At 68.8% G+C, this 91594-nt stretch carries 95 protein-coding genes, 1 rRNA gene and 1 pseudogene (1 of these 97 only partly in view); 60 read left to right on the top strand and 37 right to left on the bottom strand.

Going from position 1 to position 91594, the window contains the following annotated elements; genetic code table 11:
- Together GM656_RS11410 and GM656_RS11405 are read right to left on the bottom strand one after the other, a co-directional pair.
- A 16S ribosomal RNA gene (locus tag GM656_RS11410) occupies positions 1-75 on the bottom strand; the annotation flags it as partial.
- Positions 76-776: 701 nt separating this feature from the next.
- The gene (locus tag GM656_RS11405) at positions 777-1085 is read right to left on the bottom strand and encodes a non-histone chromosomal MC1 family protein (protein WP_162413781.1); all 309 of its coding nucleotides are present in this window, start codon (positions 1083-1085) and stop codon (positions 777-779) included.
- 250 nt (positions 1086-1335) lie between these two features.
- Between GM656_RS11405 and GM656_RS11400 the strand changes: the two genes are divergently transcribed.
- From GM656_RS11400 to GM656_RS11390, 3 genes are all read left to right on the top strand, one after another.
- Positions 1336-1533, top strand: coding sequence for a hypothetical protein (locus GM656_RS11400; RefSeq protein WP_162413780.1), 198 nt, complete (start codon positions 1336-1338; stop codon positions 1531-1533).
- 101 nt (positions 1534-1634) lie between these two features.
- Complete coding sequence (locus GM656_RS11395; RefSeq protein WP_162413779.1) at positions 1635-2687, top strand: quinone-dependent dihydroorotate dehydrogenase; 1053 nt, start codon at positions 1635-1637, stop codon at positions 2685-2687.
- 39 nt (positions 2688-2726) lie between these two features.
- Positions 2727-3203 carry an RDD family protein gene (locus GM656_RS11390; RefSeq protein WP_162413778.1) on the top strand — a complete coding sequence of 159 codons (477 nt, stop codon included), beginning with the start codon at positions 2727-2729 and terminating at the stop codon, positions 3201-3203.
- A 180-nt stretch (positions 3204-3383) separates the two neighbouring features.
- On the opposite strand, the gene pheT is transcribed toward GM656_RS11390, so the two are convergent.
- The 5 genes from pheT to GM656_RS11365 all read right to left on the bottom strand — a co-directional run bounded on the left by pheT (position 3384) and on the right by GM656_RS11365 (position 10490).
- A complete protein-coding gene (pheT, locus tag GM656_RS11385; RefSeq protein ID WP_162413777.1) occupies positions 3384-5135 on the bottom strand; it encodes a phenylalanine--tRNA ligase subunit beta in 1752 nt (583 codons plus the stop codon).
- Positions 5135-6646, bottom strand: a complete 1512-nt coding sequence (pheS, locus tag GM656_RS11380) for a phenylalanine--tRNA ligase subunit alpha (protein ID WP_162413776.1) — start codon at positions 6644-6646, stop codon at positions 5135-5137. The genes pheT and pheS overlap by 1 nt, the downstream gene beginning before the upstream one ends.
- 279 nt (positions 6647-6925) lie before the next feature.
- The gene (locus tag GM656_RS11375; protein ID WP_162413775.1) at positions 6926-8581 is read right to left on the bottom strand and encodes a tryptophan--tRNA ligase; all 1656 of its coding nucleotides are present in this window, start codon (positions 8579-8581) and stop codon (positions 6926-6928) included.
- A 124-nt stretch (positions 8582-8705) separates the two neighbouring features.
- Positions 8706-9710, bottom strand: coding sequence for a tRNA-intron lyase (gene endA / locus GM656_RS11370; RefSeq protein ID WP_162413774.1), 1005 nt, complete (start codon positions 9708-9710; stop codon positions 8706-8708).
- A gap of 57 nt (positions 9711-9767) precedes the next feature.
- Positions 9768-10490: a PDDEXK family nuclease gene (locus GM656_RS11365; RefSeq protein ID WP_162413773.1), complete on the bottom strand. Its 723-nt coding sequence runs from the start codon at positions 10488-10490 to the stop codon at positions 9768-9770.
- A gap of 292 nt (positions 10491-10782) precedes the next feature.
- Here GM656_RS11365 and GM656_RS11360 point away from each other — a divergent pair, with 292 nt between their 5' ends.
- Positions 10783-13914: a methyl-accepting chemotaxis protein gene (locus GM656_RS11360; protein ID WP_241692754.1), complete on the top strand. Its 3132-nt coding sequence runs from the start codon at positions 10783-10785 to the stop codon at positions 13912-13914.
- A gap of 167 nt (positions 13915-14081) precedes the next feature.
- Here GM656_RS11360 and yciH read toward each other — a convergent pair whose 3' ends face one another.
- Positions 14082-14381, bottom strand: coding sequence for a stress response translation initiation inhibitor YciH (gene yciH / locus GM656_RS19340; protein WP_241692753.1), 300 nt, complete (start codon positions 14379-14381; stop codon positions 14082-14084).
- Positions 14382-14526: 145 nt separating this feature from the next.
- On the opposite strand from yciH, the gene GM656_RS11350 reads away from it, so the two are divergent.
- On the top strand, positions 14527-15198 hold the full coding sequence (locus tag GM656_RS11350; protein ID WP_162413771.1) for an HAD family hydrolase: 672 nt from the start codon (positions 14527-14529) through the stop codon (positions 15196-15198).
- A gap of 16 nt (positions 15199-15214) precedes the next feature.
- Here the strand turns inward: GM656_RS11350 and GM656_RS11345 are convergent, their stop codons facing one another.
- Both GM656_RS11345 and GM656_RS11340 read right to left on the bottom strand, forming a co-directional pair.
- A complete protein-coding gene (locus tag GM656_RS11345; RefSeq protein ID WP_162413770.1) occupies positions 15215-15457 on the bottom strand; it encodes a hypothetical protein in 243 nt (80 codons plus the stop codon).
- A 206-nt stretch (positions 15458-15663) separates the two neighbouring features.
- A complete protein-coding gene (locus tag GM656_RS11340; protein WP_162413807.1) occupies positions 15664-18033 on the bottom strand; it encodes a DEAD/DEAH box helicase in 2370 nt (789 codons plus the stop codon).
- A 145-nt stretch (positions 18034-18178) separates the two neighbouring features.
- On the opposite strand from GM656_RS11340, the gene GM656_RS11335 reads away from it, so the two are divergent.
- From GM656_RS11335 to GM656_RS11300, 8 genes are all read left to right on the top strand, one after another.
- Positions 18179-18598 carry a winged helix-turn-helix domain-containing protein gene (locus tag GM656_RS11335; RefSeq protein ID WP_162413769.1) on the top strand — a complete coding sequence of 140 codons (420 nt, stop codon included), beginning with the start codon at positions 18179-18181 and terminating at the stop codon, positions 18596-18598.
- 221 nt (positions 18599-18819) lie between these two features.
- Positions 18820-18984: an FmdB family zinc ribbon protein gene (locus GM656_RS11330; protein ID WP_162413768.1), complete on the top strand. Its 165-nt coding sequence runs from the start codon at positions 18820-18822 to the stop codon at positions 18982-18984.
- Positions 18985-19101: 117 nt separating this feature from the next.
- Positions 19102-20088 carry a lipoyl synthase gene (lipA, locus tag GM656_RS11325; protein WP_277815053.1) on the top strand — a complete coding sequence of 329 codons (987 nt, stop codon included), beginning with the start codon at positions 19102-19104 and terminating at the stop codon, positions 20086-20088.
- A 175-nt stretch (positions 20089-20263) separates the two neighbouring features.
- A complete protein-coding gene (locus GM656_RS11320) occupies positions 20264-21124 on the top strand; it encodes a hypothetical protein (RefSeq protein WP_162413766.1) in 861 nt (286 codons plus the stop codon).
- 1 nt (position 21125) lies between these two features.
- Complete coding sequence (locus GM656_RS11315; RefSeq protein WP_162413765.1) at positions 21126-22865, top strand: ABC transporter ATP-binding protein; 1740 nt, start codon at positions 21126-21128, stop codon at positions 22863-22865.
- On the top strand, positions 22862-23671 hold the full coding sequence (locus GM656_RS11310; protein WP_162413764.1) for an energy-coupling factor transporter transmembrane component T family protein: 810 nt from the start codon (positions 22862-22864) through the stop codon (positions 23669-23671). The genes GM656_RS11315 and GM656_RS11310 overlap by 4 nt, the downstream gene beginning before the upstream one ends.
- A gap of 134 nt (positions 23672-23805) precedes the next feature.
- The gene (locus GM656_RS11305) at positions 23806-24555 is read left to right on the top strand and encodes a 2-phosphosulfolactate phosphatase (protein ID WP_162413763.1); all 750 of its coding nucleotides are present in this window, start codon (positions 23806-23808) and stop codon (positions 24553-24555) included.
- A gap of 3 nt (positions 24556-24558) precedes the next feature.
- Positions 24559-25329, top strand: coding sequence for a PHP domain-containing protein (locus tag GM656_RS11300; RefSeq protein WP_162413762.1), 771 nt, complete (start codon positions 24559-24561; stop codon positions 25327-25329).
- 26 nt (positions 25330-25355) lie between these two features.
- On the opposite strand, the pseudogene GM656_RS19620 reads toward GM656_RS11300, so the two are convergent.
- A pseudogene (locus tag GM656_RS19620) lies at positions 25356-25439 on the bottom strand (twin-arginine translocation signal domain-containing protein); the annotation flags it as partial.
- 189 nt (positions 25440-25628) lie between these two features.
- Here GM656_RS19620 and pdhA point away from each other — a divergent pair.
- The 3 genes from pdhA to GM656_RS11280 are packed head-to-tail and all read left to right on the top strand — an operon-like array spanning position 25629 to position 29305.
- Positions 25629-26735 carry a pyruvate dehydrogenase (acetyl-transferring) E1 component subunit alpha gene (pdhA, locus tag GM656_RS11290; protein WP_162413761.1) on the top strand — a complete coding sequence of 369 codons (1107 nt, stop codon included), beginning with the start codon at positions 25629-25631 and terminating at the stop codon, positions 26733-26735.
- On the top strand, positions 26732-27727 hold the full coding sequence (locus GM656_RS11285) for an alpha-ketoacid dehydrogenase subunit beta (protein WP_162413760.1): 996 nt from the start codon (positions 26732-26734) through the stop codon (positions 27725-27727). The genes pdhA and GM656_RS11285 overlap by 4 nt, the downstream gene beginning before the upstream one ends.
- Before the next feature lie 3 nt (positions 27728-27730).
- Positions 27731-29305: a dihydrolipoamide acetyltransferase family protein gene (locus tag GM656_RS11280; protein WP_162413759.1), complete on the top strand. Its 1575-nt coding sequence runs from the start codon at positions 27731-27733 to the stop codon at positions 29303-29305.
- Between the two features lie 6 nt (positions 29306-29311).
- On the opposite strand, the gene GM656_RS11275 is transcribed toward GM656_RS11280, so the two are convergent.
- The gene (locus GM656_RS11275) at positions 29312-29647 is read right to left on the bottom strand and encodes a carboxymuconolactone decarboxylase family protein (RefSeq protein ID WP_162413758.1); all 336 of its coding nucleotides are present in this window, start codon (positions 29645-29647) and stop codon (positions 29312-29314) included.
- Between the two features lie 107 nt (positions 29648-29754).
- Here GM656_RS11275 and GM656_RS11270 point away from each other — a divergent pair, with 107 nt between their 5' ends.
- From GM656_RS11270 to GM656_RS11260, 3 genes are all read left to right on the top strand, one after another.
- Positions 29755-32109, top strand: coding sequence for a PAS domain S-box protein (locus GM656_RS11270; RefSeq protein WP_162413757.1), 2355 nt, complete (start codon positions 29755-29757; stop codon positions 32107-32109).
- A 62-nt stretch (positions 32110-32171) separates the two neighbouring features.
- Entirely contained in the window at positions 32172-33590 is a 1419-nt protein-coding gene (gene lpdA / locus GM656_RS11265; protein WP_162413756.1) for a dihydrolipoyl dehydrogenase, read from the top strand.
- Positions 33591-33722: 132 nt separating this feature from the next.
- A complete protein-coding gene (locus GM656_RS11260; RefSeq protein WP_162413755.1) occupies positions 33723-34352 on the top strand; it encodes a hypothetical protein in 630 nt (209 codons plus the stop codon).
- 83 nt (positions 34353-34435) lie between these two features.
- Here GM656_RS11260 and GM656_RS11255 read toward each other — a convergent pair whose 3' ends face one another.
- Positions 34436-34768, bottom strand: coding sequence for a DUF4234 domain-containing protein (locus GM656_RS11255; protein WP_241692752.1), 333 nt, complete (start codon positions 34766-34768; stop codon positions 34436-34438).
- 206 nt (positions 34769-34974) lie between these two features.
- Here GM656_RS11255 and GM656_RS11250 point away from each other — a divergent pair, with 206 nt between their 5' ends.
- The 4 genes from GM656_RS11250 (at position 34975) to GM656_RS11235 (ending at position 37662) form a co-directional block, all read left to right on the top strand.
- Positions 34975-35814, top strand: a complete 840-nt coding sequence (locus tag GM656_RS11250) for an aldo/keto reductase (protein WP_162413754.1) — start codon at positions 34975-34977, stop codon at positions 35812-35814.
- A gap of 120 nt (positions 35815-35934) precedes the next feature.
- A complete protein-coding gene (gene pheA, locus GM656_RS11245) occupies positions 35935-36750 on the top strand; it encodes a prephenate dehydratase (protein ID WP_162413753.1) in 816 nt (271 codons plus the stop codon).
- A gap of 49 nt (positions 36751-36799) precedes the next feature.
- Positions 36800-37207, top strand: coding sequence for an Hsp20/alpha crystallin family protein (locus tag GM656_RS11240; RefSeq protein ID WP_162413752.1), 408 nt, complete (start codon positions 36800-36802; stop codon positions 37205-37207).
- 2 nt (positions 37208-37209) lie between these two features.
- Entirely contained in the window at positions 37210-37662 is a 453-nt protein-coding gene (locus tag GM656_RS11235; RefSeq protein WP_162413751.1) for a peroxiredoxin, read from the top strand.
- A 31-nt stretch (positions 37663-37693) separates the two neighbouring features.
- On the opposite strand, the gene leuS is transcribed toward GM656_RS11235, so the two are convergent.
- Positions 37694-40390 carry a leucine--tRNA ligase gene (gene leuS, locus GM656_RS11230; RefSeq protein ID WP_162413750.1) on the bottom strand — a complete coding sequence of 899 codons (2697 nt, stop codon included), beginning with the start codon at positions 40388-40390 and terminating at the stop codon, positions 37694-37696.
- Positions 40391-40529: 139 nt separating this feature from the next.
- Between leuS and GM656_RS11225 the strand changes: the two genes are divergently transcribed.
- The 5 genes from GM656_RS11225 to GM656_RS11210 all read left to right on the top strand — a co-directional run bounded on the left by GM656_RS11225 (position 40530) and on the right by GM656_RS11210 (position 42601).
- Positions 40530-41318 (top strand): response regulator, encoded by a 789-nt coding sequence (locus GM656_RS11225; protein ID WP_194242952.1) that lies wholly within the window; start codon positions 40530-40532, stop codon positions 41316-41318.
- A 52-nt stretch (positions 41319-41370) separates the two neighbouring features.
- Positions 41371-41907, top strand: a complete 537-nt coding sequence (locus tag GM656_RS11220) for a hypothetical protein (RefSeq protein ID WP_162413748.1) — start codon at positions 41371-41373, stop codon at positions 41905-41907.
- Positions 41908-41986: 79 nt separating this feature from the next.
- Positions 41987-42172: a hypothetical protein gene (locus tag GM656_RS11215; RefSeq protein ID WP_162413747.1), complete on the top strand. Its 186-nt coding sequence runs from the start codon at positions 41987-41989 to the stop codon at positions 42170-42172.
- Positions 42172-42339, top strand: a complete 168-nt coding sequence (locus GM656_RS19125) for a hypothetical protein (RefSeq protein ID WP_174242973.1) — start codon at positions 42172-42174, stop codon at positions 42337-42339. The genes GM656_RS11215 and GM656_RS19125 overlap by 1 nt, the downstream gene beginning before the upstream one ends.
- Before the next feature lie 43 nt (positions 42340-42382).
- Positions 42383-42601: a DUF7535 family protein gene (locus tag GM656_RS11210; protein WP_162413746.1), complete on the top strand. Its 219-nt coding sequence runs from the start codon at positions 42383-42385 to the stop codon at positions 42599-42601.
- Here GM656_RS11210 and GM656_RS11205 read toward each other — a convergent pair whose 3' ends face one another.
- From GM656_RS11205 to GM656_RS11190, 4 genes are all read right to left on the bottom strand, one after another.
- Positions 42602-43597: an ornithine cyclodeaminase family protein gene (locus tag GM656_RS11205; protein WP_162413745.1), complete on the bottom strand. Its 996-nt coding sequence runs from the start codon at positions 43595-43597 to the stop codon at positions 42602-42604. It lies immediately after the preceding gene.
- A 436-nt stretch (positions 43598-44033) separates the two neighbouring features.
- On the bottom strand, positions 44034-45713 hold the full coding sequence (gene thsB, locus GM656_RS11200) for a thermosome subunit beta (protein WP_174242972.1): 1680 nt from the start codon (positions 45711-45713) through the stop codon (positions 44034-44036).
- 174 nt (positions 45714-45887) lie between these two features.
- Complete coding sequence (locus tag GM656_RS11195; RefSeq protein ID WP_162413744.1) at positions 45888-46277, bottom strand: DUF7383 domain-containing protein; 390 nt, start codon at positions 46275-46277, stop codon at positions 45888-45890.
- 30 nt (positions 46278-46307) lie between these two features.
- Positions 46308-46877, bottom strand: a complete 570-nt coding sequence (locus tag GM656_RS11190; protein ID WP_162413743.1) for a sugar O-acetyltransferase — start codon at positions 46875-46877, stop codon at positions 46308-46310.
- A gap of 244 nt (positions 46878-47121) precedes the next feature.
- Between GM656_RS11190 and GM656_RS11185 the strand changes: the two genes are divergently transcribed.
- Both GM656_RS11185 and GM656_RS11180 read left to right on the top strand, forming a co-directional pair.
- Positions 47122-49098: a DUF460 domain-containing protein gene (locus GM656_RS11185; protein WP_162413742.1), complete on the top strand. Its 1977-nt coding sequence runs from the start codon at positions 47122-47124 to the stop codon at positions 49096-49098.
- A gap of 90 nt (positions 49099-49188) precedes the next feature.
- Positions 49189-50202 carry a PAS domain-containing sensor histidine kinase gene (locus GM656_RS11180; RefSeq protein WP_162413741.1) on the top strand — a complete coding sequence of 338 codons (1014 nt, stop codon included), beginning with the start codon at positions 49189-49191 and terminating at the stop codon, positions 50200-50202.
- Positions 50203-50243: 41 nt separating this feature from the next.
- Here the strand turns inward: GM656_RS11180 and GM656_RS11175 are convergent, their stop codons facing one another.
- From GM656_RS11175 to GM656_RS11140, 8 genes are all read right to left on the bottom strand, one after another.
- Positions 50244-50471: a DUF7470 family protein gene (locus GM656_RS11175; protein WP_162413740.1), complete on the bottom strand. Its 228-nt coding sequence runs from the start codon at positions 50469-50471 to the stop codon at positions 50244-50246.
- 38 nt (positions 50472-50509) lie between these two features.
- Positions 50510-50920, bottom strand: coding sequence for an SCP2 sterol-binding domain-containing protein (locus tag GM656_RS11170; RefSeq protein WP_162413739.1), 411 nt, complete (start codon positions 50918-50920; stop codon positions 50510-50512).
- A 58-nt stretch (positions 50921-50978) separates the two neighbouring features.
- Positions 50979-51869: a DMT family transporter gene (locus GM656_RS11165; RefSeq protein ID WP_162413738.1), complete on the bottom strand. Its 891-nt coding sequence runs from the start codon at positions 51867-51869 to the stop codon at positions 50979-50981.
- A gap of 118 nt (positions 51870-51987) precedes the next feature.
- On the bottom strand, positions 51988-52710 hold the full coding sequence (locus tag GM656_RS11160) for an ABC transporter ATP-binding protein (RefSeq protein WP_162413737.1): 723 nt from the start codon (positions 52708-52710) through the stop codon (positions 51988-51990).
- A complete protein-coding gene (locus GM656_RS11155; protein ID WP_162413736.1) occupies positions 52707-53519 on the bottom strand; it encodes an ABC transporter ATP-binding protein in 813 nt (270 codons plus the stop codon). The genes GM656_RS11160 and GM656_RS11155 overlap by 4 nt, the downstream gene beginning before the upstream one ends.
- Positions 53512-54621: a branched-chain amino acid ABC transporter permease gene (locus GM656_RS11150; RefSeq protein ID WP_162413735.1), complete on the bottom strand. Its 1110-nt coding sequence runs from the start codon at positions 54619-54621 to the stop codon at positions 53512-53514. The genes GM656_RS11155 and GM656_RS11150 overlap by 8 nt, the downstream gene beginning before the upstream one ends.
- A complete protein-coding gene (locus GM656_RS11145) occupies positions 54618-55535 on the bottom strand; it encodes a branched-chain amino acid ABC transporter permease (protein ID WP_162413734.1) in 918 nt (305 codons plus the stop codon). The genes GM656_RS11150 and GM656_RS11145 overlap by 4 nt, the downstream gene beginning before the upstream one ends.
- Before the next feature lie 29 nt (positions 55536-55564).
- Complete coding sequence (locus tag GM656_RS11140) at positions 55565-56893, bottom strand: ABC transporter substrate-binding protein (protein WP_162413733.1); 1329 nt, start codon at positions 56891-56893, stop codon at positions 55565-55567.
- A gap of 399 nt (positions 56894-57292) precedes the next feature.
- Between GM656_RS11140 and GM656_RS11135 the strand changes: the two genes are divergently transcribed.
- Positions 57293-58129, top strand: coding sequence for a proline dehydrogenase family protein (locus GM656_RS11135; protein WP_162413732.1), 837 nt, complete (start codon positions 57293-57295; stop codon positions 58127-58129).
- A gap of 3 nt (positions 58130-58132) precedes the next feature.
- On the opposite strand, the gene GM656_RS11130 is transcribed toward GM656_RS11135, so the two are convergent.
- On the bottom strand, positions 58133-58852 hold the full coding sequence (locus GM656_RS11130) for a helix-turn-helix domain-containing protein (protein WP_162413731.1): 720 nt from the start codon (positions 58850-58852) through the stop codon (positions 58133-58135).
- Positions 58853-59045: 193 nt separating this feature from the next.
- On the opposite strand from GM656_RS11130, the gene GM656_RS11125 reads away from it, so the two are divergent.
- The 5 genes from GM656_RS11125 to GM656_RS11110 all read left to right on the top strand — a co-directional run bounded on the left by GM656_RS11125 (position 59046) and on the right by GM656_RS11110 (position 62735).
- On the top strand, positions 59046-60569 hold the full coding sequence (locus GM656_RS11125) for an aldehyde dehydrogenase family protein (RefSeq protein WP_162413730.1): 1524 nt from the start codon (positions 59046-59048) through the stop codon (positions 60567-60569).
- Positions 60562-60690: a hypothetical protein gene (locus GM656_RS19515; RefSeq protein WP_277815052.1), complete on the top strand. Its 129-nt coding sequence runs from the start codon at positions 60562-60564 to the stop codon at positions 60688-60690. Before GM656_RS11125 ends, GM656_RS19515 begins: the two co-directional genes overlap by 8 nt.
- Before the next feature lie 134 nt (positions 60691-60824).
- Positions 60825-61112 (top strand): translation initiation factor eIF-1A, encoded by a 288-nt coding sequence (gene eif1A / locus GM656_RS11120; RefSeq protein ID WP_162413729.1) that lies wholly within the window; start codon positions 60825-60827, stop codon positions 61110-61112.
- 42 nt (positions 61113-61154) lie between these two features.
- On the top strand, positions 61155-62087 hold the full coding sequence (gene rio1, locus GM656_RS11115) for a serine/threonine-protein kinase Rio1 (protein WP_162413728.1): 933 nt from the start codon (positions 61155-61157) through the stop codon (positions 62085-62087).
- Positions 62088-62186: 99 nt separating this feature from the next.
- Positions 62187-62735, top strand: coding sequence for a KH domain-containing protein (locus GM656_RS11110; protein ID WP_162413727.1), 549 nt, complete (start codon positions 62187-62189; stop codon positions 62733-62735).
- A 95-nt stretch (positions 62736-62830) separates the two neighbouring features.
- Here the strand turns inward: GM656_RS11110 and GM656_RS11105 are convergent, their stop codons facing one another.
- Positions 62831-63007, bottom strand: coding sequence for a hypothetical protein (locus tag GM656_RS11105; protein WP_241692751.1), 177 nt, complete (start codon positions 63005-63007; stop codon positions 62831-62833).
- Positions 63008-63065: 58 nt separating this feature from the next.
- Between GM656_RS11105 and rpiA the strand changes: the two genes are divergently transcribed.
- Positions 63066-63749, top strand: a complete 684-nt coding sequence (rpiA, locus tag GM656_RS11100) for a ribose-5-phosphate isomerase RpiA (RefSeq protein WP_162413725.1) — start codon at positions 63066-63068, stop codon at positions 63747-63749.
- Between the two features lie 50 nt (positions 63750-63799).
- On the opposite strand, the gene GM656_RS11095 is transcribed toward rpiA, so the two are convergent.
- Complete coding sequence (locus tag GM656_RS11095) at positions 63800-63967, bottom strand: DUF1931 domain-containing protein (RefSeq protein ID WP_162413724.1); 168 nt, start codon at positions 63965-63967, stop codon at positions 63800-63802.
- Positions 63968-64259: 292 nt separating this feature from the next.
- Here GM656_RS11095 and larB point away from each other — a divergent pair, with 292 nt between their 5' ends.
- The 5 genes from larB to GM656_RS11075 all read left to right on the top strand — a co-directional run bounded on the left by larB (position 64260) and on the right by GM656_RS11075 (position 67546).
- Positions 64260-65021 carry a nickel pincer cofactor biosynthesis protein LarB gene (gene larB / locus GM656_RS11090; protein WP_162413723.1) on the top strand — a complete coding sequence of 254 codons (762 nt, stop codon included), beginning with the start codon at positions 64260-64262 and terminating at the stop codon, positions 65019-65021.
- 105 nt (positions 65022-65126) lie between these two features.
- On the top strand, positions 65127-65276 hold the full coding sequence (locus tag GM656_RS19670; RefSeq protein ID WP_449405226.1) for a DUF7563 family protein: 150 nt from the start codon (positions 65127-65129) through the stop codon (positions 65274-65276).
- 27 nt (positions 65277-65303) lie between these two features.
- Positions 65304-65588 carry a GIY-YIG nuclease family protein gene (locus GM656_RS11085; RefSeq protein WP_162413722.1) on the top strand — a complete coding sequence of 95 codons (285 nt, stop codon included), beginning with the start codon at positions 65304-65306 and terminating at the stop codon, positions 65586-65588.
- An 83-nt stretch (positions 65589-65671) separates the two neighbouring features.
- Positions 65672-67069: a phosphoglucomutase/phosphomannomutase family protein gene (locus GM656_RS11080; protein WP_162413721.1), complete on the top strand. Its 1398-nt coding sequence runs from the start codon at positions 65672-65674 to the stop codon at positions 67067-67069.
- Between the two features lie 24 nt (positions 67070-67093).
- Positions 67094-67546, top strand: coding sequence for a pyridoxamine 5'-phosphate oxidase family protein (locus tag GM656_RS11075; protein WP_162413720.1), 453 nt, complete (start codon positions 67094-67096; stop codon positions 67544-67546).
- On the opposite strand, the gene GM656_RS11070 is transcribed toward GM656_RS11075, so the two are convergent.
- Positions 67543-67953, bottom strand: a complete 411-nt coding sequence (locus GM656_RS11070) for a GNAT family N-acetyltransferase (RefSeq protein WP_162413719.1) — start codon at positions 67951-67953, stop codon at positions 67543-67545. The genes GM656_RS11075 and GM656_RS11070 overlap by 4 nt on opposite strands.
- Before the next feature lie 2 nt (positions 67954-67955).
- Positions 67956-68156 carry a ubiquitin-like small modifier protein SAMP2 gene (samp2, locus tag GM656_RS11065; RefSeq protein WP_162413718.1) on the bottom strand — a complete coding sequence of 67 codons (201 nt, stop codon included), beginning with the start codon at positions 68154-68156 and terminating at the stop codon, positions 67956-67958.
- 78 nt (positions 68157-68234) lie between these two features.
- Here samp2 and GM656_RS11060 point away from each other — a divergent pair, with 78 nt between their 5' ends.
- From GM656_RS11060 to GM656_RS11045, 5 genes are all read left to right on the top strand, one after another.
- A complete protein-coding gene (locus tag GM656_RS11060; protein WP_162413717.1) occupies positions 68235-69212 on the top strand; it encodes a replication factor C small subunit in 978 nt (325 codons plus the stop codon).
- Positions 69213-69304: 92 nt separating this feature from the next.
- Positions 69305-69931: an archaellin/type IV pilin N-terminal domain-containing protein gene (locus GM656_RS11055; RefSeq protein ID WP_162413716.1), complete on the top strand. Its 627-nt coding sequence runs from the start codon at positions 69305-69307 to the stop codon at positions 69929-69931.
- A 61-nt stretch (positions 69932-69992) separates the two neighbouring features.
- On the top strand, positions 69993-72776 hold the full coding sequence (alaS, locus tag GM656_RS11050; RefSeq protein WP_162413715.1) for an alanine--tRNA ligase: 2784 nt from the start codon (positions 69993-69995) through the stop codon (positions 72774-72776).
- 242 nt (positions 72777-73018) lie between these two features.
- Complete coding sequence (locus GM656_RS19120; RefSeq protein WP_174242971.1) at positions 73019-73174, top strand: hypothetical protein; 156 nt, start codon at positions 73019-73021, stop codon at positions 73172-73174.
- Between the two features lie 3 nt (positions 73175-73177).
- Positions 73178-73369: a hypothetical protein gene (locus tag GM656_RS11045; RefSeq protein ID WP_162413714.1), complete on the top strand. Its 192-nt coding sequence runs from the start codon at positions 73178-73180 to the stop codon at positions 73367-73369.
- 42 nt (positions 73370-73411) lie between these two features.
- Here GM656_RS11045 and GM656_RS11040 read toward each other — a convergent pair whose 3' ends face one another.
- Entirely contained in the window at positions 73412-75274 is a 1863-nt protein-coding gene (locus GM656_RS11040; protein WP_162413713.1) for a cation:proton antiporter domain-containing protein, read from the bottom strand.
- Positions 75275-75356: 82 nt separating this feature from the next.
- Here GM656_RS11040 and GM656_RS11035 point away from each other — a divergent pair, with 82 nt between their 5' ends.
- From GM656_RS11035 to GM656_RS11000, 8 genes are all read left to right on the top strand, one after another.
- Complete coding sequence (locus GM656_RS11035) at positions 75357-76118, top strand: alpha/beta fold hydrolase (RefSeq protein ID WP_162413712.1); 762 nt, start codon at positions 75357-75359, stop codon at positions 76116-76118.
- 77 nt (positions 76119-76195) lie between these two features.
- Positions 76196-76783: an imidazoleglycerol-phosphate dehydratase HisB gene (hisB, locus tag GM656_RS11030; RefSeq protein ID WP_162413711.1), complete on the top strand. Its 588-nt coding sequence runs from the start codon at positions 76196-76198 to the stop codon at positions 76781-76783.
- A 69-nt stretch (positions 76784-76852) separates the two neighbouring features.
- Complete coding sequence (locus tag GM656_RS11025; protein ID WP_162413710.1) at positions 76853-77356, top strand: ACT domain-containing protein; 504 nt, start codon at positions 76853-76855, stop codon at positions 77354-77356.
- Between the two features lie 77 nt (positions 77357-77433).
- Positions 77434-77868 (top strand): hypothetical protein, encoded by a 435-nt coding sequence (locus tag GM656_RS11020; protein ID WP_162413709.1) that lies wholly within the window; start codon positions 77434-77436, stop codon positions 77866-77868.
- 44 nt (positions 77869-77912) lie between these two features.
- On the top strand, positions 77913-78266 hold the full coding sequence (locus GM656_RS11015) for a DUF4260 family protein (protein WP_162413708.1): 354 nt from the start codon (positions 77913-77915) through the stop codon (positions 78264-78266).
- On the top strand, positions 78266-78583 hold the full coding sequence (locus GM656_RS11010; protein WP_162413707.1) for a 2Fe-2S iron-sulfur cluster binding domain-containing protein: 318 nt from the start codon (positions 78266-78268) through the stop codon (positions 78581-78583). The genes GM656_RS11015 and GM656_RS11010 overlap by 1 nt, the downstream gene beginning before the upstream one ends.
- A gap of 73 nt (positions 78584-78656) precedes the next feature.
- Positions 78657-79259 (top strand): IMPACT family protein, encoded by a 603-nt coding sequence (locus tag GM656_RS11005; protein ID WP_162413706.1) that lies wholly within the window; start codon positions 78657-78659, stop codon positions 79257-79259.
- Between the two features lie 98 nt (positions 79260-79357).
- Positions 79358-80710 (top strand): hypothetical protein, encoded by a 1353-nt coding sequence (locus tag GM656_RS11000; protein ID WP_162413705.1) that lies wholly within the window; start codon positions 79358-79360, stop codon positions 80708-80710.
- A 25-nt stretch (positions 80711-80735) separates the two neighbouring features.
- On the opposite strand, the gene ygfZ is transcribed toward GM656_RS11000, so the two are convergent.
- The 4 genes from ygfZ to mutL form a co-directional block, all read right to left on the bottom strand.
- Entirely contained in the window at positions 80736-81821 is a 1086-nt protein-coding gene (ygfZ, locus tag GM656_RS10995; RefSeq protein ID WP_162413704.1) for a CAF17-like 4Fe-4S cluster assembly/insertion protein YgfZ, read from the bottom strand.
- Between the two features lie 38 nt (positions 81822-81859).
- Positions 81860-83089, bottom strand: coding sequence for a carboxypeptidase regulatory-like domain-containing protein (locus GM656_RS10990; RefSeq protein WP_162413703.1), 1230 nt, complete (start codon positions 83087-83089; stop codon positions 81860-81862).
- Positions 83090-83141: 52 nt separating this feature from the next.
- Positions 83142-84086 carry a sugar kinase gene (locus GM656_RS10985; protein ID WP_162413702.1) on the bottom strand — a complete coding sequence of 315 codons (945 nt, stop codon included), beginning with the start codon at positions 84084-84086 and terminating at the stop codon, positions 83142-83144.
- A 72-nt stretch (positions 84087-84158) separates the two neighbouring features.
- Positions 84159-86306: a DNA mismatch repair endonuclease MutL gene (gene mutL / locus GM656_RS10980; RefSeq protein WP_162413701.1), complete on the bottom strand. Its 2148-nt coding sequence runs from the start codon at positions 86304-86306 to the stop codon at positions 84159-84161.
- Between the two features lie 162 nt (positions 86307-86468).
- Between mutL and GM656_RS10975 the strand changes: the two genes are divergently transcribed.
- Positions 86469-86624, top strand: coding sequence for a hypothetical protein (locus GM656_RS10975; RefSeq protein ID WP_241692750.1), 156 nt, complete (start codon positions 86469-86471; stop codon positions 86622-86624).
- A 145-nt stretch (positions 86625-86769) separates the two neighbouring features.
- Positions 86770-88026, top strand: coding sequence for an HAD family hydrolase (locus GM656_RS10970; protein ID WP_162413699.1), 1257 nt, complete (start codon positions 86770-86772; stop codon positions 88024-88026).
- 6 nt (positions 88027-88032) lie between these two features.
- On the opposite strand, the gene GM656_RS10965 is transcribed toward GM656_RS10970, so the two are convergent.
- On the bottom strand, positions 88033-88893 hold the full coding sequence (locus GM656_RS10965) for a hypothetical protein (protein ID WP_162413698.1): 861 nt from the start codon (positions 88891-88893) through the stop codon (positions 88033-88035).
- 186 nt (positions 88894-89079) lie between these two features.
- Between GM656_RS10965 and GM656_RS10960 the strand changes: the two genes are divergently transcribed.
- The 3 genes from GM656_RS10960 to GM656_RS10950 all read left to right on the top strand — a co-directional run.
- Positions 89080-89706: a hypothetical protein gene (locus tag GM656_RS10960; RefSeq protein WP_162413697.1), complete on the top strand. Its 627-nt coding sequence runs from the start codon at positions 89080-89082 to the stop codon at positions 89704-89706.
- 45 nt (positions 89707-89751) lie between these two features.
- On the top strand, positions 89752-90915 hold the full coding sequence (locus tag GM656_RS10955; protein WP_162413696.1) for an inorganic phosphate transporter: 1164 nt from the start codon (positions 89752-89754) through the stop codon (positions 90913-90915).
- A 65-nt stretch (positions 90916-90980) separates the two neighbouring features.
- Positions 90981-91594 carry the 5' portion of an inorganic phosphate transporter gene (locus GM656_RS10950; RefSeq protein ID WP_162413695.1) on the top strand. It continues 595 nt past the right edge of the window, so the window shows 614 of its 1209 coding nt (coding positions 1-614); it begins with the start codon at positions 90981-90983; the stop codon falls past the right edge of the window.

Below are 91594 nucleotides of genomic sequence, written 5' to 3'. Positions count from 1 at the left end.
GAGTATGAACTCGTGCGACTAGCATGGCTAAATCGGACTCCGATAGCAATGGCCTCCGGCAGGATCAACCGGAATGTCTCCCGGCTCGAAGCCAGGAGGGTTAGGCGGGATCACACCCGATGTGGGTGTGGTCGCTATCGAAGGGTGTTCGAGGACACCCATCGACCGGGTGTCACCGAACTATCAGGGCTAACATCAGATCCCATCTTGACGGCGGACCGCAGGGGTGGAATCCTCATTTCTTCGGACCTGTATGTTGTCTCGAAGCCCTCATAAAGGCTTCGAGTTCCATCGGCGAACTCCCGTTCGCCTCGGTCCGTGGCGGCCGGGTTTCGATGTCCCGACCGAACGTCGTTCGCATTCAACCCGAGTGCCCTGTTACACTTAAGGGCGTCGGATCGGGGCCACGTCGAAACCGCCCGACGTGAACCACCTTTGCGTCCCATCCGAATGCCCTGTTACACTTAAGGGCGTCGAATGGAGTTTCGTTCGACCGGGGGCGTCGCCCCGGGCCGCGTTCGCATTACATTCCGATGGGAGTGGCATACTTAACCCCGTCGAAGGGAAGGCGCTACGATAGGCGCTTACACGGGAGTGAGTGCCCCACACAGGTTGGAGATCAGGGATGGGGCCGAGGCCTCCAATACGACCGGCGCATCTTGGAGATCAGGGATGGGGCCGAGGCCTCCAATACGACCGGCGCATCTGTGACTCCTCACGCGCACGCGTGCATGACTTGGCAGACTGCGAACTCTGACCGAAAATCGGAGCCGCGATTAGATCTCGTCGAGGTGCTCGACGCCCTGTTTCGAGACGTTCCCCTTCGTGATGTCACCGGGCATCCAGTCGGGTTTGTCGTCGGGTGCCTCCTCGACCCAGGCCCACGCCTCGTAGATGTGGACCTTGTGTGTGCCCTTCTCCCGGAGTCGTATCTCTTTGGGGTCGGCCTCGTCCTCTCCGTCCGCCGGGTCGAGGCGACGCGCTGCCTTCAGCGCGGCCTGACGCGGGGTCCCGCCCGAGAAGACGCTCGATTCGTCACCGTCTTCGCGCAGTGCGAAGTTGCGCTTGTCACTGTCGGGTGCCATGATTGAACCGCTCCATGCCAATCCAGCACATGGCAGACCATAAATATACCCCCCAATTCGGCCGCCTTCGGCGGGTGCATTTATATACACCCGCCGAAACCAGTCCGCGAGGGGCCGCGTTCAGGACGGTCTGCGGCGAATCGACGCCGACGAAAGCGTCACGCGCGCGCCTGTCCCGTCGCAGTCCCGCGACGGTCGGCACGGTAGACTTAAGTGTATCCTGCAGTGAAGTGCGGAGTAGGATACCGCGATGGTGCGAAAGAAGAAGCTCAGCCCGAGTGGCGCCAAAGATGAGGACGGCGAGTACCACAACGTGCACATCAATCTTCACGAAGACGAGCTGGCCGTCGCCGGCATGGAGATCGGTGACGAGGTGTTCGTTCGCGTACGCGACAACAAGATCATCATTCAGAAGGCAGACCCCGAAGAGGTCGAACACGACTTCTAACGCACCATCGTTGGTGAGACATCCGTATCGCGGGCCGTCGAACCGGAAAAGACGACGGCGACATTCCGTTCGCGGCGTTCTGTTCGAAACGACATCCAGCAATGAGACTCTACGATATCGCGAAACCGGTCCTGTTCTCACTCCCGGCGGAGACGGCGAACCGAAGCGTCCATGGGCTCCTGGAACTGGTCGACGGAACGCCCGTCGCCGACGCGATGGCGGCACGGTACACGGTCGACGACGACCGCTTGAACGTGGCGGCGTTCGGCCAGTCGTTCGACAACCCCGTCGGCGTCGCGGCCGGCTTCGACAAGAACGCGACCGTCCCCACCGCGCTCGCGTCGCTCGGGTTCGGCTTCGCCGAGGTCGGGGGCGTCACCGCCGAGCCACAGACCGGAAACGCCCGTCCGCGCATGTTCCGCCTCCGCGAGGACGAGGCCATCATCAACCGAATGGGGCTGAACAACGACGGGGCGGATGTCGTCGGCGAGCGACTGAGAGGGACGAACGCGCCGTTCCCGCTGGGCGTCAACATCGCGAAGTCGGAACACGTCGGGACGGCGGACGCCCCCGCGGACTATCGCTACACCTACGAGCGAGTCGCGGACGGCGGTGACTTCTTCGTCGTCAACGTCTCCTGTCCGAACTCACAGGGGTTCGAGGAGCTACAGAATCGCGAGGCGATGGAGGCCATCCTCACCGAACTCCAGGACGCGGGCGCTGCGCCGCTGCTCGTGAAGCTCTCGCCGGATCTCCCGGAGCCGGCCGTCGAGGACACGCTCGACCTCGTCACCGAACTCGGGCTGGACGGCGTCGTCGCGACGAACACCTCGACGGAGCGACCGGCCAGCCTGCGCTCGCCAAACGCGGTCGAGCAGGGCGGCCTGTCGGGCAAACCCATCGAGAACACGGCCACGGAGATGGTCCGCTTCGTCGCGGAACGCGTCGACGTGCCCGTCGTCGGCGTCGGCGGCGTCTCGACGCCCGAAGGGGCCTACCGGAAGATCCGCGCCGGCGCGTCGCTCGTCCAGCTGTACACCGGACTGGTGTACCGCGGCCCGTCCATCGCCCGCGAGATCAACGAGGGACTGCTCGAACTGCTCGCCGAGGACGGCTTCGACAGCGTCGAGGACGCCGTCGGCGCGGACCTGTAGTCGGCGAATCCTGAAGTTCGGGGCCACCGAACCCCGAGCATGGCACGCCCCCGCACCATCCACATCGCCTCCTGGGACGACCGCTTTCTCGCGTGGCTCGTCGACGTGCTCCTCGTCGGCGCGGTCCTCTCCGGCCTGGGAGAGGTCGCCGGCGTCTTCTCGCTCGTGACCGGCAGTCTCTCCGTGACGACGCCCTTCGCCGGCCTCAACGGCCTCGCCCTGTTCGCGTACTGGACGGTCCTCGAAGGCCGGCAGGGACAGTCCGCGGGCAAGATGGTCATGGACATCGCGGTCAGGGACGAACGCGGCGACCTGATCGACTACGGGACCGCGGCCATCGAGAGCTTCGGGAAGGCGTTCCTGCTCCCCCTCGACTGTCTCATCGGCTGGCTCGCCTACGAGGAGGAGGGGCTGCGCCTGTTCAACAGGCTCTCGTCGACCATCGTCGTCGAAGTCGACGAAGAGGAGACGGCGAGACCCGACGACGTGGAATACGTGTATCCGAGCGAGAAGTGAGGAGCGGGAGCTATGCGAGTCCGTCCAGTCGCAGTTCGAACGCCGCCACCGGCAACTCCAGGTCGTGCTGCAACCACCTTTTTCCGCGTCGGGTAGCCTCGCTCACTCCGTTCGCTCCGGTACCGCTCGCGCAAAAACGTGGGCGAAAAAACCGACTGCTCGCTGTGCTCGCAGTCGATGCTACGCGAGTCCGTCCAGTCGCAGTTCGAACGCCGCCACCGGCAACTCCAGGTCGTGTTCCACGAGCACCGTCGGGTGAATCTCGCCGACGACGCCGACCGACTCGCCGTCGAGGACGACTTCGGCCGCGCGGCCGTCGATGAACGTCGGGTGCGTGGTCGACGGCGTCGAGAGGTCCGTGTCGAAGGCGTCGGCGAGCGCCTGGAGGCGGGCCTTCGCGTCCTCGTAGGAGGCGTCCGTGCGGGCGAGCGCGCCCGCGACGGTCCGGTGTTCCGCGACGCCGGTGTTCTCCGAGTCGTCGAGGCCGGCGGCGAGTCCGATCTCCGCGAGGTCCTGCGGATAGCTCCGGTGGGTGTTGTTCTCCAGGACCATCATGATCGAGGGGAGCGCCCACGTCCGGAGGATCGTGTAGTCCTCGCTGTAGGGTTCCTGAATGGTGACCGGTTCGTCGAGACCGACGGTACCGGCGTCGCTCCCGTCACCGTCGTCCGGCACGGAGAGGTTCATCCGCTCGAAGTTCTCGGCCTCGTTTATCATGTGGAAGTTCAGCAGGTCCTCGAAGCCGAGTCCGACCAGCGCGTCGCGGGCGGCGTCTTCGAGCCGTGAGCGATCGTGGCGACCCCCGACCGTCGACACGTCGGGGTAGACCGGTTCGAGGCTGTTGAATCCGAGCGCCCGGCCGATGTCGTCGATGAGGTCCAGCGGGTGGATGACGTCGACGCGGTATGGCGGGATCTCCACCTCGTAGGCCGCGTCGTCGCCGGTCGTCGGCGTGGCGTCGAGACCCGCGCGCTCGGCGTAGTCGACGACCTCGCGCTCGTCCAGCGAGACGCCGAGGATGGACTCGATGCGGTCGTGCGTGACCGTCTTGGTGCGCACGGCGAAGTCGGGGCGCTCCAGCGTCCGGCCGGCGTACTCTCCGGGCGCGTCGTCGGCGTACTCGACCGCGACGCGCTCGACGCGGCCGCCGCGGGCCTCCAGCGCGTAGCAGACGATGGCGCACATCCGGTCGATGGTCCACTGGTCGGTCCCGGTCATCTCGATGAACAGGTCCCGGGAGTCCTCGCTGACCTCGGTCCGGTGGCCGTTGATGACCGGCGGGAACGAGAACAGGCCGATGGCGTCGTAGATGGCCGGGACGCGGTCGAAGTCAGCCACGAGGTCGCCGTAGGTCTGGCCGGTCTCGTGGGACGCGACGACCTCGTTCGGCGTCATCTCGGCGTCGGCGTCGAGCGGCACGAACGTCGCCTCGTCGGGGTCGGCGCTGGTGTAGGTGATGGACTTGCCCTCGCCCTCGGTCGCGGCCGCCCCTTTCAGCATCGTCAGGTCGTGGACGCCGATGGCTCCCTTCGCGCGCTTGCGGCCCATCGTGGCGTGGAGCTTCTCCTGCAGTTGAATCAGGGACTCCAGGGCCTCCTCGCTCATGTCGAGGCCGCGGACGACGGCACCGGTGACGTACGGGCGCTCCTCGGGCTGGTCCTCGACCTCGATGGTCCAGTCGGCGCTGTTCGTGCTCGGGACGTACACGCCGCGGTCGTCGCCGTAGTGATAGCGCAGCGAGCGGGCGACGCCCTCCACGGAGAGGCGGTCGAGGCGGTCGGGCGCGAACTCGAGTTGGAACTCGTCGTCCTCGGTCAGGCCCTCGAACTCCAGTCCGAGGTCGAACAGATCCGACTTCAGTTCCTCGTCGTCCTTCTCGTCGTGGCCGGTCAGGTAGCGAAGCTCCTCGGGGTCGACGTCGACGACCGGCATCAGTGCATCACCTCCGTCTCCCGCAGCAGTTCCAGGTCACACAGCGTCCCGTGCACGTCGCGGATGTCCTCGAAGCCGTACATGAGCATCAGCAGGCGCTCCAGAGAGAGTCCCCACGCCATCACGTCGCACTCGACGCCAAGCGGCGTGAGCACCTCGTCGCGGAAGATGCCCGAGTTCCCGACCTCGACGATCTCGCCCGTCTCGGGGTGGGTCCCGAACAGCTCGAAGCTCGGCTCGGTGTAGGGGTTGTAGTGGGGCTTGAACTCGATGTCCGTGATACCGAACTGCTCGTAGAACTCCGTGAACGTCCCCATCAGGTCCCGCACGGAGAGGTCCTCGGCCATGACCCAGCCCTCGATCTGGAAGAACTCGAGCAGGTGCGTCGGGTCGAGCGTGTCGTTGCGGTACACCTTCTCGACGCTGAAGTAGCGCTGTGGCGGTTCGAGGTCGCCGACCTGGTGACCCGAGAGGTAGCGCATCGACAGCGACGTGGTGTGCCCGCGGAGGTCCATCCCGCGGGCCACGTCCTCGGTCCACGGCGAGTGATACCCCTCGCCGTCGGGGCCGACGCCCTCCCGGTGGGCCGATCGGACCCGCTCGACGAGGTCCTCGGGCAGGTCGCGGATCTCGTCGGGCCGCTCCAGCGCGAACTGGTCCCAGTGGGTACGGGCCGGGTGGTCCTGGGGCATGAACAGGCAGTCGTTGATCCAGAACTGGGCGTCGGCGTGAGGACCTTCCATCTCCTGGAATCCCATCCCGACGAGCGTGTCCTTCACGCGGTTTGCCGTCTGACGGAGGATGTGCTCCTTGCCGTGGCGCACGTCCTCGGCGTCGGCCTCGACGTTGTACTCGGTGAACTCGACATCTTCCCACTCGCCGCTGGTGAGGAGTTCGGGCGTCAACTGGTCGACGGTCTCGGCGACCTCGACGCCCTCCATCAGCGCGGTGACGCCGTCGTCGGTCAGCCGCACGGAGCGGACGGTCTCCTCGCGCACGTCGACGAGGCCGCGCCGTTCCAGTTGGTCGAGCGCGTCCGCGTCGGCGTCGTCGACGCGCCCGTCGGCGACGGCTTCCAGCGCGAGCATCTCGGGGTCCGCGCCGGGGTCGGCGTCGGGGTTGGCGGTGATCTCGCCGCTGTCGATCTCGCCGTAGGCCTTGCGGGCGTAGTTCGACAGCGCGATGTCGACGGCCGCGCCTTCGAGGCCCGACGCGCCGATGACCTGCCCCATCTGAACGGGACCCTCCTTCGCGCCGGCGTCCGTCGCCGCCGCGTAGAGGTCCTGTTCGGGCAGGCTCTCGCGGACGTAGCGCTCGCCCTCCTCGGTCAGTTCGTAGTGCGAAACGGTCTCCTCGGTGACGGTGAGGAGGCCGTCAGCTTCGAGTTCGAACGCGGCGCGCGTCGCCGCCTCCGGTTTGCAGTCGGCCTCGTCGGCCACCTCGTCGATCCGTCTGTCCTCCTGTGCGTCGGCGGCCTGCAGGACGGCCACCTGTGTCTGTGGTCGTTTCATACGGGTGTCTCGGTCGTTGTCGGGGAATAGCGCGGGTCGCTCAGTTAACGGTTCTCACTTCCCGCTCGCGGTTTCGTCCGACGGCGCCGGTGGACGCCATCGGAGTCCACGCGCGATCAGGCGGCGAAGAAGAAGCCGAACCCCGGGCGGACTGGTGGCTGGCGCGCGACGCCGGCACGGTGGGATTCGGATGCCATGTCTCAGCGATTGTGACTGCCGACCAAAAGCGTTGCGCGTGGAGGCGTCTCGACGCGAAACGAAGAAGCCCTTCTCTGCCGCTCAGTCCGCGCCCGAGCGCTTCCGGTCGGAATCGAGGTCGATGTCCAGGTCGTCCAGTCTGTCGGCCCACTCCTCGCGTTTCTCCTGGTGGTCTTCGAGGAACTCGGTCATCAGTTCGGCGGCCTGCTCCTTGCAGCCGCCACAGAGACGCTCGCCGCCGACGCACTCCTCGTAGACCTCCGTTGCGAACTCGTCGTCGTCGCCGGAGAGCAGGTAGGCGTACAGCTCGTAGACCGGACACTCGTCGGCCTTCCCGCCCTTCTCGCGCTGTTCCTCGGCGGTCGTCCGGCCGCCCGTCGTCGCCGACTTCACCTTGTCGTAGCCGTCCTCGGGGTCGTCAAGCAGCGAGATGTGCGAGGCCGGAATCGAGGAGGACATCTTCCCGCCGGTGAGGCCGGTCATGAACCGGTGATAGATAGAGGAGGGCGGCAGGAAGCCGTAGCCGCCGGTGTCGAGTTCGACCCGCCGAGCCAGTTCCTCGGCCTCGGCGCGCTCTAAGTCGAAGGCGTCGACGTGCTCGTCGTAGACGCGCTTCTCGCCGGAGACGGCCTCGATGAGCGCCTCGAACGCGTCGTCGGTCGCGTTGCGGTCGAGGAAGCGGATGCGCGGACGGAGCGGCTCCTTGCCCGCCTCGTCCAGTTTCGCCGCGACGGACTCCAGCGCGTCGGCGGGCGCCTGCCTGTTCTCGCGGAGCCAGTCGGCCGCCTCGCCACACCGAGGCCGGTCGGGCTCCTCGGCGTAGTCGTCGCGGGCGTCGTAGGCCTGTCGGAGGAGCGTCCGCTCGGCCGCGTCGGCCTCGAAGCTGGCGAACGCCTCCGTCACGCCGAAGTAGCGCATTCGGGCCGCGAGGTCCCGCGCCAGTCGCATGTGCGGGTCCTGGTCCGGGCCGACGGGGATGACCGTCGGCTTCGGCTCGTCCAGTTGCGGGTAGAGGATGTCGGCCATCTGCGTGACGACCGACTGCATGTGCGAGACGTCGGTCTCGCCGTCGAAGTCGTAGATGGCCTGCAGTTCCGAGAAGTTCGCCTCGGCCCCGAGTTCGAACGCGAGGTCCTGCACCTCGCGGTTGTCGGACTGCCGATAGAGCGTGCCGTCCTCGGGGTCGAAGCCGAGCGCGAGCAGCGAGAGGACGTAGTTCGTCGCGTGCTCGTCGATCTCCTCCCACGTGAGCCCGCGGGCGCTGTGGGCCTCCAGGTCGGCGATGAGCGCGTAGGCGTCGCCGCCCTGGCGCTGATGCCAGATGATCTCGTCGAAGACGAGCTTGTGGCCGATGTGGGGGTCGCCGGTCGGCATGAACCCAGACAGCGCGGCGAAGTCCTCGCCGGTGCGCATCGCCTCGGCGACCGGCCGGTAGTCGCGGTGGCCGAAGATGACGCCGCGGCGCATCAGGTAGTGGGGATTCGGGACTTCCGGGAGCAGGTCGTCGAACTCCTCGATGCCGAACTGCTCGAACAGCTTGCGGTAGTCGGCGATGGTCGAGGAACCCCACGGGTCGAGCGTGGCCTCGTCGGCCCCCTCGGCCTCGGTGCCGCCGTCGGCGCGTACGGGCGAGGCGGTGTCCCCGGCCGCCGCGTCGAACTCCCGCCACTGTTCGCCCGACTGGCGGCGGTCCTCGTCGGGCGATGCGTCGTCGTGGTGGGAGTCGTCCGTCGTCATGGGTACACCGGGCTCGCGGTGAGCCGCGTTACAGGGGTCTTGGTCCCGGTCGGCGCAAAAAGGGTTCGTTTCCGAGCGCCTCGGCGGCGGAGATGAGCCGAACCGTCCGCAATCTGCGCGCTCGTCAGGGCGTCAGCCGCTCGACGGCGACCCACTCGATGTCGCCCGCGTCGTCCACGAGCGCGAACGCCATCCGCTTGCGGACGCCGTGGGCCAGCCGAACGTCCAGCGCGAGGTCGCGGGGCTCGAAGGCGTGGTCGGCCGGCAGGACGCGCACGAGCAGTTCCGAGTGCCCGAGGTCGTCGGCGCTCGTCACGTCCGCGTAGGTCCGGAAGTCGGCTCCGAACTTGAAGCCGGTCTTGGGCGCGACGCCGCTCGACCGCAGCGCGTCGTACACCGCCAGCCGACGGTCGAAGCGCTCGCCCTCGACCGCGCGACCGCGCTCGACCACGGCGTCGGCCCCGCCGTCGACCGACAGCAGTCCCTCCCGGGCGAGGTAGGCGGCCTCCACGAGTGAGAGCTGGACCGCGCCGTCGTCGTCGAGGCGCTGGCCGTAGAACGCCGACTCGTACAGCGCCGCGGGCGGGTCCCAGCACAGCACCCGCTCGGCGAGCAGGTCGCCCTCGGTTTCCGGAACCGCGGCGACGCTGGTCCCGCCGACTGCGGGCCGGTCGGTCTCGAGGTACGTCACCTCGCTCTCCTCGTCGACGACCGCGAGGACGCACTCGCCGAGGGCCGCGGCGTCGACGGTGTCGCGCTCGCCGACGACCCGGACGCGGTAGGCGACAGCGCCGTCCCACGGCCCCTTCCCGCGCGGGTAGACGACGAAGTCCGCGCCCGCCGGATCGTCGACCCAGCCCTCACGGGCGGGCGAGAGGTAGAAGCCGCGGTCCCGCAGGTCCTTGTAGACGAGGAAGGCGACCTCGGAGACGGCCGACGAGGTGAGGAGGGCACGGAAGTCCATCCCGTCGATCCCCTCGATGTCGCCGCGGTAGAGCAGGTGCGCGGCCTCCACGGGGGCGAGGTCGAGATCGCCGTTGCGAGCGCGCCCGTAGCCGCGCGAGTCGTAGAATCGCTCGCGGGCCTCCCCGCCGGCTCGGACGACGTCGCCGTCGAGCGTCAGTTCCATGCCCGGACGTGGCTCCCGCGGCGACAAAGCCCCTGCGGGTCGGCCCGCCGGCGGCGGTCACCCGGACGCCGCGCAGGTGCTGTCGAGACAGCGCCGTCCGCCAGCCGTCTCGAACAGCGGCAGGCCGCAGGCGCACTCGCCGACGACGACGCCGGCGGGCATCGCGAACCCGGTGTCGCAGTCGGGATAGCGCTCACAGCCGGCGAGGAGGCCGCCGCGCCGGAGGATCAGTAGGTCACCGTCGCAGTGCGGACAGCCCCACTGCCGGTCGAAGGCGTTTGCGACGGCGTCGTCCATCGACTCGCACGCTCGATCGAGACAGCACTCGAAGGACTGGCCGCGTTCGACCCGAAACGTCGGGAGCCCGCAGTCCGAACAGCGGCCCGCGGTGACCTCGGCGTCCGTCGGAATCCCGTAAGACGCCTCGCAGGCGGTGCAGTCGACGGCGCTTCGGGCGCGGACCAGCGTGCCGGGACAGTCCGGGCAGTCGGCCACCGGAACGCCGGCGCTCGACGCCGGATAGCGGGCGCTCCCGTGTTCGTGGTGGGCGACGACGCGAAGCAGTTCGCCGCCGTCGCGGGCCGTCACGGTGCCGTCGTCGACGGCGACGCTCTCGGCGCGCGTGAGCCACGCGACCGGCTGGTACCCCTCGGCGTCGTGGACGAGCACGGTGTTGTCGGGCTTGACGACCACGAGTACGTTCCCGCGCTGTTCGCGCTCGCGAGAGCCCTCGAAGACGGTCGTACACTCGCCGGCCATCACGCGGAGTCCGTCGTGCATGGATCGGTCTGGTCCCGCGCTGGTATTTGAAGGTACCCACGGACGCTGCCATTCGGCACGCGAGAGAGTCGCGTGCTGAGCCGGACCATGACACGTCGCTATCGAAGAGTCCTCGGCAGGTGCTAACACACCAATAGAAGGCCAGACGGCCGTAAGTATTACACATCACTACTCACGCGATTATCGCAGCAAATAATTCGGCGGTAACCCTTAAGTCGTGGATTAGACGAGCGTTGATATGAATATTCAGGGCAAGCTAATAGTCTTACTTTTAACAATTTCGCTCGTTCCGTTGGCCGGTGTCGGGTTGCTCTCTGTCAACAGCATGGGAGAACTGAATCAGAACGCGCAGATGCAAAGCGGCGAGTATCTGCGGGGCTCGATGACCGATCAGCTGAACAACAGCGTGGAGGCGCGCCAGGAGGGCATCCAGAATCAGGTCAATCAGCGCGAGGTCGACGTGCGCTCGCTGGCGGACTCCTCGACGATGGAGAACTACCTGTCCGCCAAGGACGGCGAGATGGAACTGGTCCAGCAATCGAGCCAGCGCCAGCTCGGCTACACGTCGCTCCAGATGCGCTCGGGCATCGACAACGCGATGCAGATGGTGCTGGAGAAGGAGTACGACGGGCGGGAGTGGGAGGACCTCTCGCCCTCGGAACAGCGACAGGTCGAGTCCGAAGTCGAGGCGATGATCAGCGGCACGACGGGCGACCGGACGCGCACTGACGGGACCATGTACGACTCGTTCCAGCCCGGCTACATGGGTGACACGGGATACGCGTACATCACCGACAGCGACTCCAACGTCGTCGTCCACCACAGTCTGGACGACGGCCACAACCTCGTCGAGGACAGCGGCGGGACGCTGGTCGTCTTCGAGGACATCGAGTCCGAGGTCGAGTCAAATCAGACGATCCGGGACGGCGAGAAGTGGGGCATCGCCGAGTACGAGTGGGAGGACACGACCCAGGAGGGCAACCCCGAGATGACGAAGTTCATCGCCTACACCTACTACGAGCCCTTCGACTGGGTCGTCGCGCCGAGCGTCTACTACTACGAACTCCAGCAGACCGCCGTCGAGGACGCCGAGAGCGAGATGGAGGCCTCCTTCCAGCGGTATCTCTTGACGCGGACGGTCACCGTCGGAGACGAAGAGCACCTGGCGTACGAGCACATCACGTTCGCGGGCCCGGACGGGGACGAGATCCTGCACGCCGACCGGACGGGCCGGGACGTGACCACGGGCACGGACAGTTCGGCGTCCTACGCCGACGAGAGCTGGTTCACCATGGCGGAATCCGGGACCCGGGGCGAGGCGTACTTCGACGAGATCGAGACGAGCGACGGGCACGAACGGCTGTACGTCTCGACGCCAGTGTACGACAACAGGGGAGCCTTCCGAGGCGTCGTCGCCGCGCAGTTCAACTACTCGATCGTCACCCAGACCACGAACCGCGTCACGGTCGGCGAGACCGGCTACCTCTACATCCTGAACGACGAGGGCGAGATCGTCAGCCACCCCGACCAGCAGATGATCGACCAGCGCACGAGCGTCGCCGACGGCGAGTACGGTGCGGAACTCGGAACGATCGCCCAGAGCCAGATGCTCGCCGGCGAGTCGGGAATGACGACGCACACGAAGGCCGTCGAGGGCGAAGACAACGAGACGCGGTACGTCGGCTTCGCCCCGCTCCAGTTCGGCGACAGGCAGTTCACGCTCGTCGCGACGGTCCCGGAAGAGGACATCAACGAGCCGATCGCGGCGCTCGGCGCGGCGCTGCAGTCGACGACCGCGTCGGCGCGGAACCTCGTCATCGCGCTGTCCGGTCTCGCGGCCGTCGCGGTCGCGGTGACCGGCTACGCCGCCGCCAGGTACTTCTCGAAGCCGATCGTGCAGGTCCGCGACCGCGCGACGGCGCTGTCGCAGGGCCGGTTCGACCAGACGGACGACATCTCGACCGGCGACGACGAGATCGGCGAGATGGTGGACGCCTTCGAGGACATGCAGACGAACCTGAACCGGCAGGTCGACCAGATCGAGTCCGTGAGCGACGCGCTCGGCGAGGGCCATCTCGACGAGGAGGTCGAGACCGATCTGCCCGGGAAGTTCGGTGAGATCATGGAAGGGCTCGAAGACGGGATGACACAGCTCGGAGCGAGCTTCGACGAGATCAGCCGAGCGAGCCGGAACGTCCGCGCCGGGGAGCTCGAGCAGGACCTCGACACCGACCTGCCCGGCGACTACGGGGCCGTCATGCGCGAACTCGACTCCGGGCTCACGCAGCTCTCGGAGAGCTTCGACCAGCTCGAGGCCGTGAGCGCGGACCTCCGCGAAGGGCAGCTGGACCAGGACCTCGACACCGACCTGCCCGGGGCCTACGGCGACGTCCTCGCGAACATCGACGAGGGCCTCGACGCGGTCGACGAGAGCATCGCCAGGGTCCAGTCGATCGCCCAGGACGTGAGCGAGGCGAGCACAGAAGTCGCCACGAGCACCGCGGAGATCGAGAAGGCGAGCCAGGAGGTCGCCGAGTCGGTCCAGGAGATCTCCAGCGGGGCCGACACTCAGTCCGGGAACCTCCAGGAGGTCGTCGGCGAGATGAACGACATGTCGGCGACCATCGAGGAGATCGCCTCGTCGTCGGTCGACGTGGCCGGGACGGCACAGGAAGCGGCCGAGCGAGCGCAGGAGGGCAGCGAGCGGGCCGCCGAGGCGTCCGCGGAGATCCGGGAGATCGAAGACGGCGCCGACGATGCGGTCGACCAGGTCGCCGCGCTGGAGTCGGAGATGGACGAGATCAGCGAGATCGTCTCGATGATCACCGACATCGCCGAGCAGACGAACATGCTCGCGCTCAACGCCTCCATCGAGGCCGCGCGAGCGGGCGAAGCGGGCGAAGGGTTCGCCGTCGTCGCCGACGAGATCAAGTCGCTCGCGACGGAAGCCGGCGAAGCGACCGAGGAAGTCGAGTCGCTCATCAGCGAGATCCAGTCGTCGACGGGCGAGACCGTCGAGGACATCGAAGGGATGCGCGATCAGGTCGAGGAGGGCGTCAGGACCACCGAGGACGCCATCGAGATGTTCGACCAGATCGAGGAGGTCGTCGACGAGGCCGAGAGCGGCGTCACGGAGATCAGCGACGCCACGGACGAGCAGGCCGCCACCACCGAGGAGGTCGTGGCGATGGTCGACGAGGTCAGCAGCGTCAGCGAGGAGACGGCGGCGGAGGCGAGCAACGTCTCGGCCGCCTCCGAGGAGCAGTCCAGTTCGCTCACCAGCGTCTCCGAGAACGTCCAGTCGGTCGCCGGCCTCGCGGACGACCTGGAGGAACTGGTCGACGAGTTCGAGGTCAGTGACGACACGAGCGAGCAGGAGTCGCTCGATGCGGACGACGCCGGTCCGGCCGCCGGGGACGACTGAGCGGCCGCGACCCATCGCGGCGGACCCGCCGCTCTCCGGCGGGGACGAGAGAAGCCAAGCAACACGCGACGCCGCGTTTCAGCAGTACTCGGCGCGGTTTTTCAGTCGGATGCGAAACGAGGTGGGGAGCCGACGCGCCGCACGGAGCCGCGGCCCGCTGTCAGGGGTCAGCCGTCGACGGCGAACCCTTCGTCTTCGAGCGCCGCGCGGAGCCGCGGCCCGTGGTCGCCTTGCAGTTCGATGCGGCCGTCGGCGACGGTGCCGCCGACCGCGAGACGGCGCTTGAGTGTCGAGGCGAGCGCCTCGAGGTCCGTCGACGCGTCCTCGAACCCCGAGACGACGGTCACCGGCTTGTCGTACCGCCGAGACTCGACGCGGATCGAGACGCGCTGCTGTGCCCGAGCGAGGTCGTCACCGACGCCGATGTCGTCGGGAAGCCCCGTGATGTCGCTGAAGTCGTTGCTCACTACGGATGATTGTAGGCCGGCCGCTGGCTTAGCGATGTTCTCGGCGCACGCCGAACTCACTGGGCGATCAATCGCTCCGAGCGCGACGGGACTGGAGTGCCCGGAGTCGCAACAGCCAAAGCCGTCGGCGCTCGAAGGAGGGGCAATGAGCGACAGCCCCGCCGGCGTCTGTTTCGACATGGACGGCGTCCTCGTCCAGTCCGAAGACCACTGGGTCAGCGCCCAGCGCGACGAGATCCTCCCGACGGCCGCGCCGAACGACGACATCCCCGTCGCGGCGATCACCGGCCGCGACTACACCGAGGTGTACCCCGACCTCGCCGCCGAGTACGACATGGCCGTCGGGCGAGACGAGTTCGAGGCGCTGTTCGAGAAACACGGCGAGCGCATCTACGGCGAGCACGCGACGCTGCTCGACGGCGCACACGACCTGCTCTCGGACCTCCGGGCGGCCGGCGTCGCGCTGGCGCTCACCACGTCGGCCCCCTGGGCCTGGATCGACGTGGTCGACGAGCGCTTCGACATCCTCTCGCAGTTCGACGCGGCGGTCAGCGCCGAGGACGTCGACGGCCCCGGCAAGCCCGAGCCGGACATCTACGAACGGGGCGCGGCGGAACTGGGCCTCGCTCCAGAAGCGTGCTGGGCCGTCGAGGACTCCACGATGGGCGCGCGTGCGGCCGTCGCCGCCGGCATGACGACGATCGGCTTCCGCGGCGACGGCGACGAGACGGACCTCTCGATGGTCGACCACGTCGCGTCGGGAAGCGCGGACCTCGGGGAACTACTGCTCGGTGGCACGCGAGGACTGCCAGAATAGAGAGCGACCGGCCGGGTCAGGCCCGGTCGCCGTAGCCTCGGCCCGCCAGCAGGCCGAAGACGTTGAGGGCGACGACACCCACGAAGACGAGGAAGGTCTGACTGTCCAGTCCGCCCAGCAGTAGCGGGGGATACGCCAGCGGCGCGAGTATCGCGAGCCAGAACGCGACGAATCGCAGGGGACGGACCGCGAGGGACTGGAGGTCGACGTTGCGTGGGGCGGCTTCCGTCGGGGAGCGGAAGGGCGATGCACTGGACATTGTGAGCTTCCTCACTTCTTCGTATGGACCTGTCCCACAATATAAACGGCAGACGCTTGCCGTGAGTTCGCTCGCTTTCCGCACCCTTCAGCGGATTTCACCGCACTTCAGGGAGTCAGTAACGCGACCTCGAGACGCTTCGAGAAGCTTTGATAAATTTTATCGGCCGTTCTGAGCGCGTTTCGAGTTCGCTTCAGTCGGGAGCCTCACCGGACCGTCACGGTCCGCGTCTCGGTGATCGGCGGGAGCGGTAGCGCCGGGAACGCGATTTCGACGGCGAACGTGAGTTCGTCCGCGTCCGCGCCGAAGACGGCGACCGGAAGCGCGGCCTCGCCGAGGTACGACGGCTTGGCGGTCATCTCGCGGCCGTTGACCGTCACACGCAGGCCCGCGCGAGCGCCGCCGCCGTCGTTGGTGACCGCGACCTCCCGCATCTCGTTCTCGCCGGGGGCGATGCTGTCGGGGAACGCGCCCCAGTCGACGCGCACGACCGGCAGGCCCCGGGCGTTGGAGACCACCTGCTCGGCGACGCCCTCCGAGAGCCCGGCGCGGACGAGCGCGTCGGGGCCGGCCTCGACCACGTCGGCGGGCGAGGACAGGCCCGCGGCGGCGAGCTTGCCCGCGCGGCCGCTCCCCACGCCGTCGATGGCGGTCAGCCCGACCGCGTCGGCGCTGATGCCGTGTTCGACGCGGGCCTCCACCCGGCAGGCGAGGTTCGCGTAGCGGGCCGGCCCGAGCGTGTCGAGGAATTCCCGGAGCGCGGCGAGCAGGCGGAGCGCGTTCTGGCGGATGACCCACGCGTCGCTCTTGAGTTCGGTGGGCGTCGTCCCGGTCATCCCCGACCGCAGGATGGCGAGCACCTTCCGCTGGCCGGCGTCGAGGCTGTCGGCGGCCGAACCGCCGAGCACCGCGTGGACCGCGTCCTCCTCGTCGGAGCGGGCGCTGACGCTGTCGAACTCGGTCGCGCCGGCCACCGCGGTCAGCAGGTCCTCCTCGTCGACGGTGACCCCGGTGTCGGGGTCGGCCGCCCGCTCGCAGCGCTCGGCGAGGTCGGCGAAGCGGCGCGCGGTCGACAGCCGGAGGTAGAACTTCGAGGCCAGCTGGCCCAGCCGCGTCGGCTCGACGGCGAGGCCGTCCTGCTCGACGAACCCCTCGGAGACGAGCGCCGAGAGGGTGTCGCTGACCCGCTGTCGCAGGTCGCTACCGGCGTCGTAGGCGTCGGGCGCGGACTGCGAGCGGGCGTAGTAGAACGTCGTCGCGAGCCAGTCCATCACGTCGTCCACGTCGCCGATGGTCCCCAGCGCGATCTCGGCGTTGAGGTGGGCGTCGAGTTCGGCCGCCAGCCGGGACTCGATCTCCTTGCCGTCCCGGAGCAGCCGGCGGTACTTGTCGGCGTCCGAGCGGTCGCAGACGACCCAGGCGTAGCCCATGTCGTCGTAGCCGGGCCGGCCCGCGCGGCCGAGCATCTGGAGCACGTCGAGCGGGCTCATGTCGACCTCGCCCTCCAGCGGGTCGTGGAGCTTGGTGTCGCGGATGACGACGCAGCGGGCGGGGAGGTTCACGCCCCACGCCAGCGTCGACGTGGAGAAGAGCAGCTGAATCTTCCCCTGCTTGAACCACTCCTCGACCCGGTTCTTGTCCTCGCGGGCGAGGCCGGCGTGGTGGAAGCCGACGCCGTCGAGCACGGACTGCCGGAGCGTGTCGTTCGAGAGGTCGGCCGCATCGTTGTGGAAGTCGTAGTCGCCGCGGGCCCCCATCGGCACGTCGCGCTCGGTGATCTCGTCGCGGGCCTTCTTCGCGGCCTGGACGGTGTCCTGGCGGGAGGAGACGAACACGAGCGCCTGGCCCTCGTCGCGGATGTGGGGCTCGGCGAGGTCGAGCGCCCGGTAGAGGCGGCGGTACTTGTCGGCGAAGGCGTTCTCGCCGTGCGAGTAGGTCTTCACGTCGGCGTTCAGCGGCACGGGCCGGTAGTCCTCGCCGAAGGCGAACGTCGTCTCGTCGGGGGCGTCCAGCCAGTCGGCCACGTCGCCGATGTTCGGCATCGTCGCCGAGAGCGCGACCACGCGCGGGTCACACAGCCGGCGCAGGCGCGAGACGGTGACTTCCAGCACCGCGCCGCGGCGGTCCGAGTCCAGCAGGTGGACCTCGTCGATGACGCAGCAGTCCACGTCCGTGATGAACGAGTAGCGCCGCGTCTCGTGCTTTCGCGTGGCCGAGTCGGCCTTCTCGGGCGTCATCACGAGGATGTCGGCCCGCTCTGCGCGCCGGGGGTTCAGGTCGCGCTCGCCGGTGACGACGTACACCGAGTAGCCGAGGTCCTCGAAGCGCTCCCACTCGCTCTCCTTCTCGTTGGTGAGCGCGCGGAGCGGGGCGAGAAAGAGGGCGGTCCCGTCCGCGGCGAGCGTCTTGCAGATCGCCAGTTCCGCCAGCGCGGTCTTGCCGCTGGCCGTCGGCGCGCTGACGACGACGTTGTCCTCGCGGTTCAGCAGGGCCGGCAGGGCCTCGGACTGCATCGCGTTGAACCGCTCGAAGGGAAAGGCGTCGGCGAACTCCGGAAGGACCTCCGCGACCGCCACGGTCGGCTCGCTGTCGGCTCGGGATGGCACGTCACAGAGGCGGGTCCGCGACGGCAAAGGCGTTTCTATGGCGGAGTGAAAGTGCGACGGGGCATCCGGTTCCCCGCTCGGGTACCCTTAACTGTCTGGCCCCGGGATGAGAGGTGTGAGCAAGGAGTGGGACCCGGAGACGGTGTTCGAGGTCCTCGGCAGCGAGGAGGTCCGGCGCATCCTCGCGGCCGCCAACGTCGACCCCGTCTCGGTACAGGCGCTCGCCGACCGCCTCGACGCCTCCGAGCCGACGGTGTATCGCCGCGTCAACGTCTGTCAGGAGTACGACCTGCTGCGCGAGGAGACCCGCGTCGACGCCGACGGCAACCACTACAAGGTGTACGAGACGGCCCTGGAGCGGGTGTGCTTCGAACTCGACGGCGGCGTCTTCGAGGTGGACATCCAGCTGCGCCGGGAACTGGTCGACGAGAGTACCGCGGTCCGCGAGGGCGGCGAGAGCGACGCCGAAGCGGAGAGCGAGGGCGACGACGAGCCAGGCGCCGGCGGGGCTACGCAGGACGCCGACGAGGCGTGATTCGCCCGGCGAAGACGCTCGCAGTCCGGCGTTCCGTCACGGGGCTTCACGGATTGAAACTGCCGCGCGTGACGCCAGTTGGTCCTGCTGGGCCGATCGAACGGGTAGATTTCGACGCGACGGGGCCGGACAAGCTTGATCGTCCCATATCGGGGATTTCAGCGCCTGAAGCGCTGGCCGGCGTTATAACACTCTCCCTCGACAAGAGACGGGTGGAACCGATGTCTGTGCTCGAAACCGTCAAGGAGAAGGTGGGAATCGCGGAGGAAAAGCCCCTGTACGAGTGCGAGGACTGCGGCCACGAGTTCCGCTCGGCCGCGGACCCCGACTCGTACTGGTCGAAGTGTCCGGAGTGCGAGTCACAGGAAATCACGCAGATCGAGTGACGACGGGCGACGGTCGCGACGGCGAGCGACGGTCGGTTCTCCGCAGGGACCGCGCCATCGACAGCGCCCGGTACGCGGTGCAGCCATGCGACTCGGGCCGCCCGAACACAATCCCTTTTGCGAGACGCCACCAACGAGCGGGTAATGAGTCGTTCGCGCAAGCCCGACTGGCTGAAGTCACGGCCGCCGTCGGGCGAGCGGTTCACCGAGATCAAGCGGATCCTCCGCGAGCGCGACCTCAACACCGTCTGCGAGGAGGCCAACTGCCCGAACCTCGGGGAGTGCTGGTCGGGGAGCGCGAGCGCGCCGGGCGCAGGCGACGGCGGTCACGGCACGGCCACGTTCATGCTCATGGGCGACCGCTGCTCGCGCGGGTGTAACTTCTGTGACGTGGAGACTGGCGGGATGGAGCCGCTGGACCCGGATGAGCCGCGGCAGGTGGCCGAGGCCGTCGCCGAGATCGGCCTCGACTACGTCGTCCTCACGAGCGTCGACCGCGACGACCTGCCCGACCAGGGCGCGGGCCACTTCGCCGAGACCATCCGGGCGATCAAGGAACGCGATTCCTCGATTCTCGTGGAGTGTCTCGTCCCCGATTTCCGGGGCGAGCCGGACCTCGTCCGCGAGATTCTAGACGCGGGCCCGGACGTGTTCGCGCACAACGTCGAGACCGTCGACCGCCTCCAGTGGCCGGTCCGGGACCGCCGGGCGGGCTACGAGCAGACGCTGTCCGTCCTGAGCCAGGCCGACCGCGAGAGCGACGTGTACACGAAGACCAGCCTGATGCTGGGGGTCGGCGAGTACGCCCACGAGGTGTACCAGACCCTGTCGGACCTCCGGCAGGCCGGCGTCGACGTGGTGACGTTCGGCCAGTACCTCCAGCCCTCCCGCTCGCACCTCGAAGTGTCCGAGTTCGTCCACCCAGACGCCTTCGACACCTGGCGGCGGGTCGCCGAGGAGGAGTTCGACTTCCTGTACTGCGCGTCCGGGCCGATGGTCCGCTCGTCGTACCGGGCGGGCGAACTGTTCGTCGAGGCGGTCCTCCGCGACGGCGACGACCCCGTCGAGGCCCGCGAGCGACTTCGAACCGGCGGGAATCGGTGAGAGAGCGGGACGTCACGACGTGCTGGCGGTCGGTGGTAGGCCAGACGGCGAGTGCAGCGCGCCCGCCCGAACAGATCGCTATATAGCCGTACACAGCGCTGTTGTCGGACAATATCTGTTAGAGAACTATTATAAGCGCTCAAATAGGGAACCAGATGTTCGTTGTGCTGAAAGCATGAGCGCAACGTCGACCGCGTCGGAGAGCTGGTTCACGTTCGACAAACAGGACATGATGGTGTTCATTCTCGTCATGTCCCTCACGGGGTTGCAAAACGCCGTGACGGAGATACTCCCTGAGTTCACGCTGGGGCCGCTCGAACTCGGCGTCGGCGAGTTCGTCTTCATCCCCATCGTGCTGGTCCTCCTCTTTCGGACATACTGGGCGGCGCTGGCCGTCCCGGTCGGTGAGATCGTGTTCGGCGAGATCCTGCTGGGCGAGTTCGACGGGCTCGGGGCCATGGAAGGGCTCCTCCTGATCCCGATCTGTTACTACTTCGCCGCGAAGCTCCTGCAGGACCCGGAGAACACGACACAGCTCGCGATCGTCGTGTTCCTCGCGGAGGGGCTAGAGGAGTTCTTCGCGATGTTCATCGACATCGGCAAGGTGTACGTCGGGGTCGAGGAACTGGAGGCCGTCCCCGGGCTCCCCGAGAGCATCCTCGTCCTGGAGGCCGTCGACCTCGTCACGCAGATGGTCATCACGGGCATCGTCTTCGGCGTCGTCCCGGCGCTGTACCTCTACCCGAAGCTCCACGGCAAGGTCGAACCGCTGCTCGGGATGGAGCCCTACGAGGGCGAGCGCGGGGCCTCGATGTGGCGCGGGTTCTCCGCGAAGGCATTCCTCGCGATGCTGGTGGCCGTCCCGCTGGCGTTCGTCGCCGAAGCGGCCAGCGAGGTCGGCGGCGCGGTGAACGTCGTCTGGGAGCCCGCCTTCCTCGAGACCTACGGCCAGACGTTCATCGCGGTTCCCATCGCGGTCGCGGCCGTCGTCGCCGCCGTCGTCTGGTATCGAGCGACCCGACGGGCGTCTGAATAGCATGGACGAGACACACGACGCGGCCATCGTCGTCGACGACCTGTCGTTTCGGTACCCCGGAACCGATGAGAACGTCCTCGACGGGGCCGACGTGACGATCGAACCGGGCGAGTTCGTCGCCGTCGTCGGCGGCAACGGCTCGGGCAAGACGACGCTCTGTAAGTCGTTCAACGGTATCATTCCCCACTTCTACGAGGGGACGTTCGACGGGCGCGTCACGGTCGCCGGTCTGGACATCGCGAGTAGTTCGGTCGCCGAACTCTCACAGCACGTCGGCTACGTGTTCCAGGAGTTCGACAATCAGCTGGTCAACCCCACCGTGTTCGAGGAGGTCGCGTTCGCGCCGCTGAACTACGGCCTGGAGGACTACCGCGAGCGCGTCCATCGCACGCTCGACCTGCTGGACCTCGACGGGCTCGAAGACCGGTTCATCTGGGAGCTGTCGGGCGGGCAAAAGCACCTCGTCGCTCTCGCGGCGGCGCTGTCGCTCGATCCCGAGATACTCGTCGTCGACGAGCCGGCGGCCCAGCTGGACCCCGTCAACGCCCGGTCGACCTACGAGCACCTCACCGACCTCAACGCCGACCACGGGAAGACGGTGGTCACCATCGAACACCACACCGAGTTCATCGCGGAGTACTGCGAGAGCGTCGTGCTGGTCGCCGACGGGGCGGTCGAGTGGAAGCTCCCGGTCGAAGACGCGCTGAACAGGCTCGACGACCTCCGGGCGCAGGACGTCCACCCGCCGCAGGTGACCCGCGTCGCCGAGCAGGTGTGTGACGGCGACGACCTCCCCGTGACCGTCGCCGACGGCGCGGCGCGGTTCGCGGACCGAGCGCCCGCGGAGAGCGTGCGAACCGACGGCGCGGTCGAACCGTCCCCGGCCGCCGACGCCGGGCGGGAGCCGGTCATCTCTCTCACGGACGTGTCCCACAGCTACGAGACGCTCCGCGAGGGGACGCGACAGGCGCTCGACGGCCTCTCGCTCGACCTCTACCCGGACGAGCGGGTCGTCCTCGTCGGGAGCAACGGCGCGGGCAAATCGACGCTGCTGCGCCTCGTCACCGGCATCGAGAGCGCCGACGCGGGCGAGGTGACCGTCGACGGCGTCGACGCCGGATCGGCGCTCCCGGAGACGCTCGCCGACGACGTGGTGTACGTCCACCAGAACCCCGAGGAGATGTTCATCGAGGACGAGGTGCGCGCCGACGTGGCCCATTACCTCCGCGACCGGGGGTATCCGGACGTGGAACAGCGAGTCGACGACGTGATCGAGTTCCTGGACCTCGACGCGCTCCAGCACCGCGACGGCCGCCTGCTGAGCGTCGGCCAGCAGCGCCGCGCCTCGCTGGCCATCGGGCTGGCGACGGACCCCTCCATCGTCCTGCTCGACGAGCCGACGGGGAGCCTCGACCTGGCGAGCCGTGAGGAGGTCGGGCGGACCATCGACCGGGCGGGCCAGCGCGTCGAGACGGTCGTCGTGGCGACCCACGACCTCGAGCTGGCGGCGTCGTGGGCGACCCGCGTCGTCGTCCTCGACGAGGGCCGGGTCATCGCCGACGGGCCGCCGGAGACGGTCTTCTCGGACGCCGAGACGCTGGAGCGGGCGAGCCTGCGCCCGCCGCAGGTCGTCCGACTGAGCGAGCGCCTCGGGCTCTCGCCCGCCCCGCTGACCGTCACAGACCTCGTGAGCCGGCTCGGGACCGCCGAGAGCGCACCGCCCGCGGAGGCCGAGCGATGACCTCCCTCGACGGGCTCCGGGACGCGACCTCGGTCGACGCCATCAAGAACGACCTGCTGAAGACGGCCTACGAGAACGAGGGGTCGTTCCTGCACCGCCTCGACCCACGCGTGCTGTTGCTGTGGTACGTCGTCTTCCTGTTCGTCCCGTGGCTGTTCTACGACGTGGACGTCCTGCTGGCCCTGCTGGCGTTCGTCTCGCTGCTCGCGTACGCCTCCCGGGTGAGCCTCTTTCTGGTCGCGCTGATGGCGTTCACCGTCGCCTCGACGCTGGCGTCGTACGCCGTCGTGACCGCCTTCACCGGCGACCCGCTGGCCGCGATCCGGGCGCTGATCCCGTTCACGCTGAAGCTGACGATCATCTCGGTGTCGAGCCTGGCCGTCTTCTCCAGCATGGGCCCGAAGACGCTCGCACGCGGCCTCCGGAGCCTCGGCATCCCCCGGCAGTTCACGTTCCTCATCACGTACGGCTACCGGATGCTGCCGGTGCTGTTCGAGGAGTACCACGACCTCGTCAACGCCTATCGCCTCCGGAGCGCCGCGCCGTCGTCGCCGGGCCGCTTCCGGTGGCGACACTACGCCTACCTGCTGAAGACGTCGATGCGGGCGTTCTACCCGATGATCTTCAACGTCGCGAAGCGCAGCCGCGTCACCGTCGAGGCGATGGAGACGCGGGGGTTCTCTCACTCCCTGCACGACGAGGCGAGCAAGGAGCTACAGCTAGCCGACATGCGGGTCCGGCCCCGCGACGTCGGGTTCTTCGCCGGGTCGCTGGCCGTCGTGGCGGTCATCGCCGTCGCGCTGTGAGGGTGGCGGCCGCCAGCGTCCGGCGCTCCCGAGACCGCCCGGCAGTCTGCCGACTCCAGACCGCTATATAGCCGTATGCAGCCCGGTATAGAGATCTTAGTTCGAACTAACTGTGGTGGAGGGAACTCCCGGATATGCGCCTGATTTCCGACGGCGAAGACGACCTCGAAGCGGAACTGCTGGAGACGATGATCCCGGCGCGGGCACAGCTCCCCGACGACCCCGACCCGGGGAACTACGTCGTCGTCGACGTGGCCCAGTTCTCGACGACGGTTCCCGAACTGTTCGCCAACGGGGCCGAGTACATCTTCATCACCGAGGAGCGTGGGAACGAACCCGAGTTCAAGGCCGAGCATCCGCGCGCGAAGATCGGCGGCAGTTCCGGGCCGAACTACGAGGGCGAGGAGGGCTACGACTTCTTCAACTCACCGAGCTTCGTACAGGACGTGGACGTGGCCGGCCGACCGACGGCGATGACCTCGACCAACGGCGGCAACGCGGTCACCGACCTCAGGCTCGCGGGCGGCGACGACGTCGACGTGTACGTCGGCGGGCTGACCAACGGCAAGGCCCTGGCCGATCACCTCAGAGACAGCGACCGCCGGACGTACTTCGTCGGCGCGGGGTCGAACGGCAAGCCCTCCCCCGAGGACCTCGCTGGGGCGCTGTACATCGCGCGCCACCTCCACGAACGCCCGCCGACGGAGGCGCAGCGCGCGGTCTTCCGCGAGATGGTCACGTTCGGGAAGGGGCCGAAGTACGAGCGCAAGCCGCAGGTCAAGCGGACCGACCTCTACGAGTACACCCTCGCGTTCGACAGCCGCGAGGTCGTCCCGAAGCTCGTCGACCAGCGGCTGGTCGACGTGAGCGACGGCGGCGAGTGAGCGATGGACGCCGACGGCCACGCCCACACGACCTTCTCGGACGGGTCGGCGCTCAGCCAGATGGTCGCGGCCGCCGAGGCCGCCGGGCTCGACGGCCTCGGGCTCACGGACCACTGCATCGTGACCGAGGACCCGTTCGGGCGGCGCGAGCGCTACGACCTCGTCGAGACGTACGCCGACCGACGGGCGGTCATCGACGAGGCGCGGACAGAGACCGCCCTGCGGCTGTACGACGCCGCGGAGGTGAGCTACGTCGAGGGCGACGAGGCGCGCCTCGCGGCGTTCCTCGACCGCGCGGAGTTCGCCTACACCATCGGCAGCGTCCACTTCGCGGGACCGTACGACTACACCAGCGCCAGCCAGTACGCCGCCCTCGACGGCGCGGACCGGCGCGCGGCCGTCGAGCGGTACTACGACGCCGTCGTCTCGCTCGTCGAGTCGGAGCTGTTCGACGTGCTCGGCCACCTCGACCTCCCCGAGCGGATGGACGCGCTCCGTCGGTACACCAACCGCGAGGACTACGAGCGCGTCGCCGCCGCACTCGCGGACTCGCGGACGGTCCCCGAACTCAACGCGGGCCGCGTCCACCGGTCGCTGGGCCGCGTCCACCCCGACCCGGCGGTCCTCGACGTGTTCCGCGAGGCGGGCGTCGAGTTCGTCCTCGGCACCGACAGCCACGCGCCGGCGGAACTCCGCGAGCGCGTTCCGGTACTCCGCGACGCGGCCGGTGACGCGGGACTGGACCCGGTCGCGCTGGAGACGCTCGCGGACTGAGACGGCCGGTGAGGCGGAGGTGTCGCGCCGGCGTCGTCGCCGCCGACCCCGGCAGCCAGCGCAGCCAGCCCCGTGGCACGGAGGAGATCTCGCCGCGACGCGGAAAGCATGCCGTCGCCAGTCGTCCGTGTCGTACGCCCATCAGAGTGTGAATCGCTGTTTTCCATCGATGAACATCCACCGTCGCGTCCCGTGGTCCGTCACGGAATACCTTCGTGGGCCCGCGGGCTCGCCGCCGCGAAAGCACTAAGCGTCGCGCGAGTGAACAGTTGACGTATGTCACTAGGGAGGCGGTTCCGGTGAGCGTCCTCCAGCGCGACCCCGCGGACAGGGTACAGGTGCTCGACGAGGACGGGACGGTGGTCGACGGGGCGTCGGTGCCCGATCTCTCGGACGACGAACTGGTCGAGATCTACCGCTACCTCAAGCTGGGCCGCCACTTCGATCAGCGGGCGGTGAGCCTCCAGCGGCAGGGCCGGATGGGGACCTACCCGCCGATGTCGGGCCAGGAGGCCTCCCAGGTCGGCAGCGCCCTCGCGCTCGACGCGGACGACTGGCTGTTCCCGAGCTACCGCGAGCACGTCGCCCTCCACGTGAAGGGGTGGGACCTCTCGGACGACCTGCTGTACTGGATGGGCAACGAGACCGGCAACGCGCCGTCCGAGGACGTGCGGGTGTTCTCGCTCGCGGTCCCCATCGCGACGCAGATCCCGCACGCGACCGGGGCGGCGTGGGCCGCGAAGCTCCGGGGCGACGACACGGCGTGTCTCGTGTACTTCGGCGACGGCGCGACCTCGGAGGGAGACTTCCATGAGGGGCTGAACTTCGCGGGCGTGTTCGACGTGCCGGCGGTGTTCTTCTGTAACAACAACCAGTGGGCCATCTCCGTGCCCCGTGAGCGCCAGACCGCCAGCGAGACCCTCGCACAGAAGGCCAACGCCTACGGCTTCGACGGCATCCAGGTCGACGGCATGGACCCGCTGGCGGTGTATCAGGTGACCCGCGAGGCGATCGAGAAGGCCCGGGACCCGCCGGAGGGCCAGCGCCGCCCGACGATGATCGAGGCGGTGCAGTACCGCTTCGGCGCACACACCACCGCCGACGACCCCTCTGTGTACCGCGAGGACTCGGAGGTCGAGCGCTGGAAGCGCAAGGACCCCATCCCGCGGATGGAGGCGTTCCTGCGGGACCGCGGCCTCCTCGACGACGAGCGGGTCGCGGCCATCGACGAGTCGGTCAAGACGGAAGTGGCAGACGCCATCGACGCCGCCGAGTCGACCGAGCGGCCGACGCCCGAGGAGATGTTCGCGGACGTGTACGCGGAGATGCCGCGACGGCTCGAACAGCAGTTGCAGTACTTAGAGGAACTGCGCGAGCGACACGGCGACGAGGTGCTACTGGAATGAGTACGGAGGCGAGCACGCAGAGTCTCACGCTGGTACAGGCCGTCCGCGACGGGCTCTACGGCGAGATGGAGCGCGACGAGGACGTGATCGTGATGGGCGAGGACGTGGGGAAGAACGGCGGCGTCTTCCGGGCGACTCAGGGCCTCCACGAGGAGTTCGGCGGCGACCGCGTCGTCGACACGCCGCTGGCGGAGTCGGGCATCGTCGGGACCGCCATCGGCATGGCGGCCTACGGGCTGCGGCCGGTCCCCGAGATCCAGTTCTCGGGGTTCATGTACCCCGCCTTCGACCAGATCGTCAGTCACGCCGCCCGCCTGCGGACCCGGAGCCGGGGCCGGTACCACTGCCCGCTGACGCTCCGCGCGCCCTACGGCGGCGGCATCCGCGCCCCGGAGCACCACTCCGAGTCCAAAGAGGCGTTCTACGTCCACGAGCCCGGCCTGAAGGTGGTCGTCCCCTCGACCCCGCGGGACACGAAGGGGCTGCTCACCGCGGCCATCCGCGACCCCGACCCCGTCGTCTTCCTCGAACCGAAGCTCATCTACCGGTCGTTCCGCGAGGACGTGCCCGACGAGTCCTACACGGTCGACCTCGGCGAGGCAAAGACCCGCCGCGAGGGGTCGGACGTGTCGGTGTTCACCTGGGGCGCGATGACCCGGCCGACGCTCGAAGCGGCCGAGGAACTGGCCGAGGAGGGGATCGACGCCGAGGTGGTCGACCTGCGGACGCTCTCGCCGATGGACACCGACGCCATCGTGGAGTCGTTCAAGAAGACCGGACGGGCGGCCGTCGTCCACGAGGCCCCCAAGACCGGCGGGCTGGCCGGCGAGATCATCGCCACCATCCAGGAGGAGGTGCTGCTGTACCAGGAAGCGCCGATCACGCGCGTCACGGGCTTCGACGTGCCCTACCCGCTGTACGCCCTGGAGGACTACTACCTCCCCGAACCCGCCCGCATCAAAGACGGTATCAGAGAGGCAGTCGAGTTCTGAGCCATGTTCGAGTTCAAGCTCCCGGACCTCGGCGAAGGGGTCGCCGAGGGGGAGGTGCTCGCCTGGCACGTCGCGCCCGGCGATACCGTGACCGAGGACCAGGTGCTGGCCGAAGTGGAGACCGACAAGGCCGCCGTCGACGTGCCGTCGCCGGTCGACGGCGTCGTCCGGGACCTGCACGCGGAGGTCGGCGACGTGGTTCAGACCGGCGAGGTGCTGATCACGATCGACGAGGACGGCGACGCCGAGGCGACGGGCGACGCGACAGCGGATGCCGGAGCGAGCGGCGGCGCAGACCAAGCGACGGACGCCAGCGCCGGCGGTGCGGCCGACAGCGAGGTCGAGAGCGCGTCGGCCCGCGGCGGCCGCGTGTTCGCGTCGCCGAGCGTCCGCCGCCTCGCCCGCGAGCGGGGCGTCGACATCACGGCCGTCCGGGGGAGCGGCCCCGGCGGCCGCGTCACCGAGGGCGACATCGACGCGGCGGCGCAGTCGGACGACAAGAGTGAGTCGGGCGACGAGAGTGACTCGAGCGACGACGGTCCCACGTCGGTCGTCTCGCGCGTTGACGACGGCGAGACGGGCGACGACGAGGACGACGGGACGCCCGTGAAATCGGCCGTCCGCAAGGTCGGCGAGGTGCAGGCCGAGCGCCGCGAGCAGACGCTGGCGACGCCGGCCACCAGGAAGGCGGCCCGCGACCTCGGCGTTGACATCGACGCCATTCCGACCGACGAGCAGCGCGACGGCGAGCCGTACGTCGACGAGGCGGCGGTCCGGGCCTACGCGGAGGCCCAGCGGGCCGCGCAGGCGGCGGACGCCGAGGCGGTCAGCGCCGGCGAAGGCGGCGCGGCGGCGGCCGACACCGGCGTCGAGGCGAGCGACGGCGACCGCCGCGAGCCCTACCGCGGCATCCGCCGGCGCATCGGCGAGCAGATGGCGCGCTCGCGCCGCGAGGTTCCCCACGCCACCCACCACGACGTGGCCGAGGTCTCGGGACTGGTCGCGGCACGCGAGCGCCTCGAACCGCTGGCCGAGGAGCGCGGCGTCCGCCTGACCTACACGCCGCTCGTGCTGAAGTGCGTCGCCGCGGCGCTCGACCGGCACCCGATCCTCAACACGGCGCTCGACACCGAGGCCGAGGAGATCGTCTACCGCGAGAGCTACAACGTCGGCGTCGCGACGGCGACCGACCACGGGCTGGTCGTCCCGGTCGTCGACGACGTGGACGAGAAGGGGATTCTGGAGATCGCACGCGAAGTGAACGACCTCGTCGAGCGGGCGCGCAGCCGCGACATCGAACTCGCGGAGATGCAAGGGGGGACGTTCACGGTGACGAACTTCGGGGCCATCGGCGGCGAGTACGCGGACCCGATCATCAACGTCCCCGAGACGGCGATCCTCGGCATCGGCTCCCTGGAGGAGCGACCGGTCGCCGAAGACGGAGGCGTGCGTGCGAAACCCACGCTCCCGCTGTCGCTCGCCATCGACCACCGGGTCATCGACGGGGCCGACGCCGCGCGCTTCGTCAACACGCTGACCGAGTACCTCGCGGACCCGACCCGCCTGTTGCTGGAGTAGGCGGCCTCACTCGGCGTCGGTCACGTCGCCGATCCAGCTTCTCGCCGCCATCGCCTTCGGGAAGCCGAGCGTCGGCACGGCCAGCGTGGCGACGTGCTGGAGTGCCGCGGCGTCGAGCCCCTCGTCCAGGCCGCGCCGGACGTGCGAGTGGACCGCCCCTTCGGACTGCGCGCCGACGGCCAGCGCGAGCTTCACGAGCCGCTTCGTCTCCTCGTCCAGCGGGCCCGCTTCGGCACAGGCCTTCCCGAGGTCGCTGTACGCCTCCCAGACCGCCGGCTGTTCCTCCGCGAACCGCGTGGGCGTCGCCGGGAGCTCCTCCCGATCGGTGACTTCGTCTGCCATATCGGTGGTACGGCCACCACCGTGACATGATTTGCCCCCGGACGACTGTTGTCGGGAAGTGAAATGCCGCCCACAGCGTTATACGCTCCAGCGGTCGATGGCTAGCCATGGAATTACCGGCGGTCGTCCTGTACGTCGGGGCGGGTGACGGCGCGGCCGCCGTCCGACGGCGACTGGGCGACCGGAGCGACCTCACTGTCGAGGTCGCCGCCGGACAGCGGGACGGGCTGGCCGCCGTCGAGTCGGGGACCGTCGACTGCGTCGTCACCGAGCAGTCCCTCCGCGAGGGCGACGGACTCTCGCTCCTGCGGGCGGTCCGAGCGGCCGACCCCTCGCTCCCCGTTCTCCTCTTCGCCCCGGCCGACGACGAGGCGCTGGTTCGGGATGCGCTGGCGGACGACGCGACCGGGTTCGTCCCGCGGGTCGGCGACGCCGGCTACGACCTGCTCGTCGACCGGATCGAGGCGGTCCTCGACCACCGATCGACCGAGCGGCAAGCGACGCGGTACGAGCATATCGCCGCGGTCAGCCGGAAGATCAATCGGGCGCTGCTGTGGGCCCGCGACCGGCAAACGCTGGAGACGCGCGTCTGTGACATCCTCACCGAGTCTGAGCCGTACCGCTTCGCCTGGATCGGCTGTCACGACCCGGAGACAGACGCCATCGAGCCGCGCGCCGGGGGCGGCGACGAGCAGGGCTACCTCGACGTGGTCGACGTGACGGCCGCGGCGGCGACCGACCACGGCCGCGGCCCCGCGGGGCGGGCGATACGCACCGGCGAGATCCAGGTCTGTCAGGACATCGAGCACGCACCCTCGTTCGAGCCGTGGCGGGAGGCCGCGCTGGAACGCGGCTTCCGGTCGGTCGCCGCCGTGCCGCTGACCTACGGCGGCGAGTCCTACGGAGCCCTGTTCGTCTACGCCGACCGGATCGACGCATTCGACGCGTCGGAGCTGGAACTGCTGAGCGACATCGGCCGCGACATCGCCTACGCCACTAACACGCTGGAACTCAGAGACGAGGTGGAGAAGATGGCCGAGTTCTTCGAGCACGCCCCTGTCGGGGTGTTCGTGACAGAACCGGTCGAGGGCGGCGTCGTGCTCGAAGCGAACCCGGCGCTGGCGAGACTGTTCGGGACAGAGAGCGCCGAGGACCTCGTGGGTACCGAGGTGGTCGACGTGTACGCGAACCCGGAGGAACGCGAGACGGTCCTCGAAGCGATCCGGGAGCACGGGAAAGTGAGCCGCGAACTGGAGCTCGAGACCGTCGGCGGACAGACGATCTGGGGGCTCCTGACGCTGATACTGAGCGAACGGCGGGACGGCCAGCCCGTCATCGTCGGGATGGTCAAGGACATCACCGGCAAGAAACACATCCAGGAGCGCCTCGGCGAACAGCTCGCGTTCATCGAGTCCGTCCTGGAGTCGAGTCCGGTCGCGATCGCCGTCTTCGACCGCGACGGGACCGTCCTCCGCGCCAACGGCTACGCCAAGGAGGTGCTCGGCCTGGAGACCGTCGAAATCCTCGGCCGCTCGGCCGACGGGGCGGAGTGGCAGGTCTTCGACGACCGGACGGAGCTGCTCGACGTCGACGACCTGCCGTTCGGCCGCGTCGTGGCGACCGGCGAACCGGTGTACGGCCACGAGCACGTCATCGAGCAGTCCGACGGGGAGACGGTGTGGCTCTCGACCAACATGGTCCCGATGACGAACGGCGACGGCGAGGTCGTCCGCGCGGTGGCGGCCATCGCGGACGTGACCGAACTGCGACGGAAAGAGGCGGAGCTCCAGACGCGACAGTCCCAGATCGCCTTCTTCAACAATCTGCTCCGACACGAGGTGCTCAACGGGATGACGGTCGTCCTCGGCGCGACGGAGCGCCTCCTCGACGCGCTTGACGAGGACGACGAGCGGCGGGCGCTGGTCGAGCAGATCGACGGCCGCGGGGTCGAGATCGTCGACACGGTCCAGCGCGTCCGGCGCGTCCTCCGACAGATCGCGGACGAGTCGCCGGAGGTCGAGCCACACGACCTCGCCGCGGTCGTCGGCGACTGCGTGGCGCGGCTCGAACTCGACTATCCGGCCGCCGCCGTCACCCTCGACGCCCCCGCGACGGCCCCCGTCCTCGCCGACGAACTGCTCGAAGAGGTCGTGTACAACGTCCTCGTCAACGCCGTCGAGCACAACGACGCCGGCGATCCCAGCGCGTGGGTCTCGGTGGCAGTCGAGGGCGAGACGACGGTCGTCCGCATCGAGGACGACGGTCCCGGCATCGACCCGGCGATCCGAGACAGGGTGTTCGGCCGCGACGGCTGGCAGACGGCGCCGGTCAGCGCGAGCGGGTTCGGCCTGCACTTCGTCGAGACGATGGTGGCGCAGTACGGCGGGTCGGTCCGCGTCGAAGACCGCGAGCCCCGCGGGACGCGGATCGTCCTCGAACTGCCGACCGCCGACGGCGACTGAGCCGGGCGGGCGGGATCCCGCGAAGGGCGATACCTTTTCACCGGGCCGGCCGAGGAGCCGCTATGGTCGTCGGAGACGTTACCACTGGAACCGAACTGCTCGTCATCGGCGGCGGACCGGGCGGCTACGTCGCCGCCATCCGCGGCGCACAGCTTGGCCTCGACGTGACGCTCGTCGAGCGGGACGCCTACGGGGGGACGTGTCTGAACCACGGCTGCATCCCGTCGAAGGCGGTCATCTCGGCCGCCGACGTGGCCCACGACGCCAGACGGGGCGAAGAGATGGGCGTGTTCGCCGATCCGGCCGTCGACATGGCCGGCCTCACCGAGTGGAAGGACGGCGTCGTCACGCGTCTGACGCGGGGCGTCGAGTCGCTGTGTGAGAGCGCCGGCGTCGAACTGGTCGAGGGGACCGCCGAGTTCGTCGACGGCGAGACCGTCAGGGTCGCCCACGGCGGCGAGGGCCAGGGCTCGGAGTCCATCGCCTTCGAGCACGCCGTCGTCGCGACGGGGAGCCGGCCGATGGAGGTCCCGGGCTTCGCGTTCGACGGTGAGCGGATCCTCTCCTCGAAAGACGCGCTGGCGCTCGACTCCGTCCCCGAGAAACTGGTCGTCGTCGGCGCGGGCTACATCGGGATGGAGCTGTCGACGGCGTTCGCGAAGCTCGGGGCCGAGGTCACCGTCGTCGAGATGCTTGACGACGTGCTACCGGGCTACGAGGACGACGTGGCGGCCGTCGTCCGCGAGCGGGCGACGGACCTGGGCATCGACTTCAGCTTCGGCGAGGCGGCCCACGACTGGGAGGAGACGGCGGAGGGCATTCGCGTCCAGACGACCGACGCCGACGACGAGATCACCGAGTACAACGCCGAGCAGTGCCTCGTCGCCGTCGGTCGCGAACCGGTCACGGAGACGCTGAACCTCGACGCGCTCGACCTCCAGCCCGACGACGACGGCGTCCTGCCCACCGACGAGCAGTGCCGAACGGCCGTCGAGAGCGTCTTCGCCGTCGGCGACGTGGCGGGCGAACCGATGCTCGCGCACAAGGCGATGGCCGAGGGGACCGTCGCCGCCGAGGTGGCCGCCGGCGAGCCGGCCGCCTTCGACCACCAGGCGATCCCCGCCGCGGTGTTCACCGACCCCGAGATCGGCACGGTCGGGATGACCGAGGCCGAGGCCGAGGACGCCGGCTTCGAGACGGTCGTCGGGCAGATGCCGCTGCGGGCCAACGGTCGGGCGCTCACGGTCGACGAGCGGGAGGGATTCGTCCGCGTCGTCGCCGACGCCGACGAGGAGTTCCTGCTGGGCGCGCAGGTCGTCGGCCCGGAGGCCTCGGAGCTGATCGCCGAACTCGGGCTGGGCATCGAGATGGGCGCGCGCCTCGAAGACGTGGTCGGGACGATCCACACCCACCCGACGCTCTCGGAGGCCGTCCACGAGGCCGCCGCGGCCGCCCGGGGCGAGGCGATCCACACCCGGTGACGCGGACCGCGACCGAGATCTACCCCCGGCGCACGGAGCCACTGCCAGCGTCCCATTATCGCAAATAGTGGACCGGACGAAAGGGTTATACTGCCGATTAGGCAAACTGCCTGTGAACAGGTCGGTATCGACATGTCCACCGATTCACAGCCAGACGACGCGATCGCGCAGGCGTTTCTCTCGGGGTCGACCTACGATCGCGTCCGCTACGAACGCCACTCGTACCTCCGCCAGTCCGTCCCGCGAACGCTCGCGCTCCAGAGCGCACTCCTCGGCGCGCTGGCGCTGTTGCTCCCGATGTACGGGCTCTATCCGGACAGCGCCGCCGCGTTCCTCCCCGCGTCCGACCCCGCCGCCGCCTCGCCGAAGGCGCTGTTGCTCGGCCTATTCGGGGGCGTGTTGCAACTGCTCGGCGCGGCGCTGCTCGTCGCAGCCGTTCTCTACCGAGTCCGGCTCGCGCCGCTGACCGAACGGCAAGCACACGCGGCGCTCAACGCCGAGGACTTCGCGCGGTACGTCGGGCTCGGGACCGGCGGCCTGGCGATCGTGCTCTCGCTCTGTCTGTTCGCCGTGGGCCTGGGCGGCGGTGAGGCGGTGGCGTCGTACATCGCGGCGATGGGCCGGAACCCGTTCGTCGACTCCGGCTTCGGCGTGTCGGTCGCCGACGTTTCGCTGTTTGCCTTCGCCGCCAGCGTCACGGTCTTTTTCGCGTCGCGCTATCTCCTCGTTCACCTCGCGCTGTTCCACCACGGCGACGAGTGAGCGGCGGCGAACACCGCGATCGGAACGGGAGAGCGACGTCAGTAGCGGCGTTTCGTGCGTGAAAAAAACGGCGTCGGGCCGCCTCAGTTCGCCGCGGTATCGTTGATGCCCGACTGGATCAGGAACCACGAGATCGGACCGAAGACGACGAACAGCACGAACAGGACCACACCGCTCTGGTCTGTGACGGCCTCGGCCGCGTTCGATATCTGCCAGATTCCGATGATGTTGACGATCGGGATAACCGCCAGGATAGGAGAGAGGTTCTGGTCCGTCCCTTCGTCGAGTTGTTTGGCGGTCTTGTACAGCCAGTACAGGCCGTAGAGCGTTCCGGTCACGACGAACAGGACGACCTGCAGGCCGAGCGACCCGTTCTCGAACGCTGACGAGTCAGTCACTTGCGGAGTTGCGGACATACACTCTACTCTTCGTCCTTCATCTGTCAAAAAAGTATACGCCTACTATGTTAGTTTTTCTAACATCTACGCGAGATTATCGGGAGCACATTCGCTGCGATCTAGTAGCCCCCAGATCCGGAGTCTCTCACAGCACAGAGGCACCGGTACCGGAAGCTACCGAGGCATGCACCGCCGTTTTCAGGCGTGCCCACGACAGTGGGACCATGGTCACAAACGAGAGCGACACGTTCGACATCGGCGGCGACCTCACGGTCCACCGACTCGGCTTCGGCGCGATGCGCCTCACCGGCGAGGACATCATCGGCGAGCCAGACGACGTGGCGAACGCCCGCGAGGTGCTCGAACGGGCGGTCGACCTCGGCGTCGACTTCATCGACACCGCGGACTCCTACGGCCCCGGCGTCTCGGAGCGCCTCATCGGCGAGACGCTCGACACCGAACGCGAGGACCTCGTCGTCGCGACGAAGGGCGGCCTGCTACGCAACACGGACGCCGACTGGCTGGCCCACGGCGACCCGGACTACCTGCGGAACGCCCACCTCTGCTCGCGGGACCGCCTGCGGATGGACCCCATCGACCTCTACCAGTTCCACCGGCCGGACCCCGACACGCCCTTCGAGGACTCGCTCCACGCGCTCGCGGAGCTGAAAGACGAGGGGCTGGTCCGCCACGTCGGCGTCTCGAACGTCACGGTCGAGGAACTGGACCGGGCGCGGGACGTGGTGGACGTGGCGACGGTGCAGAACCAGTACAACGTCGCCCACCGCGACGACGAGGACGTGCTCGAGGCCTGCGAGGAGTACGGCATCGGCTTCATCCCGTGGTTCCCGCTCGGGGCCGGCGACCTCGGCGGCGTGGACGGTATCGACGAGATCGCCGAGCGCCACGACGCGACGCCGTACCAGATCGCGCTGGCGTGGCTCCTGGGTCACTCCGACGTGACGCTGCCGATTCCGGGGACCAGCGACCTCGCGCACCTCGAACAGAACGTCGCCGCGAGCGAAATCAACCTCACCGACGAGGAGCTGGCGCGACTGTCCTGAGGCGGCCGACGCAGCGGCGACCCGACGAGACGGGACGTCCGGGCGAGGGACTGGCGTCCGGGACCGCCCCAGTCCGGCCGGACCGCGGTTCTTTTACTCCCCAGCGGAGTATCCGAGGGTATGACCACCGTGACGCTCGGACCCGCGGGGACCTACTCGCACCGCGCCGCACAGGCAGTCACCGACGACGAGGTGTCGTTCGCCGAGTCGGTGACCGCCATCGTCGAGGCCGTCGCCGAGGGCGAGGCCGACCGCGGCGTCGTCCCCGTCGAGAACAGCATCGAGGGGTCGGTGACGGAGTCGCTCGACGCCTTCGCCGAGTACGACGTCGCCGTCGTCAAGGAGATCATCACGCCGATCCGCCACGCCCTGCTGGCACAGGGTGACTCGTTCGGCCTCGTCGCCAGCCACGCGCAGGCGCTGGCCCAGTGTCGCGGCTGGCTCGACGAGCACTACCCCGGCGTCGACGTTGAGGCCGTCGCCTCGACGGCCCGGGGCGTCGAGCGCGCCCGCGAGGACCCGAGCGTCGCGGCCATCGGCCACCCCGAGAACGCGACCAACGGGACCGAACTGCGGGTGCTCGCCGAGGACATCCAGGACCAGTCCTCGAACGCCACCCGCTTCGTCGTCGTCGCGCCCGCCAGCGAGCGCGCCGAGGCCGGCGGGAAGACCTCCTTCATCGTCTACCCCGACGTGGACTACCCCGGCCTGCTGCTGGAGATGCTGGAGCCCTTCGCCGACCGCGACATCAACCTCACGCGCGTCGAGTCCCGCCCCAGCGGCGAGCGACTCGGCGACTACGTCTTCCACATCGACATCGCCGCCGGCCTCTACGAGGAGCGCACGCAGGACGCCCTCGCCGACATCGAGGGCATCGCCGAGGGCGGCTGGGTCCGCCGGCTGGGCTCGTACGACTCCGAGACGGTCATCAACTGACCGTCGTACCCGTTCTAGGCTTAAGTCCCGGGCACGCGTACCCCCGGACATGTCAGACAGAGACCCGTTCTCTGAGATCGAGCGCGCGTTCGACATGCTGGGCGAGCAGTTCGGCGTCGACCTCGGCTCCATCCCGGTCGACGTGATCGACGAGGGCGACGCGTTCGTCGTCCACGCGGACCTGCCGGGCTACGACAGCGCAGACATCGACGTACAGCTGGTCGAGGACCGCAAGCTCACGATCAGCGCGTCGGCCAGCGAGGAGCGCGAGACGAGCGACGGCCACTACGTCCAGCGCGAGCGCCGCGAGCAGTCGCTCAGTCGGTCCGTCCCGCTCCCGGAGGCGGTCGAGGAGAGCGAGACCACGGCGAGCTACGAGGACGGCGTCCTCACGGTCCGGCTGGGGAAGGTCACGAGCGACACCGACGACGAGGGGACGGACATCCCCGTCAACTGACGATGGTGCTATCGCCCGGAACCGACGTGCCGACGATACGAGCCGAGAACCAGCGCGGCGAGCCCGTCCAGCCGGGGTTCCAGCGGCCGACGGTGTTGTTCTTCTATCCGGCGGACGACACGCCGGGCTGTACGATCGAAGCGAACCAGTTCGAGACGCAGGCCGAGCAGTTCGCGGACGCGGGCGTCGAACTGTACGGCGTGTCGACGGACGGCGTGGCGAGCCACCGCGAGTTCGCCGAGAAACAGGATCTCTCGTTCGACCTGCTCGCCGACCCCGAGGGACGCATCACGGCGGCGTTCGACGTGGAACTGACCGACGGCCGGGCCGGGCGGACGACGTTCGTCATCGCGCAGGAGCAGGTCGTCGGCGTCTACGAGCGCGTCGCGCCCGACGGTCACGCGGCGAACGTCTACGAGGACCTGGTCGACACCGGACTGGTCAGTGCCGACTAGGCGGCTCGGCGGCCAGCGGGCCGCGAGCGCCTCACTCGGCGATGTCGATGGCCGGGCGGCCGGGGCCGGCCTTGCTCACGAGGCCGTCGTCCGCTTCGTCTGGCCCCTGCACGACGACCTCGGCACCGAACTCTCGCTCGATCAGCCACGCGGCGCGTTCGAGCGCCTCGCGCTCACGTTCGGGCGGTAGCTGCTCGTCGAGGGACTGCGCGCGGCCCGCGAGTTCCTTCGCGAAGTCCGCCGCGGCCTCGCCGTGCTCGCGGAGGTCCTCGTCCTGCATGACGGTCCCGACGACGTTGCCGTCGGCGTTGCGAGCGAGGTCGAGCACGCGGTGCTTCCACGCCGGCGCGACGGCGAGCGTGATGGTCTGGGGATCCTCGATACCGACGGTGTCGACGATGTCGCGGACGTCCTCGCGCGTGTTCTCGACGAGGCGGCGCTCGATGTCGTAGCCCTCGGGGGCGTCGGCCGCCGGCCACTCGGCCTCGGCGAGGAGGCCGTCCCCGCCCAGGGCGTCCCACATCTCCTCGGCGACGTGGGGGGCGACGGGCGCGAGCAGCTTCGCCGCAGTCGTGAGGCCGCGCTCGAACGTCTCGGCGTCGGGCGTCGTCGCCTCGCGGTAGCGGCGCAGCAGCGACACCATCTCGCGGACGGCCTGGAGCGCGTGGTTGAAGCGGAAGTCCTCGAACTCCGCGGTCGCCGTCGCGGCGGTGGCGTCGATTTCGCGGGCGACGTAGTCTGCGATCTCGTCGGCGTCGCTGTTCGAGGCGCTCCGCGCCTCGCTACCTCCCTCGCCGTCGGCGTACTCCTCGGCAAGCGTGTAGACGTTCTGGAGGAAGCTGTGGGCCGACTGGACGCCCTCGGGGCTCCAGGCGAACTCCTTCTCGGGCTGGGCGGCCTCCATGATGAACAGGCGGGCCGTGTCCGCGCCGTACTCCTCGATGATACGCTGGGGCGAGACGCCGTTGCCGAGGCTCTTGGACATCTTGTTGCCGTCCTCGCCGAGCACCATCCCCTGGTTCGTGAGGTTCGTGAAGGGCTCGCGGACGCCGTCGACCATGTCGAGGTCGTCGAGCACCTTCGTGAAGAAGCGGGCGTACAGCAGGTGCATGACGGCGTGTTCGATGCCGCCGACGTACTGGTCGACGGGCATCCAGTCGCCGGCCCGCTCGGCGTCGAAGGGGGCGTCGTCGAGAGCCGGCGAGGTGTAGCGCAGGAAGTACCACGAGGAGTCGACGAACGTGTCCATCGTGTCCGTCTCGCGGACGGCGTCGGCCCCGCAGTCCGGACAGTCGACGTGCTTCCACTCCTCGGCGGCGTCGAGCGGGTTCCCCGTGGTGTGGACGAACTCTGGCAGTTCGACGGGGAGGTCCTCGTCCGGGACCTCGACGTAGCCGCAGTCGTCGCAGCGGATCATCGGGATGGGCGTGCCCCAGTAGCGCTGGCGCGAGATCCCCCAGTCCCTGAGGTTGTACTCCGTGCGGTGCTCGCCGTCGAACTCCTCGACGAAGCGGTCGCGCGCGTCCTCGCTGGTGAGGCCGTCGAACTCGCCGCTGTTGACCAACAGGCCGTCCTCGGGATAGGCCGCCTCCTGTACGTCGATGTCTTCGGGGTCAGCGTCCGCGCCGTCGGTCGGTTCGACGACCTGCACGATGTCGATGTCGTGGGCCTCGGCGAACTCGTGGTCGCGCTCGTCGTGGGCCGGGACGGCGTACAGCGCACCGGTGCCAACGTCGGTCAGGACGTAGTCGGCAACGTAGACGGGGATGTCCTCGCCGGTGGCGGGATTGGTCGCGTACTCGCCGGTGAAGACGCCGGAGGTCACGTCGAGGTCGTCCTCGTCGGCCGCCTCGGCCATCTCGACGTACTCCGCGATCTCTTCGTTCTCTTCCGCGATTTCCCGGGCGACCGGGTGCCCGGGGGCCAGCGAGAAGTAGGTCGCCCCGTGGATGGTGTCCAGTCGCGTGGTGAAGATGTCGACCGCGCCGTAGTCGCCGACCTCGAAGGCGACGCTCGCGCCCTCCTGCTTGCCGATCCAGTTGCGCTGCATCTCCCGGACGTTGTTCGGCCAGCCGTCGAGGTCGTCGAGGGCCGCACGCAGTTCCTCGGCGTAGTCGGTGATGGTGAAGAACCACTGGTCCATCTCGCGGTGCTCGATGGGCGTGTCACACCGCCAGCAGAGTTCGGCCTCCCCCTCGACCTGCTCGTCGGCCAGCACCGTCTCGCAGGAGGGACACCAGTTCAGTTCGGCGGCCTGTCGCTCGACCAGCCCCTCATCGCGGAACTGTTTGAACAGCCACTGGTTCCAGCGGTAGTACTCCGGCTCGCAGGTCGCGAGTTCGCGCTCCCAGTCGTACCCGAAGCCCATCTCCTTCAGCTGCTCGCGCATCGACTCGATGCACTGCATCGTCCAGTCCCGGGGGTTGGTGTCGCGCTCCTCGGCGGCGTTCTCGGCGGGCAGGCCGAAGGAGTCCCAGCCCATCGGGTGCAGGACGCTCTCGCCGCGCATGCGCTCGAAGCGGGCGAAGGCGTCCGTGATGGTGTAGTTCCGGACGTGACCCATGTGCAGCTCGCCGGAGGTGTAGGGGAACATCGCCAGGACGTACTCGGGGTCCGTCTCGTCGTCCGCGATCCGGAACACGTCGGCGTCCTCCCACGTGCGCTGCCACCGGGGCTCGATCTCCGCGTGGTCGAACCCCCGCTCGCGTTCCTCACCGGTCGTAGTCATGATATGGCAACTTCCGGTAGCGACGGTGCTATACCTTTCCCTTCGGGAGACGGCCGCCGTGCAGACCCCGGTCGATACTGTAATCAGCCAGTGGTTTGACGGAACCCTTTTCCGGGAACATCGCAACAGTACAGTCAGTTTGCGTGACGAAATTCGCGTCCTCCACGTCGACGACGACCCCGACTTCGCGGAGCTTGCAGCGACGTTTCTCGAACGCACTGGCGAGCACTTCGACGTGACGACCGCTCACCGGGCCAGCGAAGGGCTCTCGCTGCTGGCGAGCGAGGCCTTCGACTGCGTGGTTTCGGACTACGATATGCCCCGCAGGAACGGCATCGAGTTCCTCGAACGCGTCCGCGAGGAGTACCCCGACCTCCCGTTCGTGCTGTTCACCGGGAAGGGGAGCGAGGCGGTCGCCAGCGAGGCCATCTCCGCCGGCGTCACGGACTACCTGCAGAAGGAACGCGGGACGAAACAGTACGAGCTCCTGGCGAACCGACTCGCGAACGCGGTGGCACAGCGGCGGGCCGAACTGCGGGCGGCCGAGACGACGCGCCGGTACGAGGTGCTGTTCACGCACACGCCGAACGCGATCGCGTCGGTCACGTTCGAAGACGACGAGCCGCTCATCCAGAGCGTCAACCCCGCGTTCGAAGACCTGTTCGTCCCGTCGGAGACGGACCCCATCGGCCGGAACCTCGACGACCTCGTGACGAGGACCGAGGCGCAGGCCGAGCGTGCGCGGGCCGTCACCGAGCGGACGAGGGCCGGAGAAGCCACCGTCTGGGAGGTCACCCGGGAGACGGTCGACGGGGCGCGCGAGTTCCGGCTGCACGCGATTCCGATCGACTCGCCGACCGGCGGCGAATCCGCGTACGCCGTCTACACTGACGTTACGGACCTCGCCGAGGAGGGAGACGAAGCGTGACTGGGACGGGCGACCGCGCCCGAGAACTGCTCCCCCGGAGCCGTGCGTTTCGATGAAACTGACGCGACGGGCGTTCGTGGCGGGAGCGAGCGCACTCGGTAGCGGCTGTGTCGGGTTCGGCGACTCCTCTACGCCGACGCCCCGGCCGGACCGCGACGGCGACGGCGCGCCCGACCACGCCGACGACTACCCCGGCGACGAGCGGCGGGCCGTTCGCTCCTTCCAGTGGGAGGGGACGGCGTCGCTGCAGCCGGGCGAGTTTCAGGCCGTCGCGCTCACCAACTCCGAGCGGGCGAGCGGCGACGTTCTCGACTACGAGGTGTCGGTCGACGGCGACACGCCCGTGGACTGCCTCGTGTTCGAGCGCGACGCCTACGACCGCTTTCAGGACGGAGCCCGCGACGTGTCGGTCGTCTCCGAGTACAGCCGCGTCGGGGTGACGGACGCCTCCGTGACGAGACAGTTGGCCCGTGGCGAGTTCCTGTTCGCGCTCGACTACACCGACCAGTCGACCGCGCCGGGACCGGCTCCCGTCGAGGTGTCGATCACGCTCGAACTCGGGGAGGCGCTGGCGACCGAGACGGCGTGAGTCAGCCCGCGTGAGACGACCGGAGGCGACCGCACAGTCGACACAAGACTTTCGTGGATTCGATCTGAGGGACGAGTGTATGGTACACTGCCCTGACTGTGAGACCTCGCTCGAAACGGCCGACGACATCGAGTTCGTCGAAGTTGACTCGGCGGTCGGCGTCATCAAAGCCTCCAAGCGGTTCTACGCGGCCAACTGCGCGGCCTGTGGCGTCACCATCGGCAGCGGCGTCGCCGGCGCGAAGTCCAACGGAGGTGCGGCCTGATGGTCCACTGTCCCGAGTGCGACGCGGAGATGACCGACCAGGACGACGTGGAGTTCCTCGACATGGACTCGACGACCGGCTTCTTCACGGCCTCCAAGCGGTTCTACCTCGTGGCCTGTGGGAACTGCGGGGCCGCCATCGGCAGCGGCGTCGCCGGCGCGATGTGACCGTCGGGCCTAGGCTTATACACGTTTCAGCGCAAGAGCACGTATGGCCGACTCAGCGGACGACGACGCGCAGGACCGCTCGCTACTGCCGAAGCCGCTTCGAACCGTCACGCCGGGGTCGCGGCCCCACCGCGACGAGGGGATGGACGTGTTCGGCTGGGGGATGTTCCTCGGCCTGCTCGTCCTGCTGTTCCCCCTGCTCCCGTTCCTCGCCATCGTCTGGCTCATCTCGAAGATCACCGACGCGCTCACGCCGTCGTAATCAGGTCGCGTCGGTGCCGACGAGCGAGAAGCCAGTCCCGTCGCCGGCCTCGCTGGCGTGCTCGTAGACGACGTGCGCCGCGGCCACGTCCTGGATGGCCAGCCCCGTCGAGTCGAAGACGGTGAGGCCGTCGCCGTCGGTCCGCCCCTCCAGCGTGCCGGCCACGATGTCCCCGAGTTCGCCGTAGAGGTCGTCGTCGGTCAGGACGCCCTCGCTCCAGGGAACGTTGATCTCGCCGGAGTGGGTGCACTGCTCGTAGTCGTCGATGACCAGTTTCGCGTCGAGCAGCGTCCGGTCGTCGTGCTCGTGTTTCCCGGCGGCGTCGGCCCCGATGGCGTTGACGTGGGTCCGCTCGCCCAGCCACTCGCGCTCGACGATGGGCGACTCGACCGGCGTGATCGTCGACAGCACGTCACAGCCGGCGGCGTCTTCGATGCTCCCCGCGCGGACGTCGAACCGGTCGTCGGAGGCGTCGACGAACGCGCGCTGTCTCTCCTCGCTCCGGTCCGCGACGACCACCGTCTTGATGTCGCGCACCTCGGCGATGGCCTCCAGTTGCGTGTAGGCCTGCGTCCCCGCGCCGACGAGGCCGAGCGAGTCCGCGTCGGCGACGGCGAGGTGGTCTGTGGCGACGGCGGCCGCGGCCCCGGTCCGCAGGCGCGTGAGGACCGTGCCGTCCATCACCGACAGCGGGAACGCCGTCTCGGGGTCGGAGTAGATGAGCGTGCCGAGCACCGTGGGCAGGTCGTGATCCGCGGGGTTGTCCGTGTGGACGTTGACCCACTTGACCGCGGCGGCGTCCCACGTCTCGGCGGCGACGTAGGCCGGCATCGACCGGAAGTCGCCGTTGTACTGGGGCAGGTCGATGTAGGACTTCGCCGGCATGATCGTCTCGCCTCGCGCGTCGGCGGCGAACGCGTCCGCGACCGCCTCGATGACGGCCGGCATCGCGGCGTGTTCCTCGACGGCATCGGGACCGAGAAGCAGCGTCTGCATGGTGAAGGCTGGAACGCGGCGGCACTTATACTTCCACGTCGGGGGACCACGGCCACGCGAGTGACCGGGCTGTCGGACGGTTCCTTCGATGGACGGAAAACGGAAACGAAATGGGTGCCACACCCTGGAGGTCACCAGTCGCCACCCCCGGGCGGACTGGGACACCGATGCTTGACCATGGAACACCGTAATCGTTTCTCCTGTTTCACCGTTCGATATCGAGACCCAGATGCACACCACGGAACCGCCTCAACTCAGGCCCGGGCGGTCAGCAGAGCGGCCGAGGCGCTCTCCGCGGCGTATCTAACGGAAAATGCGTCGTAAACTGCGTCCGCTAGCCACCGTCCATCGGACGGGGATTCGGTTCTCCCTGCTCGCGGGTCACTGCGTTCCCCGCTCGCAATACCGAGGGTTTTCGCGTTGCTCAAACCCTCGCTTACATCATGCCGCCCATGCCGCCGCCCATACCGCCCATGCCGCCGGGCGCGCCGCCGGGACCGCCGGCGCCCTCGTCCCCGTCACCGGAGGTCGAGAGGTCGCCGGCAGCGATGATGTCGTCGATCTTGAGCACCAGGTTCGCGGCCTCGGCGGCCGAGGAGATGGCCTGGCGCTTGGCGTGGGTCGGCTCGACGACGCCGGTGTCGAGCGTGTTCTCCACGTCGCCGGAGAAGACGTTCAGGCCGGCGCTGACGTCGCCGTCCTCGTGAGCGGCGCGCAGGTCGACCAGCGTGTCGATGCTGTCGAGACCGGCGTTCTCGGCGAGCGTGCGCGGGATGATCTCCAGCGCGTCGGCGAAGGACTCGATGGCGAGCTGCTCGCGGCCCTCGACGCCGTCGGCGTAGTCGCGCAGCCGCGCGGCGACCTCGACCTCGGGCGCGCCGCCGCCGCCGAGGACGCTGCCGTTGGCGACGGTGGAGGCGACCACGTCGAGCGCGTCCTGCACGCCGCGTTCGAGCTCGTCGACCACGTGGTCGGTCGAGCCGCGGAGCAGGAGCGTGACGCCGTGGGCGTCGTCGTTGCTGCCTTCGACGTAGAACAGGCCCTCGTTCTCGTCGCGCGAGATGGAGCCGTGGCCGAGGTCCTCCGCGGTCGCGGAGTCGAGGTCGGAGACGATCCGCGCGCCGAGGACCTCCTTCAGGAACTCGATGTCGGACTTCTTGGCGCGGCGGACCGCCAGGATGCCCTTCTGGGCGAGGTAGTGCTGGGCCATGTCGTCGATGCCCTTCTGGCAGAAGACCACGTCAGCGCCGGTGTCGGCGATCTGGTCGACCATCTCCTTGAGCTGTGCTTCCTCCTTGTCGAGGAAGTTCTGGAGCTGGCTCGGGTCGTCGACGGAGAGCTGGGCGTCGACCTCGGTCTCGTCGAGCTCGATGGCGGTGTCGACGAGCAGCACGTCGGCGTCGTCGAAGTCGGTGGGCATCTCCTCGTGGACGGGGTCCTTGTCGATGACCGCGCCCTCGAGGAGCTCGGAGTTGCCGGCCGAGCGGCCGGTCTGGGTCTCGATGTTGAGGTACTCGAGGTCGGCGATGACGGAGCCGTCCTCGGCCTCGACGGTGACGGCGTTGACCGCGTCGACGATGATCTGGGCGAGCAGCTCCTTGTTGAGCTCGGCGCCCTTGCCCGTCATCGAGGTCTCGGCGACCTTCTTCAGGAGTTCCTCGTCGTCGGGGTCGACCTCGGTGGCGATGTCGTCGAGCTCGTCTTTCGCCTGCGAGGCGGCCATGTTGAAGCCCTTGATGATGGCCGTCGGGTGGATGTCCTGCTCGAGGAGGTCCTCGGCGTTCTTCAGGAGCTCGCCCGCGATGGCGACGGCGGACGTCGTCCCGTCGCCGGCCTCGTCTTCCTGTGTCTCCGCGACCTCGACGATCATCGAGGCCGTCGGGTTGTCGATGTCCATCTCCGAGAGGATGGTGACGCCGTCGTTCGTGACGGTCACGTCGCCCATCGAGGAGACGAGCATCTTGTCCATCCCCTTCGGGCCGAGCGTCGAGCGTACAGACTCGGCGACCGCGCGAGCGGCCGAGATGTTGTGTTCCTGAGCGGACTTGTCCTTCATCCGCTGGGAGTCTTCTCCCAGGATGATCATCGGCTGGCCCTGCATCTGGCGTTGGCTCATAATCAGACTGAGATTGTATGTGGTTCTATATAAAAGTAGGGGTTAGAGTGTGCGCCGCCATGAGCGGTCGAAGTTCGCGGAACGGTGAAAACCGCCGTACGTGGGCGGCCCCCTCGAATATTTGTGCCACCGATTGGCACGGAGGGGGTGTGGCGTCGCCGCTCGTTTATACCGTCACTCGACGGGCTGTTTCCAGTGGACGGTCACCGCGCCGACGACGAACGCGTCGTCGGAGTCGGCGTTCCGCCGGAACGTGAGCGTGTTCTCGCCGGCGTGGAGCTGGTCGGGGCTGATCGTGTCCATCCAGAGCTGCCAGCCCTCGCCCGGTGCGATGTCGAAGCCCGTCAGGGGCTCGCCGTTGACCACGATCTCGTGGTCGAAGTCCGCCACGTCGAAGACCTGCATCTGGACGTACGGATCGGTCGGTCGGGACGTGGGGACCTCGAAGGTGGCCGGGTCGGTCGCGTCGCCGGAGTACTCGGCCCAGGGAACGTCGAGCGAGTCCGCGGACGGCCCGAGATGCTGCTGGAACTGACAGAGCGCGTAGGTGGCGCGGCGTGACATAGTGGACACGTCACGCGGGTGGTACAAAAATCAGTGCCCGTCAGCGTCGATCTCGCGGACGACAGTGGCGGGGTTGCCCTGAACGACGACGCCGGCGGGCACGTCGTCGGTGACGACCGCGCCGGCGGCGATCACCGCGTCGTCACCCACGGTGACACCCGGATTGACGACCGCCTGGCCGCCGACCCAGACGTTGTCGCCCAGCGTCACCGGCTTGCCGTACTCGGCCCCGCCGCGGCGCTCGTCCGGGTCGAGCGGGTGGGTCGCGGTGTAGACGTGGACGCCGGGACCGAGCAGGCAGTCGTCGCCGATCTCGACCCGGCACACGTCCAGCACGACGCAGTCGAAGTTCGCGTAGAAGCCGTCCCCGACGTGGACGTTCTCGCCGTAGTCACACCGGAAGGGCAGTTCGACATGGGGCTCCTGGCCGACGGTGCCAAACAGGTCCTGAAGGAGGGACTGCCGGGCAGCGTCGTCGGCCGGGTCGGATTGATTGTACCGTCGTGTGAGCTCGTTCGCCCGCTTGCGGGCGGCGACGAGTTCGGGGTCACTCGGGTCGTATGGCTCACCGGCCAGCATCTTCTCTTTTTCAGAGGGCATGTCGGCCGGCCTCCCGAGTGTGATGGATGCGGAACCGAATCCCAGGCATACCGGACCGTCGGACCGCCGGGGTAAGAGGCGTTGGGGTCGGCAGGCTGTCAAAAAGGTGTCTCATCTGGCAGGTGATGGGACAGCGCGCCAGAGACCCCCGGCTGGCTGTGCACCATCGCTAGCACACACGAAGACACTCCCACGGTTGCTAGCCCGGAACGGATTTATTATCGCTCGTCGCCTAACACGGTCCGTGAACCGCACGGCAGCGCTCGACGCGGTCGTCTTCGGGGTCGACATCCAGAGCGGCGACGTGCGCGGCGACGCGCCCTCCTACGCGCTGGTGGTCTTCGACGGCGAGTCCATCGAGCGGGACGTGGTCTCGCGCCGGAAGCTCCGCCGGCGGATCGAGGGCGAGGAGCCGGCCATCGTCGCGACGGACAACATGTACGAACTGGCCGCCGACAAGGACGCACTGATACACTTCCTGGGCTCGCTGCCCGACGCGACGAAGCTGGTGCAGGTGACCGGCGACGAGCGGCCCGAACCCCTCTCGCGGGTCGCAAAGCGCCACGGCGTCCCCTACGGCAAGGACCCGATGGAGGAGGCCGAAGCCGCCGCCAGACTGGCCGCCGCGAACGTCGGCCAGGAGGTGTCGGCGTTCACCGACACGACGGAGGTGAAGGTCTCGCGGGGCCGCTCGACGGGCAAGGGCGGCTGGTCCGAGGACCGCTACACCCGGCGCATCCACGGCGCGGTCAAGAAGCGCGCCCGCGAGGTCGGGTCCGAACTGGACGCCGCCGGGCTGGCGTACGACCGCGACGCGACAGAGAAGTACGGCGGCTTCTCGAACGCCGTCTTCGAGGTATCTGCCCGACCGCAGGACATCCCCGTGTCGGCGAGTCGCTCGGGAGACACCCGGGTCGAGATCGAGCGCCAGCGCCGCGACGGCATCGAGTTCCGGCCGCTCGCAAAGCGCCGCGACCACGTCGTGGTCGGCGTCGACCCCGGCACGACGACGGCCGTCGCCATCGTCTCCCTCGACGGCACCGTGCTGGACGTGTACTCCTCGCGGACCGACGACGCGGCCGCGACGACCGAGTGGATCATCGAACGGGGCCGCCCGGTGGTCGTCGCCGCCGACGTGACGCCGATGCCCGAGACGGTCGAGAAGCTCCGCCGGTCGTTCAGCGCCGCCGGGTGGAAGCCCAACCGCGATCTCCCGGTCGACGAGAAGAAACACCGGACTCGCGAGGAGTCCTACGACAACGACCACGAGCGCGACGCGATGGCGGCGGCGCTGTACGCCTTCGACAACCACGCCGACCAGTTCGACCGCATCGCGAGCAAGGTCCCGCCGCAGTTCGACGTGGGGACGGTCGTCGACCGCGTCGTCGCCGGCGAAGAGTCCGTGGAGGCGGTCCTCCGGGACCTCGACGACGACGAGGGCGACGAGGAAGACACCACGGCGCACGAGCCCCGCGAACTCACCGACGACGAGAAGGAGATCAAGCGACTGCGGGCCCGCATCGACCGGCTGGAGTCACACGTCGACGACCTCAAGGACACGATCCAGCAGAAAGACGAGCGCATCGCCGAGAAAGAGTCGCAACTGGAGAAGGCCCGCAGCGAGGGCCGCCGGGAGGTGCGGAAGGACCGCGAGGTGACGCGGCTCCAGCGGCGCAACGAGGCGCTGGAGCGGAACGTCGAGGAGGAACAGGAGAAGCGCGAGGCGCTGGCAGACAAGCTCGAACGGCTGAAAGAGCTGTGGAAGCTCGATCACTCGAACTTCGCCGACGTGTCCGAGAAGCGCGAGGGACTGACGCCGGTGAAGGTCGTCGAGCAGTTCACGCGCGACGCCATCGACGACGCCGACGAGCGCTTCGGCCTCGTCGAAGACGACGTGATCATGTTCCGCGACGCCTCCGGCGCGGGCCGGTCGACGGCCCAGCAGCTCGCCGACATCGACCCGATGCTCGTCCTCCGGAACGGGAACCTCTCCGACGCCGCCGACGAGGTGCTGTTCGACCGCGACGTGCCGGTCGCGCCGGCCGACCTCGTCACCGTCCAGGAGGTCGACGAACTGGCCGTCACGCGCGAGCGAGAGGTCGAGGCCGCGATCGAGGACTGGGAAGAGCGGGCCGAAGATCGGCGCAAGGAGCGAAACGCCGAGATGGTCGATCAGATCATCAGCGAGCACCGGGCCGACCGGCCGACGAGCGAGAACTGAGACGAGAAATCCGCCCCGTTGACCGCTGATCCGCCGGTTTGTTGGGAATCGTACATGAATTATTATATTCTCTGACCGCCTATCTCAGGCATGGAAGACAAGTGTCGGGTCCTGATGAGGGCGCTTGACACGCTCGACGACGTCTTCTACGTTTACGACGCCGACGGACGGCTCGCCTACTGGAACACGCGGCTGAACGAACTGTTCGACAAGACGGACGAGGAACTGGATGGGATGACGCCAACCGAGTTCTTCGTCGCCGAGGACCGTCCCGACGTCGAGGCGGCGCTCGCCGACATCTTCGAGCGCGGCTGGACCATCGTCGAGGCGCGGGCCGAGACGACGGAGGGCCCGGTGACGTTCGAACTCAGCGGCCAACTTCTCACCGACGAGGACGGGACGGTACTGGGGTTCAGCGGGACCGGCCGTGACGTGACCGAGCGAATGGAACGCGAGTGGCACCTCGAACGACAGAACGACCGCCTGACCGAGTTCGCGGACCTGCTGGCACACGACCTTCGAACGCCGCTCGCCGTCGCCAGCGGCCACCTCGAACTGGCGGCCGAAGCGTCGCCGTCGGAGCACGTCGAGTCCGCAAAGGAGGGGCTCGAACGCCTGGAGGCCATCATCGACGATATTCGGACCGCGACGAGAGAGGGGACGCTCGCCACCGACGAGGAGACGGTCGACGTGGCCGCGGTGGCGCGAGCGGCGTGGAATCACGTCGAGACCGGCGGCGCGGTGCTCGAGCCGCCGCCACCGATACTGATCGACGCCGACGAGAAGCGACTGCTCCGCCTGTTCGAGAACGTCTTCGCCAACGCCGTGAAACACGGACCGGCGGACGGCGAGCGCGTGACGGTCCGCGTCGAGGCGACGCCGGAGGGGTTCGCTATCGAGGACGACGGCCGCGGGATCGACCCCGAGGACCGCGAGTGGGTGTTCGACCCCGGCGCGTCGCGGGCGGACGACGGGACGGGGTTCGGCCTGTACATCGTCCGCGCCATCGCGGAGGCCCACGGCTGGGGGGTGTCCGTCACCGATGGGACGGGCGGGGGCGCACGGGTCGAGTTCGACCTCGACGCCGACACCACCGGACAGTAGCGGCAGAGACGCTGTGGACCGGATTTCAGTCGCGACGGTCGTCAAGGCATGCCGCCGCCGCCCATGCCGCCACCGCCCATCCCGCCGCCCATTCCTATCCCGAACGCGCCGAGCAGGCTGGAGACGAGGCCGTAGACGACGAGGCCGAGACCGCCGACGACCAGCGCGATACCGACGGCGACGGTCGGCGCTTTCCACGCGACGAGGCCGATGCCACCGAGCAGGACGGCGACGCCGGCGAGGCCGACGGCACCGAGTTTGTCGAGCATACCCGTGTTCGCCGGCCGCCGGGACAAAAGCCCGTCGGTCAGTACTCGAACTCGGTCTCGACGTTCTGGGCCGCGGCCACCATCTGCGCGATGGTGTCCTGCCGGCGCAGGAGCGTCATCGTGTCCCCCTCGACGGTGAAGGTCCCGTCCATCGCGGCGGCCGACACGTCGAGGTCGCCCCGGAGCATCGACACCCACTCGCCGTAGGGGCCTCGGAGCGCGAAGTCGTAGTCGGGGTCGTCGTCGGTCGCCGCGTGGGTGCAGACGCCGTCCTCGATGTCGACCCGGAACTGCACGGGGTCGCCGACGTAGGTGTCGTCGTCGCGGATCTCGAAGCAGAACGTGGCGGTGAACTCGGCGGCCGCGTCGGCGAACTCGGCCCGGTCGTTGATGCGGTCGCGCCACGCGGCGGCCCACTCGTCGGCGTCGGTCGGGAGCGTCACGGTCATTTGCAGGCGATATGGCATGGGGGGCATTTTGCGTTGTCGTTACGGTCTGAGCGCGCCGTCAGGACCGCGCCCGTCCGACGACCACGACGGCGGCGAGCAAGAGCGTCCCGCCGACGAGGAACCAGGGGCCGACGCGCTCGCCGAGCAGGGCCGCGCCGAGGGCCGTCCCGACGAGCGGCTGGGCGACGAACAGCACCGACACCGTGCCCGCGTCGACGTATTCGAGGCCCTTGTACCAGAGGTACCACGCCGCCGCCGTGGCGAAGAAGCCGAGGTAGGCGACGGCGGCCAGCACCGCGGGGTCGGTCGGGAGCGACGACAGCGGCCGGTGCAACAGCCACAGTTCGCCGGCCGCGAGAAGCGCCAGCATCGGGGTCGCGGTGACGCTGGCGTAGGTCGCGGTCTCCAGCGCGGAGAAGCGCGCGACGAGCGGCTTGCCCCAGACGGTGTACCCGGCCCAGGCCACGCTCGCGCCGAGCAGGGCGGTGACGCCGGCCGGGTCGAGGCTCCCGTCGAGACCGCCGTCCGCGACGACGAGCGCGGTCCCGACGGTCGCGAGCCCGACGGCGGCGACCTTCGCGCGGGTGAGGCGCTCGTCGACGACGACGGCGGCGAGCAGGAGCGTGGCGACGGGCGTCGCGACGGTCAGCAGCGACCCCTGGCTGGCCGTCGTCAGGTCCGTCCCGACGAACTGGGTGACGATGGTCGCGGTGACCAGTGCACCGAGGCCCGTGAAGCCGCGCCAGTCCGTCCGCGTCGGCGTCCGGGTCGCGCCGCTGTGGGCGACGACGGCGACGAGCGCCACCGCGCCGAGGGCGACGCGCAGGAACCCCAGCGTGACGGGCGGAATCGCACCGAAGCCCCACTTGCTGACGACGTACATCCCGCCCCAGATGACCGCCGCCGCGAGCGGGGCGAGGACGCCGAGTATCCGTTCCGGCCAGGTCATCTCACTGCCTCGCTACTGTCGGTACGACGTGTGCCGCTCATAAATGCAGAGATTCGGAGATCGACGTTCGTGAAGGGGGTGTCGGCGAGCGATTCGTGTCGCGGGACCCGACGGGGCGTCAGTGCCGCGATTCCCCGCCGAGATAGAGCCGGGAGACCTCGGGGTCGTCGAGCAGCGACGCGGCGTCGCCCTCGAACTCGACGGAGCCCTGGTCGAGGACGAACCCGCGGTCGGAGATGCCCAGGCCCTCCCGGGCGTTCTGCTCGACCATCAGGATGGAGGTGCCGAGTTCGTTGACCGTCACCACGTCCTCGAACACCTCCGCGGCGGTGTTCGGAGCCAGCCCGGCGCTGGGCTCGTCGATGAGCAGCACGTCGGGCTCCATCACGAGCGCGCGAGCGAACGCGAGCACCTGGCGCTGGCCGCCCGAGAGCGTCTTCGCCTTCGCGGTGCGCTTCTCGTCGAGGATCGGGAACCGGTCGTACAGTTCGGTCACGACTTCTTCGAGGCCGCCGTCGCGGGCGACGCCGCCCATGCGGAGGTTCTCGTCGATGGTCAGCGAGCCGAACACGTTCTCGGTCTGTGGCACGTAGCCGACCCCGATGCGGACGATGTCCTCTGGGGCCATGCCGCCGATCTCGCGGTCGCCGAGACGGACCGAGCCGGTCCAGGGCTCCAGCATGCCGAACACCGTCTTGAGGACGGTCGACTTGCCGGCCCCGTTCGGGCCGACGAGACAGGCGATCTCGCCCTCTTCGAGGGTCAGCGAGAGGTCGTCGAGCACCTGCACCTCGCCGTAGCCGCTGTCCACGCCCTCGACGGTGAGAATCGGCTGGCTCATTCTGACGGCCCTCCGAGGTAGGCGTCGATGACGCGCTCGTCGCTCCGGACCGCCTCCGGCGGCCCCTCGACGAGGACGCTGCCCTGGTTGAGGACGATGATCGGGTCGGCCAGTCGCATGATGAAGCTCATGTCGTGTTCGATGATGAGGAAGGTGATCCCCTCCTCGTTGAGTTCTTCGATGAAGCCGGCGAGCTTGTCCGCGAGGACGGGGTTGACCCCGGCGACGGGCTCGTCGAGCAAGAGCAGGTCCGGCTCGGCCATCATCCCGCGGGCCAGTTCGACCAGCTTCATCTGCCCGCCCGAGAGGTCCGTCGCGGGCTGGGTCGCGAGGTCGCCGATCTCGAAGCGCTCCAGCATCTCCTGGGCGCGTTCGAGCGAGCGCCGTTCCTCGCGCTCGACGGTCGAGGGCGACGTGAACAGCGGGACGATCGACTCGCCGGTCTGGTCGTGGGGACCGACCAGCAGCGCCTCGCGGACGGTCATGTCCTCGGGCTTGCGCGGCGTCTGGAACGTGCGGATCATCCCCTGGTCGGCGATCTCGTGGGGCTCCTTGCCGGTCACGTCGACGCCGTTGACCGTGACTCGGCCGCCGTCTGGCTCGTAGAAGCCCGACATGAGATTGAACAGCGTCGACTTGCCGGCCCCGTTCGGGCCGATGAGGCCCGTGATGGAGCCGCGCTCGACGGCGATCGAGGCGTCGTCCGTGGCGACGAGGCCGCCGAATCGCTTCTCCAGGCCCTCCGCGAGGAGGACCGGATCGGCCTTGTCGAGGACGGGGCCGTCGGAGACGAGGGACTGCTCACTCATCGCCGTCACCCCGCATTGCGTCGGGCCAGATCAGCTCGCGCTCCGGCGGGAGGATGCCCTCCGGCCGGAGCCTGACGATGAGGATGATGAGCAGGCCGACGAGCATCAGCCGCAGCGGGGCGGGGCCGATGGGGAGCTGGACGGCGTCGTTGAGAAAGCGCGTCCCCTGCTGGATGGCGACGATGGTGAAGCCGCCGAGCATCGCGCCGCGGTCGCTACCGGTCCCGCCGAGGATGACGGCGACCCAGACGTAGAACGTCGTGATGGGCTGGAGGTCCGGCGGGCTGACGTACAGCACGAGGTGGGTGTAGAAGACGCCCGCGAGCGCCATGATGAGGCTGCCGATGACGAACGCCTGCATCTTGAACGCGAACGTGTCCTTGCCGAGCGTCTCGGCGAGGTCCTCGTCGGTCTTGATCGTCCGCAGGACGCGGCCCCACGGCGAGCGGTGGATGCGCCGCAGGAAGAGGTAGACGCCGGCGACGAACGCGCCGACCAGCACGAGGTTCAGCAGCCCGGTGATGACCGGCTGGCGCATGTAGAAGAGGGCCGTGCCGCCGACCTGGAACACGTAGGGGTAGCTCAGGTCGCCGAGCACCGGCCAGTCGGCGAAGAACAGCGGGATCCCGGTCAGTCCGGCGCTGCCGGCGGTCCACTGGTTCTCGTTGAGGATGAAGATGCGGACGACCTCCGCGAGGCCGAGCGAGGCGATGGCGAGGTAGTCGTCGCGAAGCTTCAGCGTCGGATAGCCGATGAGCACCGCGAGGACCGCGGCGAGGAGGAGGCCGCCGAACAGCGCGATGACCGGGCTGACGTTCCCCGAGATCGGCGAGGAGTTCGCCGTCAGGAGCGCCGACCCGTACGCGCCGAGGCCGAAGAACGCCGCGACGCTGAAGTTGATGAGCCCGCCGTAGCCCCACTGGACGTTCAGCCCCATCGAGAGGAGCATGTACATCGCCGACAGCGAGACGAGATACAGCAGGTACGCCGGCGCGAGCACGCCGGCGACCACGGCGATCAGCAGGAGCACGCCGATCCCGCCGAGCAGGCCCGCGACGCCCTTCTCGCGGGCGGAAAACGCGCCCACGTCGAGCGCGCTCACGTCAGATCACCCGCGATGCCGCGCGGTTTGACGAGCAGGACCGCCACCATGATAACGAAGGCGATGGCCGGCGCGTAGGCGGTCCCGATGGGAATGCCCACGTCGCCGAGCAGCGGCGTCAGCTCGTGGATCATGCCGATGAGGAGACCGCCGAGCATCGCGCCGTAGACGGAGCCGATGCCGCCGACGATGACCGCGGCGAAGACGACCAGCAGGATGCCGAAGCCGATGCGCGGGTCGAGCTGGCTGTACAGCGCGAGGAAGACGCCGCCGGCCGCGGCCAGCGCGCTCCCGATGACCCACATCACGAGGATGACGCGGTCGGTCCGGATCCCGCTCACGCGCGCGAGGTCGGGGTTGTCGGCCGTCGCGCGCATCTTCCGGCCAAGCGTCGTCCGCTGGAGCAGGAAGTGCAGCGACCCGACGAGGACCGCCGCGCTGACCACGATGGCCACGTCCCGCTGGGTGATCGCCACGTCGAAGTTCTCCAGCAGGAACGGGATCGGTCCGCTGCGCGTGATGTCGTACTGCAGGAAGTCGGTCCCGAAGACGCCCATGAGCGACGCCCGGTAGACGAACGCCACGCCGATGCTCGTGATGAGCAGGCCGATGGAGTCCGTGTCGAGCGGTTCGTAGACGGCCAGGTGCGTCAGGACGGCGATGGCGGCCGCGAGCGCCATCCCGACGAGCAGCGACACGTAGAACCCGAGCGGCAGCCCGAGCAGCGACCCGCCCATGCCGCCGAAGAGGCCGAACGCGACGAAGGCCCCGTACGCGCCGACGGTCATCGTGTCGCCGTGGGCGAAGTTCGCGAAGTCGGCGATGCTGTAGACCAGCGAGAGCCCGATGCTCCCGAGGATGATGATGCTACTGTATACCAGCCCGTTCGCCAGGTACTGTAATATCTGCGCCATTAGTGAGAATGGGGTGGGTGGTGTCCGCCTCAGCCCTCGATGGTGCCGGCCGACTCGTAGGCGTGGTCCACGACCTCGAAGATCTGGAGGAAGCCGACCGGATCACCGTTCTCGTCGAGGTCGATGGGGCCGCTGACGCCGGTGTAGTCGACGTCGGACGGACTGCCGCCCTCGGCCAGAATCTGGTGGGCCTCCTCGTAGGAGGTCGCCTCCTGGCCCTCCGGGCGGGTCACGTCGCGGACGACCTCGCCGAGCGCCGCGCCGGTGAACTCGTCGGCCGCCTGGATGGCGAGGGCGCTGACGACCACGGCGTCGTAGGCGTACGCCGACCACGACGTGGGCTCCTCGCCGAAGCGGCTCTCGAACTCCTCGACGAAGGCCTGGTAGTTCTCTGCGTCCTGCGGGACGCTGGGAACGACGGCCTTCATCCCGTCGAGGCTCCCCTCTGGCGCGGCTTCGAGGACTTTCGGCCCCTTGACGCTGTCGCCGCCGTACCAGGCGGCCTGGTCGGTCACGCCGAGGTCGAACGCCTCCTGTGACATCGTGGCGAACTCCGGCTGGTACGTGAGGAACACCCACGCGTCGGCGTCGGTGTCGGCCATCGAGGAGATGACGTTGCTGTAGGAGGCCTTCCCCTGGTCGTGGGGCTCGTTGTAGACGATTTCCCCGTCGTAGCTGTCCACGAAGGCCTCGCCGAGTGACTCGCCGTAGCTGTTGTTGATCCACGCCATCGCGACGCTGCCGTGGCCGTCGTCGCTGACCATCTTCGAGAGCGCCTGGGCCTGCGTCGCGCCGGTCGGCGGCATCCGCAGGAGGCCCGGGAGGTCTGTCAGCGACGGACTGGTGCTGTTCTGGCTGATCTGGACCACGTCGGTGTTCTTGACGACGCTCTCGTAGATCGCCGTGCTGACACCGCTGCCGACCGTCCCGATGAGCAGCGGGACGCCCTCCTGGTTGACGAGCGTCTGGGCCGCGCTGACCCCGCCCTGGCTCGTGCTCTGGTCGTCCTGCTGGGAGATCGCCAGTTCGCCGCCCTTGACGCCGACCGCGTTGACGGCGTCGAGCGCGATCTCCTTCCCGCGCTGGTTCCGCTGGCCGAACGCCGACAGCGACCCCGAGAGGCTGTCCACCATGCCGATGGTGTAGGTGTCGCCCCCGGACGCCGTCGAGCCGTCGGTGGACTCGCCGTCGCCGCTTCCGCCGTCACCGCTTCCGCCGTCGCCGCTTCCGCCGTCGCCGCTGGTGGCGCTCTCCTCGGGCGCGCCACCGGAACAGCCGGCGAGGCCGACGAGTCCCGCGCTTGCGGCGGCTTTGATTACGCTACGTCGGTCGATCGAACGGTCTTCGTGGTCGTTCATAGGATTCTGCTGTTCTGTTACGTAACACCATGTATAACCCTGTCCCCGTCCATGGTAGGTTGCCCGTTCTGTTCGCTCGTTTACACGGTTATCGACCCCCGCTACGACCATTATTTAAGATCGAGTGTAAATTCGATCTAATAGCACACAAACCTAAAGTCTACATGATTAATCCTGTTATAATGCCGCGAGGTGTGGAGAATCGTACCGGGATACGCGTAGATCGCGTGCGCCGGGAGCGTGGTTGACCAGGCGAACGGAATCAACGGAGCGACGCCCGTGCGTTGCCGTGCGGGCGGACGGCGTCACTTCGGCGCAAGGGACTTAATTTCGTCATAATATTCAAGATATTTTTGGTAGGGTGTTTGTTTAGGCCGATATAGCGGTTCATAGTCGACAATGATCCCCCCGATCGCGAGTAATTTCGTCGCCGGGAAGTCGGCTCCGCAGGCGCTCGACCACGTCGCGTCGCTGAACGACGACGGCGTCAACGGCATCCTGAATCTGCTGGGCGAACACTACGAGGAGCGGCCGCCGGCCGACGAGGACGCCGACGCGTACGTCTCGCTCATCGAAGACATCGCCGGGAGCGGACTCGACTGCTGCGTCTCGGTCAAGCCGTCCCAGATCGGGCTTGACGTGGGCGACGAGGTGTTCGTCGACAACCTCGAACGCATCGTCGCGGCGGGCGACGACCACGGGGTATTCGTCTGGGTCGACATGGAGGACTACACCACGACCGACGTGACGTTAGACGCCTACGAGCGACTGGTCACGGAACACGACGGCGGCGTCGGCGTCTGCACGCAGGCGAACCTCAAGCGCACGCCCGAGGACCTCGAACGGCTCGCGCCGCTGCCCGGGAAGGTCCGGCTGGTCAAGGGGGCCTACGCCGAGCCCAAGAGCGTCTCCTACAAGCAGAAAGAGCGGGTCAACGAGGCCTACGAGGACTGCCTCGAACTGATGTTCGAGCGGTTCGAGGGCGGCGTCGCCGTCGGCAGCCACGACCCGGCGATGATCGACCACGCGCGCGCCCTCCACGACGAGTACGGCACGGAGTACGAGGTCCAGATGCTGATGGGCGTCCGCGAGGACGCACAGCGCGACCTGGCCGCGGAGGGCGTCCCGACGTGGCAGTACATCCCATACGGCGAGAAGTGGTTCTCGTACTTCTACCGGCGCGTCCGCGAGCGCAAGGAGAACGCCCTGTTCGCGATGCGCGCGGTCCTGAGCTGAGTCTTACCGCGGGTCCGGGTCGAGCAGTTTCGCCTCGGCCTTCCGGAGGTGTTCTAACAGCGTCGTCTTCGAGACGCCGAGTTCCGACGCGAGTTCCCGCGTCGAGATGCCCCGCGGCCACGCGTAGTAGTCCTCCTGACGGGCGAGTTCGAACGCCTCGCGCTGGCTGTCCGAGAGGCGGTCCATCCGCCTGAGTTGCTGGGGGTTGCCCCCGCCGGCCGAGGTGATGCGCGTCACCTCGATGTCGGCGTCCTGTTCCTCGCGGATCTCGTCGATAGCGGCCTCGGCCTCGTCGCGCGTCCCGGGGAAGAACACCGGCCAGTGCTCGCGGCCGTGCCGGACGCGGACGGGGTCGTTGTGGATGAACCCGCGCGACAGCAGGCTGTCGCTGATGGTGTTGTCGGGGTCGTACTCGACGAACAGTTCGCGCGTCGTGTTCCCCGGCGGCGACCCGGTTCCGGTCGCGCCGTGGCGCTCGCGCAGTTCCAGCACCGACTCGGTCAGCTCGGAGTCCCGCGTCGCCTCGATGAGCGCCTCCACGTCGTTGATGCTGTCCGCGTACGCGGTGAACAGCCCCTTGACGTTCTGGTTCTGCGTGTTGTACACGCCGTGGGCGAGCAGGCCAGCGGCCGTCTCGTCGGTGACCTCGAGCGTCCAGCACTTGGGGTGCCAGATGCTCAGCGTCAACTGGAGCCCGCCGTCGTCAGTCTGTGACTCACTCATGATGCCGTCCCTCCCAATCGAGGGATACTACGAACAGTCACGCTACGGATGCCAATAAACCTAGTGTTCATAAGGGAAACACCGACCATGGTAGATTCGAGGGGCGGTTCGGCGTCGTCCACGGCGAGGGATCCGGCGACCCCTGACCATGGACGGGGGAACCTATTGGTGTGACTAGCGTACAGTACGGATCATGAGCACTGACGACTCACGGAAGCACTACATCGACGGCGAATGGACCGCCGGCACAGGCGACGAGACGTTCGCGAGCCGGAACCCCGCGACCGGCGGGGAACTGGCGTCGTTCCACCGCGGCACCGAAGACGACGTCGACCGCGCGCTGGCCGCCGCGGAGGACGCCTACGACGAGTGGCGCTCGCTCTCGCACATCGACCGCGCCGAGTACCTCTGGGAGATCTATCACGAGCTTCGCGACCGCCACGAGGAGCTGGGCGAGATCGTCACGAAGGAGTGCGGCAAGGAGATCAGCGAGGGCCTGGCCGACGTGACCGAATCCTGGCACATGGTCGAGTGGGCCGCCGGCAACGCCCGCCACCCCCACGGCGACGTGGTCCCCTCGGAGATCGCGAGCAAGGACGCCTACATGCGCCGCAAGCCAAAGGGCGTCGTCGGCTGTATCACGCCGTGGAACTTCCCGGTCGCCATCCCGTTCTGGCACCTCGCCGTCACGCTGGTCGAGGGCAACACCGTCGTCTGGAAGCCCGCCGAGCAGACGCCGTGGTGCGCCCACATCGTCGCGGAGATGTTCGAGGACGCGGGCATTCCCGACGGCGTGTTCAACCTCGTCCAGGGCTACGGTGACGCCGGGAACGCCATCGTCGAGGACGACCGCGTCGAGACGGTCCTCTTTACGGGAAGCGCCGAAGTCGGCCACAAGATCGCCTCGAAGGTCGGCGGCCAGCCCGGCAAGATCGCCGCCTGCGAGATGGGCGGGAAGAACGCCGTCGTCGTCAGCGAGCAGGCCGACCTCGACATCGCCGTCCACTCGGCCGTGATGTCGAGCTTCAAGACGACCGGCCAGCGGTGTGTCTCCTCCGAGCGCCTCATCGTCCACGAGGAGGTCTACGACGAGTTCAAGGAGCGCTTCGTCGACGTCGCCGAGGACATCGCCGTCGGCGATCCGCTGGAGGAAGACACCTTCATGGGCCCGCTCATCGAGGCCGGGCAGGTCGAGAAGTTCGAGAAGTACAACGACCTCGCCCGCGACGAGGGCGCGAACGTCCTCGTCGACCGCGCCGACCTCGACGCCGACGAGATCCCCGAGGGCCACGAAGAGGGCCACTGGGTCGGTCCGTTCGTCTACGAGATCGACTACGACGAGGACTTGCGCTGCATCAACGAGGAGGTCTTCGGCCCGCACGTCGCCCTGCTGAAGTACTCCGGCGACTTCGACGAGGCCCTGGAGATGCACAACAGCGTCGACTACGGCCTCGCCGGCGCGATCATCTCCGAGGACTACCGCGAGATCAACCAGTTCCGCGACGAGGCGGAGATCGGCCTCGCCTACGGGAATCTCCCGTGCATCGGCGCGGAGGTCCACCTGCCCTTCGGCGGCGTCAAGAAGTCCGGCAACGGCCTCCCGAGCGGCCGCGAGGTCATCGAGGCCGTCACCGAGCGCACCGCCTGGACGCTGAACAACTCCAAGGACATCGAGATGGCACAGGGCCTCTCGGCGGACATCATCACCGATGAGTAAGTCAGTCCAGCCGCCGGAGATCGGCTCCGTCTGCCCGCGCTGTCGGGCCGAGACGACCACGTCGAAGGGCATCGAGACCTGCACCGACTGCTCCTGGGTCGGCTGTCTCGGCGCCGACTAACGGTCGGCAACGGCATCGGGCTCTGTCCGAGACGGCCCGGCACACGTCTGTCCCACCCCGTGGCGGCGGTCTCGGACTCGATTCGCGGTCGGAATTTTCCAAACCTTAAACCTCTCCCCGTCGAAGTACCGACCATGAGCGACAACGACAGCAGAAAGAACCTCCGCATGCCGGAGGACGACGAGGTGTTCGCCGTCGTACTGGACATGCTTGGCGCGAACCGCGTCAAGGTACGCTGCATGGACGGGGTCGAGCGCACCGCCCGGATTCCGGGCAAGATGCAAAAGCGCATCTGGATCCGCGAGGACGACGTGGTCCTCGTCGAACCGTGGGACTGGCAGGACGAGAAGGCCGACATCACCTGGCGCTACGAGAAGCAGGACGCGGACCAGCTCCGCGAGGAGGGACACATCAAGGAGTAGCGCTCGCATGCACGTTGCCGCGGCGCAGACGGGGGCACTAGCGTGACCGAGGGACAGTTCGGCCTGCTGGACACCGACGAGGCCGACGCACCGGGCGACGAGTGGGAGGAACTCGACGTCTCGGACACGGAGGCCGACCGCATCGCACGCAAGCGCGACCGCGAGTTCAGCGAGTTCCGCAAGCGCATCAAGGACGCGGACCAGTTCAAGGTCGAGGCCAGCGTCTTCGACGACGCGACCTACGGCGCGCTGTACAAGCTCGTTCAGGACGGCCACATCGACGCCTTCGGCGGCCCGATCTCGACGGGGAAGGAGGCCAACGTCTACACCGCGCTGTCCGGCGACGAGGAGGTCGCGGTCAAGGTCTACCGCATCAACGCCTCGGACTTCACGGACATGCGGGGCTACCTCGACGGGGACCCCCGCTTCGAGGGCATCGGCTCGGACAAGAAGAAGGTCGTCACCGCGTGGGTCCGCAAGGAGTCCTCGAACCTCAAGCGCGCCCGTCGGGCCGGCGTTCGCACGCCCGAGCCCATCGCCGTCGAGCGCAACGTCCTCGTGATGGAGTATCTGGGGACCGAGGAGGGACGCGCCAAGCGGCTCAACGAGGTCCACATCGAGAACCCCGAGACCGCCTACGAGGTCGTCAAGGAGTACGTCCGGCGGCTCTACGACGCCGGCCTCGTCCACGGCGACCTCTCGGAGTACAACGTCGTCTTCCACGAGGGCCAGCTGTACATCATCGACCTCGGACAGGCGGTGACCATCCACCACCCCAACGCCGAGGAGTTCCTCGAACGTGACTGTCGCAACGTCGCGAACTTCTTCGCCAGGCAGGGCGTCGACGCCACGCCCGAGGACCTGCTCGCGTACGTCCAGGAGTACGCGACCCCCAAAGACAAGGACGACACCGCGCCGGGCAGCGACGACGACGCCGTGCCGCAGGGGACCCCCGCGGACCGCCGCGACGAGTGAGCGGCGGCGCGGACCGCGGTCGCGAACGGCGTTCGGGGCGGACACGGGCCCGACGCCGAAGTTTTAAACAGGCTGAACCTCCTACGGGGACGTATACTTATGCAACACGTGAAGATTCCGCAGGACCGGATCGGTGTGCTGATCGGCGAGGGAGGTGAGACGATGCGCGAGATCGAATCGCGAGCGGAGGTTCGGCTCGACATCGACTCGGAGGACGGAACGGTCAAAGTCGAGTCCGTGGGCGACCCCGTCACCGGGCTGAAGGGGCCGGACATCGTCAAGGCCATCGGCCGCGGCTTCGCGCCGGACGACGCGCTGGCGCTGCTCGACGACGACCTGATGATGTTCGAACTCATCGACATCGAGGCCGCCTCGCGCAACAAGAACGACTTCCGCCGCCAGAAGGGGCGGCTCATCGGCGAGGGCGGCCGGACGCGCGAACTCATGCAGGAGCTCACCGGCGCGGCCGTCGTCATCTACGGCTCGACGCTCGGTATCATCGGCGGCCCGGAGCAGGTCGACGCGGTCCGCGAGGCCGCCGAGATGCTGCTCGACGGCGCGCCCCACGGCTCCGTCTACTCGTTCCTCGAACGCAAGCACAACGAGATGAAACACAAGGGCCTGGAGTACCACCAGTTCACCGGGTGAGCGGTCACCGCCGGCCCCGACCCGCGTTTTCGCTGCCGCTGGCGAGCCACTGAGCGGCTGGTCTCTCGCCGTGCCGCCCGTCGAGGCTCGCGGCGCTACTGCTCCGGCGACCACTCGCAGGCCGAGCCGGTCGCCAGGTCGGCCGCGTCGACGTGTGCCGACAGACAGCCGTAGTTACAGAACTGACTCGTCGGCTCGCCGCCCGGCGTCTCGCTGAGGTACAGGGGGTCGTGGGCCTCGACCGGACGCCCGCAGAAGGTGCAGTCGGCCATAGCGGACGTTGCGGTCCGGAGAACAAACGTTTTGTCCGCGTCTGTCGACCCTGCGCACATGAAACAGGGCGGCTCCGACGCGGCGAAGCGCGCAGCGGGCGAATCGGCGGCCGAGGCGGTCGAGGACGGGATGGTCGTCGGACTCGGGACCGGGTCGACGGCGGCCCACGCCATCCGGGCCATCGGCCGGGCCGTCGACGCCGGACTGGACGTGGTCGGCGTCCCCACCTCCTTCCAGTCGCGCGAACTGGCCCGCGACTGCGGGATTCCGCTCGCGGACCTCGACGACGCGTCGGTCGACCTCGCCATCGACGGGGCCGACGAGGTGGCCGGCGGCGACCTGGTCAAAGGCGGCGGCGCGGCCCACGCCCGCGAGAAGGTGGTGGACGCGAGCGCGGACCGCTTCATCGTCGTCGCGGACCCGACGAAGGAGGCCGACGTGCTCGCACACCCCGTCCCCGTGGAAGTCCTCCCGATGGCCCGCTCGACGGTGGCTGAAGCGGTCGAGGCCCTGGACGGCGACCCGGACCTCCGCCGGGCGGCGCGCAAGGACGGTCCCGTCGTCACCGACAACGGGAACCTCGTGCTCGACTGCGACTTCGGCGCCATCGAGGACCCGGCGGCGCTCGCTGGACGCCTGTCAGAGACGCCGGGGGTCGTCGCTCACGGCCTGTTCGTCGGGCTGGCCGACGAAGTCCACGTCGGGACCGACGACGGCGTCTCGGTCAGGGATTTGCGATAGCCGTCGCTGGCGGATCGGCTCGCTGCAAAAAAACGTCGTGCTGAACGACCTTACAGGTCGCGCGGCTGGACCGTCTTGCGGTCGTTCTCGTCGGCTCGGCGGGCTGCGTCCTGGAGCAGCTCCTCGACTTCCGCGTCGAGCGCGTCGTAGAAGTCGGACGCTACGTTCATGTCGCTGAGCTCTTCCTTAACGGCGGCTTTGACGATTAGGTCTGCCATACAGACGAGGCATCCGCGGGGGTTGCTTATATACTTTCTCCAATCGGTTCGCTCTCGCCGGTATTCGCGGCAGTTTGAGGCGATATTCGGTCTTCGACCCCTTATAAATCAGCCATTTTGTCGGCTTAATTCGGTCATAATATCCGTTTCGGCCGGAAACAGACGGCTGTGGCGGCCTGTCTCCGATCGTGGGCCGCTCGCGCGCGCTCCCCGAAAAGGGCGAGTCGGGCAGGCACTCGAACGACGACCGCGGACCGACGGATAGGAGTAGCCGGGCCGCCGACTGACCCACATGCGCGACATACTCGACGCGATCGCGGCGGGCGACCTCTCTCCCGCCGAGGCCGAAGCGTCGCTTGCAGGCTACGCGACCAGCGGGGCCGGGCGGTTCGACGCGGCGCGCGAGGAACGGGCCGGCGTCCCCGAGGCCATCCTCGCGGACGGCAAGACGCCCGCCGAGGTGGCGGACCTGGCGGCGACGGCCATCGAGACGACGGGCCGGGCGCTGGTGACGCGAATCGGCGACGAGACGGCGGCGGCCGTACAGGAGCGACTGGCGGCGGCCGTCCCCGAGGCGACCGTGCGGTGGGACGACCGCTCGCACTGGCTCGTCGCGACCACGCCCGACTTCGAGCGACCCGACCTCGACGCCGCGGTCGGCGTCGTCACCGCCGGCACGTCCGACGCCGTCCCGGCCGGCGAAGCCGCGCTCGTGGTTCGGGAAATGGGCGCGTCTGTGACCCGCATCGACGACGTGGGCGTGGCCAGTCTCGCCCGGACGATCGACGCCGTCGACCGCCTGCGCGACCAGGACGTGCTGATCATCGCCGCGGGCCGGGAGGGCGCGCTCCCGACGGTCGTCGCCGGCCTCGTGGACGTGCCGATCATCGGCCTGCCGGTCTCGACCGGCTACGGCCACGGCGGCGAAGGACAGGCGGCGCTCTCGGGGATGCTCCAGTCCTGTACCGCCCTCTCCGTGGTCAACATCGACGCCGGGTTCACCGCCGGCACGCAGGCCGGCCTGATCGCGAGACAGCTCGACGATGCGCGGTGACAGTTCCGAGGAAATCGGGAGAGGATACCCAACCATTTGGGTAAACCGTTATGCGTCCGTCACGCATAGTCACAGGTGTCGGCGGTGGTGTCGCCGACGAACACGATGCCTGAATGTGACCATTGCGGCGCGCACGTCTCGGACCAGTTCGCCCGGGTGTTCGCGGATCAGCGCGGACACATCAGGGCTTGCCCGAACTGCTCGGCGAACGCTGGCATCGCCGAGGTATCGAGAGAGCGCGCCCACCAAGCGTGAGGCCCGCTGGGCCGACGGGATCGTGCGATGACCACCACGCGGAGCCCCCATTACGTGTACGTCCTCCGGTGTAGCGACGGAACGTTTTACACCGGATACACGACCGACGTCGAGCGTCGCGTCCGGGAACACGACGCGGGCGAGGGCGCGAAGTACACCCGCGGACGGACGCCCGTCGAACTCGTTCACGTCGAGTCATTCGAGTCGCGGTCGGCGGCGATGAGCCGCGAGTACGAGGTCAAACAGCGCACCAGAGCGGGCAAAGAACGACTCGTCGAGTCGAGCGACGCCGAAGACGCGTTCGATCCCTGAGTGCCGGGTGACGCGAACGCGACAGAAACCGCCTGCCGCCGCGGCGGGCGTGATTTTTTGACCCGTCCCCGAGAAGCGGCGGTATGGCACACGACGCGGATGTCGACGCGGACGCGATCGCCTTCGGAACCGACGGGTGGCGGGCGACGCTCGACGTCTTCACCACGCCGCGGGTACGGATGGTGGGACAGGCGGTCGCCACGACGCTCTCGGAGCGCGGCGCGACCGGAACGGTGGCGATCGGGTACGACGCCCGCGAGACCTCGCCGGAGTTCGCCGACGAACTGGCCCAGGTGTTGCGGGCGAACGGCTTCGACGTGCTCCTGCCCGAGCGAGACACGCCGACGCCGGTCGTCGCGTGGACGGTCAAGGACCGCGACCTCGCCGGCGCGCTCCAGATCACGGCCAGCCACAACCCCCCGGAGTACAACGGCGTGAAGTTCATCCCCGGCGACGGGTCGCCGGCGCTCCCGGACTGGACGGCCGCCTTCGAGGAGAACCTCGCCGTGCTCGACCCGCTGCCAGAGGACGAGTGGGGCGAGCGAACGGAGGCGGACCTCGTCGCCCCGTACCGCGAGCACGCGCTGTCGTTCGTCGACGCCGACCTCGACGGCCTCCCGGTCGCCTACGACGCGCTGTACGGGAGCGGGCGCGGCGTCACCGACGACCTCCTCGCCGCCGCCGGGGCCGACGTGACGCGACTCAACTGCGAGCAGGACCCCGAGTTCGGCGGCGGGTCGCCCGAGCCGTCGGCCGAGAACGCCGAGGGACTCGTCGAGCACGTCTGCGACGGCGACGCGGCGCTCGGCGTCATCAACGACGGAGACGCCGACCGCATCGGCATCGTCACGCCGGAGCGGGGCTACCTCGATCCCAATCTGTTCTTCGCCGCGATGTACGACTTCCTGCTCGAGGACGCGTCGGGCGACGTGGTCAGGACGGTGTCCACGTCGAGCATCGTCGACCGGGTCGCCGAGGCCCACGGGCAGGCCGTCCACGAGGTCGCCGTCGGCTTCAAGTGGGTCGCCGAGGCGATGGCCGACCACGACGCGCTGTTCGGCGGCGAGGAGTCGGGCGGCTTCGGCCTGCCGGCCCACCTCCGCAACAAGGACGGCGTCATCATGGCGCTGGCCGCGGCCGCCGCCGAGCGCGAGGAACCGCTCGACGAACGCGTCGACCGCCTGCTCGCCGAACACGGCGAGATCCACCAGGACCGCATCAGCGTCGACTGCCCCGACGACCGGAAGGAGGCCGTCCTCGCGGACCTCGAAACGGCCCTCCCGGACGCCCTCGCCGGCGTGGCGGTCGACGGCGTCAACACCGTCGACGGCTTCAAGATCCGCCTCGAAGACGGGACGTGGGTGCTCGTTCGCCCCTCGGGGACGGAGCCGAAGCTCCGCGTGTACGCCGAGGCCGGCAGCGACGAGCGCGTCGGGGAACTGCTCGACGCCGGTCGGGACCTGGTCGAACCCCTCGTTTAAGCCCGCGGCGCGCGTCGTCGGCGCATGGACACCGACATCGCGTTCGCCTACACCGAGGGGATACCCGACGACGTCGTCCGCGACCGCCTCGAATCGACCGTCGGGGGCGTGCTCGCGCTGGCCGACGGGGACGACGCGTACGCCTTCCCGGTGTTTCACCACTTCGAGGACGGGTCGCTGTACTTCCGTCTCGGCGAGGCGGCCGACAGCGAGAAGTCCGCCTACCTCGACGCCACCGAGACGGCCACGTACGTCGTCACGGAAACTGAGTCGACGCCGGACGCCGAGGCGTGGACCGGCTGGAGCGTCGTCGCCCGCGGGCCGATCGCGGCCGTCCCCGACGGCGACCCGGCCTACGAGGCCGTCGAGATCAACGAGCGCTACGCGCCCATCAGAATCTTCGACGAGCCGACCGACGAGATGGACGTGACGCTGTACGAACTGGAAATCGAGGAGCTGACCGGCCGGCAGAACTAGCCTGTGGTGCGGTAGCGCGTCCCGCGAAATCGGTCGGTGTCGTCACTGAGCGGTTCCACGTCGAACCCCAGTCGCTCGTAGAACGGCCGAACGCCGGCATCGAAGTCGGCCGTGAGCCGGTCCCGGCGGTCGAGCGCGGCCTCGACGAGCGCCGTGCCGATGCCCTGGCCGCGGCGACGGCGGCGGACCGCGACGGCCGCGACGCGGTCGCCGTCGAGGACGAGCGCGCCGAGGACGCGGTCAGTTCCGGACTCCGAGTCGGTCCGGGCGTCGCCCGAAACCGCGACGAGCGTCCCGTCGCCTTCGATGCCGGCCCGGACCGTCGCCACGTCGATTTCGAGGACCGCGCCGTCGAGGACGTTCATCACGGCCGGTAGGTCGCCCTCGGTGGCCTCGCGGACGCGCATCGCTACCCGCCCTTGATGAGGCGCACGACGCGGACGCGGTCGGCCGCGACGGGCTGGTCGGTCGGCACGTGTTCGCCGTCGACGAGGACGGACACCTCGTGGGGGCTGAGGTCGACGGGCGCGAGCAGGTCTGCGTAGGTCGCGTCCTCGTCCACCTCCAGTTCGTGGGTGTCCTCGCCGGCGATGTCGACAGTGACGCGCATGCCCGGCATTGGCCGCCGACGCACCTGAGACTGTCGACTCTCGGGGGGTTTAAGGCCGGGCCACGCCTCGATTCGCCCATGAGCGAGGCCGAGTCCGAGTCGCGGGCGGGACGCGAGGAAGTGTGGATCGAGAAGTACCGCCCCCAGACCCTCGACGACGTGATGGGCCACGAGAACATCGTCGGTCGCCTCCAGAGCTACGTCTCTCGCAACGACCTGAGCCACATGCTCTTTTCCGGGCCGGCGGGGACCGGGAAGACGACCTGCGCCACGGCCATCGCCCGGGAGCTCTACGGCGAGGACTGGCGCGAGCACTTCCTCGAACTGAACGCCTCGGACGAGCGCGGCATCGACGTGGTCCGGGACCGCATCAAGAACTTCGCGCGGACCAGTTTCGGCGGCCACGAGTACCGCATCATCTTCTTAGACGAGGCCGACGCCCTCACTTCTGACGCCCAGTCGGCACTGCGCCGGACGATGGAGCAGTTCTCGAACAACGTCCGGTTCATCCTCTCGTGTAACTACTCCAGTCAGATCATCGACCCGATCCAGTCCCGGTGTGCGGTCTTTCGCTTCTCGCCGCTGGCGGACGACGCCGTCGCCGAGGAGATCCGCCACATCGCGGGCGAGGAGGGCATCGAGCTGACCGACGACGGGCTGGACGCACTCGTCTACGCCGCCGACGGGGACATGCGCAAGGCCATCAACGGCCTCCAGGCGGCCTCGGTCAGCGGCGACACGGTCGACGAGGAGGCGGTGTACGCCATCACCTCGACGGCCCGGCCGGAGGAGATCCGCGAGATGGTGCAGTCGGCCCTCGACGGCGACTTCACGGCCTCTCGAGCGACCCTCGACCGGCTGCTGACCGAGGAGGGCATCGCCGGCGGCGACATCATCGACCAGCTCCACCGCTCCATCTGGGAGTTCGACGTCAGCGACGCGGCGGCCGTCCGCGTGCTGGAACGCGTCGGCGAGACCGACTACCGGATCACCCGCGGCGCGAACGAGCGGGTCCAGCTGGAAGCGATGCTGGCCTCCCTCGCCCAGGACGAGTAGGCCGGTAACTGGCACAGACCGCATTTTCTCACGTCTGATAACTGGTGGGTGAGTATTATGTATAACTGGATAGTAGAGTATCAGTAACTGAAATGGATCGATCACGACCGACGGATGGGCCCGACGACCGGGGGCAGGTGGGGATCGGGACGCTCATCGTGTTCATCGCGATGGTGCTCGTTGCGGCCATCGCCGCCGGCGTCCTGATCAACACGGCCGGGTTCCTCCAGAGTTCGGCCGAGGCCACGGGCCAGCAGTCGAGCGACTCGACGACGAGCCGCATCCAAGTGGTCAGCATGACCGGCGACCACTTCACGGGGGACAACGAGGTCGGCGTCGTCAACGTCACGGTGAAGAAAGGGCCGGGCGCGAGCAACGTCGACCTCCACAAGACAACGATCCAGTGGATCGGCCCGAGCGGGTCCTACTACCAGCTCGCGTCGGGCGGCGCACAGGGGAGCCCGGACGGGCGGTTCCACATCTCGGCCGTCCAGGACGACGACGGGTCCCAGCCGGTCCTCAACGACCTCGAAGACCGCTTCACGCTCTCACTCGATCTCGGGACGTCGTCCGAGGTCAACGGAGCCCAGCCGTTCGGCGAACCGCTCCCGGAGGGCGAGACGGCGACGCTGCGCGTCTCCTCGCCCGCCGGCGGGATGACGGTCGAGGAGATCGTCGTCCCGAAGACGCTGTCCGGCGAGTCCGCCGTGACGGTGTGACGACCGGAAAAGCGGCCCCCTTCGGAACAGTTTTAGGCGAACGTGGGCCAACTGTACCCCAATGAGCGACCTCGACGAGGCCTACCAACTCGACTATTTCGACGAGGCGGGATTCCGACGCCAGGAGTGTGTCTCCTGTGGCGCGAAGTTCTGGTCTCGGACCGATCAGGACACCTGCGGCGAACCTCCCTGCGCGGAGTACGACTTCATCGACAACCCCGGGTTCGACGAGGCGTACTCGCTGACGGAGATGCGCGAGGCGTTCCTCTCCTTTTTCGAGGAGCGCGACCACGAGCGGATCGAACCCTATCCGGTCGCCGCCAACCGCTGGCGCGACGACGTGCTGTTGACTCAGGCGTCCATCTACGACTTCCAGCCGCTCGTCACCTCCGGCACGACGCCGCCGCCGGCGAACCCGCTGTGCATCAGCCAGCCCTGCATCCGGATGCAGGACATCGACAACGTCGGCAAGACCGGCCGGCACACGATGGCCTTCGAGATGATGGCCCACCACGCGTTCAACGCCCGCGAGGACCTCGAAGACCCCGAACAGTACGCCTACCAGGGCGAGGTGTACTGGAAGGACGAGACCGTCGAGTACTGCGTCGAGCTGTTCGAGGAACTGGGGGCCGACGCCGACGAACTCACGTTCATCGAGGACCCGTGGGTCGGCGGGGGCAACGCCGGACCCGCGTTCGAGGTCATCTACCGCGGGGCCGAGCTGGCGACGCTCGTCTTCATGTCGATGGAGCAGGACCCCGACGGCGACTACGAGATGAAAGACGGGAACCGCTACTCGGAGATGGACACCTACATCGTCGACACCGGCTACGGGCTGGAGCGGTGGACCTGGATGTCACAGGGGACGCCGACGGTGTACGAGGCGGTCTACCCCGACATGATCGCCTTCCTCAAGGACAACGCCGGCATCGAGCTCACCGACGAGGAGGAGGCCGTCGTCCACGAGGCCGCGAAGCTCGCGGGACGGATGGACATCGACGAGGCCGAGGACATCGAGGCCGAGCGCGACACCATCGCCGCCGAGGTCGGCGTCGAAGTCGAGGAACTTCGGGACCTGATGGCCCCGCTAGAGGACATCTACGCCATCGCCGACCACTGCCGGACGCTCGCGTACATGCTCGGCGACGGCATCGTCCCCTCGAACGTCGGGACGGGCTACCTCGCGCGGATGGTCCTGCGGCGCACGAAGCGGCTGGCCGACGGGGTCGGCGTCGACGCGCCGCTAGACGAACTCGTCGACATGCAGGCCGAGCGACTGGGCTACGAGAACCGCGACACAGTTCGGGACATCGTCCGCACCGAGGTCGAGAAGTACCGCGAGACGCTCGACCGCGGCGGTCGCCGCGTCCGGCAGTTGGCCGAGGAGTACGCCGAGCGCGGCGAGGCCATCCCGATCGAAGAACTGGTCGAACTGTACGACTCCCACGGCATCCAGCCGGACATGGTCGAGGAGATCGCCGCCGAGAAGGGCGTCGACGTGGCCGTGCCCGACGACTTCTACTCGGTCGTGGCCCAGCGCCACGGCGGCGGTGACGGAACCACCGAGGAGACACAGACGCCCTACGCAGACCAGCTCGCGGAGCTGCCCGAGACCGACCAGCTCTACTACGAGGACCAGCAGCGGACGGAGTTCGAGGCGGTCGTCCTCGAGGTGTTCGACCGCGACGACGACACCTTCGACGTGGTGCTCGACCAGACGATGTTCTACCCCGAGGGCGGGGGCCAGCCACCGGACCACGGGACGCTGTCGACCGACGACGTGACCGCCGAAGTGACGGACGTACAGCGCTACGGCGACGTGATCGTCCACACCTGCGACGAGGACCCCGGCAAGGGCGAGTTCGTCCGCGGGCAGGTCGACGCCACCCGGCGCAAGCGCCTGATGCAACACCACACCGCGACGCACCTCGTCATCCACAGCGCCCGGCAGATCCTCGGCGAGCACGTCCGTCAGGCCGGCGCGCAGAAGGGGACCGACTCCTCGCGAATCGACATCCGCCACTACGAGTCGGTCACCCGCGAGCAGGTCAAGCGGATCGAGGCGCTCGCCAACGAGATCGTCCAGGACAACGTCGCGGTCACCCAGGAGTGGCCGGACCGCAACGAGGCCGAGGAGCGCCACGGCTTCGACCTCTACCAGGGCGGCATCCCGGCCGGCGAGCAGATCCGGCTCATCAAGGTCGCCGACGACGTGCAGGCCTGCGGCGGCACGCACGTCGCCCGGACCGGCGACATCGGGACCATCAAGCTGCTCGGGACCGAGCGGATTCAGGACGGCGTCATCCGGCTGTCGTTCGCCGCCGGTAACGCGGCCATCGAGGCCACCCAGCGCACCGAGGACGCGCTCACGGAGGCGTCGGAGATCCTCGACGTGGCCCCCGAGGCGGTCCCGGAGACCGCCGCGCGCTTCTTCGACGAGTGGAAGGCCCGCGGCAAGGAGATCGAACAGCTCAAGGAACAGCTCGCCGAGGCCCGCGCCAGCGGCGGCGCGGACAGCGAGGAGGTCGACGTGGGCGACGTGACGGCCGTCGTCCAGCGCATCGACGCCGACATGGACGAGCTGCGCGCGCAGGCCAACGCGATCGTCGAACAGGGCAAGATCGCGGTGCTGGGCTCGGGGCTCGACGGCGCGCAGTTCGTCGTCTCCGTCCCCGAGGGCGTCGAGGTCGACGCCGGCGAGGTCGTCGGCGAACTGGCCGGCCGCGTCGGCGGCGGCGGCGGCGGCCCGCCGGACTTCGCGCAGGGCGGCGGCCCGGAGGCCGAGGCGCTCGACGACGCGCTCGACGACGCGCCGGAGATCCTCAGAACCGTCGCGAACGCCTGAGCGCCGTCCCACAGTCTGGAACCGCACGCGATTCGGCCGCGTTCTCGTCTCGCTCGACCGCCGAGCCGCGGCACCGCCTCCGGAGCGCCGACCGACCCCCGCGAGCGAGTGTTCGATTCGACGGCGGTTTTCCGTTCGAATGCACCGCGAGTGGCTTCCGAATTCAATTACATTTACGGATATAAGGTGTATGTGGATATACTTCCAAAAGTATTTTTAGTAAGTGCCCGTTCATCACAGATATGAGCGGGAAACCTGAGATGTCGCACGTTCAGTCCCACACCGAGTACGTTCGGTCACGCCGGACGTGCCCGGGCTGTGGGACCGGCGTGCCCGTCGAGTCGAGTCGCGCTGCCCCACCGCTGTGTGAGAACTGCCGCCCGAAGCCCACCGCCTGACTCATGAGTGTTACCACCGAGCCCCCGTCGGACACCGAGCTGACCGAGACGCCGGAGTTCGAACTGGACTGCCTGTACGACGACCCCGAGAACCCCTCGGAACTCACCATCTTCGCCTCGGACATCCAGAAGTCCGTCACCGAGTGGATGACAGCCGACCGGTCGGCGACCGTCTCGCTCGATCAGATTCGGTAGTCACCGCCCGTTTTTCGCCGCTGTTTCACTCTCGCGACCCCGCTACTCGCCCCGGCACAGCGCCCGGGCGTCCCGCATCGCCTCGTTCGTCTCGCACACCAGCGTCAGGTGGTCGCCGTCGTCGAGGCGGAAGTCGCTGTCTGGGACCCGCTCGTCGCCGTCGCGGCTCACCATCGCCACCAGACAGCCGTCCGGAAGCTCCTCGACGGCCGATCCGACCGTTCGATCGATCAGCGAGTCGTTCGACAGTTCGACCTCGAGCACGTCGCCGGTGCGGGCGGAGTCGGCGAGCCACTGGGCGAGCGCAGGCCGCTCGACCGCGTCGTCGATGGCGTCGGCGACGGCGAAGCCCGCCGAAATCGTCTCCACGTCGAGGTCCTCGAAGGCCGCGACGTTGTCCGGCTGGTTCGCCCTGGCGACGACGGTGTCGACGCCGAAGCGCGTCGTCGCGAGCTGGGCGACCAGGAGGTTCACGTCGTCGTCCGCAGTGGCGGCGACGACGACGCCCGCCCGCTCCGCGCCGGCCCGGTCGAGGACGGCGGCGTCGGTCGCGTCGCCGCTGACGACGCGGTGGCCGTCCGCCCGGACCCGCTCGACGGTGTCCGGGTCCCTGTCGATCAGGACCACCTCCTCGCCGCGGGACTCGTAGCGCGTGGCCAGTTCCCGGCCGACCCGGCCGGCGCCGACGATGAGCGTTTGCATGGGGAGTATGTCGAGGGCTTGCGCGAAGTGTCGGGCCAGCCCGCCTTGAAACATGACGGTCGCGAAGATGACGAGAAAGACCGTGCCGACGAGGACCGTCGCGGCCGCGGGGTCGTCCGGCCGGAGTTCGATGGCGAACAGCGTGGCGACGCTGGCGGGGACGATGCCGCGGGGCCCCATCGCGCCGACGAAGGCCCGCTCGCGGAGCGTCAGCCGACCGCCGAGCGTCGAGAGGAACACGCCGAGCGGGCGCAGGAGCGCGACGACGACGATGACGACGACGAGGCCGCCGATGCCGAGCGCGCGCAGGTCGTCGAGCGAGAGCTGGGCGGCGAGGACGACGAACACGAACGAGAGGACGAACAGCGTGATGCCGCCCTTGAAGTCGGCGACGTCCTCCTCGTGAGGGATGTCCGCGTTCCCCATCACGATGCCGGCGACGGCCGCTGCCGCGATGCCGGCCTCCGAGAGCAGGCCGCCCCCGACGGCGTACGCGATGATCGCTGCGGTGAGGACCACGACGCGGGCGTTCTGTGGCGCGTTCCCCGTCGAGAGGTTCAGCCGCTTGAGCAGCGCCGCGACGCCGCCGCCGACGAGCACGCCGACGGCGATCCCGACCAGCAGGCGAGCGACGAACGCCTCGACGACGACCAGCGGCGACGAGCGGCTGGCGACGACGAACTCGAAGGTCGCGACCGCGAGGATGGCGGCGATCACGTCGTTGATGATGCCCTCGGTCTCCAGCGCGGCGGCGACCCGCTCGCGGACCGGGACGACCTGCATGATGGGCGTGATGACCGTCGGCCCCGTGGCGATGAGGAGGCTCCCGACGAGGACGGCCACGGGCCAGCCGGTCCCGAAGACGACCCTGACGGCGACGGCGGTCCCGACGAGCGAGACGAACGCACCGACCGTCACGAGGCCGAGGGCTTCACGCGACGCCTCGCGGACCCGCTCGACGGTGAGGTGGTAGGCCCCCTCGAAGACGATGATGCCGACGCTGAGCCCGACGATGGCCTGGAGGCCGGTCTGGCCGAACATCGCCGGGTCGACCAGTCCGAGCGCCTGCGGGCCGACGAGCACGCCGGCGACCAGCAGGAAGGCGACGCTGGGGATCTTGAGCCAGTCGCCGACCAATTGTGCGGTGACCCCCAGGCTCACGACGAGCGCGACCGCTCCGATGAGTGACGCTGCTTCGGACACGTGCCTGCTGGCGGTTCAGCGGCCAGCGTCAAAGGCCTACCCACCGAAAGAGACAGGCCGCCGCCGCGGGAACCGAGAGACGATGCCGACTGTCAGCACTCACGGGGCGTCGATACACTACGAGACCGACGGCGACGGCCCCACCGTGGTCTTCGTCAATGACGTGGGCTACGGCGCGTGGCTGTGGGGCTGGCACAACGACGCCGTCGCCGGCCCCTCCGAGACGGTCGTGTGGGACCTCCCGGGAACCGGCCGCTCGGACGCGTCCGACGGACCGCTCGACGTGGCGACGCTCGCGGCCGCCCTCGAAGCCGTGCTCTCGGACCACGGCGTCGCGAACGCCCACCTCGTCGGGGCCGGCCTCGGCGGGATGGTCGCGCTCCGGTACGCCCACCGCTACAACCGCGCCCGGACACTGACGCTGTACTGCACGGCCGCGTCGGGCGACGCCGTAGACGAGGCGGCGCTCTCGGGCCTCGCGCTCGGGGGACCGGACTCGCTCGACGGCGCGTTCTCGCCGGCGTTTCGCGACGGCGCGCCCGACCTGTTCGAGCAGATTTCGACCTGGCGCGCCGATGAGGACGCGACCGGCGACGCCCGCGCCGCGCAGGCCGCGGCGATGGCCGGGTTCGACGCGCCGCCGCTGTACGAGGTCACCCAGCCGACGGAGGTGTACTACGGGCTGGACGACCCGGTGGTCGCGCCCGAGGACGCGGAATCGCTGGCGGCAAACCTGCCCCGCGGGAGCGCCGCGGCCGTCGAGGGCCGCCACTGCTGTTACGTCGAGCACGCGCCGGCGGTGACCGACCGGCTGCTGGCGATGCTGGACGAGCACGCCGACTGAGAGAGGTCGCCGCGGTGCTTTCGTCTCCGCCCCCAGCGGACGCAATCCCCATATACGCGGACCGAGACGGTGTACGTATGACCGACCGGACGGCGGCCGTCACGCGGACGACGGCCGAGACGGACATCGAAGTCACGCTCGACGTGGACGGCGACGGCGACAGCACCGTCGACACCGGCATCGGCTTCTTCGACCACATGCTCGACTCGTTCTCGACCCACGGCCTGTTCGACCTGACCGTGCAGTGCGACGGCGACCTGGAGATCGACGACCACCACACCGTCGAGGACGTGGCCATCGCGCTCGGCGAGGCGTTCACCGAGGCGCTGGGCGACAAGCGCGGCATCCGGCGCTTCGCCGACCGCAAGGTCCCGCTCGACGAGGCCGTCGCCGGCGTCGTCGTGGACGTCTCCGGCCGGCCGTACTTCGCCTTCGACGGCGCGTTCTCGCAGGCCGCGGTCGGCGGGATGACCAGCCACATGGCGAAGCACTTCTGTCGCTCGCTCGCGACGAACGCCGGGCTGACGCTGCACTGCGAGGTCGACGGCGAGAACGCTCACCACGAGGTCGAGGCGCTGTTCAAGGGCCTCGCGCGGGCCCTCGACGACGCGACGCGCATCGACGAGCGGCGCTCCGACGTGGCGAGCACGAAGGGCGAACTGTAAGCCGACTCCGCAGAGCCGTCCGCTGCCCGCTGTCGGCAGCGATTAGTGACTCCGCGCGGACCACATCGTATGTTCGACGAGATCATGCAGAAGTTCGAGGACTCCCCCGGCCAGCAGGACGTGATCCGCCTGCTGCTCGAACGTGGGTTCTCGGTCAACGAGGAGGGGCGGGTGGTCTCCGGCGGCATCGAGATCCCGAACACGGGCATCGCCCGCGAGGCCGGCGTCGACCGCCGCGTCGTCAACGCCACCACCGACGCCATCCTCGCCGACGACGACCTGCGGCGCATCTTCCGGAACATCTCCTCCGTCCCGAGCCTGCTCGACCTCGCGCCCGTCCTCGACCTGCACGCGATCACCGTCACCGTGCGGGCCGCCGACGAGTCCGGCATCGTCTCGACGGTCACGAACGCCATCGCCGACCGCGACATCTCCATCCGGCAGGTGCTCAGCGAGGACCCCGAATTCACCGACGAGCCGAAGCTGTACGTCATCACCGACGCGGAGCTCCCCGGTGACCTCATCAACGAGATCCGCCGGCTGCCGTTCGTCCGCACCATCGAACTGGCCTGACTCGCCACGCCGGCGGCGCATCGGCGACGGCGAGACAGCGTCGCTCATTTGGCGGTGGCCGCGCTAGTCGTCGGCAGATGAACCGGACGTTCATGCGGACGCTGCTCGTCGAGGAGTCGTTCGCCTACGGGTTCACCATCGCCTTTTGGGGGTCGGGACTGCTCCTCATCGAGGAGTTCGGCCTGCTACAGACCGCCAGCATCCTGGCGTACGCGACCGGGACGATCACCGGGTTCGGCCTGCTCGCGCTGGCGGCGTTCGGGAGCCCGGTCGAGACCGTCGACGCCGACGCCTCGCCCTCCTATCACGTCCTGGCCGCAGTCCACTACCTGGCGGCGCTCGTCCCCATCGGCGTCACCCACTACGTCGTCGCCGCGCCGCTGGGAAAACACGTCACGCTCTTTCTCTCCGGCGCGCTCGTCGCCGTCTGTTACAACGTCTTCGCCGCGCTGGAGGAGGGCGTCTCGGTGCTCCTCCGGCGGGCCGAAAAGCGGTCCGCGGACGGCGGGTGAGCGGGCAGACAAACGGTTTTCAGCGCGTCGTCCGTCTAGTTGGTATGGACCCTCGCCTGCTCGTCCGCCTCGAAGGGGCGCTCGTCGGCGGCGGTGCGGCCGCGCTGTACGCCCTCCAGGGCCGGTCGCCGCTGTTCTTCGTCGCGCTCATTCTCGCCCCGGACCTCTCGATGGTGGGGTATCGACGCGGCAAGCGGGTCGGTGCGGCCACGTACAACGCCGCCCATACGTACCTCGGGCCGGGGCTGCTCGCCGCGGTCGGCGTCCTCGCCGCCGCCGACCTCGCCGTCGGCGTGGCGCTGGTCTGGACCGCCCACATCGGGGCGGACCGGCTGTTCGGGTTCGGCCTGAAGTACGCCGATCGCGAGTTCGGCGACACGCATATCCAGCGGCTCTGATGTCGGCGAGCATCACCGTCGAGATGCCGAACGGCGACGCCCGCGAACTCGCGGCCGAGCCCGGCGCGATCCTCCGGGACGTGCTGCTCGACGCGGGGCTGTCCCCCCACGGCCGGTACGCCCGGCGAGTCAACTGCGGCGGACGGGGCGTCTGTGCGACCTGCGGCGTGCGCCTCGCCGCGCCGCCGGACCCCGACCACTGGCACGACGACCTCGCCGACCGATTCGGCTACCCGCGGCTGTCCTGTCAGCTACGGGTGCGCGACGGGATGACCGTCCGCCTGCTCGACAAGCGCGTCTGGGGGGCGCGAGAGTGAGCCCGACGGTGGCCGAAAACCGGCCCCGAACGCAACGACAAACGCTATTCCGTCGGCAGGGCTACGCCGAACCGTGACGGAGAGCTATCGGACGGTCGCCGGCCGCGGCGAGGCCCGCTTCGAGGTTCGGGGCTCCGAGTTCATCGGCCACGTCGCGCCGGCGGCGACCGCCGAGGCGGCCGAGACGTTCGTCGAGCGCGTCGGCGAGGAGTACGCCGACGCGACGCACAACGTCCCCGCCTACCGCGTCCGCGCCGACCCCTTCCGCGAGTACTCGAGCGACGACGGCGAGCCGAGCGGCAGCGCCGGCGGCCCCGCGCTGAACGTCCTCCAGCAGCGCGGGATCGAGAACGTCGTCGCCGTCGTGACGCGCTACTACGGCGGGACGAACCTCGGCGTCGGCGGGCTCGCCCGCTCGTACTCGCGGGCGGTCAGGGACGGCGTCGACGCCGCCGGCGTCGTCGATGAGGTCCCCCACGAGCAGTTCACCGTGACCGTCGCGTACGACGACTCCGGGAGCGTCCGCGGCCTGCTCGAATCCGCCGGCGTCGATTTCGAGGCGGACTACGAAGCAGACGTGACGTTCGCGGTGCGCGTTCCGACCGACGAGGGCAACGCACTCCGGGACCGCATCCGGAGCGCGACCAGCGGGCGGGCGGCCATCGAAACCGAGTGACGCTCCGCGATGGGCCGACCACCCTGAATGATTTGTACCACGGGCGTCACGTTCGAAGTGTGACAGGCGACAGGTCCCGTCGTGCGTTTCTCGCCCACGTGGGAACGTTGGCCGCGGCGTCGTGGGCGAGTGCGACCACGACATCCGCACAGGAGCAGCCCGGGCCGTCGTCGTTCGTGCCGGCCGAGCACGGGTTCGGGTTCCGGAACTGGTCGCTGAGCGACCAGTACTTCGAGGACCCGCCGCAGCCGGATCCCGCGACGGTCCGCGAGCGGATCCGCGAGGAGTGGAGCGACAAAGCGCGAGCGGTCCTCGGTCTCGGCCCGGGGAAGTTACCCTCCGCGCTGGTCGACGCGCTCGCGCGACAGCTCCGGGCGGCGGTGGTCCAGCGCGCGGGGACGAACGGCCACTGCTACGGGATGATTCTGTCGGCACAGCGGTACTTCGACCGACCGGAGACGATGCCGGTGGACCGGCCGACGGCGAGCGATATCGAGGTCCCGACGGTCCCGCTCGACGACCCGGCGGCCCCCGTGTACGACGACATCGTCACGTCTCAGGCCGAACAGTACTTCCGTTTTCGCTCCTGGGTCGGCCGCCAGGCGGTCGTGTACGCGGACCGGATCGACACGGCGCAACTGCTCGACCACATCCGGTCAGTCATCGAGACCACCGGAAAGGCGTCGCTGTTCCTGTTCGACGGTTCGCTGAACGGCCACCAGGTCCTCGCGTACGACTACCGGACGGACGGCGAATCGGTTCGGATCCCGATCTACGACCCGAACTGGTCGGCGCTGGCCTATCAGCAGCGGACGCCGGAACTCCGGTTCACGCGGGACGGCGACACGGCGTCGATGCGACCCTACCGCCAGTACACGACGGTCGTGTTCAACCGCTACGACCAGATCGAGCGGGCGACGGGCCACTCGGACGTGGGGCCGTTGGACCACGTGACGATCGACCGGGCGACGGCCCGCGAGGAACTGTTCCCCACGATGGTCGTCACGGCCGACACCGCCGCGGTGAACGTCACCGCGGTCGGACCGCGCGGCAGGGAACTGGAGCGGATCGAGAGCGAGCACATGGACCGGTCGCGAGGGCGGTACCCGCGACTGCGCCGGCGACACGGGGCCGCACCCGGCACGTACCGGCTCGGCGTGTACGGAACCGACGAGACCGACTACGAGCTATCCGTCGTCGTCGCCGACACCGAGGGCGCGATCGTGGACGTGACCAGAACCGCGAGCATCGGCGTCGACGAGCGCCACGAGTACGACCTGGAGATCACGGACGCGGGCGACGGGACGCTGTCGAGAGTTCGGCGGTCCGGCTCGGGCCCGACAGTGTGGACCGCGGCGGGCGCGCTGGGCGGCGCTGCGGTCGGCGCGCTCGGCTATCGAGCGGTCAGCGAGCGACGCGAAGGGAGCGAAGCCGACGGCGAAGACGGGTGAGACGGCCGAACGCCCGCGCTTCGGATCACTCGTAGGCCGGCAGGCGCGCCGACCGCGCCGACCCGTCGACGAATGGCAGGTCGACGCGCTGTGCGCCGACCGGGTCGCCGTCGACGCGCACCGTCAGCGACGCCGCGGGCAGGTCCCAGTCGACGGTCGCCAGCGCGATGGGTGCCTCCCGCATCGGGCTCTGTCCGGCGCGGCTCACCTCGCCGACGTGCTCGTCGCCGGCGAACACCGCCGCCCCGGGGGCCGGGACGGCTTCCACGGCGAGGCCGACGAGGCGCTGTGTCGGGTGGCCGCGGTTCTCGATTCGCGAGACGACCTCCTGGCCGACGTAACACCCCTTCTCGAAGTCGAGCGCGTTGCGGAGCCCGAGGTCGTTCGGGAGCGCGCCGGCGATCTCGGTGTCGAACAGCGGCGATCCGGCCTCGAGCGTCAGCGTCTCCCAGGTCCGGTAGCCGAAGGGGACGGCGTTCAGCCCGCGGTTGACCAGCGTGTCGAACACCGCTTCGGCGTCGGCCGCGCCACAGACCACGTCGTAGCTCTCCTCGCCGGCGAGGTTGTCGGTCCGGACGACCGTGACGCCGGCGTCGCCGAGTTCGCCGCGCTCGAAGGTCAAAACGTCTTCGGGCGTGCCGGTCTGGTGGAGGACGCTCGCGATCTTCTCGGTCGCCTTCGGCCCGTGGACGCCGAAGACGGCGAAGTCGTCGGTCGCGACCTCGAAGTCGACGTCCTGGATGAACGTCTTCTCGTCCCACTCCGCGGCGAGGGCGGCGGCCGTCTGGGGCGGCGTGAACACGAGCAGGCGCTCGCCGGCGTTGTAGACGTACATGTCCGTGTCGACGCGGCCGTCGGGGTCGAGCAGGAGGGCGTAGCAGCCGGCCCCGTCCTCGCTGGGAACGCGGTTCGAGACGGCGTTGTCGACGTACTCGACGCGGTCCTCGCCGGTGACGACGATGACGCCGTAGCCGTGCTCGATCGTCCCGACGACGTTTCGGACCGCGCGGTGGGTCCGCTCGGGCCGGCCGTACGTGTCGACGACGCGGCGACCACCGACCTCCCTGAACGTCGCTCCGTGGGCCTCGTGGACGCTCCGAAGAACAGTCATTGGTCAGTCATGCGTCCCTCGCGGGGAAAAGCGTCCCGCTACAGGTGGCGTGCGAGCAGCGCCGCGGCGAGCAGCGCGAGCGCCGCCAGTCCAGCCGTGAAGCCCGGGCCGCCCGCGTCGGTGGTCCCAGTCGGGGTCTGTTCCTGCGTCGGGGCCGGCGTCGCCGCGCCGCCGTCACCGTCCGCCGAGACCCCGGTGACGTTCGCGGTCGCGGAGAGGTCGTCGGCTGTCGCCGTGAAGGTGACGTTGCCGGCCGATGGGACGGTCGCGGACAGTTCGCCCTCGGCGTCTGTCAGGCCGACCTCCGACCCGCCCTGACTCACCGTCGCGTTCGCCACCGGCTCGCCGTACTCGTCGACGACGGTGAGGCGAACGGTCTCGCCGACGACGACGCGCCGGTTCGTCGGCGTGAGCGTGAGCGCCGGGGTCCGCTGGATCGCCACGTCGATGGCGGTCTCGCTCTCGTCGACGCGGACGGTCCGGTCGACCGTCTCGTACCCGTCTTTGGTGACCGTCACGTCGTATCTGTCGTTGACCGGAACGCTGACCGACGCGGTTCCGTCAGAGAGCGTCGGAACGGTCCCGGAGAAGCCGTTGTCCGAGGAGATACTGACGGTCGCGTCGCGGATCGGCCGCGGGTCGTCGAAGTAGTCGTCCGCGACGGACGCCCGCAGCAGGACCGCGCCCTCTCTGAGCTGGATCGTCGCGCTCGTCTCCCCCGAGACGTCGACGCTGGTCAGGTTGCGGTAGAACCCCGGCTTCGTGACGATGACGCGGTACTCGCCCTCCTCGACCGGCTTCGTGGTGACCGAGCCGTCTCCGCCCGCGTTCCGGTCGACCACGTAGTTCCCGTCGCGGTACAGCCGGATTCGGGGGTTCTCGACCGGGTCGCCGTCGGCGTTCACGGCCCGAACGGTCGCCGTCGCGGACTCGGAGACGTCGACCTCGACGGCCTGCGTCTCGGCGTCGACGACTTCGACCGGGACGTTCCGGACGTACCGGTCGTCGTGGATTTGGATGGTCACGTTCGCGCCCGCCGGCACGTCGACGAGCGCCTGGCCGTTCGCGCGCGTCGTCTCGTTGACTGGCCCGCCCGCCCCGTCGTCCCACCTTGCGGAGATGTCCACGTCGCTTATCGTGTCTCCGTCCTGATCGACGACGGTGACGGTGAGCGTCACCTGCGACTGTGCGGCAACGGTTCCTGACGCTGTAGTCCCCACCAGCAGCGCCACGAGGCAGACGACGAACGCATCACGGTAAGCAGCCATATTTCACTAATTAACTGGATGGACATAAATCTCTATTGGCGTTAGGAGCCGCCTACGGCCGACGTGACTGCTGAGACTCAGCGAGGTGCGTGACTTCGTCGGGTTCCAGCGGCGTCATCGGCCCCGACATCGTCCGGGCGAGCGCGGCCGCGGCGACGCCGTGGAGCAGCGCCTCGTCCGTCGCGGCCCCATCGGCCAACTGCTGGAGGACCGCGCCGACGAGCGCCTCGTGCTGACCGGATTCGTCGATGGCGTCCGTCTCGATGGCGTCCTGCTCGTGGACGACGCCGTCGTGGTAGGCCACCGCGCCGTACTCGCTGCGGGTGAGGACCACGCGGTTGAGGTCGTACTCGGTGGCGAGGGTGTGGACCAGTTCGCGCGGCGTGCCCGCCTTCCCGAAGACGGCCGTCGCCTGGTCCTCGGCGACGAAGAGCACGTCGACGGCCGGAAGCAGGTCGCCCAGCGCGTCGCGGGCCGTCTCGGCGTCCCAGAGGCCGGGGTGGAAGTCGAGGTCCAGAGCGCGCGTCCCTGCGGCCGCTCTGAGCAGCGCTCCGGTCGTGTCCGCGGCGGTCTCGGAGAGGGACAGAGTCGTCCCCGAGGTGAACACCACGTCGGCGTTCTGTATCGCCCCCATCGGCATCTCGCCGGGGGTCACCGTCGCCATCGCGGTCTCGGTCCGGTCCTGCAGGAGGCGGGCGCGCCGGGGCGCCGTCGCGTCCTCGTAGAACGTCAGTCCCTGCCGGCCCGTCTCCGGGTCGGCCCAGATCACGTCGGTCTCCAGTCCGAACTCGTGGAGTTCCGCGACCACTCGCCGTCCGAGCGGCGTGTCGGGGACCTTCGAGAGCCAGCGGGCGTCGGCGCCGAGGCGGCCGGCCGTCGCCGCGACGTTGCTCGCGGTGCCGTCGACGCGGATGGTGGCCTCGCGAGCGGTCTCGAAGCGCTGGCCGTCTGGAGGGGCGAATCTGAGGGCGGTCTCGCCGAACGTTACGATCGACATACCGTGCCCATTGTGAGACGTAGGTTTAGTTTAATCGGCCGTATCAGTCACCGAAATCACGGTGCCAGTTCGCTACCGTCGACGGCCGCCGTGACCGGGGTAGTCCCGCTCGAAGCGGTCTTCGAGCTCCCGCGCGTCGATGTGGATGAGCGTCGGCCGGCCGTGCGGGCAGGCGTAGGGGTTCTCGCAGTCGTCCAGTTCCGCCAGCAGGTCCCGGACCGATCCGTCCGTGAGCGAAGTGTTGCCCGTCACCGACGGGTAGCAGGCGAGGTCGCCGAGCAGTTCGTCGGCGGCCGCCTCGACGGTCGCGGCCGCCTCGTCGTCGCCCGCCACGAACGCGCCCAGCACGTCCCGCACGATGTCCGGCCCGGCGGCCTCGGCGACGACGCCCGGGAGCGTCCGGACCTCGACGGTCCGCTCGCCCGTGCGGGCGGTGTGGAAGCCGAGGCTCGCCAGCGCGTCGCTGCGCTCGTCGAACACCGCGGCCTCGCGGGCGGTGAGTTCCAGTTCGACGGGGTCGGCGAGCGCCTGCGTCGTCGTCTCGCCCTCGAACTCGGCCTTCAGTCGCTCGTAGTTGATCCGCTCGTCGGCCGCGTGCTGGTCGACCAGGACGAGGCCGTCGTCGGTCTCGGCGACGACGTAGGTGTCGGCCAACTGCCCGAGAATCCGCATCGACGGCAGGGAGTCGTGGTCCCCTTCGGGCGCGTCCCCGAGGCGGGCCTGTTGCTGCCCGCCGGAGAACTTGCGGTCCGATCCGTCTGCCGGCGTTCTGGCTCGGTCGGTGGTGTGTGGGTCGCTACCTCCACCCGAAACGCTGCCCCCGCTGTCACGGACGCCCGATTCGCCGGACTGCGCGCCGTTCGAATCTGTCGTCGAGGACCGTTTCGTGTCGACCCTGTGACTCGATTCGGTCGTCCCGGCGCTCGTGGCGCTGCTGTCCGCGGGAGCACCGGACGCCGTCGAGGGGTCGTCGCCGGGCGAGTCGGGCGAGTCGGGCGAGTCGACATGCTCCAAGTCCGATGATTCAGCGGTCGAAGCGTCCGCCGTCGCGTCGTCCACCGGCGTGGACTCAGTTCCGTCACGAGACGTGGAGTCGCTCTGTTCGGCCGAGTCGCGTCCGCCTGGCGAGTCGGGCGCGATCTCCGTCTGTTCGGGGGCGGACCGCCCGCGCGGGGCCGTCGAGCGCAACAGGCCCTCGCGCAGGAGCGCGTCCTGGACGGCCGTGCGGACCTGCTCGCGGACGCCCTCGTCGTCGGCGAAGCGGACCTCCATCTTTCGGGGGTGGACGTTCACGTCCACGTCGCCGGCCGGCACGTCGAGGAAGAGGACGGCGAAGGGGTAGCGGTCGGGCGCGATCTGGGTGCCGTAGGCGTCGACGACGGCGTCCCGGACCGTACCGGCGCGGACGTACCGGCCGTTGACGTACGTCGAGAGGTACTCGCGGCCGGCGCGGTTCGTCTCGGGGTGCGAGACGAGGCCGCTGACGCCGTCGAGCGGGCCGTCGGGGAGGCCGTCGCCGTCGCGGTCGGTCTCGGTCGCCGCCTCGACGGGGATCATCGACTCGGCGACCTCTCGGCCGTAGACCGACATGACGGTCTCGCGGCGGTCGCCCTGCCCGGTCGTCGAGAACGTCTCGCGGTCGCCGTGGGTCAGCGAGACGGCCACGTCGGGGTTCGCCAGCGCGTAGCTGGCGACGACGGTGTTGACGTGGGCGAACTCCGTCGACTCCTGTTTGAGGTACTTCCGGCGGGCCGGGACGTTGTAGAACAGGTCGTCGACCTCGATGGTCGTGCCCTCCGGACAGCCCGCGGGGCCGACGGACGTGACCTCGCCGCCCTCGAGGACGAGTTCGGTCCCCACGTCGCCCCCGCGCGGTCGGGTCTCGATCGTCAGCCGCGACACCGCGCCGACGGCGTGCAGCGCCTCGCCGCGGAAGCCGAGCGTGCCGACGCCGGCCTCGAGGTCGGCGATGTCGTTGATCTTCGACGTGGTGTGTTTCTCGACGGCCCGCTCGACGGCCTCGCGGTCCATCCCCACGCCGTCGTCGGTGACGCGGATGCCGTCGGTCCCGCCGCTCCGAACCGTTACGTCCACCCGGTTCGCGTCGGCGTCGATGGCGTTCTCGACCAGTTCCTTCACGACGGAGGCCGGCCGCTCGACCACCTCGCCGGCCGCGATGCGTTCGACGGTCCGGTCGTCGAGTCGCTGGATGTCGGTCATAGCTGGCCCCGCATGCTCTTGCCCCCGGCTACCGCTCGGAGCGACTTGAGACTGTCTGCTGGCAGGCGTGCATCCACCCATGAAAATAGTTAACACGACACAGTACCGAGCGTCGATCGGTGAGACGCCATGTGCCACCACAGAGGCGAGAATCGACCGTGGATGGAGCGTTCGACCGCCCGTGAACGCGACGAAGCGGCCGGTGACGAGGAGGAGGCAGGCGAACTGCCGTCGTTCCTCAACGAGGAGGGCGTCGAGACGGAAATCGTGACCGACGGCGGCGACGGGGACGACACCGACGACGGAGTCGACGAATAAGAGGACGACACGACGACGGCCTCGGCGGTCCCGGCGGGCCGCCGAACGCGCTTTTTTCGGGACACGACGGACCGACCGGGCGCGGCGCAAACCCGATAGGTAAAGTGCGCTCGCCGATACACGCTACCTATCCTGTGGATTCGCTATGGAGCAATACGACCAACTCTACCGCCTCTATCAGGGCACCGATACGACGACGCTGCGCGGCTACCAGGAGTTCGTCGACCTGTTTCCGCCGCTCAGTTCGACGGTCGCGCTGGAGCAGTGGGAGACCGCCAGCGACCGCCTCGAGGAACTCAAGGGCGAGATCACCGACGACTTCCCCGGCACCGGCGACACCTACGCCGAGATCGCGGCCCGACTGACCCGCGACGAGGCCTTCACCGCGCTGGACCTCTACTCGAAGTACGACCGGTCGGTGAACGCGCTCGTCCTCGACGTTGACGAGACGCTCCGGTCGGCCGGCGACACCGACAACGAGATTCCCCGCGACACGCTGTACCTGCTCACCCAGTTCCACGAGGAGGGCGTCCCGATCATCGTCTGCACCGGCCAGACCCTGGAGAACGTCAAGGGCTTCATGATCCAGGGGCTGGGTAACGACCTCGTCTCGTCCGGACGAATGAGCATCGTCTACGAGTCCGGCAACGGCGTGTTCACGCCCAAGCACGGCCAGGACACCAAGCGCCTGCTGTACGAGCGCCTCGACGACGCCGTCGTCGACGTGTTCGAGCACGTCCGCGGCCGCGTCCTCTCGGAGGCCCCCGAGGACGTGCGCCACCGCTGTCACCTCCAGGGAAACGAGTTCAACGTCACGCTCAAGCCCAACGCCGAGGTCGGGAGCGACGACGCCGTCGAGATCATCGACGAGTCGCTGCGCTACCTCTGCGGGCTGGTCGGCGAGGCCATCGCCGCGCAGGTCGACGCCGACGTGGCCGACCCGGCGGGCTACGCGCGGTCGTACTTCAGCCGCGACCCCGAGATTCTGGACGTGCTGCAGGCCGGCGGCCTGTCGACAGACGCCGACATCAGCGACGCGCCCGACGCCTTCCGCGACATCGTCGAGCGGGTCGACCTCGGCTACTACGAGGGCGACGCGGCCGAACTGGTCAGCCTCGAACTCGACAAGTCCGCCGGCGTCGAGGAGGCCTTCGACGTGCTCGGCATCGACGACCCGTTCGCGCTCGTGATGGGCGACAGCAAGAGCGACTTGCGGGTGATGCGCTGGGTCGAGGACCACGACGCGGGCATCGCCGCCGCGCCCGCCCACGCCTCCGGCGACGTGGTCGACCACGTCAGCAGCCGCGACGACCTGCTCTACGAGGCCGGCGACGCCGCCAGGGTGCTGCGGACCGTCTACGGCATCAGCCTCGTCGAGCGCCTGGACGAGCAGGGCGAGTAGCGTATTTTACCGCTCGTCGGGCGTGGGCGACCCAACCGAATCCCCGCGCTCCTCCGTCCACGGCCCAACCGACGGCGATTCGGGGTCGATGTCCGCGACGAACCCCATCGTCACGAAATTCAGCGCCAGTCCGAGGACGCTCCCGCCGGCGAGACCGACCAGCAAGCCGACGAGCGGGACCGAGACCACGACGACGCTGACGAACGGCGACACGAGGAGGACGAATCCCGCATAGCCGGCGGTATACGCGAAGTACGGGCCGCCGTCGACGGCCAGTTCGTACGAGCCGCGGGCCGCCGCGACGAGTCCCGTCTCGCGCAGCACGACGAGGTACGGCGTCGCCCAGAGCAGGTAGCTCGCGACCAGCCACACCGGCAGGAGGACGAGCACGGCGACGACCGCACCCCCGTCGAGGGATCCGAGGCCGAACACGCCCAGTGCGACCGGGACGACGACGAGGTACGGCAGGGCCGTGATGACGAGGAACGGTCCGAAATACGCTCCCGCGCTCGCCGCGAAACTGCGGTCGCGGTCGACCAGCGCGGCCGCGATCGCCCCGAAGTATCCCGCGTGGAGAGCGGCTTCGAGGGCGACAATCGCCGGAACGAGGGTGGCCGCGAACGGGTGCGACAGTGGCAGTCCGGTGGTGACGGTCACCCCGGAACTCGGCGGGTCGACGAACTGCCAGACGGTCACCACCGACGCCGGAATCCCCAGTCTGAGACCGATGTGGACCCCGTCGAAGGCGAGCACGGAGCCGATCTTGTCCGTCTGGACGAGCGCGAGCACCAGCGGGACGAGCGCCAGCGGCAGGTGGTCGAGCGCCCGCTCCCAGCCGTCGGCCAGCCGGGTCCAGAACGACGGCATCAGGGACTCACCGTCCTGTCTGTCGGGGCGACCGAACCGAGTCGGACACCAGAGACGCGTCGCTGCGATCGGGTCGCACGTTCGGCGGAGGGCATCGACTCCGGTATCCGGCGCCGATCCGATACGCGTTTCGATGCCGCCGTCCCGTGCCACATATTTATCACGGGCGCTCTGAATTGTCCAAGCATGTCGTCTGGGATCCCACTGCTCACGCCGCTGGCCCGATGGCTCGAAACGGTGATGTTCGGGGACTACGAGCGCCAGTACCGGCTGTTCACGCAGGCCGTGGTGGCCGTCGCCGCCGGACTGGTGCTCGCCTACGGGCTGACCGCCCTAGGCGTGATCGACGTGGGCCCGGGCGGGCAGTCGGTGCTCGGGACCGCGGCGAGCGTCGCCGTGACGGCGTTCGTCATCGTCGGCGTCCTGCAGTTTCTCGTCCTCGCGAACGTCCTCGAGCGGACGAACGAGGACGTGGCCACGAAGGCCGCCGAACTGGAACAGGCGGCCGAGCAACTGGAGGAGACCGCTACGGAACTGGAGACGACGGTCGACACCGTCGAGGACGCGGCGAACACCGTCGACGAGGCCGCCGCCGACGTGGAACAAACGGCGGAGCAGGCCGGCGACCCCGACGCCGCCGAGCAGGTGACCGAAGCCAAGGACAAGACCAAAGACGCCAAAGAGCGGGCCGAGTCCGTCCAGCGAGAGGTCAAGTCGGCCAAGGAGAAAGCGTCCGAGGTCGAGGAGACCGCCACCGAGGTCGAGGAGACGGTCCCGGCGGAGAACGAGCGCGACGGCGAGGACGGCGACTGAATCGCGGTCGGTATTCTTTAGACGCGCCCGTGTTTGCCGTCGGATATGGTCTCGGTTCTCTTCGCCCTCGGTATCCTTGTCGCCGTCTTCGTCGGCTTCAACATCGGCGGTTCCTCGACCGGCGTCGCATTCGGTCCCGCCGTCGGATCCGACACGCTCTCGAAGGAGTGGGCCGCCGCGCTGATGTCCGGGTTCGCCCTGCTCGGCGGGGCGACCATCGGGACGGAGGTCATCGACACGATGGGCGGTCGCATCGTTCCCAGCGAGCAGTTCACCCTCCTCGCGAGCGTCGCCATCCTGTTTTTCGTCGGCTTCGCCCTGCTGGTCTCGAACCTCTTCGGCGTGCCGGCGTCGACCTCGATGACCGCCGTCGGCGCCATCGCCGGCCTCGGCGTCGCCACGGGCACTATCGACTGGACCGTCATGGGCCGCATCGTCTCGTGGTGGCTCGTCGCCCCCATCACCGCGTTCTGGCTCTCCGCCGTCGTCGGGCGCTACCTCTACCCGCATCTGGAGGTCCGAATCGCCTTCGAGAGCAAAGGGCCCGGCACGTCGCGGCGCGAACAGATCGGGAAGGTCCTCGTCGTCGCCATCGGCTGCTACATGGCCTTCGCGGCGGGGGCCTCGAACGTCGCTAACGCCGTCGCCCCGCTGGTCGGGAGCGGCGAACTCGGCCTCTATCCGGGCGTCGCGCTCGCCGGCGGCGCCATCAGCCTCGGCGCGTTCACCATCGCCCGGCGGACGCTCGACACGGTCGGCAACGACCTCACCGAACTGCCGATCCTGGCGGCGCTCATCGTCGAGACGGTGAGCGCGACCATCATCGGCCTGCTGTCGTGGGCCGGCATCCCGGCGAGCCTGGCCGTCTCGGCGACGATGTGCGTCGTCGGCCTCGGCTGGGGGCGGGCCACCCGGACCACCTCGCTGGCCGACGCGGCGGGGGCGGCCGTCAGCGGTGCGGCCGCGGCCGGCGGGAGCGGCACCGTCACCGTCGACGCGCTGACCGCGGACCGCGACGAGGCCGCGTGGTCGCCGCCGGAGGAACGGGAGGTCCAGCCCATCGGCGAGGAGGACCCGGAGTCGGTGACCTCCGCCGCCGACCTCTTCGACCCTGCGGCGACCGGGCGAGTCGTCATGCTCTGGATCCTGACGCCGTCGATCTCCGCCGTCGCCTCTTTCCTCGTCTTCCAGTACGTGCTCGCATACTAGCGGTCGTCGCCGGCTCGCGGGCCGGGAGACGGTACCCTTTACCCGCCGCCGCTGCTGGATAGCGTATGGTCGAGGTTCTCTTTGCCCTGGGCGTTCTCGTCGCGATCTTCGTCGGCTTCAACATCGGTGGCTCCTCGACCGGAGTCGCGTTCGGGCCGGCGGTCGGGTCGAACACGCTCTCCAAGCTCTCGGCGGCGGCACTGATGACCGTGTTCGCCCTCCTCGGCGGCCTTTTGGTCGGTCCGGCGGTCGTCGAGAGCCTCGGGAGCGACCTCGTCGCGACGCAGTTCTCGCCGCTCATCAGCATCGTCGTCCTCTTTTTCATCGGGGTCGCGCTGTTCCTCTCGAACGTCGTCGGCGTGCCGGCGTCGACCTCGATGACCGCCGTCGGCGCAATCGCCGGACTGGGGCTGGCCCGCGGGACGCTGAACGCGAACCTGATGCTCGAAATCGTCTCGTGGTGGCTCGTCTCGCCGATCATCGCCTTCTGGGTCAGCGGCGTCATCGGGCGGTACTTCTACCCGACGCTCGTCGAGTGGTTCGCCGTCTCACAGAGCGAGGGCGCGCTGCTCGACGTCGACCGCTCGGGCGGCCTGCCGCGGCCGGTTCTCGGCGACAACACCACGCCGCGGGAGTTCGTCGGCACCGTCGTCGTCATCGGCATCGGCTGTTACATGGG

Source organism: Haloarcula salina (assembly GCF_010119195.1).
In the GTDB taxonomy this organism is placed as follows: Archaea; Halobacteriota; Halobacteria; order Halobacteriales; family Haloarculaceae; genus Haloarcula; species Haloarcula salina.
The sequence above is the reverse complement of the archived record's forward strand: the minus strand, read 5'-3'. Positions and strand labels throughout refer to the sequence as shown.

Bases quoted from the DNA above. Each gene is read 5' to 3' on its own strand.
- GM656_RS11405 (WP_162413781.1), bottom strand. From the start codon at position 1,085: ATGGCACCCGACAGTGACAAGCGCAACTTCGCACTGCGCGAAGACGGT.
- GM656_RS11400 (WP_162413780.1), top strand. From the start codon at position 1,336: ATGGTGCGAAAGAAGAAGCTCAGCCCGAGTGGCGCCAAAGATGAGGAC.
- GM656_RS11395 (WP_162413779.1), top strand. From the start codon at position 1,635: ATGAGACTCTACGATATCGCGAAACCGGTCCTGTTCTCACTCCCGGCG.
- GM656_RS11390 (WP_162413778.1), top strand. From the start codon at position 2,727: ATGGCACGCCCCCGCACCATCCACATCGCCTCCTGGGACGACCGCTTT.
- pheT (WP_162413777.1), bottom strand. From the start codon at position 5,135: ATGCCGGTCGTCGACGTCGACCCCGAGGAGCTTCGCTACCTGACCGGC.
- pheS (WP_162413776.1), bottom strand. From the start codon at position 6,646: ATGAAACGACCACAGACACAGGTGGCCGTCCTGCAGGCCGCCGACGCA.
- GM656_RS11375 (WP_162413775.1), bottom strand. From the start codon at position 8,581: ATGACGACGGACGACTCCCACCACGACGACGCATCGCCCGACGAGGAC.
- endA (WP_162413774.1), bottom strand. From the start codon at position 9,710: ATGGAACTGACGCTCGACGGCGACGTCGTCCGAGCCGGCGGGGAGGCC.
- GM656_RS11365 (WP_162413773.1), bottom strand. From the start codon at position 10,490: ATGCACGACGGACTCCGCGTGATGGCCGGCGAGTGTACGACCGTCTTC.
- GM656_RS11350 (WP_162413771.1), top strand. From the start codon at position 14,527: ATGAGCGACAGCCCCGCCGGCGTCTGTTTCGACATGGACGGCGTCCTC.
- GM656_RS11345 (WP_162413770.1), bottom strand. From the start codon at position 15,457: ATGTCCAGTGCATCGCCCTTCCGCTCCCCGACGGAAGCCGCCCCACGC.
- GM656_RS11330 (WP_162413768.1), top strand. From the start codon at position 18,820: ATGTCTGTGCTCGAAACCGTCAAGGAGAAGGTGGGAATCGCGGAGGAA.
- GM656_RS11320 (WP_162413766.1), top strand. From the start codon at position 20,264: ATGAGCGCAACGTCGACCGCGTCGGAGAGCTGGTTCACGTTCGACAAA.
- GM656_RS11315 (WP_162413765.1), top strand. From the start codon at position 21,126: ATGGACGAGACACACGACGCGGCCATCGTCGTCGACGACCTGTCGTTT.
- GM656_RS11310 (WP_162413764.1), top strand. From the start codon at position 22,862: ATGACCTCCCTCGACGGGCTCCGGGACGCGACCTCGGTCGACGCCATC.
- GM656_RS11305 (WP_162413763.1), top strand. From the start codon at position 23,806: ATGCGCCTGATTTCCGACGGCGAAGACGACCTCGAAGCGGAACTGCTG.
- GM656_RS11300 (WP_162413762.1), top strand. From the start codon at position 24,559: ATGGACGCCGACGGCCACGCCCACACGACCTTCTCGGACGGGTCGGCG.
- GM656_RS11285 (WP_162413760.1), top strand. From the start codon at position 26,732: ATGAGTACGGAGGCGAGCACGCAGAGTCTCACGCTGGTACAGGCCGTC.
- GM656_RS11280 (WP_162413759.1), top strand. From the start codon at position 27,731: ATGTTCGAGTTCAAGCTCCCGGACCTCGGCGAAGGGGTCGCCGAGGGG.
- GM656_RS11275 (WP_162413758.1), bottom strand. From the start codon at position 29,647: ATGGCAGACGAAGTCACCGATCGGGAGGAGCTCCCGGCGACGCCCACG.
- GM656_RS11270 (WP_162413757.1), top strand. From the start codon at position 29,755: ATGGAATTACCGGCGGTCGTCCTGTACGTCGGGGCGGGTGACGGCGCG.
- lpdA (WP_162413756.1), top strand. From the start codon at position 32,172: ATGGTCGTCGGAGACGTTACCACTGGAACCGAACTGCTCGTCATCGGC.
- GM656_RS11260 (WP_162413755.1), top strand. From the start codon at position 33,723: ATGTCCACCGATTCACAGCCAGACGACGCGATCGCGCAGGCGTTTCTC.
- GM656_RS11255 (WP_241692752.1), bottom strand. From the start codon at position 34,768: ATGTCCGCAACTCCGCAAGTGACTGACTCGTCAGCGTTCGAGAACGGG.
- GM656_RS11250 (WP_162413754.1), top strand. From the start codon at position 34,975: ATGGTCACAAACGAGAGCGACACGTTCGACATCGGCGGCGACCTCACG.
- pheA (WP_162413753.1), top strand. From the start codon at position 35,935: ATGACCACCGTGACGCTCGGACCCGCGGGGACCTACTCGCACCGCGCC.
- GM656_RS11240 (WP_162413752.1), top strand. From the start codon at position 36,800: ATGTCAGACAGAGACCCGTTCTCTGAGATCGAGCGCGCGTTCGACATG.
- GM656_RS11235 (WP_162413751.1), top strand. From the start codon at position 37,210: ATGGTGCTATCGCCCGGAACCGACGTGCCGACGATACGAGCCGAGAAC.
- leuS (WP_162413750.1), bottom strand. From the start codon at position 40,390: ATGACTACGACCGGTGAGGAACGCGAGCGGGGGTTCGACCACGCGGAG.
- GM656_RS11220 (WP_162413748.1), top strand. From the start codon at position 41,371: ATGAAACTGACGCGACGGGCGTTCGTGGCGGGAGCGAGCGCACTCGGT.
- GM656_RS11215 (WP_162413747.1), top strand. From the start codon at position 41,987: ATGGTACACTGCCCTGACTGTGAGACCTCGCTCGAAACGGCCGACGAC.
- GM656_RS19125 (WP_174242973.1), top strand. From the start codon at position 42,172: ATGGTCCACTGTCCCGAGTGCGACGCGGAGATGACCGACCAGGACGAC.
- GM656_RS11210 (WP_162413746.1), top strand. From the start codon at position 42,383: ATGGCCGACTCAGCGGACGACGACGCGCAGGACCGCTCGCTACTGCCG.
- GM656_RS11205 (WP_162413745.1), bottom strand. From the start codon at position 43,597: ATGCAGACGCTGCTTCTCGGTCCCGATGCCGTCGAGGAACACGCCGCG.
- thsB (WP_174242972.1), bottom strand. From the start codon at position 45,713: ATGAGCCAACGCCAGATGCAGGGCCAGCCGATGATCATCCTGGGAGAA.
- GM656_RS11195 (WP_162413744.1), bottom strand. From the start codon at position 46,277: ATGTCACGCCGCGCCACCTACGCGCTCTGTCAGTTCCAGCAGCATCTC.
- GM656_RS11190 (WP_162413743.1), bottom strand. From the start codon at position 46,877: ATGCCCTCTGAAAAAGAGAAGATGCTGGCCGGTGAGCCATACGACCCG.
- GM656_RS11180 (WP_162413741.1), top strand. From the start codon at position 49,189: ATGGAAGACAAGTGTCGGGTCCTGATGAGGGCGCTTGACACGCTCGAC.
- GM656_RS11175 (WP_162413740.1), bottom strand. From the start codon at position 50,471: ATGCTCGACAAACTCGGTGCCGTCGGCCTCGCCGGCGTCGCCGTCCTG.
- GM656_RS11170 (WP_162413739.1), bottom strand. From the start codon at position 50,920: ATGACCGTGACGCTCCCGACCGACGCCGACGAGTGGGCCGCCGCGTGG.
- GM656_RS11165 (WP_162413738.1), bottom strand. From the start codon at position 51,869: ATGACCTGGCCGGAACGGATACTCGGCGTCCTCGCCCCGCTCGCGGCG.
- GM656_RS11160 (WP_162413737.1), bottom strand. From the start codon at position 52,710: ATGAGCCAGCCGATTCTCACCGTCGAGGGCGTGGACAGCGGCTACGGC.
- GM656_RS11155 (WP_162413736.1), bottom strand. From the start codon at position 53,519: ATGAGTGAGCAGTCCCTCGTCTCCGACGGCCCCGTCCTCGACAAGGCC.
- GM656_RS11145 (WP_162413734.1), bottom strand. From the start codon at position 55,535: ATGGCGCAGATATTACAGTACCTGGCGAACGGGCTGGTATACAGTAGC.
- GM656_RS11140 (WP_162413733.1), bottom strand. From the start codon at position 56,893: ATGAACGACCACGAAGACCGTTCGATCGACCGACGTAGCGTAATCAAA.
- GM656_RS11135 (WP_162413732.1), top strand. From the start codon at position 57,293: ATGATCCCCCCGATCGCGAGTAATTTCGTCGCCGGGAAGTCGGCTCCG.
- GM656_RS11130 (WP_162413731.1), bottom strand. From the start codon at position 58,852: ATGAGTGAGTCACAGACTGACGACGGCGGGCTCCAGTTGACGCTGAGC.
- GM656_RS11125 (WP_162413730.1), top strand. From the start codon at position 59,046: ATGAGCACTGACGACTCACGGAAGCACTACATCGACGGCGAATGGACC.
- GM656_RS19515 (WP_277815052.1), top strand. From the start codon at position 60,562: ATGAGTAAGTCAGTCCAGCCGCCGGAGATCGGCTCCGTCTGCCCGCGC.
- eif1A (WP_162413729.1), top strand. From the start codon at position 60,825: ATGAGCGACAACGACAGCAGAAAGAACCTCCGCATGCCGGAGGACGAC.
- GM656_RS11110 (WP_162413727.1), top strand. From the start codon at position 62,187: ATGCAACACGTGAAGATTCCGCAGGACCGGATCGGTGTGCTGATCGGC.
- GM656_RS11105 (WP_241692751.1), bottom strand. From the start codon at position 63,007: ATGGCCGACTGCACCTTCTGCGGGCGTCCGGTCGAGGCCCACGACCCC.
- rpiA (WP_162413725.1), top strand. From the start codon at position 63,066: ATGAAACAGGGCGGCTCCGACGCGGCGAAGCGCGCAGCGGGCGAATCG.
- GM656_RS11095 (WP_162413724.1), bottom strand. From the start codon at position 63,967: ATGGCAGACCTAATCGTCAAAGCCGCCGTTAAGGAAGAGCTCAGCGAC.
- larB (WP_162413723.1), top strand. From the start codon at position 64,260: ATGCGCGACATACTCGACGCGATCGCGGCGGGCGACCTCTCTCCCGCC.
- GM656_RS19670 (WP_449405226.1), top strand. From the start codon at position 65,127: ATGCCTGAATGTGACCATTGCGGCGCGCACGTCTCGGACCAGTTCGCC.
- GM656_RS11085 (WP_162413722.1), top strand. From the start codon at position 65,304: ATGACCACCACGCGGAGCCCCCATTACGTGTACGTCCTCCGGTGTAGC.
- GM656_RS11080 (WP_162413721.1), top strand. From the start codon at position 65,672: ATGGCACACGACGCGGATGTCGACGCGGACGCGATCGCCTTCGGAACC.
- GM656_RS11075 (WP_162413720.1), top strand. From the start codon at position 67,094: ATGGACACCGACATCGCGTTCGCCTACACCGAGGGGATACCCGACGAC.
- GM656_RS11070 (WP_162413719.1), bottom strand. From the start codon at position 67,953: ATGCGCGTCCGCGAGGCCACCGAGGGCGACCTACCGGCCGTGATGAAC.
- samp2 (WP_162413718.1), bottom strand. From the start codon at position 68,156: ATGCGCGTCACTGTCGACATCGCCGGCGAGGACACCCACGAACTGGAG.
- GM656_RS11060 (WP_162413717.1), top strand. From the start codon at position 68,235: ATGAGCGAGGCCGAGTCCGAGTCGCGGGCGGGACGCGAGGAAGTGTGG.
- GM656_RS11055 (WP_162413716.1), top strand. From the start codon at position 69,305: ATGGATCGATCACGACCGACGGATGGGCCCGACGACCGGGGGCAGGTG.
- alaS (WP_162413715.1), top strand. From the start codon at position 69,993: ATGAGCGACCTCGACGAGGCCTACCAACTCGACTATTTCGACGAGGCG.
- GM656_RS19120 (WP_174242971.1), top strand. From the start codon at position 73,019: ATGAGCGGGAAACCTGAGATGTCGCACGTTCAGTCCCACACCGAGTAC.
- GM656_RS11045 (WP_162413714.1), top strand. From the start codon at position 73,178: ATGAGTGTTACCACCGAGCCCCCGTCGGACACCGAGCTGACCGAGACG.
- GM656_RS11035 (WP_162413712.1), top strand. From the start codon at position 75,357: ATGCCGACTGTCAGCACTCACGGGGCGTCGATACACTACGAGACCGAC.
- hisB (WP_162413711.1), top strand. From the start codon at position 76,196: ATGACCGACCGGACGGCGGCCGTCACGCGGACGACGGCCGAGACGGAC.
- GM656_RS11025 (WP_162413710.1), top strand. From the start codon at position 76,853: ATGTTCGACGAGATCATGCAGAAGTTCGAGGACTCCCCCGGCCAGCAG.
- GM656_RS11020 (WP_162413709.1), top strand. From the start codon at position 77,434: ATGAACCGGACGTTCATGCGGACGCTGCTCGTCGAGGAGTCGTTCGCC.
- GM656_RS11015 (WP_162413708.1), top strand. From the start codon at position 77,913: ATGGACCCTCGCCTGCTCGTCCGCCTCGAAGGGGCGCTCGTCGGCGGC.
- GM656_RS11010 (WP_162413707.1), top strand. From the start codon at position 78,266: ATGTCGGCGAGCATCACCGTCGAGATGCCGAACGGCGACGCCCGCGAA.
- ygfZ (WP_162413704.1), bottom strand. From the start codon at position 81,821: ATGACTGTTCTTCGGAGCGTCCACGAGGCCCACGGAGCGACGTTCAGG.
- GM656_RS10990 (WP_162413703.1), bottom strand. From the start codon at position 83,089: ATGGCTGCTTACCGTGATGCGTTCGTCGTCTGCCTCGTGGCGCTGCTG.
- GM656_RS10985 (WP_162413702.1), bottom strand. From the start codon at position 84,086: ATGTCGATCGTAACGTTCGGCGAGACCGCCCTCAGATTCGCCCCTCCA.
- mutL (WP_162413701.1), bottom strand. From the start codon at position 86,306: ATGACCGACATCCAGCGACTCGACGACCGGACCGTCGAACGCATCGCG.
- GM656_RS10975 (WP_241692750.1), top strand. From the start codon at position 86,469: ATGGAGCGTTCGACCGCCCGTGAACGCGACGAAGCGGCCGGTGACGAG.
- GM656_RS10970 (WP_162413699.1), top strand. From the start codon at position 86,770: ATGGAGCAATACGACCAACTCTACCGCCTCTATCAGGGCACCGATACG.
- GM656_RS10965 (WP_162413698.1), bottom strand. From the start codon at position 88,893: ATGCCGTCGTTCTGGACCCGGCTGGCCGACGGCTGGGAGCGGGCGCTC.
- GM656_RS10960 (WP_162413697.1), top strand. From the start codon at position 89,080: ATGTCGTCTGGGATCCCACTGCTCACGCCGCTGGCCCGATGGCTCGAA.
- GM656_RS10955 (WP_162413696.1), top strand. From the start codon at position 89,752: ATGGTCTCGGTTCTCTTCGCCCTCGGTATCCTTGTCGCCGTCTTCGTC.